This is a genomic window from Paenibacillus sp. TC-CSREp1 (assembly GCF_050171015.1).
In the GTDB taxonomy this organism is placed as follows: Bacteria; Bacillota; Bacilli; order Paenibacillales; family Paenibacillaceae; genus Paenibacillus; species Paenibacillus silvae.
This window is the reverse complement of the sequence record NZ_JBNOKM010000010.1, coordinates 1-115,343: the sequence shown is the minus strand read 5'-3', so window position 1 is coordinate 115,343 and position 115,343 is coordinate 1. Positions and strand designations below refer to the sequence as shown.

At 47.8% G+C, this 115,343-nt stretch carries 94 protein-coding genes and 1 tRNA gene (1 of these 95 running past the window's edge); 40 read left to right on the top strand and 55 right to left on the bottom strand.

The features are described 5' to 3' along the window. A protein-coding gene (locus tag ACQSGY_RS16740) for a glycoside hydrolase family 9 protein (RefSeq protein WP_427179461.1) crosses the window boundary here: on the bottom strand, nucleotides 1–2,776 show its 5' portion. Its footprint begins 146 nt before the window's first position; only the first 2,776 of its 2,922 coding nucleotides appear in the window; it begins with the start codon at nucleotides 2,774–2,776; its stop codon lies off the left edge, out of view. 336 nt (nucleotides 2,777–3,112) lie between these two features. After that, nucleotides 3,113–4,816 (bottom strand): methyl-accepting chemotaxis protein, encoded by a 1,704-nt coding sequence (locus ACQSGY_RS16735; protein WP_427179459.1) that lies wholly within the window; start codon nucleotides 4,814–4,816, stop codon nucleotides 3,113–3,115. Between the two features lie 365 nt (nucleotides 4,817–5,181). Between ACQSGY_RS16735 and ACQSGY_RS16730 the strand changes: the two genes are divergently transcribed. Then, entirely contained in the window at nucleotides 5,182–6,186 is a 1,005-nt protein-coding gene (locus ACQSGY_RS16730; RefSeq protein ID WP_427052712.1) for an LCP family protein, read from the top strand. Between the two features lie 125 nt (nucleotides 6,187–6,311). Next, nucleotides 6,312–7,559, top strand: coding sequence for an acyltransferase (locus ACQSGY_RS16725; protein ID WP_427179457.1), 1,248 nt, complete (start codon nucleotides 6,312–6,314; stop codon nucleotides 7,557–7,559). A 93-nt stretch (nucleotides 7,560–7,652) separates the two neighbouring features. On the opposite strand, the gene ACQSGY_RS16720 is transcribed toward ACQSGY_RS16725, so the two are convergent. Next, nucleotides 7,653–8,387: a hypothetical protein gene (locus tag ACQSGY_RS16720; RefSeq protein WP_427052711.1), complete on the bottom strand. Its 735-nt coding sequence runs from the start codon at nucleotides 8,385–8,387 to the stop codon at nucleotides 7,653–7,655. A gap of 176 nt (nucleotides 8,388–8,563) precedes the next feature. Here ACQSGY_RS16720 and ACQSGY_RS16715 point away from each other — a divergent pair, with 176 nt between their 5' ends. After that, on the top strand, nucleotides 8,564–9,577 hold the full coding sequence (locus tag ACQSGY_RS16715; protein WP_427052710.1) for a hypothetical protein: 1,014 nt from the start codon (nucleotides 8,564–8,566) through the stop codon (nucleotides 9,575–9,577). A 7-nt stretch (nucleotides 9,578–9,584) separates the two neighbouring features. Then, nucleotides 9,585–9,845, top strand: coding sequence for an NHLP leader peptide family RiPP precursor (locus ACQSGY_RS16710; protein ID WP_253299192.1), 261 nt, complete (start codon nucleotides 9,585–9,587; stop codon nucleotides 9,843–9,845). Between the two features lie 89 nt (nucleotides 9,846–9,934). Here the strand turns inward: ACQSGY_RS16710 and ACQSGY_RS16705 are convergent, their stop codons facing one another. Together ACQSGY_RS16705 and ACQSGY_RS16700 are read right to left on the bottom strand one after the other, a co-directional pair. Then, a complete protein-coding gene (locus ACQSGY_RS16705) occupies nucleotides 9,935–11,782 on the bottom strand; it encodes an ATP-binding protein (protein ID WP_427052709.1) in 1,848 nt (615 codons plus the stop codon). A gap of 207 nt (nucleotides 11,783–11,989) precedes the next feature. Further along, nucleotides 11,990–12,271, bottom strand: a complete 282-nt coding sequence (locus ACQSGY_RS16700) for a hypothetical protein (RefSeq protein ID WP_184188713.1) — start codon at nucleotides 12,269–12,271, stop codon at nucleotides 11,990–11,992. A 143-nt stretch (nucleotides 12,272–12,414) separates the two neighbouring features. Between ACQSGY_RS16700 and ACQSGY_RS16695 the strand changes: the two genes are divergently transcribed. The 3 genes from ACQSGY_RS16695 to ACQSGY_RS16685 all read left to right on the top strand — a co-directional run bounded on the left by ACQSGY_RS16695 (nucleotide 12,415) and on the right by ACQSGY_RS16685 (nucleotide 13,154). Further along, nucleotides 12,415–12,579 carry a hypothetical protein gene (locus tag ACQSGY_RS16695; RefSeq protein ID WP_167433920.1) on the top strand — a complete coding sequence of 55 codons (165 nt, stop codon included), beginning with the start codon at nucleotides 12,415–12,417 and terminating at the stop codon, nucleotides 12,577–12,579. Between the two features lie 106 nt (nucleotides 12,580–12,685). Then, the gene (locus ACQSGY_RS16690) at nucleotides 12,686–12,916 is read left to right on the top strand and encodes a hypothetical protein (protein ID WP_184188900.1); all 231 of its coding nucleotides are present in this window, start codon (nucleotides 12,686–12,688) and stop codon (nucleotides 12,914–12,916) included. 40 nt (nucleotides 12,917–12,956) lie between these two features. Further along, entirely contained in the window at nucleotides 12,957–13,154 is a 198-nt protein-coding gene (locus tag ACQSGY_RS16685; RefSeq protein ID WP_289375142.1) for a hypothetical protein, read from the top strand. A gap of 265 nt (nucleotides 13,155–13,419) precedes the next feature. Here ACQSGY_RS16685 and ACQSGY_RS16680 read toward each other — a convergent pair whose 3' ends face one another. Further along, nucleotides 13,420–14,643 carry an MFS transporter gene (locus tag ACQSGY_RS16680; protein ID WP_427052708.1) on the bottom strand — a complete coding sequence of 408 codons (1,224 nt, stop codon included), beginning with the start codon at nucleotides 14,641–14,643 and terminating at the stop codon, nucleotides 13,420–13,422. A 219-nt stretch (nucleotides 14,644–14,862) separates the two neighbouring features. Between ACQSGY_RS16680 and ACQSGY_RS16675 the strand changes: the two genes are divergently transcribed. Further along, nucleotides 14,863–15,525, top strand: a complete 663-nt coding sequence (locus ACQSGY_RS16675) for a peptidylprolyl isomerase (RefSeq protein ID WP_427052707.1) — start codon at nucleotides 14,863–14,865, stop codon at nucleotides 15,523–15,525. A 127-nt stretch (nucleotides 15,526–15,652) separates the two neighbouring features. On the opposite strand, the gene ACQSGY_RS16670 is transcribed toward ACQSGY_RS16675, so the two are convergent. Then, the gene (locus ACQSGY_RS16670; protein ID WP_216516764.1) at nucleotides 15,653–15,835 is read right to left on the bottom strand and encodes a hypothetical protein; all 183 of its coding nucleotides are present in this window, start codon (nucleotides 15,833–15,835) and stop codon (nucleotides 15,653–15,655) included. A 126-nt stretch (nucleotides 15,836–15,961) separates the two neighbouring features. Here ACQSGY_RS16670 and ACQSGY_RS16665 point away from each other — a divergent pair, with 126 nt between their 5' ends. Both ACQSGY_RS16665 and ACQSGY_RS16660 read left to right on the top strand, forming a co-directional pair. Continuing rightward, nucleotides 15,962–16,228, top strand: a complete 267-nt coding sequence (locus ACQSGY_RS16665; protein WP_427052706.1) for a YqkE family protein — start codon at nucleotides 15,962–15,964, stop codon at nucleotides 16,226–16,228. A gap of 162 nt (nucleotides 16,229–16,390) precedes the next feature. After that, complete coding sequence (locus tag ACQSGY_RS16660; RefSeq protein ID WP_216515994.1) at nucleotides 16,391–17,185, top strand: SDR family oxidoreductase; 795 nt, start codon at nucleotides 16,391–16,393, stop codon at nucleotides 17,183–17,185. A 117-nt stretch (nucleotides 17,186–17,302) separates the two neighbouring features. Here the strand turns inward: ACQSGY_RS16660 and ACQSGY_RS16655 are convergent, their stop codons facing one another. Continuing rightward, the gene (locus ACQSGY_RS16655) at nucleotides 17,303–18,070 is read right to left on the bottom strand and encodes a TIGR02206 family membrane protein (protein WP_427052705.1); all 768 of its coding nucleotides are present in this window, start codon (nucleotides 18,068–18,070) and stop codon (nucleotides 17,303–17,305) included. 307 nt (nucleotides 18,071–18,377) lie between these two features. On the opposite strand from ACQSGY_RS16655, the gene ACQSGY_RS16650 reads away from it, so the two are divergent. Then, nucleotides 18,378–19,352 (top strand): ring-cleaving dioxygenase, encoded by a 975-nt coding sequence (locus ACQSGY_RS16650; RefSeq protein WP_427052704.1) that lies wholly within the window; start codon nucleotides 18,378–18,380, stop codon nucleotides 19,350–19,352. 164 nt (nucleotides 19,353–19,516) lie between these two features. On the opposite strand, the gene ACQSGY_RS16645 is transcribed toward ACQSGY_RS16650, so the two are convergent. From ACQSGY_RS16645 to ACQSGY_RS16635, 3 genes are all read right to left on the bottom strand, one after another. Then, complete coding sequence (locus ACQSGY_RS16645) at nucleotides 19,517–20,224, bottom strand: stalk domain-containing protein (protein ID WP_427052703.1); 708 nt, start codon at nucleotides 20,222–20,224, stop codon at nucleotides 19,517–19,519. 244 nt (nucleotides 20,225–20,468) lie between these two features. After that, on the bottom strand, nucleotides 20,469–21,314 hold the full coding sequence (locus ACQSGY_RS16640) for a hypothetical protein (RefSeq protein WP_427052702.1): 846 nt from the start codon (nucleotides 21,312–21,314) through the stop codon (nucleotides 20,469–20,471). A gap of 387 nt (nucleotides 21,315–21,701) precedes the next feature. Next, on the bottom strand, nucleotides 21,702–22,979 hold the full coding sequence (locus ACQSGY_RS16635) for a methyl-accepting chemotaxis protein (protein ID WP_427052701.1): 1,278 nt from the start codon (nucleotides 22,977–22,979) through the stop codon (nucleotides 21,702–21,704). Nucleotides 22,980–23,312: 333 nt separating this feature from the next. Between ACQSGY_RS16635 and aspA the strand changes: the two genes are divergently transcribed. After that, the gene (gene aspA / locus ACQSGY_RS16630) at nucleotides 23,313–24,746 is read left to right on the top strand and encodes an aspartate ammonia-lyase (RefSeq protein WP_427052700.1); all 1,434 of its coding nucleotides are present in this window, start codon (nucleotides 23,313–23,315) and stop codon (nucleotides 24,744–24,746) included. Nucleotides 24,747–24,875: 129 nt separating this feature from the next. Here aspA and rpoN read toward each other — a convergent pair whose 3' ends face one another. Together rpoN and pruA are read right to left on the bottom strand one after the other, a co-directional pair. Then, nucleotides 24,876–26,180, bottom strand: coding sequence for an RNA polymerase factor sigma-54 (rpoN, locus tag ACQSGY_RS16625; RefSeq protein WP_427052699.1), 1,305 nt, complete (start codon nucleotides 26,178–26,180; stop codon nucleotides 24,876–24,878). Nucleotides 26,181–26,290: 110 nt separating this feature from the next. Next, complete coding sequence (pruA, locus tag ACQSGY_RS16620; protein ID WP_427052698.1) at nucleotides 26,291–27,838, bottom strand: L-glutamate gamma-semialdehyde dehydrogenase; 1,548 nt, start codon at nucleotides 27,836–27,838, stop codon at nucleotides 26,291–26,293. A gap of 429 nt (nucleotides 27,839–28,267) precedes the next feature. Between pruA and ACQSGY_RS16615 the strand changes: the two genes are divergently transcribed. Both ACQSGY_RS16615 and ACQSGY_RS16610 read left to right on the top strand, forming a co-directional pair. Continuing rightward, nucleotides 28,268–29,191, top strand: a complete 924-nt coding sequence (locus ACQSGY_RS16615; protein WP_216515973.1) for a proline dehydrogenase family protein — start codon at nucleotides 28,268–28,270, stop codon at nucleotides 29,189–29,191. Nucleotides 29,192–29,763: 572 nt separating this feature from the next. Continuing rightward, the gene (locus ACQSGY_RS16610) at nucleotides 29,764–31,623 is read left to right on the top strand and encodes a sigma-54 interaction domain-containing protein (protein WP_427052697.1); all 1,860 of its coding nucleotides are present in this window, start codon (nucleotides 29,764–29,766) and stop codon (nucleotides 31,621–31,623) included. Between the two features lie 188 nt (nucleotides 31,624–31,811). On the opposite strand, the gene ACQSGY_RS16605 is transcribed toward ACQSGY_RS16610, so the two are convergent. Further along, nucleotides 31,812–33,890: a hypothetical protein gene (locus tag ACQSGY_RS16605; protein WP_427052696.1), complete on the bottom strand. Its 2,079-nt coding sequence runs from the start codon at nucleotides 33,888–33,890 to the stop codon at nucleotides 31,812–31,814. 350 nt (nucleotides 33,891–34,240) lie between these two features. Between ACQSGY_RS16605 and ACQSGY_RS16600 the strand changes: the two genes are divergently transcribed. Further along, nucleotides 34,241–34,444 (top strand): hypothetical protein, encoded by a 204-nt coding sequence (locus ACQSGY_RS16600; RefSeq protein WP_427052695.1) that lies wholly within the window; start codon nucleotides 34,241–34,243, stop codon nucleotides 34,442–34,444. Here ACQSGY_RS16600 and ACQSGY_RS16595 read toward each other — a convergent pair. Next, nucleotides 34,441–36,111 carry a PucR family transcriptional regulator gene (locus ACQSGY_RS16595; protein ID WP_427052694.1) on the bottom strand — a complete coding sequence of 557 codons (1,671 nt, stop codon included), beginning with the start codon at nucleotides 36,109–36,111 and terminating at the stop codon, nucleotides 34,441–34,443. The two genes, ACQSGY_RS16600 and ACQSGY_RS16595, sit on opposite strands and share 4 nt — an antisense overlap. A gap of 189 nt (nucleotides 36,112–36,300) precedes the next feature. On the opposite strand from ACQSGY_RS16595, the gene ald reads away from it, so the two are divergent. Continuing rightward, complete coding sequence (gene ald, locus ACQSGY_RS16590) at nucleotides 36,301–37,434, top strand: alanine dehydrogenase (protein ID WP_111271596.1); 1,134 nt, start codon at nucleotides 36,301–36,303, stop codon at nucleotides 37,432–37,434. A gap of 151 nt (nucleotides 37,435–37,585) precedes the next feature. On the opposite strand, the gene ACQSGY_RS16585 is transcribed toward ald, so the two are convergent. Continuing rightward, complete coding sequence (locus tag ACQSGY_RS16585) at nucleotides 37,586–38,503, bottom strand: RecB family exonuclease (protein ID WP_427179455.1); 918 nt, start codon at nucleotides 38,501–38,503, stop codon at nucleotides 37,586–37,588. A 289-nt stretch (nucleotides 38,504–38,792) separates the two neighbouring features. Between ACQSGY_RS16585 and ACQSGY_RS16580 the strand changes: the two genes are divergently transcribed. Both ACQSGY_RS16580 and ACQSGY_RS16575 read left to right on the top strand, forming a co-directional pair. Further along, on the top strand, nucleotides 38,793–38,975 hold the full coding sequence (locus tag ACQSGY_RS16580; protein WP_427052693.1) for a hypothetical protein: 183 nt from the start codon (nucleotides 38,793–38,795) through the stop codon (nucleotides 38,973–38,975). A gap of 423 nt (nucleotides 38,976–39,398) precedes the next feature. Then, entirely contained in the window at nucleotides 39,399–40,082 is a 684-nt protein-coding gene (locus ACQSGY_RS16575) for a serine/threonine protein kinase (RefSeq protein WP_427052692.1), read from the top strand. A gap of 132 nt (nucleotides 40,083–40,214) precedes the next feature. Here ACQSGY_RS16575 and ACQSGY_RS16570 read toward each other — a convergent pair whose 3' ends face one another. Then, nucleotides 40,215–41,111, bottom strand: coding sequence for an AraC family transcriptional regulator (locus tag ACQSGY_RS16570; protein ID WP_427052691.1), 897 nt, complete (start codon nucleotides 41,109–41,111; stop codon nucleotides 40,215–40,217). A gap of 129 nt (nucleotides 41,112–41,240) precedes the next feature. Here ACQSGY_RS16570 and ACQSGY_RS16565 point away from each other — a divergent pair, with 129 nt between their 5' ends. Next, the gene (locus ACQSGY_RS16565; protein WP_427052690.1) at nucleotides 41,241–42,128 is read left to right on the top strand and encodes a sugar phosphate isomerase/epimerase family protein; all 888 of its coding nucleotides are present in this window, start codon (nucleotides 41,241–41,243) and stop codon (nucleotides 42,126–42,128) included. Between the two features lie 54 nt (nucleotides 42,129–42,182). Continuing rightward, a complete protein-coding gene (locus tag ACQSGY_RS16560; protein ID WP_427052689.1) occupies nucleotides 42,183–43,238 on the top strand; it encodes a Gfo/Idh/MocA family protein in 1,056 nt (351 codons plus the stop codon). A gap of 87 nt (nucleotides 43,239–43,325) precedes the next feature. Here ACQSGY_RS16560 and ACQSGY_RS16555 read toward each other — a convergent pair whose 3' ends face one another. Continuing rightward, nucleotides 43,326–44,657 (bottom strand): glycoside hydrolase family 125 protein, encoded by a 1,332-nt coding sequence (locus ACQSGY_RS16555; RefSeq protein WP_427179453.1) that lies wholly within the window; start codon nucleotides 44,655–44,657, stop codon nucleotides 43,326–43,328. Between the two features lie 201 nt (nucleotides 44,658–44,858). Here ACQSGY_RS16555 and ACQSGY_RS16550 point away from each other — a divergent pair, with 201 nt between their 5' ends. Then, nucleotides 44,859–45,920 (top strand): LacI family DNA-binding transcriptional regulator, encoded by a 1,062-nt coding sequence (locus ACQSGY_RS16550; RefSeq protein WP_427052688.1) that lies wholly within the window; start codon nucleotides 44,859–44,861, stop codon nucleotides 45,918–45,920. Nucleotides 45,921–46,011: 91 nt separating this feature from the next. Here the strand turns inward: ACQSGY_RS16550 and ACQSGY_RS16545 are convergent, their stop codons facing one another. From ACQSGY_RS16545 to ACQSGY_RS16530, 4 genes are all read right to left on the bottom strand, one after another. Next, on the bottom strand, nucleotides 46,012–48,981 hold the full coding sequence (locus ACQSGY_RS16545) for a P-loop NTPase fold protein (RefSeq protein WP_427052687.1): 2,970 nt from the start codon (nucleotides 48,979–48,981) through the stop codon (nucleotides 46,012–46,014). 286 nt (nucleotides 48,982–49,267) lie between these two features. After that, a complete protein-coding gene (locus tag ACQSGY_RS16540) occupies nucleotides 49,268–50,890 on the bottom strand; it encodes a hypothetical protein (protein ID WP_427052686.1) in 1,623 nt (540 codons plus the stop codon). Then, a complete protein-coding gene (locus tag ACQSGY_RS16535; protein WP_427052685.1) occupies nucleotides 50,871–51,515 on the bottom strand; it encodes an RNA polymerase sigma factor in 645 nt (214 codons plus the stop codon). The genes ACQSGY_RS16540 and ACQSGY_RS16535 overlap by 20 nt, the downstream gene beginning before the upstream one ends. Nucleotides 51,516–51,634: 119 nt before the next feature. After that, a complete protein-coding gene (locus ACQSGY_RS16530; RefSeq protein ID WP_427052684.1) occupies nucleotides 51,635–52,150 on the bottom strand; it encodes a mismatch-specific DNA-glycosylase in 516 nt (171 codons plus the stop codon). Nucleotides 52,151–52,270: 120 nt separating this feature from the next. Between ACQSGY_RS16530 and ACQSGY_RS16525 the strand changes: the two genes are divergently transcribed. From ACQSGY_RS16525 to ACQSGY_RS16510, 4 genes are all read left to right on the top strand, one after another. Further along, on the top strand, nucleotides 52,271–53,191 hold the full coding sequence (locus tag ACQSGY_RS16525) for an AEC family transporter (protein ID WP_111271606.1): 921 nt from the start codon (nucleotides 52,271–52,273) through the stop codon (nucleotides 53,189–53,191). 391 nt (nucleotides 53,192–53,582) lie between these two features. Beyond that, nucleotides 53,583–54,653 (top strand): WXG100 family type VII secretion target, encoded by a 1,071-nt coding sequence (locus tag ACQSGY_RS16520; protein ID WP_427052683.1) that lies wholly within the window; start codon nucleotides 53,583–53,585, stop codon nucleotides 54,651–54,653. A 653-nt stretch (nucleotides 54,654–55,306) separates the two neighbouring features. Continuing rightward, on the top strand, nucleotides 55,307–56,146 hold the full coding sequence (locus ACQSGY_RS16515) for a hypothetical protein (RefSeq protein WP_427052682.1): 840 nt from the start codon (nucleotides 55,307–55,309) through the stop codon (nucleotides 56,144–56,146). A gap of 203 nt (nucleotides 56,147–56,349) precedes the next feature. Further along, nucleotides 56,350–57,141: an S-layer homology domain-containing protein gene (locus tag ACQSGY_RS16510; protein WP_427052681.1), complete on the top strand. Its 792-nt coding sequence runs from the start codon at nucleotides 56,350–56,352 to the stop codon at nucleotides 57,139–57,141. 78 nt (nucleotides 57,142–57,219) lie between these two features. Here ACQSGY_RS16510 and ACQSGY_RS16505 read toward each other — a convergent pair whose 3' ends face one another. The 7 genes from ACQSGY_RS16505 to ACQSGY_RS16475 form a co-directional block, all read right to left on the bottom strand. Further along, nucleotides 57,220–57,471, bottom strand: coding sequence for a hypothetical protein (locus ACQSGY_RS16505; RefSeq protein ID WP_111271607.1), 252 nt, complete (start codon nucleotides 57,469–57,471; stop codon nucleotides 57,220–57,222). A gap of 249 nt (nucleotides 57,472–57,720) precedes the next feature. Next, on the bottom strand, nucleotides 57,721–58,275 hold the full coding sequence (locus tag ACQSGY_RS16500) for a GNAT family N-acetyltransferase (RefSeq protein ID WP_427052680.1): 555 nt from the start codon (nucleotides 58,273–58,275) through the stop codon (nucleotides 57,721–57,723). Between the two features lie 323 nt (nucleotides 58,276–58,598). Continuing rightward, nucleotides 58,599–61,331 (bottom strand): polynucleotide kinase-phosphatase, encoded by a 2,733-nt coding sequence (locus ACQSGY_RS16495; RefSeq protein WP_427052679.1) that lies wholly within the window; start codon nucleotides 61,329–61,331, stop codon nucleotides 58,599–58,601. Continuing rightward, a complete protein-coding gene (locus ACQSGY_RS16490; RefSeq protein WP_427052678.1) occupies nucleotides 61,328–62,842 on the bottom strand; it encodes a methyltransferase domain-containing protein in 1,515 nt (504 codons plus the stop codon). The genes ACQSGY_RS16495 and ACQSGY_RS16490 overlap by 4 nt, the downstream gene beginning before the upstream one ends. 2 nt (nucleotides 62,843–62,844) lie before the next feature. Then, complete coding sequence (locus ACQSGY_RS16485) at nucleotides 62,845–63,636, bottom strand: nucleotidyltransferase domain-containing protein (RefSeq protein WP_427052677.1); 792 nt, start codon at nucleotides 63,634–63,636, stop codon at nucleotides 62,845–62,847. Nucleotides 63,637–63,680: 44 nt separating this feature from the next. Continuing rightward, nucleotides 63,681–65,174 (bottom strand): TROVE domain-containing protein, encoded by a 1,494-nt coding sequence (locus ACQSGY_RS16480; RefSeq protein WP_427052676.1) that lies wholly within the window; start codon nucleotides 65,172–65,174, stop codon nucleotides 63,681–63,683. 168 nt (nucleotides 65,175–65,342) lie between these two features. Then, nucleotides 65,343–65,442: transfer RNA gene (locus ACQSGY_RS16475), tRNA-OTHER, on the bottom strand. A 150-nt stretch (nucleotides 65,443–65,592) separates the two neighbouring features. Between ACQSGY_RS16475 and ACQSGY_RS16470 the strand changes: the two genes are divergently transcribed. Continuing rightward, nucleotides 65,593–66,948 (top strand): helix-turn-helix transcriptional regulator, encoded by a 1,356-nt coding sequence (locus tag ACQSGY_RS16470; protein ID WP_427052675.1) that lies wholly within the window; start codon nucleotides 65,593–65,595, stop codon nucleotides 66,946–66,948. Beyond that, entirely contained in the window at nucleotides 66,896–67,756 is an 861-nt protein-coding gene (locus tag ACQSGY_RS16465; RefSeq protein ID WP_427052674.1) for a WYL domain-containing protein, read from the top strand. Before ACQSGY_RS16470 ends, ACQSGY_RS16465 begins: the two co-directional genes overlap by 53 nt. Before the next feature lie 35 nt (nucleotides 67,757–67,791). Here the strand turns inward: ACQSGY_RS16465 and ACQSGY_RS16460 are convergent, their stop codons facing one another. After that, the gene (locus tag ACQSGY_RS16460; protein WP_427052673.1) at nucleotides 67,792–68,292 is read right to left on the bottom strand and encodes a hypothetical protein; all 501 of its coding nucleotides are present in this window, start codon (nucleotides 68,290–68,292) and stop codon (nucleotides 67,792–67,794) included. Nucleotides 68,293–68,496: 204 nt separating this feature from the next. After that, nucleotides 68,497–69,033 (bottom strand): STM3941 family protein, encoded by a 537-nt coding sequence (locus ACQSGY_RS16455; RefSeq protein ID WP_427052672.1) that lies wholly within the window; start codon nucleotides 69,031–69,033, stop codon nucleotides 68,497–68,499. A gap of 241 nt (nucleotides 69,034–69,274) precedes the next feature. On the opposite strand from ACQSGY_RS16455, the gene ACQSGY_RS16450 reads away from it, so the two are divergent. After that, nucleotides 69,275–71,296 (top strand): S9 family peptidase, encoded by a 2,022-nt coding sequence (locus ACQSGY_RS16450; protein ID WP_427052671.1) that lies wholly within the window; start codon nucleotides 69,275–69,277, stop codon nucleotides 71,294–71,296. 129 nt (nucleotides 71,297–71,425) lie between these two features. Here the strand turns inward: ACQSGY_RS16450 and ACQSGY_RS16445 are convergent, their stop codons facing one another. After that, nucleotides 71,426–72,115, bottom strand: coding sequence for a stalk domain-containing protein (locus ACQSGY_RS16445; RefSeq protein WP_427052670.1), 690 nt, complete (start codon nucleotides 72,113–72,115; stop codon nucleotides 71,426–71,428). Nucleotides 72,116–72,446: 331 nt separating this feature from the next. Here ACQSGY_RS16445 and ACQSGY_RS16440 point away from each other — a divergent pair, with 331 nt between their 5' ends. Further along, the gene (locus ACQSGY_RS16440; protein WP_427052669.1) at nucleotides 72,447–73,625 is read left to right on the top strand and encodes a MalY/PatB family protein; all 1,179 of its coding nucleotides are present in this window, start codon (nucleotides 72,447–72,449) and stop codon (nucleotides 73,623–73,625) included. A 70-nt stretch (nucleotides 73,626–73,695) separates the two neighbouring features. Here the strand turns inward: ACQSGY_RS16440 and ACQSGY_RS16435 are convergent, their stop codons facing one another. The 4 genes from ACQSGY_RS16435 to ACQSGY_RS16420 all read right to left on the bottom strand — a co-directional run bounded on the left by ACQSGY_RS16435 (nucleotide 73,696) and on the right by ACQSGY_RS16420 (nucleotide 78,137). Further along, nucleotides 73,696–74,589 (bottom strand): hypothetical protein, encoded by an 894-nt coding sequence (locus ACQSGY_RS16435; RefSeq protein ID WP_427052668.1) that lies wholly within the window; start codon nucleotides 74,587–74,589, stop codon nucleotides 73,696–73,698. A 246-nt stretch (nucleotides 74,590–74,835) separates the two neighbouring features. Next, a complete protein-coding gene (locus ACQSGY_RS16430; RefSeq protein ID WP_427052667.1) occupies nucleotides 74,836–76,878 on the bottom strand; it encodes a hypothetical protein in 2,043 nt (680 codons plus the stop codon). Continuing rightward, nucleotides 76,853–77,755 (bottom strand): ABC transporter ATP-binding protein, encoded by a 903-nt coding sequence (locus ACQSGY_RS16425; protein ID WP_427052666.1) that lies wholly within the window; start codon nucleotides 77,753–77,755, stop codon nucleotides 76,853–76,855. Before ACQSGY_RS16425 ends, ACQSGY_RS16430 begins: the two co-directional genes overlap by 26 nt. After that, complete coding sequence (locus ACQSGY_RS16420) at nucleotides 77,748–78,137, bottom strand: GntR family transcriptional regulator (protein WP_427052665.1); 390 nt, start codon at nucleotides 78,135–78,137, stop codon at nucleotides 77,748–77,750. The genes ACQSGY_RS16425 and ACQSGY_RS16420 overlap by 8 nt, the downstream gene beginning before the upstream one ends. 1,643 nt (nucleotides 78,138–79,780) lie before the next feature. Between ACQSGY_RS16420 and ACQSGY_RS16415 the strand changes: the two genes are divergently transcribed. Next, on the top strand, nucleotides 79,781–80,548 hold the full coding sequence (locus ACQSGY_RS16415) for a futalosine hydrolase (RefSeq protein WP_427179451.1): 768 nt from the start codon (nucleotides 79,781–79,783) through the stop codon (nucleotides 80,546–80,548). Continuing rightward, entirely contained in the window at nucleotides 80,545–81,387 is an 843-nt protein-coding gene (locus ACQSGY_RS16410) for a 1,4-dihydroxy-6-naphthoate synthase (RefSeq protein ID WP_427052664.1), read from the top strand. Before ACQSGY_RS16415 ends, ACQSGY_RS16410 begins: the two co-directional genes overlap by 4 nt. Before the next feature lie 401 nt (nucleotides 81,388–81,788). Here the strand turns inward: ACQSGY_RS16410 and ACQSGY_RS16405 are convergent, their stop codons facing one another. Beyond that, a complete protein-coding gene (locus ACQSGY_RS16405) occupies nucleotides 81,789–81,947 on the bottom strand; it encodes a hypothetical protein (protein ID WP_427052663.1) in 159 nt (52 codons plus the stop codon). 502 nt (nucleotides 81,948–82,449) lie between these two features. Then, nucleotides 82,450–83,088 carry a pyroglutamyl-peptidase I gene (locus tag ACQSGY_RS16400; RefSeq protein ID WP_427052662.1) on the bottom strand — a complete coding sequence of 213 codons (639 nt, stop codon included), beginning with the start codon at nucleotides 83,086–83,088 and terminating at the stop codon, nucleotides 82,450–82,452. A 91-nt stretch (nucleotides 83,089–83,179) separates the two neighbouring features. Between ACQSGY_RS16400 and ACQSGY_RS16395 the strand changes: the two genes are divergently transcribed. Next, nucleotides 83,180–83,476, top strand: coding sequence for a hypothetical protein (locus ACQSGY_RS16395; protein ID WP_427052661.1), 297 nt, complete (start codon nucleotides 83,180–83,182; stop codon nucleotides 83,474–83,476). Here the strand turns inward: ACQSGY_RS16395 and ACQSGY_RS16390 are convergent. Then, nucleotides 83,468–84,460 (bottom strand): Gfo/Idh/MocA family protein, encoded by a 993-nt coding sequence (locus ACQSGY_RS16390; protein WP_145403585.1) that lies wholly within the window; start codon nucleotides 84,458–84,460, stop codon nucleotides 83,468–83,470. The two genes, ACQSGY_RS16395 and ACQSGY_RS16390, sit on opposite strands and share 9 nt — an antisense overlap. A 523-nt stretch (nucleotides 84,461–84,983) precedes the next feature. Between ACQSGY_RS16390 and ACQSGY_RS16385 the strand changes: the two genes are divergently transcribed. The 4 genes from ACQSGY_RS16385 (at nucleotide 84,984) to ACQSGY_RS16370 (ending at nucleotide 89,932) form a co-directional block, all read left to right on the top strand. Further along, complete coding sequence (locus ACQSGY_RS16385) at nucleotides 84,984–86,642, top strand: helix-turn-helix domain-containing protein (protein ID WP_427052660.1); 1,659 nt, start codon at nucleotides 84,984–84,986, stop codon at nucleotides 86,640–86,642. 201 nt (nucleotides 86,643–86,843) lie between these two features. Then, nucleotides 86,844–87,815 carry a FecCD family ABC transporter permease gene (locus ACQSGY_RS16380; protein WP_427179449.1) on the top strand — a complete coding sequence of 324 codons (972 nt, stop codon included), beginning with the start codon at nucleotides 86,844–86,846 and terminating at the stop codon, nucleotides 87,813–87,815. A 65-nt stretch (nucleotides 87,816–87,880) separates the two neighbouring features. Continuing rightward, nucleotides 87,881–88,882, top strand: coding sequence for a FecCD family ABC transporter permease (locus ACQSGY_RS16375; protein WP_427179447.1), 1,002 nt, complete (start codon nucleotides 87,881–87,883; stop codon nucleotides 88,880–88,882). A gap of 93 nt (nucleotides 88,883–88,975) precedes the next feature. Continuing rightward, nucleotides 88,976–89,932, top strand: a complete 957-nt coding sequence (locus ACQSGY_RS16370) for an ABC transporter substrate-binding protein (protein WP_427179445.1) — start codon at nucleotides 88,976–88,978, stop codon at nucleotides 89,930–89,932. 195 nt (nucleotides 89,933–90,127) lie between these two features. On the opposite strand, the gene ACQSGY_RS16365 is transcribed toward ACQSGY_RS16370, so the two are convergent. The 5 genes from ACQSGY_RS16365 to ACQSGY_RS16345 form a co-directional block, all read right to left on the bottom strand. Continuing rightward, entirely contained in the window at nucleotides 90,128–90,550 is a 423-nt protein-coding gene (locus ACQSGY_RS16365; RefSeq protein ID WP_427052659.1) for a macro domain-containing protein, read from the bottom strand. A 58-nt stretch (nucleotides 90,551–90,608) separates the two neighbouring features. Beyond that, complete coding sequence (locus ACQSGY_RS16360; protein WP_427052658.1) at nucleotides 90,609–91,586, bottom strand: TIGR02452 family protein; 978 nt, start codon at nucleotides 91,584–91,586, stop codon at nucleotides 90,609–90,611. A 1-nt stretch (nucleotide 91,587) separates the two neighbouring features. Further along, nucleotides 91,588–92,064: an NADAR family protein gene (locus ACQSGY_RS16355; RefSeq protein ID WP_427052657.1), complete on the bottom strand. Its 477-nt coding sequence runs from the start codon at nucleotides 92,062–92,064 to the stop codon at nucleotides 91,588–91,590. Nucleotides 92,065–92,066: 2 nt separating this feature from the next. Next, nucleotides 92,067–93,062 carry an NUDIX hydrolase gene (locus ACQSGY_RS16350; protein WP_427052656.1) on the bottom strand — a complete coding sequence of 332 codons (996 nt, stop codon included), beginning with the start codon at nucleotides 93,060–93,062 and terminating at the stop codon, nucleotides 92,067–92,069. A 313-nt stretch (nucleotides 93,063–93,375) separates the two neighbouring features. Next, nucleotides 93,376–94,383, bottom strand: coding sequence for a hypothetical protein (locus tag ACQSGY_RS16345; protein WP_427052655.1), 1,008 nt, complete (start codon nucleotides 94,381–94,383; stop codon nucleotides 93,376–93,378). 200 nt (nucleotides 94,384–94,583) lie between these two features. Here ACQSGY_RS16345 and ACQSGY_RS16340 point away from each other — a divergent pair, with 200 nt between their 5' ends. Then, on the top strand, nucleotides 94,584–95,732 hold the full coding sequence (locus tag ACQSGY_RS16340) for a DUF418 domain-containing protein (protein WP_427052654.1): 1,149 nt from the start codon (nucleotides 94,584–94,586) through the stop codon (nucleotides 95,730–95,732). 220 nt (nucleotides 95,733–95,952) lie between these two features. On the opposite strand, the gene ACQSGY_RS16335 is transcribed toward ACQSGY_RS16340, so the two are convergent. From ACQSGY_RS16335 to ACQSGY_RS16305, 7 genes are all read right to left on the bottom strand, one after another. After that, nucleotides 95,953–97,515: an ATP-binding protein gene (locus tag ACQSGY_RS16335; RefSeq protein WP_427052653.1), complete on the bottom strand. Its 1,563-nt coding sequence runs from the start codon at nucleotides 97,513–97,515 to the stop codon at nucleotides 95,953–95,955. Nucleotides 97,516–97,844: 329 nt separating this feature from the next. Next, nucleotides 97,845–98,864: a galactose/methyl galactoside ABC transporter permease MglC gene (gene mglC, locus ACQSGY_RS16330; protein ID WP_145403591.1), complete on the bottom strand. Its 1,020-nt coding sequence runs from the start codon at nucleotides 98,862–98,864 to the stop codon at nucleotides 97,845–97,847. Beyond that, the gene (locus tag ACQSGY_RS16325; RefSeq protein ID WP_145403592.1) at nucleotides 98,861–100,384 is read right to left on the bottom strand and encodes a sugar ABC transporter ATP-binding protein; all 1,524 of its coding nucleotides are present in this window, start codon (nucleotides 100,382–100,384) and stop codon (nucleotides 98,861–98,863) included. Before ACQSGY_RS16325 ends, mglC begins: the two co-directional genes overlap by 4 nt. A gap of 76 nt (nucleotides 100,385–100,460) precedes the next feature. Then, entirely contained in the window at nucleotides 100,461–101,534 is a 1,074-nt protein-coding gene (locus tag ACQSGY_RS16320) for a galactose ABC transporter substrate-binding protein (RefSeq protein ID WP_426334893.1), read from the bottom strand. Between the two features lie 190 nt (nucleotides 101,535–101,724). Continuing rightward, on the bottom strand, nucleotides 101,725–102,897 hold the full coding sequence (locus ACQSGY_RS16315; RefSeq protein ID WP_427052652.1) for a substrate-binding domain-containing protein: 1,173 nt from the start codon (nucleotides 102,895–102,897) through the stop codon (nucleotides 101,725–101,727). Beyond that, nucleotides 102,881–104,707, bottom strand: coding sequence for a cache domain-containing sensor histidine kinase (locus tag ACQSGY_RS16310; protein ID WP_427052651.1), 1,827 nt, complete (start codon nucleotides 104,705–104,707; stop codon nucleotides 102,881–102,883). Before ACQSGY_RS16310 ends, ACQSGY_RS16315 begins: the two co-directional genes overlap by 17 nt. Next, nucleotides 104,704–106,311, bottom strand: a complete 1,608-nt coding sequence (locus ACQSGY_RS16305; RefSeq protein WP_427052650.1) for a response regulator — start codon at nucleotides 106,309–106,311, stop codon at nucleotides 104,704–104,706. The genes ACQSGY_RS16310 and ACQSGY_RS16305 overlap by 4 nt, the downstream gene beginning before the upstream one ends. Nucleotides 106,312–106,774: 463 nt before the next feature. Between ACQSGY_RS16305 and ACQSGY_RS16300 the strand changes: the two genes are divergently transcribed. Further along, entirely contained in the window at nucleotides 106,775–106,975 is a 201-nt protein-coding gene (locus tag ACQSGY_RS16300) for a cold-shock protein (protein ID WP_111270569.1), read from the top strand. Nucleotides 106,976–107,436: 461 nt separating this feature from the next. On the opposite strand, the gene ACQSGY_RS16295 is transcribed toward ACQSGY_RS16300, so the two are convergent. From ACQSGY_RS16295 to ACQSGY_RS16280, 4 genes are all read right to left on the bottom strand, one after another. Beyond that, nucleotides 107,437–108,153, bottom strand: a complete 717-nt coding sequence (locus tag ACQSGY_RS16295) for a response regulator (RefSeq protein ID WP_427052649.1) — start codon at nucleotides 108,151–108,153, stop codon at nucleotides 107,437–107,439. Then, the gene (locus ACQSGY_RS16290; RefSeq protein ID WP_427179443.1) at nucleotides 108,150–109,463 is read right to left on the bottom strand and encodes a sensor histidine kinase; all 1,314 of its coding nucleotides are present in this window, start codon (nucleotides 109,461–109,463) and stop codon (nucleotides 108,150–108,152) included. The genes ACQSGY_RS16295 and ACQSGY_RS16290 overlap by 4 nt, the downstream gene beginning before the upstream one ends. 18 nt (nucleotides 109,464–109,481) lie before the next feature. Further along, the gene (locus ACQSGY_RS16285) at nucleotides 109,482–109,928 is read right to left on the bottom strand and encodes a hypothetical protein (protein ID WP_427052648.1); all 447 of its coding nucleotides are present in this window, start codon (nucleotides 109,926–109,928) and stop codon (nucleotides 109,482–109,484) included. 249 nt (nucleotides 109,929–110,177) lie between these two features. After that, nucleotides 110,178–112,175 carry a CotH kinase family protein gene (locus tag ACQSGY_RS16280; RefSeq protein WP_427052647.1) on the bottom strand — a complete coding sequence of 666 codons (1,998 nt, stop codon included), beginning with the start codon at nucleotides 112,173–112,175 and terminating at the stop codon, nucleotides 110,178–110,180. Nucleotides 112,176–112,662: 487 nt separating this feature from the next. Here ACQSGY_RS16280 and ACQSGY_RS16275 point away from each other — a divergent pair, with 487 nt between their 5' ends. Further along, on the top strand, nucleotides 112,663–114,399 hold the full coding sequence (locus tag ACQSGY_RS16275; RefSeq protein ID WP_427179441.1) for a methyl-accepting chemotaxis protein: 1,737 nt from the start codon (nucleotides 112,663–112,665) through the stop codon (nucleotides 114,397–114,399). A gap of 166 nt (nucleotides 114,400–114,565) precedes the next feature. Continuing rightward, complete coding sequence (locus ACQSGY_RS16270; RefSeq protein ID WP_427052646.1) at nucleotides 114,566–114,760, top strand: hypothetical protein; 195 nt, start codon at nucleotides 114,566–114,568, stop codon at nucleotides 114,758–114,760. Nucleotides 114,761–115,343 lie beyond the last annotated feature (583 nt).

Genomic DNA, 115,343 nt, shown 5'->3' with positions numbered 1-115,343 from the left:
TTACACCTGTCTCCGCCCCGGGAGCCAGGCTTCCTGCTCCAGAGGTGAAGCTGATCTCCAAATACGTATCCGCAGTACCTGTCACCGGATTCACCGCTACAAACTTACCCTGCACGTTGGCTGAACCCACCTGCGCGTAATCACACCAGAAGGACAACTCCTCTGTGCCGTCTTTGGTAAAGTAGTAACGGATCTTCACTGTGCTCAGATCAATGGCCTGAGTGCCGGTATTTTTCACATTAAATTGTGGGGTGATGGCATTGCTCGAATTACCTGAGCCTCCGCTTCGATACTGCACCTCAAGCGTCCCCGTCGAAGCAGGAGGCCCGGAAGGCGTTAGCATAACCACGTTGGACAACGTCTGCCCGCTTGCATTTACTGCAACCACACGATAACTGTACGACGTGCCATTAAGGGAGGTCGTGTCGTTGTAAGTCAGCACGGTCAATCCAGTTGCCACATCAGCATACGCTCCACCTGCAGCAGCACGCTGCACAGTGTAGCTCGAAGCCCCTGATGCTGCGGTCCAGGACAACATGTTTTGGTTATTGCCAGCTGTCCCGCTTAATGTCAGTGCTCCTGGCACCGTCGATGCTGCTTGAGGCATTCCTGACACCTGCACAGATGCTGGGGATTCCCCGGCGGTATTCACAGCAGTCACGATGTAATAATACGTTGTGCCATTCGTTAGTCCCGTATTGGTGTAAGTCAGTCCATTAATACCTGTGGCTACGGTTGTATAAGGGCCTCCGCTAACCGCGGCACGCTTCACCGTATACGATACAGCTCCGGCAGAAGCTGACCAGTTCAGCGCCACCTGGCTATTCCCGGCTACCGCCTGCACACCGGCAGGAGCAGTTGGAACGGTAACAGGGGTAACGCCTGGCTCCTGTCCAAACACCTTCACTCCGGCATCGTAGACAGGAATGTAGTTGCTTTTCACCGGATTGCCTGTCGACAGGTTCTGATATGAAGGATCATTCGCGGGATTCCATGCACCCTGCGGTCCTGTAATTCGGAACTGAACCTCTTTGCGATAATTGCCCTCCCCGCCCGGGTAGATTTTGGTATTGCTGAAGTTTGCTGTAATGGCATAGATCCGCTTGGAGGCATCCACCACAACGGGCTGTGAAACGGTTGCCCCTTCGCTAGACGATACTGTAACCTGAACATCGGATACGGTGCGTCCTGCAGCATACACCTCGCTCAGATCAAGGAAATATTTAAAGGAGAGCTGATCGCCCATACGTGCAGGCCAACCTGAGCGGTTGTTAAGCAGTGCGCGGATTTCCGTGTAATTAGAGCCGGATGAGCGTACAGCGGCCTCCACGAAATACTCATCACCTTTGACCTCCGGTGCAGGGAAGTTTGCAAGCGGCTGATGATTCTGTCCGTACAGCAGATTCATCTTCGCGAGTGCCCCGGTAAACCCGGCATTGTAATCGGTCGCTACCTCATTGCTTACATAGTCCCCGATATCATCCGTATATTGATCTGACGCATTCGGTCCTCCCACCATCGCGCCGTATAAAATATGACGGTGATCCGCCGGAATATCTTCGTTATTCATCCATGAGCTGTGAGCCGTCCGATGATGCGGATGCTGCGGCGGATTTTGCCCATATCCGACAACATAACTGCTCTGACGAGGGTTATCTCCTAAAATGTAGTTGATCTGTGAAGCAGCAAAATTTTGGTATCTGGATTTTTTCACAGGGTCACTGACCCAATCGGAATATACAAAAGAGATAAAGGCAGCGTTCGCCGCATATCGAAGCGAGCCCCATTGATCAAGCCAGGCCAGACCACCAGGGGTGTATTTGACACGGCCTCCATTCGTTCCTACCGTCCAGTAATCCAGATTTCGTTCGGTAGACTGAATGAACTTCGTTGCTTCTGGCATATTCAGACTGGAAGTAATTCGGGCGAGCAGAATCTGGGCACCATAGTGCTTGCTATCCCAGCCCTGTGTCCAGGTATACGGCCAGTTAGCCGAACCACCGCTCGTAGACCAGCGATCTGCAGCGGACAGTGCTTTGGACAAGTAAGCGTTATCATTTGTTGCTAAATAAAGCCATGCTCCGCCCCATGCCAGTTCATCCTCATATCCGGTCCAGGAATTATAGAATGCAGTAGCATCGGTAATACAATCGGTATATTTTCCCCGATATGTATCTGCAAAGTTGTACAATTCTTTCGCATGCTGGAGCAGCTTCGCCGAGTATGCCGGGTCATCATCAGCAAATACGATAGAGGAAGCCGCCAGTGCAGCAGCCGTTTCTGCCGCCAGATCACTTCCCGGACAGGACGCATCAATTTTGAACGAAGGACGGTTCATCTGCATGACCTCGGCAGGCCCCCACCAGGCATGATCCGTGTTCCCTGCTCCAACTTGTCCCCATAATTCGTTTGGTTTCGTATGCGCTTTCACAAAATAGTCGGTTGCCCACCGTATATTATCCTTGATCTCCTCCAGCTGTCCCGCCTGTTCATAACCATCCGCATATTCCACTACAGACCAGGCAAGCATCGTAGCTGAAGCAGCCATCGGAAAACCAAACTTCACATGATCCCCGGCATCATACCAACCGCCAGTAAGATCTACGCCAACATCCGCCCCGTCCTGCATTCCCGAGTCACCACGCCACTCAACCCGATTATTCGCAGGTAAAGGTCCTGAACGCTGTGCTTCATAGAAATAAATGGCCTTTTGAAGAGCTTCGGCATAGTTATGATCTCCAGCGGCCGCATCCGCCTGACGTAATCCTGTATTCATCGAAAAGCTCCCTGCCAGCAGTCCTGCCGATAATGTCGCTATTGCAACTCGTCTCCACCAGCTCCCTTTCATCGATACGATTCATCTCCTTTTCTTGAAAGTTCCGCTTGAAAACTTGTAGGTTTCGAAGTACATGCGCTCCTCTCTATGGTGGTAACTCTATATAACTTCCACCATTAATTACCATTATAGTCTTTTGTGCAGCTTGCAATATCAACATTGGTGACTTCTGAAATAACATTGTTGTGACCTTCAGGTGGCGTGTTATGACAAAAAAGCTGTTTCTCAACCGGAAATCCCGGGAGAAACAGCTCTTTTCTGCTCTGTATTTGAACACTACACTCTGAATTTGTTGACTTGACCCTGTAACTCCTCTGCCATTTTGGACAACAGGCTTGCAGAGGAAGCAATCTCTTCCATGGAAGCCAGCTGCTCTTGTGTAGCCGCGGATACGTTGTGTACAGAACCTGCCGCTTCTCCGGCAATATTCGAAATCTGATTCACATAACTCACGACCTCATTCGTACTTGCTGACATCTCCTCAGAACCCGCGGATACTTCCTCGATCTCCCCTGCTACCTTATTGGCAGCGCCTGAAATCTGTTCAAAGGCTTGTCCGGCTGCAGCAACCAGTTCTATTCCCGCTTCCGTTTCGTTACTGTTTACCTTCACAGCCTCTACAGCATGATTCGTGTCCTGCTGAATCAGCTGAACAATCTCTGAGATCTGTTGGGCTGAAGCAGAAGATTCTTCAGCCAGCTTGCGCACTTCTCCCGCAACGACAGCAAAACCTCGGCCATGCTCTCCTGCACGTGCCGCTTCAATCGCGGCATTCAAAGCGAGCAGATTGGTTTGGCGCGCAAGGTTGTTGATCACTTCAGTAATCGTTCCGATCTCGGCTGAACGCTCACCGAGCCCTGTAACCAGTTCTCTCAGTGAAGCAATGGAATTACGAACGGTTCCCATCTGTTCAACCGCCTGCTGAATAATCTTGTTGCCTTCCGCAGATTGATTTGCTGCATCCACAGCAGACACAGATACGCTTTGAGCCAATTCCGCTATCTGTTCAGAGCCCAGAGCCATCTCGTTCATCGCCTGGGATGAACGCTTCACGATATCCACCTGATTGGTTGTTCCTACAGACAATTCCTCAACCGTCTCGGTGATCTGCTCCGAAGCTCTCGTATTTTGCTCCGCGCTGGCCAGAAGCTCTTCAGATGAAGCCGCAACCTGCTCCGATGTCTCCGATACGGATTGAATCATGGAACGAAGATTAGCACTCATTGTATTAAAGGCTGTAGCCAGCACACCTAGCTCATCCCTGTTCTTGAGAGCTATTGCCTCACCTGTCAGATCACCATCCGCAATTGCTGTAGCGGCCTCTGTCATCTTTTTGAGTGGACGTGAGATCATACTTGCAATGAAGAAAGCAATGAACAATGCAAGCAGTGTTGCCACAATCGCTACGCTTAAAATGATATTAAATGTATTCTCAGCAAGTTTGACAGATTCAGCAGCGATTTCTTTTGCTCCATTATTTCCCAGGTTAATCAACTGTGTAATACTATCGTTAGCCGCATACCATAGCGGATATGACTCTGTATGCAGTTTGCTGGCTGCAAGATAGTCATTTTTCAGACCATATTCGATAAAAGACGGCTGTTTCTGCAGATACGCATCATAATTTGTGGAGAACTGCTCGTACAACTTCTCTGCCTCGGTATTTCCCTTGATTAAGGGAAGCAGCTCTTTACGCTCATCCTCGATCTTGGCAAGCACCACGTTTAACGCTTCATTCAGCTTCTCGGTTTCGCCTGAATCCTGCTCAACGATGACGGCAAGTGCCAGCCGCTCCACATCCGAGACATCACCATTCATAATGCCAAGCAGGCTTACACTCGGCATCCAGGTTTTGTTGATTTGTCGAGATTGATCAGCCATTGTGAAAACTGAAATCAGCGTGTATACACTCACAAAGATAAGTAATGCTAAAACAATTGAAAAACCGGCTAACAATTTCCCCCTGATCGTAAACCTCATTTTGCCCCGTACGTTCCCCCGTACTTTTTCCATTATCCCACTCCTCCAACTTGGCGCGTTAAACTAATACATCTGTATAATATATCGACATGTATAGTGCTCAATTGAATATATGACATTAGCAATCCATAAAATTTCATTTAACAGGAATAATGGGACACGTCGAAGGAGATAAAATCCAAGCTATTAGAAGGTAAAAAGCGGTGCTGAAATATCACATTGTATGTAATGCGAATCAAATAAAAACAAATTGTCGGTTAAACTATAGTTTTTTCTTATTTTTCGGAATTAAAGAGGACATAACTCTTTCTTTTTGTTAAAATATTTTGGGTGCTGTTCAGTTCTTACATAGAAAGGTGAAGATTATGCTTAAAAGATGGTTGTGGGGGACAGTCCTGACCTTGGTCCTTGCTGTAACGGGTGTCATTATTTATTACGGATATTCGATTGTTCATTTTGCCAATAGCATCTCAACGGTCACCAGTGCTTCGTCCTCCAATGATGGTTCAGACAAGGATGAAAACTCGAATGCGTCTCTGGTCCAAATCCCCAAGTGGGAGGGGCAGGAGCGCGTCAACATATTACTAATCGGCGGTGACTCCAGAGGTGATGATGCGGGACGTTCAGATTCCGTGATGGTCGCTTCTATTGATCCCGTTTCCAAAAAAGCTCATCTATTCTCCGTGCTGCGTGACAGCTATGTTGATATTCCGGGACATAGCAAAAGCCGCCTTAACGCCGCTTTCTCCTACGGAGGAGCTGAATTAACGAAACAAACGGTCAGCAACCTGCTGGGCATACCTATCCAGCACTACGTCTACACAGACTTTACAGGTTTCATAGCGCTGGTTGATGCACTCGGCGGGATTGATATTGATGTCGAGAAAGATATGTATTATACAAGTAAAGCGGATAAACATATGTATGACATTGACCTGAAAAAAGGATTGCAGCATATGGACGGAAAAACAGCCCTTCAATATGTACGCTTCCGGCATGATGCCACATCCGATTTTACAAGAACACAACGGCAGCGCATCTTTATGACCGAGCTCGCGAAGAAAATGCAGAGCAGCACTTCACTCTTCAAAGTCCCGGAGATCCTTGAAGCCGTTGCTCCCTATATTCAAACCGATCTCAGTCCCGCACAGATGCTGAAGCTGGCTTCGCTCGGCTTTGATATTCGTGTAAACGAAATGAATCAGCATCAGATTCCACCCAACAAACTCCTAACAAATGAACGTGCTGGTAGCGCTCAAGTACTCGGTGTGAACGTACCCAAACTTCAAGCCTACATTCAGAAATTGTTTGAAGAAGACCATTCGGATTCGAACGAAACAGAGACTGGACAATCAACATCAAACGAATGAGCAGCATCTGCGCGATGCTGATTTCCTGGTAAGAGACGGCCTATGCCGTCTTTTTTTTAATTATTCTCAACATTTAATGCGCTTTTAATGTTTGAAGGTTAGTCTTATACGATGACCCTGGCTTCATAAGGGAGGAATGCATTATAAAAAAACCGAGAATAGCCGAATGGACCGAGCTCCGCGGGTTAGCTTTTTTGGCAATTGTTATGCAGCATAACATTGCTGAATATATTTATCGGACGGATATTGAACAGCCCGACTCCGTCATGTTAACGATGATTTATCATCTAACGAGATTTGGTACACCCACCTTTGTGTTTCTGTCGGGTGCGCTGTTATTCTACCATCATCGCCATGCCAGGCCGAATTATGTACGCTTCATCAGGAAAAGATTTGGGGATATTTATATACCTTTTATGATATGGACACTGATCTACTGGTTAGCTGTGCGCGTGTTTACCCCCGGCTTCTGGTCCTCCGACATGCCGGACCTGAGCAGCTTCGTACGGGAACTGTTTTTGCCGCAGACAGGATATCATCTTTGGTTTGTCCTGATGATTTTCCAGTTTTATATTCTGTTCCCGTTGTTTTTAACAGGGGCTCATGCTGTTCGTAAACGGCTGGAAAGCAAGCGCCACAGTCGCCTTACTTCTGGGCAGCGGACTCTAGCCATAATACTTGCCGCAGCGGCAATGTATGTGTGGCTTATGAAATGGTCGTATTATGATATGTCCGGCTGGACAGATCTTCTGTCTGAGCCTTGGTCGAGTCTGCTGGAATATCGGTCGTATTCGTGGATCATGTATTGGTTTTACTTTTTACTTGGAGCTGTATGCGCCTGGGCAGTTGAAAACTGGAGAAGCTGGACAACCAAGGCCCTCCCGTGGACAATTATCGTATTTATTATGATGTATATCTGGCTGGGATATGATGTGCTGCGTGGTTCGGAAGATACAATGAATCTTAACATCTCCACCTATCTGAAACCGAGCACTTTCATAATTATCATGGCTCAAATGCTTATGTTCTACGGTCTGCTGGCACTATTCCGCGATAAAGACCTGGGGTTCAGGCGCCTGCTTGCCTGGATTGGACGTTATTCCTTCGGCGGTTATCTGGTGCATGCTCTGGTGATCTATGCCATTGCCTATTTTACGAGACCTATGCATCTCAGCGGATGGCATCTACTCGCCACGGTACTGTCATTTGCGATTACCGTTGTTACCGCATTGGGCATCAGCTGGGGGCTGTCCAAGCTACCCGGGTCGCGTTTCACAGTTGGATTATCACGTATCCGTAACAAAGCTAAGGAATCCAATACGCTTAGCAGCACACAAACACGTGTAAATAGACAAGCTTCCCATTCAGGCTAATCCGAGCTCAAAGAGCACTCCCCTAATTTGTTAGGAGAGTGCTCTTTCATTTTCCAGCATAGCTTTCATTCAGCTTTTTTTGATACACAGCTCCTATTTCCCATCCGTCGCCGCTGCTCTTCCAGGTACATGCCCTGGCCGTACGGGAACCGGATGCTCCAGATGCTTTTGACGAACAAACCTTTGCAGATCACCCGTCAGCTGTTCCTTCAGCTGATTCACGAGCTGTGTTTCACTGATGCCCTTTGTCTGGGCTATTTCAGCCAGCGATTTGCCGGCATGCAGCTGCTCTTGTAGCTGTTCAGGAGTTATTCCGATATACCTTGCGATAGCTCCTTTATTGATCATCGAATGTTTACCATGATGTGCAAATTCTCTTCGCAATTCACGAAGCGGCGTGTTTACCACCTTTTTCAGCTTCACATCCATATCCGCTTTGGCTGCTGCAGCTTGTTCTTTCGTCAGACAGCCTTCTGCTACCGCTTTATCCAGACGCTCCGATAGTGTAGGCTTTAATTTTTGCAGCAATTGCTGTTCACTCAAGCCCTTGCGTTCCTTGGCGATCTGGGCAAGCGTATGTCCAAGCTCCATCTGCTGCTTCAGATCACGAAGCCCAATGCCAAGCAGCTCTGCAGTTTCACCGATCATAAACAGGCCATGGCCAGCATGAATACAGGGCTTCTTATGCTGTGTTTCTGATTCAGCAGATACTGCATTCCCCTGCTCCACAGGCATGGTAGAACTGGCCAATACATGTTGTCCAGGTACTACAGATATGATTACAGCAGCCACTGCGACTGCCACTCCTGTCTTCCAATTCGTTTTCATCTTTTTCCACCTTTCCTATGTCAAATATTCTCTGCCTCCCTAGTCTGATCCTAAATTACTGCTTTTTATGCTAAATCATACGAAATGTCATCAAATTTTTCACAAACGATCACAAAAAATCCTATATTTTTCAAAATATTTGAGATATACTGGATGTAACTTCTGGAGCTAAACATATGATTTCTATTTCGTGGCAGGAAGGACGTTACCCGATGATGCGGCGAGAATGGTTAGACCCGTATACCCCTGATGTAGAAGCCGTATTCGCTGCGGCAGAAGACAAGCTTCGACAATACCCTGAGCCACTGGCCAGGCACGCACTTGAACAGCTCCATCTGCTTCATCCTGTCAGAACAGGTTCTGGACTGAGCTGCATCGGTTATATCTCTCCATTATGGATGCACCACACCGATGGACTGCCATTGGACAAAGCACATCTGCTTGGCACAGCCTGTTTGCTGCATATGTTGTATTTTCTGAATATGGATGATGTTATGGATGAGCCTGAAGAGGATGCTGTAGCCAAGCTGACCCTAGGCAATCTATATTATGTTGACGCTCTTCAGCTCTACAGCCTGTTGTTTGAACCTTCATCCGTATTCTGGGTGCATTTCAGACGAGTTATCCAAGATTGGGCCGTAAGTGTAAATGGTGAACGACAAATCGATTATTTTCAGCTAAACCCACTTCTCATTGCCCAGAAAGCTTCACCCTCACAGCTTGGTGCCATCGGCTCACTACTTTTATTAGAACAACCGGCACGAATCCCTTCGATCTGTGATGCACTGAACATTGTGCTGATGACCCTGCAGATGACAGATGACTTCACAGATATGAAACAAGATGCTGTGCATGGCAATTACAACAGCTACCTCTCACATATATCCGCTGCTCTCCATCATGATTATGCAATTCATTCAGTGAACGATTCCATACTTAATCATATATATAATTCATACTTCATGGACAGCTACGCCGAGATTGCATCTCAGTTCAAAAGCACTTTGACATCTTATAACTCGGTATTACCACAATACATTGTATTGAATTCCTATTTGTACAGTGCATTGGTACAAGCCGTTCTGGATATAAAGCAGCGCAAAAAAAGACTTTATCAAGGCGGGTTTCACTACTGGATCAGCGAATCCTCATCTATGTTTCCTGAGAAAGGGAATGCTGATTCAGTTTAATTTAAATATGAAGGGAATGTTGGCTATGATGGTATCAGAGAAAACATTGCACGAGGACATTATTGAGAAGGCTTGGGCAGACGAGAAATTCAGACAACAACTGCACTCCAATCCAAAGCAAGCGCTTCGCGAGGCATTCGGTATTACGATTCCTGATCATATCAGGGTTCGTACGGTCGAGGAGCAGCAAAATGATTATGTGCTTGTGATCCCACCTAACCCTTCCAAAGTAAACTATGATGTCAATTGTGGTCCGTGGAGAAATTAAGCGTACCTGATTCGAGGCTCTGCGAACATTAACTTGAATAGAAATAAAAAAAGGGTAGAACATCAAGCCGGGTATCTTAGACGAGTTCATCATTCAATAAACTCGGGAAAAGATACCACAGCTTCTGTTCCTACCCCTTTGGTGCTTGTAAAGCTGATCTGCCCATTCATTGCTTCAACGATACGGAAGGTAACCATCATGCCTAATCCGGTGCCTTTGATTTTATTAGAGAAGTAAGGTTCCCCCAGACGGGATAAAGCCTCCTCACTCATGCCTTCTCCGTTATCCCGGACATGTACTTTGACTTTGCCTTCCTGCGAGTATGCCCAGATATCAATCTGACCTTGTCCCCCTTGGAGTGCTTCGATACTGTTCTTAATAATATTGATAAAAGCCTGCTTGAATTTCGAAGAATTGCCTCGAATATGAAGGTTCGGTGGAATATCTGTTGTTATTTTCCCGCCTTCCAGATTTGCCATCGGTACAAGTATGCCTTCGATATGATCAAATTCATTCGAAATGTTCAACGATATAATATGATCGAATTCCGGCTTCGCAAAAGTAAGGAAATCAGTAATAATCCCCGAAGCCCGATCAAGTTCCTCCAATGCAATTCGCACATATCCTTTGTTCTTGTTATCCTCCTGCTCGGTCATGAGCTGAAGGAATCCTCGAGTCACTTGAAGCGGATTACGAACCTCATGAGCTACTGAAGCAGCCAGTTCGCTAATAATTTCCATTTTCTCAGATCGCTGCAGCTCATTATTGAACAGTTCCAGTTCTTTGGAATACTGCAGCACTTTATTATGCTTTTCCGCAAAACGGCTTCCCAGAATCGCAATCAACGAAATCACAAACGCAACCATAGACCACTTCCACCAGAGCAGATGGTACGTGCCGTTGCGCTGATAGTACCACAACAGCTCAAGTACACTGATAAAAGAAAATATGCCAAAACCGGTGGCTAACAGAATGGCTTCACGATTGCGTTGTAATGCCTTGGCAATTGTACCAACGAACAGAATGGTCAGCAAAATAACGAGCACGAAGCCCACCACATTCTGCACAAACAGATTGTATAACCAATCCCATTGTCCGCCTGTTATGACGTATATAAACAATGAGAGAACAGCTACAACGGAATAGGCCCATTGAATTTTGCGTAGTTTGGTGAATATGCCATAGACCCCTGGACCAATTATTTGTTCAAAAAAATAACAAAGTGCAGGCATGCCCAGCAACATGGCCAGATCAAAAAGAAGAGAATACAAATCACCATAAACTTGATAGAACGTATACAGAAATTGTGAGTACGTTATAACCATGACTCCAATGGAGCCCATCACAACACATAATGACATCCACAAACCTTTATGAAATTGACCCAGGAAAAATGTACAGCTAAGCATAACAAGTGATGTAAATATAAACGTTGAACCCAAAATAACATCAATTAAACCGTTATGGATGTATTTTTCCTGCAACATGGCATAGGGCCCAATCTGAACATCACCTTTTATGCCCAGCCAGCCATTCTCATTTTGTGACCATATGTAGAGTGTATTCCCCGAGTTTTCAACAGATAAGGGTAAAAATACAGCATTATTATCGTAATTGTAATGATAATTTTCATATACTTTCCGATCTTCAAGATAGATTACGATATGCGTCCCTTTTATATTCTCAAAACGAATCGCTGAACTTTCATCATGCAATGGGGGAATCTTCAGACGGGTCCACAAGGAATCGGTATGCTGCATGTTCTGGCTTCTTACCATACTTCTGTCAGAGCCCTGCTTCTCCCAAATCTCGTCCTCGCCCATTACTTCGCTAATGAAGCCTTGATCGTTCGCGTCTCCCCATTTCACTTCCCATCCTGTGATGGCTTCAGGTTGCCGAACCTCTTCGGCTGCAGCAAACACTAACTCATGTGGCAACAGAATGCTCCATATCGTCATCCACAGGAGGATGATAGCTTTGGGCACATTTCTCATTCACAGCACCTCAAAGTGTTTATTTTCTCTTCACATGTATCCCCTCTATAGGATTCGCCACGATTGATCTTGTCACCTTCTTATTAAATACATAATTCACATTAAAGTAGATTAATAGATTTTTTTCCATTTTATTGTTGAAAAAAAGAACTACTCACGCAGGTCCTCGAATTGATTTACAATCATCTCACGTTCCTTTTGCTCTACTTTCATGCGAAACTCAAGCCACTGCTCCGTCTCATCATCATCGTAGATGGTCCAAATATCAGAGAACAGAAAATCACGCAGCTGGACTACCTGGCCAGCCCAAATTCCACCTACCCAGAATAGCCCGTCCGGACGCCGTATAACCGTACGGGAGAACCCGGGAGTCGAGGCCTTTTGTCCGATTCGAATACGGGTAATCATATTGCCGAGTGTATACCAATCCACAAGATCCCCCTCCTTGCATATTCAAGCTTCATCATACCATAGGCAAAACACGAATGGCTCTAAAAACAACAACAGGCGATTCAATCCACTGCATCGTGTGTAATGGTTTCTCAAAGCAACACTTACCAAACAAGGAGATGATTATGATGAACGAGCCACATCGTACGGTAGAAGTCGAACACAAGGATGTACAGTACAAATCAGATTCAAGCAAGGTCGCTTCCACTTTTATTAAATATGCTGCCTATATCATTATCTTTTTTGGATTTCTCTACTTCCTCGTGAAATATGTGTTTCCCAAATTTTAACGAACACGGACATAAGCCATACCCTTCTCGGGAATAATATCATGCTTGATAATACTGAAAACTATATCGTTTAAATCATTCATTCTAATGAAAGGAAGTGTTTTTCATGTCTGATAAACCCATCAGTAACGCAGAACGTGATCGTATGGATGAACAATTTCTGGAATCCCGCCTGGCTGAGCCTCCGCTGGAATCTGTACCTGATGCCGACCTGGTACAGCCCGGCAGCCCGGTAGACCCGGCCGCACCCGATCCGGATGCCCTGCACGGGACAGATCTGTTGAATGGCGCCGGGGCTGATGCCAAGCCTGAACGAAATATTTTGCCGCCGCGCTAGAAGCGAACCCGCAAAACATCTGAATCAGGGAGGTGTCATCGTGAGCAAAAATGCTGAGGAACGACAAGTCCATAAACCGGATAACCTGATTACTGAGAGAGATATTGATCCCGATTTTGGACTATTCACCGAAGATTCCTTTCCGGGCGCACTGGAGGATGAGGAGCAACGGGATGCCATTGAACATGCTATTCCCAAGGGACAACCTTCGGGCAAGCCGGCCTCGGGACAGGATTAACTTATACCACTCAATTTGTCATACGGGCAAAAAAAAACGTTTACGCGGCAGCATCAAGCTACGCAGGAAACTTGGGCCTAACCAAAGAGACCTCACGGGACGGGGTCTCTTTGGTTTCTTTGGTTTGATTACAAGCCCTGTCTCCATTTATACAGCAAAAAAGATGACCGCTACCTGCTCAGTGTCATCTTGATTTTTGCTTGTTGTCTCATCTTGCTTCAAGCTGCACAGCTATATTTATGGATTCACAAATTGAATGCGCCATCTATACACGTGACTGTTTCTCGGCAGTTGAACCTGCTCCAGGGAGCTTATGCTCCAATCTGGTCCATTTTACCGCAATTGCGGTGGCTAGAAGTGCAGCACCATTAATAATAAAGATCCAGCGTATCGGCAGCCAGCCACCAAGTATGCCTCCAATAATGGGTCCGGCCATCGTGCCAATCTGGGCTGCGGACTGGTTCAAACTAAAGGCACGTCCTCGAAATGCCGGTTCCGTAACCTGTACAATCATCGCATTGATTGCCGGGAACACCGCCGCGAAGAAAAGTCCATAGACAAATCTCAGGATACCAAACGCAACATAACCTGTTGTGAAAAACTGCAGCAGATTACCTACTGCTCCGCCAACAAGTCCAATCACCATCACTTTCCCAAAACCAATCCTGGATCCCAGCTTGCCCCAGCGTGGAGCCATAATAACTGTGGCTACCCCGACAGCCGAGAAAATAATGCCTGAGCTTAACGAAGCACGATCGGGCTGTATCCCCATCTCCATCACATACACGGTTAAAAGCGGTTCCAGAATCATAACCGAAAAGGTACAGATGCCCATCATGACAAGCACAGTAATGAACACACGGTTTGCTCTGGCTTCACGGATATCATCCATGACATGGGAGCGAGCCTTATTGCGGTTGAAGTTTTCTTCCTTGACCCAAAAGGTGGCAATGACCGCCGACACCAGCACAACAATCGCCGAAAATAGAAAGGCACTCCGATTGCCATAATAATGACTTACAAGTCCGCCAAGCAGTGGACCGATAATGCCACCTGTTGCTCCCGCCGTTGACATAATGCCCAGGGCATACCCGGTCTTCTCTTCAGGTGTATTCGTGCCGACCAGTGCAATCGCCGCAGGCACGAATCCGGCGAGCAGCCCTTGAAAAAGACGAACTACAATGAGTGAATATGGGTCCTGTACAAAAAAATTAATCAGATACAGGACAGCCAGGCTGTACCCTGAACGAATTAACATCGGCTTGCGTCCATATTTATCTGAGAGCGACCCCCAAAAGGGGGATACAAGGGCACTGGCAAGAAACGTAATGCCAAAAGCAAGCCCGGCCCAGAATTCCAGATGGTCACGAACTCCCAGATCATTGCTCAGAAATAAAGGCAAAAACGGAATAGAGATGGAATATGCCGTACTGCAAAAAAAGACACCGATCCATAAAATGACCAGATTACGCTTCCACAAGAAGTTCATATATCCGCACGTCCTTTCCGAAGCCGACGCCGGGACTGCCGTGTATGGAGCGAACGGAACAGACCCGTACGTCCCCCTGATGCGGAAGCATTTTCCTTATTTTACACCTATGCTTCTATGAAGACCATCCCCGTTCACCAGATTAACATGCCTTACATTGCCATTCTGCATCTGAAAACGGTATGATAGTTGAAGATCGAATCAAGGAGGATCATATTCATGTCTTTACGTTGGAAAAAAGCTACCGCAGTTTCGCTTGTACTGGCGATGCTGCTGATCGTTATGAGCGGGTGCGGACGCCCTGCAAACAATGCTTATCAAACGCCGGTTCCGGCTGTACCAGAAGGACCAGACCCGGTAGCAACGATTGAGATGCAGGATGGGCAGAAGATTGTAATTGAGCTGTATCCCAAGATTGCTCCCAATACGGTGTATAACTTCATCTCCCTTGCGAACAAGGGCTTCTACGATGGTCTGATCTTTCACCGGGTCATTCCAGGCTTTATGATTCAGGGCGGTGATCCGAACGGGAACGGTTCAGGCGGGCCAGGTTATGCGATTAAGGGTGAGTTTACCTCGAACGGTCATAAAAATCATTTGAAGCATACGCGTGGAGTTATCTCCATGGCACGCAAATCCGACGATCTCGATTCTGCCGGTTCTCAATTTTTTATCATGCTGGCAGACGCTGATTATCTGGATAACTCCTATGCTACTTTCGGCAAGGTAACCGAAGGAATGGACGTTGTTGACGGCATTGCGGCACAACAGATCGGTGAAGAAGACAAGCCTGTTACAGATCAGATTATGAAAAAAGTAACGGTGGATACCCACGGCATTGAATATCCGGAACCAGTGAAGATTACAACGGACACCAAGTAAACACGTTTACTCTGGAACAAACAAAAGCTCTGTTCTGTGCACTCGGCGCGGAACAGAGCTTATTTAATGATAGCGTTTACATTATTACCTTTATATAAATCCGTTTCATAGCGCAAAAGCAGCATCCTCAATGCATCCACCAGAGCAGACGCAGCCAGCCAATAATGGCAATCCATAGCGGGACGCTGAGGGCCATTCCCCATGCAAGCCCTTTCAACAAACTACGATTCACATGCACGAACAACGACTCCTTTCTCCAGGGAATAGTCGAAGTATCGGTATCATTATATGTTTTTATACCTGTGTTCATTCGCCATGCTCTCCCTTTTTTCCTGCCTTCCGGCTCCGACTTCATGGAATGAAAAGCGTGAACCTGATATACTAGGGCGTGTTATGATGTGTAAACTGATTCATGTTGCGAAAGGAGATGTTCCCTATGGCAAAATCCAAAAGACGCGCATCTGCTCCCAAAGCCCAGACTCAGGCACAAGACCAGCCTACAACGTTGAAGGATCTGCTCAGCAGTGATGTGCTGGAGAAGTTGAAAGCCCAGGCCGCTGAAGCCAAAGCGGCCGAAGCCGCGCGTAAGGAGCAAGAGCGTTTACAGGCAGAAGAAGCCCGCAAGGCTGAGCAGAAGCGGCGGGATAATGATTTTGAATACTTGCTGAATAACAGCTCAATGGACTGGAAGAAGCACAAGTAAACGAAAGATTGAAACCAATCACTGAATTATCGGGTGATTTGTAACACAAGGGGCCGAATCCGGCTCCTTTTTTAATATGCATGCATATGATTCACCTCTCCCGTGCCGGGTATTTAGAAAGTAAAGCGTCTAAGGATACTTTAGATCATGGAGGGATGAGTAATGGCTGAACAGCGTTTGCAAGGTAAAGTCGCCATCGTTACCGGAGGTGGTTCCGGGATTGGTCAGGCTTCCGCAATTCGATTCGCCGAGCATGGAGCAAAGGTCTACATGCTGGATCGCACTCCGGAGAACGCCGAGAAAACCAAGCATAGCATTGAGAAAAACGGTGGCGAAGCTTACGTCATCGAATGTGATATTTCCAAGCCGGAAGACGTACAAAAGGCAATTCAACAGGCAGCAGCCGAAGCGGGCAAGCTTGATATTGTTTTTGCCAATGCAGGAATCAATGGTGCAATGGCTCCGATTGAAACGATGAGTATCGAAGATTGGGACCAGACGATGGAGATTAACATGCGCGGTACGTTTGCTACAGTGAAGTATGCGATCCCTCATCTGAAGGAGCACGGTGGAAGCATCATTATCACCAGTTCGATCAACGGCAATCGGGTATTCTCCGGGATCGGTTTTTCTGCATACGCTTCCAGCAAGGCAGGCCAAACCGCTTTTACCAAAATGGCAGCACTGGAGCTGGCACGTTACAAAATTCGTGTCAATGCAGTCTGTCCTGGCGCGATTGATACCAATATTGGTGATAATACGTATCCATCGGATGATCTGAAGGATGTGCAAATTCCAGTGGAGTTTCCCGAAGGTCATGAGCACCCGCTCAAGGGTGAGCCAGGTACATCGGAGCAAGTGGCGAATCTGGTACTGTTTCTTGCTTCAGATGAAGCGTCTCATGTGACAGGCACTCGAATCTACGTGGATGGTGCAGAATCTCTTCTGCGTGGGTAGGTTATTCAACAGCTTCCCGTCTTTTAAAGTAAAAAATAACCCGCAAAAGCTCTGGCTGACCAGAACATCTGCGGGTTAATCTATTTCAAAGCTCGTACACCAACATTACAGTTTGGATTAAACCTGATGAGCCTTCGTCTTTCTTCTGTTGTGATGTTGTTTCACAAGATCAGGAATGGCAAAGAGCACGATATATAACATTGTAAATAACACAAGCGCCAATACCTCTTCGCCAAGAATGTAGACTGGGTAAGGTCCGAGCATATCGATCACCGATGGGGTATTCGGTTTATGTCGCAGAAACATATAATTTGCATCTAGCAGCACATCGGCAGCATACACCACCAAGGCTGCTATGTTCACAAAAATCATAGAGCCTGCCACGGATCGCCATCCTGGCCGGAACTGCTCCACCCACGTCATATACAGCAGAGCTAGAATAATCATCGCATGTGCGGTAAAAAATTGAATGAAGCGGAAATGGGCAAAATCATATCCCAAATTCGGCGTGACGATAGCCATCAAAGCTCCTGCAATGCCTGCGAAAAGCAGGGCAGAATACAGCCACCGTGTACGTGTTAATAATAATAATGCTGATAACAGCAATGTCAGGCTGCACAGCTCTAATGGCAGTGAGGTCTGTAGACTCCATATGCCCCCATACACATACCAGAGCTGCAGCACGATCTCACTGCCAATCATCATACTTGCCAGTCCTATACGCAGCAGCCGGCTCGACCGTTCTGACAGCTTGCGAAGCGAATGACGGAACAGGAATAACAGCAGCACAAGTAGAGCGATAATGATCATAGATATCAGATGTGAAGTCGAGAATGCTATAAAAGGCGCTGCATCATACGGGTCAAGCCAAGGTGCATAAACCATGCCTTACTTCTCCCCTTTGGACCAGGTTCACAGAAATGTGTCATCTAACCACTAAGATGGTAACTTTTCTCATTTTGCCACCGAACGATACAGCTGTCCAGTTTCATTTTAAATTTAGCATTGTTTTTTAAATATCTTTATGTTAAGATAAAAACAGAAACAAAACGTACTAAAAGTTAGTAACTTTAATAAGTATAATTATTTTATTTTCAGAGCCACATTATCCGATATCTAAACAAAGACGTTATTCATACCAAACCGTACAGCAGCTTTACACCTATATTGAAATTTTCAGGAGGAATCTATTATGTTAATCAAAGGACTTCACCACGTATCCGCACTTACCGCACATGCGGACCAGAACTACCGCTTCTATACTGACGTTATGGGTATGCGCCTGATCAAAAAAACGGTGAATCAGGATGACGTTTCCGTATATCACCTGTTCTATGGCGACGAGAAAGGCAATCCGGGTACGGAGCTGACTTTCTTCGAAATTCCGATGGCTGGCCGCACACGCGAAGGCGTGAACAGCATCTCGGCAACTTCCCTTCGTGTGCCAAACGATGCCGCCCTCCAGTATTGGGTGCAGCGCTTTGACGAGTATGAAGTACCTCATGGCGAGATTGTAGAACGCGGAGGACGTGCAACACTGGCTTTCACAGACTTCGAAGGCATGCGGCTGATTCTCGTTTCCGATGAGCATAATTCGGGCGTTGCTGGCGGCAAACCATGGGATCAAAGCTCTGTTCCAGCGGAATACGGTATTGTCGGATTAGGTCCCATCCATCTGACGGTACAAGACGCTTCACTCACTGCACCTGTTCTCACAGACCTGCTTGGCTTCAGAGCGAAAGGAAGCTATCCGGCCTTTACACCTGGTCAACCCGATGTGCTTGTATTTGAATCCGGCGAAGGCGGCAGCGGTTCCGAGGTTCACCTGGAAGAACGCAACGATCTGGAGCAGGAACGCCCTGGACGCGGCAGTGTGCATCATGTGGCATTCCGTGTAGATAATGAAGAGGAATTGAGACAATGGGTAGACCGGGTGCATCAGTTCCAATTCCCAAGCTCCGGCTTTGTAGACCGCTTCTACTTCCGTTCCTTGTATTTCCGGGAAGCGAACGGCATCTTGTTCGAGCTTGCTACAGATGGCCCGGGATTTGATACCGATGAGGACTTTGCCACGCTTGGAGAATCACTGGCCCTTCCTCCTTTCCTTGAAGGACGCCGCGCAGAGATCGAAGCCAATCTGAAACCGCTGGATACGATGCTTCGTTAAGAGTGACAAACGTGACAATCAGCACTCACATCATTATGCTTTTGCAGCAAAAATAAAAACGATTATCACGATGAAGCATCTCTCAATAAAAGCGGAGATGCATCGTGAATAATCGTTTTTTTATTAAGTCACCTTCGTTGGTGCACCCATGTAAATGTTCTATTTTACTTCGTTAGATACGATGTTGTGAGCGGTACAAACAGAGCTGAACCCGGATCTTCAGATACGATCTCGACATAGACTGCCTCCGTGCCTTTTACATCCACATCCAGACTTACCATACCATCTTCTGGCGTAATGTTCAGCTTTTTAAGAACTGCGAGATCCTGATCATAGATTTGAATCTCCTGATTTCCTTTCAGAGCTGCCAGCTCCAGATGCAGGGATGAATACTTTTTGCCCGTGTTGATCTGAATATCCTTTCCCTGTTTCGAAGGATCATTATGCAGATACACGTCTTTGTAATCCTTGCCTTTGTATGATGTTTCCGCAGGATCTTTGGTATGCCAAGCTGTAGATCCAAGCACTGATGTTCCGAGCGAGCTTAATGTTGATTTATTGCTAGTTACTGGCGTTGACCCATTTGTTCCACCGATCAGAACGGATGAAGTAGCACCATCATATGAGATTTCAGTTCCAAGCAGTGTACCAACCGCACGAACCGGCAAATACGTCGTTCCGTTATACGTGATCGGCAATACGGTTTTGCCGTTAGCATCCTTCGCTGTCACGGTCTCACCATTCAGCTTCAACGTAATTTTGCTATTCAAATACGCTTTGATCTGCTCCAGCCCCGTAGCTGCCAATGCACCTGTACCGATTCCAAGCGTCAACGTGCCCACCATTAAACCAAGTACGACCTTTTTCTTCATCAAATTCCCTCCCAGACGTTTAAAATGAGTTGTCCTTTATACATTTAAACGACTAAAGCGGCAATGTCAATGTGTTTTCCGAATTTTATCAAAACTTTATTATTGCAAGGCAGCACAAAATGAGGCTGCGGTTCCTGCTTTTTTTTCAGCCTCATTCAATAGTCGTATGTCCACAAGACAAATGCGTATGTTGTTAGGTATTCGTAGCTATGACCCATGCTGCAGCAAAGGATTCACATGTCATCTAATCAAAAGACTCGTAAAACTCCTCTTCATATACTTCCATACTATATTTCAGATCAGTCGCCTTCCATTCCCCATCCTGATACGTATAAGCAAACGTCAAATCCCCAGCATACAAACCTTCGCCATACGCACCCGAGGCAGACGCAACAAGCTTGCCATTCTCCACACTGTAATAAGTGACACGCCCGAACTGCAACTGATCATGAAAAGAGCCGTCACCAGCCGCTTTATCGAGAGTTGAGGTTTCAGCAGGAATTCCGTCCACCGCAACTTCAATCTTGATTTTGTCCGAAGCTGGTTCAACTTTGGAATCTACATGCTCTTTCACAATGTCATCCAGGGATTGCAGCTTCATCTCTTCCAGCGAATCGGGGTCAAGAATATGCACCCGCCCCAAATAAATGCCCGTGCCATGTCCTTCCGAGTACAGCACAACAATCTCTTTTTTGCCATCTCCATTCAAATCCAGCTCATGTACTTCAGGTTTGTAAGTTCCTCCTTCTGATCTCCAGTCACTGAACTCACGTTTCGTTCCATTGGCCTCTACTACAAGACCGTTATATATATAACCCGAGCCCTCCACATTCATAGGGTACACGAGCACATGCTCATTCTCTGGTGCGACAGATACATCATCTGCCTTAACCGGCATCGATTCTTGATTGTTGTTTGTATTATCTTTCATACCATCTATATAAGAAGCTTCGACCGTTACGGCCTGGCTTGAGGAATCATCTATAGTAAGCTGTTGTTGCGACTCATTGGTCGTTTTAGCAGTTGAGGTTACTGAAAGTGTAGCTACCGCCAAAATAATCATCAGCAGGATACCTGTCCAAGTTTTCAATATACTGGGCTCCTTCTTTGTCGTGATAATCCTATTATATCTTCATTTATCGCCCGCGCGTTGCAATTTTGTTAATCTTTCTTAAAAAAACTTTACAAATCCTTAATTCCGCGAAAAAACGTTCGGCTTTAACCATAATAAGCTAATTTTCATCTCAATATAAGTTGAACTAAAGAATTTACACAATCCACTCCGATGACAGAATAACCTGGAGAGTAGCGGTTATCCCCGGATTTTTTCGATTCCCTTTTCCATAAGGGAAAATCCGGTGATAAAGGCGACCGCTCCGCTTTTTCAGGTTTTTTCTGTCCTCTCCGTTCACGTGTAAATGAATAGTTTAACTTAAATCCTATTCTATAAAAAAAGAAAAAGCATTTCGGAAACAGCTCAAGGCTGCATCCGAAATGCTTTTGTTTTTTCAAGCAGTCGATCCGTCAACTGCCTTAACTCCTCTGCCGAGGAAGAAATCTCTTGCATGATCGCTGTCTCTTCATGAGCCGCGTCCATAATTCGTCTGGCCTCATCCGAGAATGAACCCGCTTTTCCCTGAATTTCTTTCACGTGACCATGTGTCAGCTCAACACGGCCCGTCTGCTCTGCTATTTTGGAACCAATCTCATGTGCACCCTGCATAAAGACTTCAACTGCACCTGTCAGCACATGCAATGTTTGATCCACCGTTACCGTGCGCTCTGATTCGTTGACCACCAGACCATGCTGTTCATGACTTAGCTGTGCCGTCTCCCGAATTCGCTGCTGCACACGGCTGATCAGCTCATTGATGCGATGTACGGAATCTTTACTTTCGTCAGCAAGCTTGCGAATCTGCTGGGCCACAACGGCAAAGCCCGCTCCCTCTTCTCCTGCCCGTGCTGCTTCTATAGAAGCGTTCAAGGCAAGAAGTCCTGTCTCTTCCGCGATATTTTTAACGGACTGTGTAATCACTTCAATATCAGACGCTTCCTTCTCCAGCAGCAGCATGATATCGCGGGAGCGATTGTGAGATGCAGCAAGCTCGTCCATGCCCTTCATCAGTGAGGAAAAAGTCTGTTTGGTCTGCTCCACCGATTGCTCCATCTGACCGGATAAGTCCGTCATACCCAGAGATTGCTTCTGCATCCGCTGGAAATCATGCAGCATTTCATCTGCGGTCATGAGGGATTGCTGTGACGTGTGCTTCTGTTCCTCAACCCCTGTAGCAATGTGTTCAACCGCATCCGACATCATCTCGATCTGCTCGGCAGCCTGTGTAATCGCCTCACTGAGAGACTGGGCATTCTGCGATGTCGTTCTTGTGCTATCCGTGATATCGTTCACAATTCCACGAAGGTTAGAAACCATTATGCGAAAAGCATCATATAATACGGTAAGCTCATCCTGTGAACGCCTTGCAGAAACTTCAGCCGTCAGGTCACCAGAAGATACCTGCTGTGCCACTTGAGACAGCTTCACAATGGGACGAGTCAGATAACGCGAGGCTATCCATCCAAGGATACCGTTCCAGCACACACCCATCACTAAAATAATGGTGATGTACAACCAGCTTGGGATATCTAATGAAACCCAATCCTTAACAAAAAATATAAAAAAGCCGCTTGTCCCATATGTAATAATTGAAATAAGTATTAAACCTGCAACTGTCTTCGCTCCCAAATTCCACTTCATTTTCACACCCCGTAGTCCTTTTTTCCTATTTTACCAATCATACACTAATTTTCTTGTGACATATATCACTGAAAACGCTCTATTTCGCCCTTTTCCCCTATTCATGCATGACTTTCATACCATATAGCTCATAATGATAAGACAAGCTTAGGTGCCCCTCCCCTGCTGCTCATTATTCTTGATATGAATTTTGAATTCCCCAATTTAAATTATTATCGGTTAAACCGAAAGAATCATTTAGCTTGGCATCTATTTTGCTTAAATGATATACTGAGTGCGCTTCAGCAGTGCTGGAGACGAACTATTTCTATGATGCCACTGGAGGCGAACGAGATGTCTACTATGTCCACTCGGACGGAGAAAGATTTTATCGGCGAAAAAGAAATCCCAGCTTACGCGTACTATGGAATTCAGACGGTGCGGGCTGTAGAGAACTTCCCGATTACCGGCGTTCCGGTTCACCGCGAACTGATTACAGCGCTGGCTGCGGTCAAAAAGGCAGCGGCTATGGCGAACATGGAGCTGAAAATGCTGCCTAACAAAATCGGTGAAGTCATTATTATGGCAGCGGATGAAATGATGAAGGGCCATCATCTGGATCATTTTATTGTAGACTCCATTCAGGGTGGTGCTGGCACCTCCATGAATATGAATATGAACGAAATTTTGGCCAACCGCGGACTTGAACTGTTAACCAAAAACAAGGGAGATTACTTCCACTGCAATCCAAACAATCACGTGAACATGTCTCAGTCTACGAATGATGTTGTGCCGACAGCGCTGCGCATTGCAGCCTATCGTCTCTCGGAGACACTTCTTGGTACGATGAAAAGGCTTCAGGACGCTTTCCACCAAAAGGAAATCGAGTTCAACGATGTTGTCAAAGTGGGACGCACCCATCTTCAGGATGCCGTGCCGATCCGTCTTGGTCAAGAATTCGGGGCTTATGCCCGCGTAATCGGACGGGATATTGAACGTCTTGAATATGCTAACAAACGTATGCTCTCCATTAATATGGGTGCAACGGCTGTGGGTACAGGGCTCAATGCAAAGCCTGAGTATATCGTAAAGGTTACCGAGTATTTGTCCGAAGTGACCGGTCTCCCGCTCAAGACCGCAGATGATCTGGTAGACGCTACACAGAACACCGATGCTTATCTGGAATTGTCGGCTGCTCTGAAAGTTTGTGCAGTCAGCTTGTCCAAAATCTGTAATGACATTCGATTGATGGCTTCAGGACCTCGTGCCGGACTTAACGAGCTGCGTTTGCCACCTCGTCAGCCGGGCTCTTCCATTATGCCAGGCAAAGTCAATCCGGTTATGGCCGAAGTGATCAATCAGGTGTCCTTCCAGGTAATGGGTAATGATCACACCATCTGTATGGCTTGTGAAGCAGGACAATTCGAGCTGAACGTTATGGGGCCAGTAATTGCCTTTAACCTGCTGCAATCTCTGAAAATTATGAATAACGGTATTGACGTATTTACTAGATATGCGGTGGAAGAAATGGAAGCCAATCGGGAGCGCTGCGAGTTAATTATGAAGCAGAGCTTCAGTGTTGTAACCGCATTGAATCCGCACCTCGGTTATAATGTGGCTGCCTCCATTGTCAAGGAAGCGCTGAAGACCGGCATGAGCTTGCAAGAAATCATCCTGGAGCGTGGTTTGCTGACACCAGAAGAACTGGAAGAGATTTTACATCCCGAGCAGATGACAACTCCAGGTATTGCCGGAGAGCATTTCCTGCGCAATATGGAGCGGTTGTAAAATCATTCTGATATCGCCAGCAGCACTAAAAATCCCTGTTGTCCGTTCGTTCGGATAACAGGGATTTTTCAGTTGCATGCACTGTTACTTCAGAGACATGTGCACATCTGCTGCTCATTACTCCCTTGGTCAGACCCAGCGTTTCCGTTCCAAAGATGGCAGAATACGCAGCTCGTCTCTGTATTTCGCAACCGTTCTTCGCGAGATCACAATGCCTTCTTCAGCCAAAACAGCAGCGAGTTGGCTGTCAGAGTAAGGCCTTCTCACCGATTCGGAACGGATAATTTCCTTAAGCCGCCGTTTCACAGCCGATGAGGAGGTCTCATGACCGGACAAGGTTTTCACACCCGTATCGAAAAAAGCTTTCAAGGTATACATCCCGTACGGGGTTCGTATGGTTTTGCTATTCACAGCACGACTCACCGTAGATTCATGCATGTCAATTCTCTCCGCAATGACTGCCAGATTCAGCGGCACGAGCGCATCTGGCCCCTCGCTCAGAAAACGCTTCTGTTCATCCATCACTGCTGTAATAACACGAAGCAGCGTTCTTCGTCTCAATTGCACACTGCGCAGGATCGCCCGTGCCTCAGCTGCCCGATGCACCCAACGTTCACCGGGAGATGCCTCTCTGATCCAGCTGCTGAAGGCTTCATTCATAGATACCCGCAGGTTACCTGCTGTGTACAAGCTGAGTACCGTCTCGCCGTTCACCAGCTCCACAGCCGCATCAGGAACAACATAATGCGGAGATTCATCGCTGCCGATCGAGCGGCATGGCTTCGGGTCTAATTGGGTGATATAGTCATATGCCCGTTGTGCTGCTTGCGCGGTTATGCCAAGCCTGCCTGCCATTCGTCCCGGGTGAAAAGGGACAAGCTCTTCCAGCCCCGCCTGAACCATCTGCGCCGCATGCGGCACAGCCGAAGCATCACGCTGAATCTGCAGCAGCAAACACTCTTGCAAATTCCGTGCACCCACGCCAGCAGGCTCAAGGGATTGCAGCAGCTTCAAGCCAGCAGTGACCTCATTCATGGACATCCTCAGGTCCGATTGCACCTCGGTCAGCTCAATCTTCAGATATCCGTTGCCATTCAGGCATCCGGCCAAATAGACAGCAGCTCTTTTCTGTTCTTCCGGGGCGATCACAATGCGAATCTGGGAAGCCAGCACCTGCTCAAGTGTAGGCTCTGCACGTCTCGCCTGAAGCAAAGGATCATACACACCATGCCATAACCGCTCAGTTCCTCTGGCTGACCTGTACGGAGAAAATGGTATTTCCTCCAGCTCGAGCAGTGGATTTTCCGCCGCGGCATCCTGCAAATAACGAATCAGCTCCTGACCCGACAAGGTCAGCACATGCAAGGACTGCTTGATCTCCGGCGTGATGGACAGCCGGAGCCGCTGCTCCTGTACCAACTGAACACCTAACATCCGTTGTCCTCCTTCTGTCGCACTGGACATGATTGACTGGAACGCGAAATAAATTAATGTTTACACGGAGCACTCTCTGAGGACAGATTAACCTTCCCCATCGGTCCTGGTCAATATTTTTCAGACACCAGCTTCGCCTGTGTAAATAACAGCAGGTAGTCTCTGCCGCCTGCTTTGGAATCCGTGCCCGACATGTTAAACCCGCCGAACGGATGTGTGCCTACCAAAGCCCCTGTACACTTGCGGTTGAAGTACAGATTGCCTGCGAAATATTCACGTCTCGCCTGCTCCAGATGTGCCCGATTACGCGAGATAACCGCCCCGGTCAAGCCATAATCCGTATTGTTGGCAATCTCCAGCGCCTCCTGAAATGAATCGGCCTTGATAAAAGCCAGCACCGGACCAAAAATCTCCTCCTGAGCGATCCGGGCCTGCGGATCCACATCCGCAATAATCGTAGGTTCGACGAAATAACCTTGGGGATCTCCTGTACCTCCACCATGAACCAGACGACCTTCCTGCTTGCCGATTTCAATATATTCAGTGATCTTCGCATAGGCTTTATCGTCAATGACAGGCCCCATGTAACTGTACATTTCAAGCGGGCTGCCTACCGTCAGCTTCTGCGTACGCTCAATCACCTTTTGTAATACTTCATCATATACATCCTTATGAATAATGGCACGGGAACACGCAGAACATTTTTGTCCCGAGAAACCGAAGGCTGATGCTGTGATGGATTCGGCCGCCAGCTCCAGATCACTGTCACTGTCAACCAAGATGGAATCCTTGCCGCCCATCTCGGCGATTACACGTTTGATCCATTTTTGCCCCGGAGCTGTTTTTGCAGCGCGTTCATTGATTCGCAGACCAACATCCCGTGAACCCGTGAAGCTGATAAAACGTGTCAGAGCATGATCTACAAGATAATCCCCAACATCACTTCCTGGTCCCGGCAAGAAATTCACCACGCCGTCCGGCAGCCCCACTTCTGCAAGCAGTTCCATGAATTTGGCCGCAATGACCGGTGTTGTACTCGCCGGTTTTAGAACTACCGTGTTGCCTGACACCAATGCAGCCGAGGTCATGCCTGCCATAATCGCTAGCGGGAAATTCCACGGCGGAATGACGATACCTACACCGAGCGGAATATATGTCAGCTCATTATCCTCCCCCGCGATCCGTACGAGCGGTTGAGGTTCACTGAGCCGCTGCATTTCCCGAGCATAAAACTCCATAAAATCGATCGCTTCAGCGGTATCTGCGTCTGCCTCAGGCCAGGTTTTCCCCGCCTCATAGACCATCCAGGCGGAGAATTCATGCTTGCGGCGGCGCATAAGTGCTGCCGCTTTATACAGATAACGTGCCCGCTCGTTCGGGTCCGTGTGCTTCCAGGTGTGGAACGTTTCTGCCGCTGTCTGGATGGCCTTCTCGGCCAACTCCTGATCGGCTTGGTGAACTGTTCCGATCACCTGATCCTTCGCAGCCGGGTTCACGGAATGTAACGTACGGCTGCCGGTTATTTTTTGACCGCCAATGATGATCGGATATTCCCGTCCAAGCTCGGATTGCACCTTGCGGAGTGCGTCCTCAAAGGCTTCCCGGTTCTCCTGCACCGCAAAAGCTGTAAAAGGTTCGTTAACAAATGGAATGTTCATCAATGATTCCTCCTTCAGGATGTGGGCTCTACTCACTAAATAATTCGAACATAGATAATTACACGAGCACTCCGATGACAGAATAACCTGGAGAGTAGCGGTTATCCCCAGATTTTTTTTGATTCCCTCTTCCAAATGGAAAAATCCGGTGATAAAGGCGACCGCTTCGCTTTTCCAGGTTTTTTCTGTCCTCTCCGTTCCTTGTGTAAAATCGCAGCTCGGACTCATGCAGCACTTACGTCTCATTCAAATATATGAAGCAAGAAGCGTGCCAACTCCGCTTGAAAATGAAATATTTTTTTTGAATTTCGCGGAGATAAAAATGTTCATAAAAAAATTAGGGCATCAGCAATTGCATACAGCAGCTTTTGGCACGTTTTTTGCTAGATATAGAAATACACAATCATGAATTATTAAGGAGGAAGCACGATGAGTGTCGGAACCGAACTATACCGCAAAACGTTGTTAACCGTGGCTGGCAATAAAGCAGTAGAAAGCCTGTCCCTTAAATACGGTAAAAAGCTTGCAGGCAAATTCATTGCTGGCAGCACGCTGGAAGAGGCGCTTCAGGAAATACGCAAATTAAACAGCAAAGGTATTATGGCGACACTCGATCATCTGGGAGAGGGTATCACTCATCTGAACGAGGCGGCCCTTTACAGAGATGAGTATGTAAGGCTGGTTGAGGGCATAGCACACAGCGGAGCCGACTCTAACGTTTCACTGAAGCCGACCCAGATGGGGCTGGCACTCGACCCCGAAGCCGGTTATCAGAACATTCGAACCGTTGCCGCCAAAGCGAAGCAGCATGATCTGTTCGTGCGCATTGATATGGAGGATAGTCCATTCACACAAGCCACACTCGACCTGGTACGAAGACTTCATGCAGAAGGGTTGGATAATACAGGTACTGTATTACAGGCTTATTTGCATCGAACGGAAGAAGATACACGTGACATGATTCGAGAGGGCATTCGGCTGCGCCTTGTCAAAGGGGCCTATAAAGAGCCTGCCACTGTTGCGTATCAGAGTACAGCCGAAGTGATGCATCAGTTCAAAACGATGATTCGTCATCATCTTGATCAGGGCGTGTACACCGCTGTCGCTTCACATGATGATCACATCATCAACTGGACGAAACAGTACGCCAAGGATCGGGACATCTCCCCCGATGCTTTCGAATTCCAGATGTTATACGGCCTGCGAATGAGCGAACAGGAGCGTCTGGCACAGGAGGGTTATCGCATCCGGTGTTATGTACCGTACGGAACGATGTGGTATCCATATTACACCCGCCGTCTGGCTGAGAAACCGGCCAACCTCTGGATGGTGCTCAAAAACATGTTTCGTTAACCGTGTACCGCTCCGATCTGCACCCTGTCTTCCACAGCATCCGTCCGAACCATAACATGTCGTACACAAGAGCGCTTCAAACGACGCCATGCCTTTCACAATATCGCCCCATACTATACCATGCCTTCCTTCATCCATACCGGATCGCATGGTTTTTTCATTTTACTCGATGTCTAAAAATCAAGATGCATTGAATTTTATGTTCAAAAAATTAGACATCATTTAAATTTTTCGTTCAATTCCCACCTTCACTTGATGTTCTCACCTGTTCCCCAGCTATCCTTCCAGCCCCGTTTTCGCACTTATTTTATGTGATATAAATTAACATATATAACAACTAAAACTTCTATATAAAGTTAATTTTTGCAGGAATATCAACACTTTTCTGAATGTCTCTATTTTGATAACGCATACAAAAAGTATTTTTTACAACCCATCATTCCTGCCCACTTCATTCGAACAAGCGATGTCAAAAAATATATACACACCTCTATCCAAACGATATAATAATGCTAACTCCATTTTTCTAATCAATATTTTCCAATTCGAATGTTGTAATCGAGGTGACCCTGATGAGACATTTACTTCCTACGCTGAAAGAGCTGACGCGAACAGACATGCTGATCTGCGATGAATTTCCCGTTAGCGCACTTCCTCATGCGCCTGTACATCCTGATTCCGACACTACGTTGGATCGCCCTGTATTTATTCGCTCTGCGGCGGGTAAGGCTTATTTTTATCCTGCATCCTTTGACCAGCCAGGCCCTCTAATCGAGGATGGCTCACCTACCATGTCATGCAATACACCGGTCCTATCGTCCCGCAGCTTGCCGCATCACAGCATGTTACCCGTGCCTGTGATCCCGCCAACTCTGGAGCTTGCGCAAGTTATTCCGATGTTTATCCAGAGTCCTTTTCTGATCGTCAAAAATGATCGTGACGAATGGAGCGGTTATCTCTCCGCATCCGGTATCATGAAGTCCATGCATCAGGCCCATCGCCTGATGGAAGCTTATCTCGAAACTACGCTGGAAACCGCTGGCTCTGCGCTGTCTTTGATTAATGAAGAAGCCAAGGTGGCCTACTGGACATCCGGCGCTGAACATATTTTCTCAATCAGCAAAACCGATATTATTGGTCAGCCTGCCGCCAACTTTTTCCCGCCAGAACGACTTCAATCTCTCAAAACGTTATACACTGGCGAAACAGTCTACCGCAAGCAGCACCAGCCCAGACCCGATCTGTTTACTCTGATTAACGCACGCCCGGTCAGGCTGGATGGTCGCATCGTCGGCGCCGTAGCGGCAGAGGTTGACATTACTACTGAAATTCGTCTGCATCAGGAATTGCTGCATATGACCTCCAAGGTTCAGCATCTGGAAAAAGCCGTGGCACGACTTCGTCCCGAGACCGACCCGTTTGCCCGAATCAAGGGCAGCAGTCCGATTATCCGTCAATGTCAGGAAACGATTCGCAAAATCAGCACTACTCCTGCGACAGTGCTCATTCTTGGCGAAAGCGGCACAGGCAAGGAGCTGTTCGCCAAAGCGATACATGATCTGCGCGAGCCGCAGGCTGCTCCTTTTATTGCCATTAATTGCGGAGCTATTCCTGCCTCCTTGTTTGAAAGCGAGCTGTTTGGTTACGAGAAAGGTGCCTTCTCTGGTGCTGATCCCAAGGGAAAAAAAGGCAAGATCGAGCTGGCAGATGGCGGAACCCTTTTCCTCGACGAGATTGGAGAGATGCCTTCCGAGCTCCAGGTAAAGCTGCTTCGTGTTTTACAGGAGCGGAGTTATTTCCCGGTTGGAGGAACCCGCACCAAACAGGCCAACTGCCGGATTATCGCTGCGACCAATCAGGATCTTCCCGCCATGATTGCCCGCAATCAATTCCGGGAGGATCTGTATTATCGGCTGAATGTCATCAATCTCATCATTCCCCCGCTCCGATTGCGCAAAGAGGACATCTATGAGTTAACCCAAACCTTTTTGCAAGAGTTCTCACTGCTCTATAATCGGCATATTGAAGTGATTCCGCCCGAAGTATTCAAGCTGCTGTTCCAGTACGACTGGCCCGGCAACGTGCGCGAGCTGCGCAACGTCATCGAACGTTTAACGATTCTAACGATGGATGGAGAGGTGAAACCCGAATATTTGCCAGATTCACTTACTTCTGCCGCGGGCATACCGAATCAAGAGAGCATGCCCATCCACATCTCGATGAAGCGGGAAAATGAAACCCGGAGTGAAGCTGCCTCTGGCCAACACTCCACTGCTTCTTATCAGCAGCAGTTAGATGCATATGAGGCACAGCTCCTGCTCCAATACCTGGAATCAGTTGGCGGAAACAAGCGAACCCTCGCCAAACAGCTGGGTATCTCCAGGGCCACACTGTATAACCGAATGAAGCGGCTTGGATTACAAAATGTATAACAAACGAAAACAAAAATCCGCAGGAACGGGCGTCTGCCGTCAACCTGCGGATTTTTGCGTTTCGGTTGCTGCGTTTTGGAAGGTTGTGTTTCGGATTGTTTTGTTTCAGTAATGTTATGTTTCAAAATTTTTGCGGTTGCAGATGGATTACTCACTTAGCTCCCCCTCTGTTATACGCACATGTTCCTTTACAATATTCTCGCCAAGCGGCTCAGTGCCTTTCCGAGATGACGATAGAAGGTGGCCCGGCTCATAGAACAAACCTGTGCTGCGGCAGTTGGATTGCCAGCGTGAGTCCAGTATGCGGCATGCAGCAGCTTCTGATCCTGCGGGGATACGCCATGTATTCTGCCTTCCAGCAAGTCAAGCACATATAGCTGCACCTGAATGCCACCCTTTACACCAGCAAGCTTGTCAGCATACTTCTGCAGCTCGCCCGGAGAGTGCAGCTGTCCCAGCATTTTGCGAACCTCCTGTTCAGACCACCTATTAATATGATGACCTGATGCTTGCCACCCTGCCTGTAATGGATTAACCGGCATGCCCGGATGCAGAAGTGACATCACCCAGGCACCGAACTGCCCGCTGCGAAGATCCAGCTCAAGCACATCTGCCCGATCCTCATAATGATCACATGCACGCGTAGAAGTTTCCCTCATCTGAAAGCCAATACTTCTGAGAAACAGCTTCAGATGCGGATTGGTCGCAACCAATATCGCCCTTGCCCCATCTCCCAGCAGCGACAAACGATCCAGTATCATATATCCGACCAGTTCCTCACGGGTATACCCTGGTACATCATTTCTCGCGGCAGCCAGCACCGCAAAATGGGTATCGCTCTCATCCGGGTCCTGGTTCAGCTCTTCCGGGTCAAAGCATTCATTCATTTCGTTCGGAAAATAGGTTAAAAGCAATTCGCTGGTCTCCCGGTGCACGAGCACGGTAATAAACATCGCAATGACCTCGCCCTGCTTGTCCCGCTTCAGTACAATGCCGTCCGGGTAACGCTGCGCCAATTCGTCCAGAAAGGGACCATAGTTCACAGCTTGCCAAGGTTCAACGCTGTATTCACTCCATTGTTTCATCAGCTTGTGCAGCGAAGGCAGGTCCGCCCTATCCATCGGCTCAAGCGGTGAGAACAACGAATCGTTCGATACATCGGCATACTTGCGGAACTGAAGCATCGACTCCTGACAGAGCATCAGCATCTTTCGCGCAATCTGCCGCCGCTCATGTGGGCCCGCTTGTTCATGGAGCGGCTTCAGCAGCTCAGCGATTCGAATACGCATAGCTTGCATGCGATGAGGCTCACGCTGCCGAAAATCACGCATCAGATGCACTCTCGCCATATCGTGGAGAGCCAGGCCATCCGGTGCAGAACGAATGAAGGACATTCTCTTCAGCATATGATATTCTTCTTGCTGCACATCCATATCCAATACGGCGGATAACAACTCCTGATTGGCCGCCTCCAGCAGGGTTAACACCTCTACCATCGGATGCAGACGAGGGATGGTCAGCTCCAGCAGCAGCCGGGCACTGATCATATGGGACAACTCGGCCCACTCTGCATAAGGCAGATTCCTGTCGCGATCCGCTGCCTCGACCGCAAGAGCGAGTCCAAGCGGATGTCCATCCGTCATTCTTGTAATCGTTCCCGCCACATTTGGCTTCAGTCGTCCAGCTATCGCAATATACTCTGTAATTTCATCCGCAGTAAAGTGCTGCAGCGGCATATGCACCAGCCGCTGATACAGCCGCGGGTGGGTCCGCCAAGTCGCCGCCAGTCCAGGACGGGACGCCAGTATGATGAGCACCCCGCTTAGATGAAGTTTCGCAATGAACACTTCCATAAACCAGCTTTCGAGCAGCGCAAGCTCCTCGTAATTATCAACAGCGATCACCAGCCGCCTCTTCCTCGACGTTTCTTTCACCAGAGAAAGCGGATGTGCAGCTTCTCTGCCCAACAGTTCCAGTTCAAGCCCCAGCGTGGACAAGAAATAATCCATAAACACCGAAGGTGTTGTGCCGCAGGAACGTCCATCCATCCAGATCGCTGTAGCTCCGCGGTCCCTCGACACGGACAGCATTTCTGAAAGCAGAGACGATTTACCAATCCCGCCCATTCCGGTAACTGAAAATATCGTCATAGGCGCTTCAGCATGCTCAAACCACTGCTCCAGCATCATCAGTTCTCTCGTTCGCGCGACGAAACGCTTGCCGTCCCTGACATATGTTTCTTTTTGAGCTTCACTACCGTTTCCCATACATTTCCTCCATACTGGATTCTGGCACTTCGAGTATCTTTAATCTCTCATATTTGAGACTAGATTGAGACGCGCATAAGCATATGAAATGTTAGAATCTTGATAAAAGCCAATTTATAGAAAAAAAGATACAGAAGCGCTCACATCAGATTTAAGACACCGCATCCAATACACCATGACCGCTTCTTCACACATAGAACACACCGCCCATCACCCTGAGCAAACCTCTACAGCAACGTTAACCGATTGGTTTCATGCTTCCCTTTCGTGCTTCCTTTTCGTACTCTACTCTCAGCCCGATCATTCAGGAAAGGCGGATTTGTGTGAAAAAACATCTCGATATCTGTTATTTGAGCAGGCAACTTGACATTGATCCCAAACGGCTTGAGGCGTGGCTCAATCAGCACGCACTCACCATCCCGGTTCAAGAGTTGGAACCCCAGCGGCGCTCCGGTCGTATGACGTCTCCGTATCGTCTCGCAGCACCCGGCTCATTATCTCGAGCTCCCTCTGCGAACCAATCCATTCGTTACCGAGGACGCTTCTCCAATTAAGAGGACTGGCCCTCCCCGCCCTCAATCATGGCGTTAGCAAGCAAGGCCATCTCCAGGCACAAACGTTTGTCCTGCTGCATGTAGTCCGGCCCCAACAGCTCTTCCAGCTTTTCCAGCCGATTGTACAAGGTCTGCCGATGTACGAACAGCTGTGCAGCAGCAGCTCGTTTACTTCCAAAATTCGAGAGATAAGCATGGAGTGTCTCGACCAATCTCAACTGATGGTTCCGATCATGCTCCATAAGCACTCCCAGATGGTCCATTGCAAAGGATTGCAGTAAGGAAGGCGGCATTGCTTTTAACATTTGATATATACCCATACGATCATAGAAATGAACATGTTTCATCGGTTTGACCGACCTCGCCACTTCAATAACCTGATAGGCCTCCTGAAGACTATCCTTCAGAGGGGTCAATTGATTACGCAGCCTGCCAAAGCCGGCATGAATTTCGACTTGCTTCAAGTTGGTCCCCGCAAAACGCTTGATATGCTGCGTAACGCCTTCCAGCACCTGCATCAGCTGCTGACGCGAGGAGGTTCGGGACTCTTCCTTCGCGCAGCAGAGATAGATCTGGTTATTTTTCAGCATGAGCAGGCTGGTCAGATGATTTTTCTTCAGCAATGAACGCAGCAGAACCAGAATATCCTGATGATTCGCTTCCATTCGCTCCCGTCCCGTTCCCTTCATCCGATGCTCGATCTCCAGCACACCTCCCGCGAACCAGTACTGTCCCTTCACCAGCAACCGGAGCCCCATTCGTGTTCGCGCGTGCTCCTCCTGCTGAATATGACCATTCATCAGATCCTGTATCAGTTCATTCTGGCTGCGTACCATCTTCTCTTCAAGGAATTGAGTACGAAGCGTCAGTGCCGCCGCAGCTTTGGCTGTATAATCCAGCAGCAGCTTCAGATATTCCACAGCAGTCGCAGGGTGCACTACCATGCCGATCGCCGAGAATACCTGGCCAAAACAGACAACCGGATAACAAAGCAGTGCATGCTCCTCATCCATGTGAAACCAGAGCTCTGTAGCCGAATCGTTCAGATTAAGCTGCTCTACCTCCTGGCTGTACCAGCTGTAGATGGCCTGCTCCATCTCCGGGGCAAGTCCGGGCACAAAGCTGCCCGCCTCCATAGACGAAATGTACACAATCGGCTTGGATGCATACATATGCAGCAGTTCAAGCACCGCTGACATATCTGTGCTTTGCAAGGTGCGCTGCTGCAGTTCACGGGAATAAGTCTCCAGACTCTTCAACAGCTGATGCTGGTGGTTAATAAGTAAAGAGTGAATATCCTGAGTAATCTCCACAAACCTTACCGGCTGCTCAAATACGATCAGTGGAAACTGATGCTCGTTGGCAAGTTCGATCAAGGCTTCCGGGATGCCATCAATGCTCGTTCCAAATTCCACACATAAGCCCGCCGCTTCACGATGAATCAGCTGCATCAGATAGGCTTCGCGTCCATCCTCCGACTGAAGCCATAACCCTGTGGATAAAATAAGATCATGAGGGCTTACAAACGGAGACACATTGGTGATTTCCAGAACATGAACCCAACCCACCTGACGATTCAGACCTTCTTGCCCTGCTGCAAGCCGTGCTCTTCCGAACACCGGACGTTCCAGAACATCTCTGACGGTAAATACACGGTCATTTCGCAAAGTCGATCCCTCTTAGTGTCATTTTTTCTTACATTATAATCGATGGACAGATGTCCTGAACAGGTTTTTTCGACAATATGTTGAGTCATTATTTCAAAAGCTAGACATTATGTAAGGTGCAAAACGAGACATGGAGTCATAAACTTGTAGTATAAGCTAACAACCATTAAATGGACGAGGTGCATGGCGATGAGAATCGGGTTACCCAAAGAAATCAAAAACAATGAAAATCGTGTAGCAATGACTCCTGCCGGGGCGGCTGATTTCGTACGAGCCGGGCATCAGGTCCTTGTGGAGCAAGGCGCAGGACTGGGCAGTGGATTTATGGATCAGGAATACGAAAAGGCTGGTGCGTTAATCGTCGAACAGGCCGCTCAAGTCTGGCATGATGCCGATATGATTCTCAAAGTCAAAGAGCCTCTTGCCAGTGAATACGGCTATTTCCGGCCAGGTCTGATCCTGTTCACCTATCTGCACCTGGCCGCAGAGCCTGCGCTTGCCCAGGCCCTGGTCGATCACCGTGTCACCGCTATTGCCTACGAAACGCTTGAAGTCGGCGGCTCTCTCCCGCTGCTTACACCAATGAGCGAGGTAGCGGGACGCATGGCTGCGCAGATCGGTGCGCAGCTGCTGGAGAAAACAGAAGGCGGCAAAGGCATTCTGTTATCCGGCGTGCCTGGCGTCAGCCGTGGCAGGGTCGTTATTATTGGCGGCGGTACGGTAGGTACCAATGCTGCCAAAATTGCGATTGGCCTCGGGGCAGATGTGACGATTCTGGATCTGAATCTGCAGCGTCTGCGCCAGCTGGACGATATTTTTGGCAACCAGATCCAGACGCTTGTATCGAGCCCTTCCAATATTGCGTCCGCTGTCGCCGGGGCGGACCTGCTGATCTGTGCGGTGCTGATTCCGGGCGCCAAAGCGCCGAAGCTTGTCAGCGAGCAGGTGGTGAAGACCATGGCACCGGGGTCGGTCATCGTGGATGTGGCGATTGATCAGGGCGGGATCGTCGAGACCATTGATCATATCACCACCCACGATGAACCCACCTATGTGAAACATGGTGTCGTGCATTACGCGGTGGCGAACATGCCTGGCGCCGTGCCGCGCACGTCCACGGTGGCGCTGACCAACGCCACCCTGCCTTATGCGCTGCAGCTGGCGAACCACGGTGCAGCCACCGCGATTCGCGGCAGTTCGTCCATTCGCAGCGCAGTGAATGCGCTGAATGGACATATCACGTATGAGGCGGTTGCCCGCGATCTCGGGCATGCCTATGTTCCTGCGGGACAGGCGCTGGAGAATGCCGCCGCCGTCCAGTAGGCTCTTCTGGCCGTTCCACCTGGATACAACCGTGTCCAGACTGTGGAACGCATAGAAGCGCAGCGCCTGAAGGAGAATATCTCCGGGCGGTGCGCTTCTTTTTTTTGCATAAAGGGAAGGAAAAGAAAGGGGACAGGATGCAGCTCACACACTAGACGATCCGTTCACTGCATACCTCACGAAAATTGCAATCCCGACACGCCCGGTATGAGGGCATCGGGGTGAAATAAGACATGTCCTTCGGGCGGTTGTAATATTCATCGGCTACACAGGAGCGCATCTCCTCAATATAACGCCCCACGTTCTCCTCGACCTTGCGTATATCCTCTTCCGTTGCTATAAACTCCTTATGTTTGCCGGTCAGCAGGTACTCCACCCGAATCTCGATCTGCTCCAGCGGAACCCGGTAATGCTCTCTCACATAGGCAGCGTACAGCATTAACTGATCGGAGAAATCATCCTCCTTGCCCGTCTTCCAGTCTACTATGACAATGTTGCCGTTGCTGCGCCTGTACAACAAATCCATTTTCACATACACGCGAGTGTCATGCAGCAGCATCGTATCCCATTTTTCAATCTCAAGAATGGAGGTGCTTGCACGGGACAGGTCTTCCCACGTCAGCGTCTGGTACAGATTGCGGGTGCACGCCCCGGCACGTTCCTTAATCGTTGCGACCCGGTCGCTTAACGTATCATCCCCATAATAGATTTCGGACAGCATCGTACGATTCTTCGGGTTGAGGCGCCACTGCTCGGGGTCCATCGACTCCTTATACGCCTGGTTCAGCAGATCACGCATCGTTTGCTCCAAAAAAGCTTCACGCGGCTTTGGCTTGCCATCCTCCCTGCTCCGTACTGCCGACTCACACATCCGGTGTGCGAGATCACCAAAGACCAGATACAAATTGCTCAGCTGCTTCAAACGGTACAAGCGCACCTGCATCTCGTCAGCGGATTCTGTTTTCCAGCCATTGTGGGCACCATAATAATGATAATAATATTTGCGCAGGCACTCATCGAACATATTGGCCCGCGACTGCGAATAAGACCACTGCGGGTATTGTGCCATATGAATTCTGCCTTTCTGTATATCTGCTCTCTCTCCCTGCCAGTTATACATATCGTACCGGAGGATGGGGTTGTAGCGCATCTATGCTTCATTGCTACCTCCGTCGCTCTACATAACATCGGGCTGGAAGATGCTTTTATTGCTCACAGTATAAAGCCCCTGCGCGCATGCCGCAACCCGGCTTCCGTTATTTTCATCTGCCCGCAACCGTTTAGGTTGCAATCCGTATCGTTTATATAGTTACATCAGGATACAGAAGGTTAGAACGTGTAAGGATGCTTGGAGATGCTTGGAGATACTTGAGATGCTTGGCGAAGCCGGAATGCAACTTCAAAGGGCACATCGGAAGGTGAAACAGGAGAAGTACAACTTCAAATTGGCGAATGAGAAGACAAGCAGCGCAGCGGAAGTGTACCTTCGAATAGGCAGCAGCAGAAGCGATAGCGATTGTAGAGCAGCGAAGGTATTGTAGCAATAATAAAGTAACAGTTCTTGATCCGCTATAGTACCGTTGATCACGCTATTTAACACTGCCGCAGCGCTAACGATTCCTACAAAGCTTATTTGCCCTTTTTAGAGGGTTTTTAAAATCTAACGATTCCAGAAGACGCTATTCTCCTCAATTTGGCCTATGTGAGGGTTAAAACGGGTAATTTTACTGAAATAGCGTCACTACGATTCGTTACAATTTTTATGTGCCAGTTTGAAGCCAAATAAGGCTTCTCAGATTCGTTAGCGTGGTGCGATCGTCTAAGTTACTTGTGTTATCCACCTACATGGTGCTCATACGCCCAGTTACTCGGGTTACTCACCTACATGGTGTTAATCACGACATTTTCACACAGCAGTATTCCATTAATTAATGTACAGGCATATCCCAAAGGAGGCGCCACCCATGAAGCAGCCGGATTGGTTCCAGGCGGAAGCAGCATTACAACAGATTCAAGTCATCGGAAGCGATCGCAATGAACTGGTCAATATCATCGGTGAGGCAGCAGGAATTCACTGCATTGGTGTAGGTACGGATGCGGCTGTTTTTACGTACGATCGCTTGCCGCAGTATGCCTTCAAAGTGTACTCGGATCATGCTTTAGATAAATTAAATAACGAAAAACACGTTTACACGCAGCTCCAGGGCCTGCCCTATTTCCCGACGTATTACGGCAGTGGCCGGAACATGCTGGTCATCAGTTACGAACCCGGAGACACCCTGCTGGAATGTTTGGAAAAAGGAATCGCCGTCCCCGAGCAGGTTATGCTCGATGTGGACGCAGCACGAGCAGCTGTTCGTCAGCGTGGATTGAATCCACGCGACATTCACCTTAAAAATGTCCTGCTCCAGCATGGGCGCGGCAAAGTGCTTGACGTATCGGAGTATATTCAGGAGGGCAATGATCACCGCTGGGAGCATCTGGTGTGGGCCTATCACAACATTTATCCGCGTATCAAAGGCACACCTATATCCCCCCGTATGCTGCAAACAATCAAATGGGCATATAATCAGCTGGATCAAGCCAATCTCAAAATGGAGGACCTTACAAAAAAGGCAAACCGGCTGCTCTCCCGATTTTTGAAATAAGCTGGCGGATTGCTGAGGACGTCATATGCTTTAATCACAAACTGCTATCCATCGTGCCAACCAACCCGGGTTTCGTCTCCTGCCAAGGGCCATACTCGGGTTTTTCCTTGCTCACCTTCTCCCACCCACCGCTTACGCTTGTTTCATACCCCGTGCCTGTGACGGGGTCATGCCCTTGTACTGCTTGAACAGCTTGGTAAAATAGTTTGCATTATCGCACCCGACTTGGGCAGCAATTTCGGTAACGGTAAGGCTGCTGCCCTGCAGCAGACGCACGGCTTCACTCATTCTGCATCCGTTCACGTATTCCACGAGGGTACGTCCGGTCAGCTTTTTGAACATTTTGCAGAAATGATACACATTCAGCCCCACTTGGCTTGCTGCCTCACTAACCGTCAATTTCTCCTGTGGATCGGCCTCGATCCGGGCAATTAACTGCTTGAACCGATCGCGGTTGGGAAAATATGCTCCGCCCGACCTGTCCCGTAGCTGATGCGGCATAAACGTCCGGGCCATCAAAGTAAACAGCGCATGCAGCTTGGATTTCACGACAAGTTGATATGCCGGAGGCTGAGTTGCCATTTCATCCACGGCTTCATTTAATAAAGAATAATAGGCCTCACAGGCCGCATTCTCGGCGGCTGGCTTCACCGGAAACCTCACGCTGCCCTCCAGATACGGCGCAACATATTGCTCATGCACAGGGTCATTGGCAAAATCCTGGAACAGCGCACGATTCACCACAATGGAGTCGTAATGCACGTCTCCCTCATTCAATGCATAACCGACATGGAGAGCCCCCCCTGGAATGATAATGACCTCTCCTGCCTCAGCTTCATAAGGCCGACTGTCAATATGGAACACCGCTCTTCCTTTACGCATGATGATCCATTCAAAATGCTCATGCCAATGCAGGTACAGAATGCATTCCTCGATTTTTTTCCCGGAACAACGATTCTGGAAAAGCTGAAACGGATGGGATTTATGATCAATTCGCGTATCTTCATGAAGCGCTTTCAAGTCCAGCACGACGTTCTTCCCCCTCAACACAAAATCCGACTAATAAAGCACAAAATTGTTTAGAGCCATCCCGTAGCTGCACGGCTATAATGAGTGTGTCACGAAGACTATAAGCCAATATTGGAGTGAAATACAACTATGAATTCATTGATACGCGTTGGAACCCTTGTCGGCGGCCAGGATGCCGTTCGAGTGATTCCGCAAATTATGCAGCACGGTTTTGAATCCTTTAACCTGACGTTCTGGCAAACGACGGGCGACCTTGATCTCGCCGAGACGGCCAAACGTGTGCGCGACATCGTTGACGAACAAGGCATCGTCATTTCCGCTGTCAGTGTGTTCGGTAATCCGCTCACCGGGACGGGGGATAATGCCGATACCCTGGCAAGCTGGGAGCGGGTCATTGACCATGCGCAGCTCTTCGGCGCAGATATCGTCTCCGGCTTCACGGGACGTTTGACCAACCAGCCAATTGACGAATCCATCCCTCGTTTCAAGGAAGTATTTGGTGAACTGGCACAGCGGGCGGCAGACCGGGGTGTACGAATTGCTTTTGAAAATTGTGATATGGGTGGAACGTGGCAGACGGGCGACTGGAATATTGCGCATAATCCGACCGCCTGGGAGATGATGTTTAATGCTGTGCCTGATGAAAATGTCGGGCTGGAGTGGGAGCCTTGCCACCAGATGGTCAGCTTGATCGACCCGATTCCGCAGCTCCGCAAATGGGCTCCAAAAGTTTTCCACGTACACGGCAAGGATGCAACCATCGCCTGGGATATTGTGAAGCAGCACGGTGTGCATGGTCCGCATGAATTTGTATGGCATCGCACGCCAGGGTTCGGAGACAGCAACTGGGCTGATATTATCACCATTTTGCGCCAGAACGGATATCAGGGCACCATTGATATTGAAGGCTGGCATGATCCGGTTTACCGCGACGAGCTTGAGATGACCGGGCAGGTGCACGCGCTCAACTATTTGAAGCACTGCCGCGGCGGCAGCTTTGTCCCAAACCCGGTGTAGAGACATAAACTATCTACCACATGAACATGAACATCTACGCGAGGAGTTGAACACATGACCAACACTTATCGGGTTATCATCGCAGGCTGCGGAGCCATGGCAAACACCTGGGCCGACTACGCCAAAGCACGCCCAGATACCGCCATCGTAGGGCTCGTTGACCTCTATGAACAAACCGCAGTGACGTTTGCCCAGCGGCATGGTCTGGAATGTCCTACGTTCACCAATATACGTGATGCGCTTCAAGCCACAGATGCCAACATCGTCTTCGATGTAACCATTCCTTCCAGCCATCATGATGTGGCCATGACCGCACTTCAAGCGGGCTGTCACGTCTTTGGCGAAAAACCGCTGGCAGAATCGTTCTCGGACTGCTCGGACATTGTGCAAACCGCCCGCAGCACAGGACGCATTCAGGCTGTCATGCAGAACCGCAGGTTTGATCCACGCATTCGCGCTTATCGGCAGCTGATCTCCAGTGGAACGATTGGTCAGCCGGGATATGCAGGGGCGGATTTCTTCCTCGGACCGCACTTTGGCGGCTTCCGTGACCTGATGGACAGCCCGCTCTTGCTTGATATGGCGATACATACCTTTGACCAGGCACGTTATATCCTTGGCGCAAATCCGCTTTCGGTCTACTGCCATGAATTCAATCCCCCGGGATCGTGGTATAAAGGAAATGCGATGGCGCTGTGCATTTTCGAGATGTCTGACGGGTCTGTGTTCGATTACCGCGGGTCCTGGTGTGCAGAGGGAGTACCTACATCCTGGGAAGCAAACTGGCGTGTGACGGGTGAAAAAGGAACCGCCATCTGGGATGGACACGACAGCATCTATGCTGAAGTGGTAAACACACCTACACTAGAGAACGATGGCAAGTTATCCTTCCTCCAGCGTAGTGAACGAATTGAAGCTGAGCTGCCGGTGATGGACCAAACCGGACACCACGGCTGTCTGGAGGAAATGTTTACTGCTCTCGAAGAAGGACGTCTGCCTGAGACGGATTGCAGCGACAACCAGTACAGCATGGCTATGGTTCTCGCGTCCCTCGAAAGCGCACGTACCGGACAAAAGGTGCTGATCGCTGATCTGTTGCGAACGATATAGACACTTCTCAATTGTCCTATTCAAGAAGGAATGACATACCAAGAATGCCCGGACCGCCATATTTGTGGACAGTCCGGGCTTTTAATTTTACTTATTTGCTGCCAAAATCCCTTGCTTCATCGCCTTATACACCAGCAGTGCAAACAAGCTGTTCGACCAAGCAAACCAAGGTCGTGTAAACGTGTCAGGATCATCAGCGTGAAAGCCTTCATGCATGTAACCTGTGCCCGCATCCGTCTTCTCCAGCAGGTCAATCATCGCCAGCATCTCCGCATCATTGTCTGCCGTTAACCCTTGCATGGACAGCGCCATGTGCCAGATGTACCCCGGAGGTGTGTGTGGACTACCGATGCCTTTGGCAGCTGTACCTTCATAGTAATACGGATTTTCTTTACTCAAAATAAACCGCCGTGTGTTCTGGTACACCTCATCCTGCACAGAAACATATCCAATATACGGGATCGACATCAGGCCCGGTGTGCCCGCATCATCCATAAGACAGACATTGCCATAACCGTCCGTTTCATACGCATAGATGAGTCCATGCACCGGATGACGATATGTACCGTATAAAGCGATGCCGTGCCGGATTTCTTCCTCCAGCTTCGCCATACGGCTCACCAGCTGTTCATCCCGGAACACCCATCTCGCCATCTCCCCCATCTGGCTGAGCGTAACTGCGGCAAACATATTCGCCGGGATATTATAATGAAAATCACAGGCATCATCACTTGGACGAAAGCCGGACCAGATCATGCCCGTATAGTTTACCGGCATCCCAAGCCCTTCATTGCGCAGTGTATCGTGAGCCGGACAGTTACGCCGCATGAACCGATACGGAGATTGCTCTGTATGCCGCTGCTCCATTTCCCACAGCTGCAATATCTGTTCCATGACCCTTTTAAAACGTTCATCAAAAATATCCGTAAGCTCCGTCTCACGCCAATATGTATATGCGAGCTTCATCGAGAAACACAGGGAATCCAGCTCGAACTTCCGCTCCCACACCCAAGGCGACATATCTGTCTCATCATTGGCATCCCAGTGCCAGCCATTAGCTGTTTCATTAAATGCGTTCGCATACACATCCATGTCTGCATAAAAAGTATGTCGTTTAATCAAGCCTCCGATAATTCGCTGCAGCTGCGTGTCTTGCTTCGCAAGCGGCACATAATGCATGACCTGCTCGACCGAATCGCGCAACCACATGGCGGGAATATCTCCCGTAATAACAAAGGTGGTACCGTCATCTAACAGCTTGGTCGTCGTCTCCAGTGTGTTCGGAAAACAATGGCGAAACTGTGCCAGCAGTCTTGGCCTGTGCTGTAATTGCTCATCCGCTTCAGCTAACACATCCAGGACAGCTTGAGGCAATTCAAGGTCAGGCATCGGGATTTTAGGTAATCTGAATTGTTCGATGGGAGTCCTCTCCGTTTCTGTGTAAACCGGCTAATCAACCTGTTTAGATTTTAAAATAATATTGTTATTTTTGTTATTATAATTTATAATAACGTTATTACCTGTAAGTGTACTTGTTCTATGTATGTACGTCAATTCACATTTCTTTCAGCTGTTCGTAAAAACAAGTCATTGATATGTCCTATTAAAAGGAGTAACGATATGTCTCGAAAAGTATCCATCCAGACGCTGGCTGACCAGCTCGGATTGTCCAAATACGCCGTATCCCGCGCGCTCAGCGGCAAAACGGGTGTCAGTGAATCGACACGTGCACGTGTGCTCGAGCTTGCCCGCGCGCTAGGCTATCGTCAAAATACACCAGGCTCGGCAAGCCATCCCGCAGGACCCAATCCAGCTAATGCTGCCGAGCCCCCATTCGTCCTCATCTGTATGAATCAGCTTAACCGAGGCGAGCCGCACTATTGGCAGCGTGTCCTGTCAGGGATTATCTCTGGCTGTAACGAGCAAGGCTGGCATCACGTAATTGTGTCCCCTTCGCTCGATATGCCTGCCAAAGACATCACACCTGAAAAAGCGATCGCACCTCATCTCGACTGGACACGCTGTGCCGGAATTATCGTTATGGGCGCTTTCCCGCATACCGTGCTGCAAACGCTGGCACAGACCGGGCGTCCCATGATTTTGGTCGATCATCAGGAGCCCCTGCTGAACTGTGATACGATCAGCCACGATAATCTGGAAGCAGGCATTATGGCAGCCAGATATCTCATATCGAAGCAGTGCAGACGCATCGGCTTGATTACCGATGATGGACGTGCCGCCAGTTTTGCGCAGCGCAAGATCGGGATTGAGCTGGCTTTGAATCATTTTCATACCGAAGCGAGTGAAGCCGTTAGCTTTAAAACCTGGAATGTTGCTTATGAAAACGGGAGATGGGTAGACAAGCTTGCCGCTGCGATCGAGCGACTCCCCGTCGAAGAGCGCCCTGATGCGTGGATTGGCGCCAATGACGACATTGCTCTGCAATGGATGCACAGACTGCAACAGATGGGCATTTCCGTACCTGGGCATTGTCTCGTGATCGGGATTGATAACGTGTACACAGCAGCCACCTCCTCTCCCCCTCTGACAACAGTACATCTGTGCAAAGAGGAGCTTGGACAACGTGCCGTCGAAGCCTTGCAGCGCCGCATCGAGCGGCTTGGCACTCCGAAGGAAACCGTCATGTTATCAACCACGTTGATTCCGCGGGAATCGGCGTAGAGTAAAATATCTACAAACAAGTCAGGAATAATTCTAAACAAAAAAGAGGACCAAATGTTAGGTCCTCTAGACGGCTATTAAACACGTAGAATTAACTTTCGCTTTGGGATACCAACTTCTCTACTAAGAGCCCACAATTTCTCCAATGCAATTCTTCGTAAATTCTTCCATTATATTTCATATCCATAATTTCATATATCTCACTTATATATTGAGAAATTTCCCGTGATAAAGGATTTATGCCTATTAATTTATTAATTTGAATGATTGTATCGTAAAAATATTGGTATGTTTCGCTCAAATCATCGGCCCAATGTTGTGTTAAAATTAATTGACGCATTTCCACAATTGTTTTCTCTACTTCAAATAATGAAGTTAAGTACCTTGGTTTAACATCATAGAGATCAGAAAACTTCCCTTTAGACAATGAATCAGAAATAACATAATTGTAAGAAAGAAGTTTTAGAAAGAGACTAATACGCTGTTGACAATATGTTACTGCTTTTAAGACCTCTGGTTTTATGTCATCAAGTTGTTTTATATCGTCCAGAATATTAATCACATAGTTCTCAAACCAATCTAGATCAGATACTGATTCTTTATCGTCTTCTTTTATATTTAAGCCGTAGTACTTCTCCAACGTATTGTTTAATTTTTTCAAATTAGATATGCCCTCAGCTAATTCAAAGAAGGAATTTAAATAACTTTTTTTATAAACAATCTCAGAAGTAGTAATGATTAGCCCAATATCACCAATGAAAAATTGAATTAAGGATTGTTCATGATTATCAAGAATATTATCTAATCTTATCTTTTCATTATTATCTCCAAATATAAAAGGCTTTGAGGCGACTTCCCTAGATAAACTATCGAGAAAAGAAGGGGCTATAGCCAATAATTTGACGGTAATAGTTTTATGATTAAATAATTCAAGAATCTCTTTTGCTTGAACTTTCCCCTGTTTGAGTAAAGATATAATTACATCAAAAACTGTTTCCAGACGCTTCTTAGCAAGACTAATTTCTTCCGTCCCCATCTTATTCTTTATCGCCTCTATAAAAGGTAATATCCCATCAATGCTAGTGATATCTGTAAGTAATTCACTTTGTTTATCAATTAGGCTTAACCTATGTTCAGTTTTAGTGATGATCTCTTGTAAATACTCTTCTCCTTCTGTTCTTTGAAAAAGAATCACATGATATAACTTAATTTTCATCTCTTGTAAAATAATCTCACTTTCTTTAAAGAGACTTCTAGATATATCATATAGCATGTATTCTTTAATTACTTTAGATTCACATTTTGAAAGATAATTAATCATATTTCCAGATTTAATTATTAGTTCATACTCTTCTTCAAATAAGTATTTAATCATTGCTATATTGAAAATTATACGGTGAAGCTCTGCCTTTTTTGCATTTTCAGCAAAATAAGGATTTCCCTCATCTTGATAAAGCCTGTCTAAAAACATGAGAGCTTCTTTTGATTCTCTTAAGATACGTTTTAATCTTCGTGGATTATTTATTTTTTCTTGAAACAGTTGAAGTTCATTCTCATCTTTCTTTAATTGAGTTTCAATATTTTGAAGATTATCGCCTTCCTTATTTTTACGTTGTAACTTCTCTTGATAACTCTTGTGCGTCTTATCAAAAATAGATACAATTCCTTTTTCAGTTTGATCCATGAATGTTATGGCTTTATCCTTTAATATATTCATTTCCTCAGAGATAAAACCCAGAGAATTGTTTTCTATCAAAGACAGTTTGTTATGGTTTAAGTAATAAGTTAGAGTCTCGCGATAGCTTACTTTCTCTAGATCAAATCGCTTCCCTATGAACTTATCCAAATAATCATGCGTGATCTTCTCGCCAATTACTAAATTATAGTTCATCAGAAATAAAACTCCACAATATTTGAAATCCACAAGCTCTTTTATAAAAATTAATGTTTCAAGCATCGTGCTTTTTTCCACTCTATCAAAGTCATCAACTACAATATATAGCCTGCGCATCCTTTCTTTTGATGAATATAACAACATTTGATGTATGTCCTCTTCAAGGCGCCTTTTCGTTTCTCTAAACTCCTCAGTTTTCTCATTCTCAAATACACCTAAAATTTCAACGAAAACATCAATTTTGTTGTTTTCTACTAACTTTCCAAATTGCTCGACATATTTTTTAATAGCACTGCCCTTACCTGTATATATTCCACTCTCCTTTAAGATCACTTCTAGTTCGCGAAAGAAAAAATTGATAAGTTTTTCTCTGGTATCAGTAATTGTTGGTTTAAGAAATACAACTTTATTTTTATCCTTTTTCAGTTCAGAGGTTAGCACCTGAATTAAGCTACTTTTCCCCTCACCAAAAGCTGCATTAATTGCTAACGCAAAAGGCTCTTGATATTCCTGTAATGTAATGTATCTTTTTATTCTTTCTAGCTCTCTCTTTCGAGTAGGGAATAATTGATCAGCATTTTTAATTTCTTGATCAGCCTCCTCTTCCGTTTCGTTAAGAGAATGAAGCATTGTCGATGAAACGTTTAATGAATTATATAAACTAAAAAGAATAAACAAAATACTGATTAAGTTGATACAATCGACAATTTCCCAATTTGATGAAACTATAGTAAAAGGAACTGAGGTAAGTCCGGCAAAATATAAAGCCTGAATTAATCTCCCTTCAAGTTTCCTCTTCGTTTTCCAGTATAATATTCTCTCTTTTACATATAAAATAACTATAAAATAAGTGATTAAAATAATTAGAGGAGAACTCTTCAAAAATGTTTCAACCCACTTTATATTCATAGAAATAATCAATAGTAGCCAACCAATTCCACAAACAAACAATATGTGATATACAAAATGGGATATTATCCGCCACTTAAAATCTCTATATTTATAAATTGAAATCAATATGTAATAACTAGCCAAAAAAACTAAAACAATTGAAAAAATAGTTTTATGCATACCGTATGCTGCCACAATACGCATTAAAAAGGCCTGCATCTCTTTTCCTAAAACCCCCAAAAAATTTGTTAGTAAATCTGTCATCCATTCAACCAATAAGAAAACCTCCACCGTGACTAGTTTCATTAAACTTAAGATGAATCTATTTGAATAGTACCATACATAGGATTTTGATCAATAGAATTACTGGAATTAAGCCTCAATTTTGCTGTCCTATTACTATTTACTGAAAGACAGAAAAAGAAATCCGGATATATTTGAAAAGACCCCATTAGATGAAATGGGATCTCTGAATTTTGTATGCTTAAACTCGAACTGAAAATTTTATACTTAACACTAAATTGATTTTCTACTCATTAATGTTTAGCTCTATAACCTACTGTTATTTATCCCAAGGCATGGTTGGATAATTCGCCAGTTTTATGCTCCAATCCACATCACGGAAATCCCGATGAACCGTCGTTCGTTTTAATGTCAATTTTGTACCACTATCTTTATTAAAGCCGTGAACAATGAACTTGAGATCTTTGACAACGTACTCTTCGTTGAAATTCGGCGCTTCTCGAATACCCATTACTTCAACGGCGTATTCTCGGCCTTCAGGGTCTGTTGCAACCCACTGATCACCATAAAATTCATTCTGGAAGACACCTTCTCCTTCGAGAACAAGTGGAGCTTTTTCCTTCGATTCGCCTTTTGCCGAGTTATAGGATTGCTGCGATGATTGGTAACTATATTCAAATAAATCTATTTGGTCGCCAAGTTGATTAATAGAGGCAAATAAACGATATGGATTATCCTTCCTTGTTAGATCAATATCCATCGTCTGTTCTTCTTTAACTGGCAGCGTATAACCGTCCAGTACAAAGCGCATATTCTCGGCATTAAGTGTCACTATCGACGGGTCCCATGTCTCAGAGAGCTTCAGCGGTCCTCCCTCACTCACTTGACTCCAATCCCGATAACGGAATTTGGCATAGCGTGCATTGGGTCTGCTGCCGTTGAAAATCCGGTACTCATTCGTTCCCGGAATCTCGATATGATACAAAATGTCCATACTCTTTCCCCAATCATTACCTGCTTTTGCGCGAAGCTTGTCGTTCAGATTCACTTCCAGATCAACCCGTGTTCCGTTTGGTGTCTGCACCAAATGGGTCATATCCAACTCCAGCCCTTCCGGTGTTGTATACGGTGTATTCATTAGCGTTTCTACGGACATGGCTTTGGCTTTGGTCATATCCAGCTTGAACTGGAAACTCCAGTCTACTGTAACTTTCTTGTCTGTGTAGGATTTGGTTTCAAAATTAAAACCCTGTCCTACATTTAAATGTCCGAATTCTCCACGCACGATTACCTCATCCGGGATGTCCCGGTGTAGTTGGAACACCAGCTTATCTAGAGAGCCACTATTTGGTCTAGTATCATGTGCAAGCGTTGCAACGTCTTTGCTGTTTATATCCATAATATGGATATTTTCTATGTTGGAATTCAAAGCATATATTCCCGAGCCGTCGGGCGCAGTTTGCTGCAGCATGAGTATAATTTGGGAACCGTCTACAAGCACATTCTCGATTTTCAGTTTGTATCCCTGATCATCAATATTAATATTAGGGTTCACCACAAGTCCAAGCGGCTGGAGGCGTTTGTAGTCATCCGCCAGATTGGCATATCTCAGAATCTCAGGCACAGGAATATCTGGCAAGGGGGGAATGTTCAAAGCGTTGACAGGAGATTGAGCTGGCTCTTCCGTTGTCCGATCCCAAGCAGCCCAAGCCCCTCCTGCAATTAGCACTGCAGCCGCGGCGACGATCCCTGTTTGATAAATCCATTTGCTCTGCCGTGCTTTGGCCGCTTCCCATGGCACCTTTGCATGAGGCTCTTCCATAGACACATAATCCAGCTTTTGCATCACCTTGCATGTGAAATCCACATCGGGTTCCTCGCGAAACAAATCCTCTTCCCACTTGCGATTTTGCTTCTCCTGCTCACTTGAAATAGGCTTCATAGGTTGATATCCCTCCTTTACGTTCCATCTGCTTCCTTAACGTTTTCTTTCCACGATACAGCGCATTACGTACTTGCACTTCTCTCATATCAGTAATTGCCGCTATCTCTTCATAAGTCAGCTCATTGGTATATTTCAGGAGCAATACCAGACGGTACGTTTCCGGTAGCTGTTCAAGCTGACGATGGATTTCGCGCTGCATCTCCTTATGCAGCAATCGTTTCTCCGGCGTTTCTTCACTGACAGGTTCAATCTCATGATCGGCAGACATTACAGGTTTCTTTTTTCGTACGTGATCCCTCATAATATTCACCGCAATGGTATACACCCAGGCCGCGAAGCTGCTTCCCTCTCTCCTGGTCGGCAGATAGCGATAGATTCGAATAAATGTATCTTGCGCGAGATCCTGGGCATCCGGGTGACTTGCGCCCATTCCGCGCATAATGCCGTAGACTTTATTTTTATATCGATCCACGAGCACACTGAATAGCTGTTTGTCCCCATCTATAATGCGCTGAATCAGTTCCTCCTCGGGTACCAGATGTGTCATGTAATCCTCCTTCTCTACAGCGTCCATGCATGGTTCTGTACTATATAGACGGAAGCCGTCTCCGAAACTTCTCACTTGATCTAAAAAAAAGAATTCACCCTCTCCAGCCATCGCTGAACGGGTGAACTCACATAATCGCAGAACGGTTGAACTCACTTATACGAAGCTATTTCCAGTCATTGCATAGAACCTTCTCATTGTCCGCCGTTCTTCTCCGCCACAAAATCCGCAAGCTGGGCATAAATATCCACAATCTCCTCCATTGACATACGTACAAGTCCGCTGGAGGAAGGTGCAACAAACTCCTGAATTTCCTTCACGATCGGGTCATCCTGGAAGCCCCATTGCACTTTAGTTCGTTTGCTGTATTGCGTGTACACGCCCTTACCTACAAAACAAGCGATATCCGGCCGGTACTTCTCCAGCTTATTCCGCAAAATCTCGCGTCCTTCTGCATACTCTTCCTTCGTAATATCCTCAATCCCTTTGGTTGGACGAGCCACAATGTTGGTAAAACCGTACCCCAGCTTTAGTAATTCTCCATCCTCTGTTGCATCATATAGACGTGGCGTTAGCCCCGAACGCTCCAGAATACGCCAGAAGCGATTACCCTTATACGCATAATGGTGGCCCGTCTCTCCTGAGGTAATGCTTGGATTAAAGCCAATAAACAGTATAGATAAACCTTTATCCAGATGATCCGGGATCATGGTGCGGCACCTCCTGAACTTTTTTGACCAAATTCTCTTGCTGTTGTGTATAAAATGATATAATGGGTGAAGTGTTTTTCGCAAAGATCTGAAATTTTCATGAAAAAGGAAGTTGAACTGATGATTGCAGACATCATGTTAGAAGTCGTCCTGCCCGTCTTTCTCCTGATCGCTGTCGGGTCCTGGATGCAAAAGGTGTTCAAGCTGGACTTGTACACTCTTGCCAAAATCAATTTCTATTGTATTACCCCCGCAGCCGTCTTTATGAGCATGTATCACTCCAATATGTCAGGCGAGCTGTTAGGTACAGTTACTCTATTCTATGCGATCTATGTACTCATTCTCTATATTATAGGCTCTGTTGTTACCCGCTCATTCCGTATGAACAAAGGCATGAAAGCCGCTTTTAATAATAGCATTATGCTGGATAACGCAGGAAACTATGGTCTGCCGATCAATGCACTGGTATTCCGGGGTGACCCGCTGGCCTCCTCCATTCAGGCATTGGTCATGTCCCTGCAGTCTTTACTCACCTTCACCTACGGGGTGCTGTCTATCCAGGGGGCGAAGCTCAAAGGAAACTATCGCGCGGTAATTATCGGTTTTCTGAAAATGCCTGTACCGTATGCGCTGCTGCTCGGCATTTTGTTTCAAGCCTGGAAGCTGCCCTTGCCTACGTTTCTGTCCATGCCGCTTACCTATGCACAGCAAAGCATGGTCGCTGTCGCTCTGCTGACACTTGGAGCGCAGATTGTGAAATATCCCATCCGCTTATACCGTCTTGATGTGTATATTAGCACATTACTGCGTCTGCTGGTGGGTCCGGCGATTGGAATCAGCATCGTGCTGCTGCTTGGCCTACAAGGCGTAGCGGCTCAGGCGCTCATTATCGCCTCCGGCATGCCTACCGGGGTCAACTCCTCGATTCTTGCAGAGGAATATGATAACGAGCCTGATTTTGCTGCACAGACTGTACTGATCTCAACTTTGCTTAACATTATAACGATTACGGCTTTGATCTCGTACGCCAAAACGTTCTGAAACAGATTTTGTTCTATAAAAGTAGATTACAATTCACCAATTTCGATTTTAGAATAAACCTTATCACAACTTAAAATAAGCCCACATCCCTAATTAGGATTTGTGGGCTTTTCTCATTCGGCTTCATTCTTCTCGTGTACAGGAATAAAGTCTTACGGCAAGCTCTTATATAACCCGACCATGGAACTGTTTCGCGCGTCAAAAGCCTATTATCCGTTGCGAAAATACGTTTCGCACCTTAAAATAATTGGGTAATCATTCATGGAAGTTTGTTTATTTGTTATGCAATGGAAAATATTATGCTTGCTACTTCGATGACAGAATAGTCCTGCGAAACCTATATCGCAATTTATCTACATATCTTCATTATCATTTCCACGAGGTGAATGTTGTGACAAGAATTGTTGTACCACCTGAGAAACTTGAGGAAATTTCTAACCAATTTGCCCAGGCTTCGGAACAAAGCCGAAACATGATTAGCAACCTGAGCAGACAAATTAGTTCGTTACAAAGTCAATGGTCCGGCATCACGCATGAGCGTTTCTTTCAGAACTTTCAGGTGGCACACCGGCAAATGGCGAACTTCTCCACTTCGGTATCTTCCATTGGTGTAGAACTGAAAACGATTGCCTCTCGTTTCGCCCAGGCAGATCAGTCTCAAGGCCAAGGGGTGCAAACGAATGGAGGTCAATCTTCCTCTAACAAAGCGGTTAAAAACACGTTATCAGATTTGTATGATCAAGGAAGCAAGTCTTGGGACAAGATCAGCGGAATTCATGGGAACGTAGCAATGATTGGCACGGGTATATATTCTGCTTTGGCTACGTCTATGGTGCTTTCCAAAACGGTTCATTTCAAGGTAGATCCCCGCAACTCCTCCCGCACCAAAATTCATAATGCTCCTTGGGTGAAGGGTAAGGGTGATTCCTTTTTAAGTAACATGGCACGTAAACTAGATAAGCAATTCCGCAACCCTGGGCTGATTATGAAAGGGCTAAAGGGATTTGATACACTTGCTGGAAAATTAAAGGTTGGTGATATCGGGCTCGGATTCAGTAAAGCCAACAGCTTTGGTCAATGGACCCGAAATGTTATCGCCGGCGTAAATAAAGGCCAATATGGGATGAAAATTTCCAAAATTCCTACAATGATCAGCAAAAAGCTGTTTCCAATTAACGTAGGACTGAATATCTGGGATGAAGGGGTCAAAACAGTTTCCAAGATGAAGGAAGGTACCTTGACCAAAACGGATCTTGCCGTTTCCGCATCCAATGTTGTGATTAAGTCTGCTTCTGCGGGAGCCGGGGCAGTTGTTGGCGGAACCTTTTTAGGTGCAATATTGGGGCCTCCTGGGGCAGCTGTAGGTGCTTACGTAGGTGGTAGCATAGGAGCGTGGGCAGGTAATCATATAGCAGGTGCAGCGGAAAAAGGGATACGGTGGCTTACAAGTCATTTCAAATAACCTCACCATCATATTTTTATAACATATTCTTCATGGAAAGTGAGTTGGTTGAATATTGATGGAGTCTATCAAATTTAGTCGTTCAGTAGTCCTGTTAAGAGTTGTAGGCACCCTAATCATTATGATTCTAGGCAGCGTGATGATCCTGGATCTTAAAAATATGACACTAGGCTGGTTTCGCCCTCTCTTTTATGTTGTCATATTTGTTTTATCCATTTGGTATGTTTTCCCGGCCTTCTGCAGATTGGCCTTCTTTCTTTTTTCGAGAACGACGCTTATCTCATTCGACCAGTATCACGTGACTGCCAGGGATGGTAGATCCATACCTTGGTCCAATATTAAGCGAATAGAAGTGGTTGGAGATACGATCAATAATATTGGGCAACCCGTACCTAGGTTATATCGTTTCACTCTTTTGGATCGATCGCAAGTTGATATGTCTACTTATCATCTTCTAACTAATCAACAATTTACAGACGGTGCGAAAAAATTACGTACAGCCTGGTCTCAAAATAAACATCGCAAGGTGGATAAGTAATATTAATTCGAGTATAAAGGACCATATGAATTGAAAACAAACATATGCTATTTCAAAGAGTAGAATTATGGAGCCTATCCCCCATCATTTAAATCGAAAGAAGGCGATTAAAATCATGAATAAATCTCTAGTTACTTTATCCATCGAAGAATTCGGATTTGCGCTCGCCACCCTTGGCGCAGAAGACATTGCCGCAGGACTTTTAAAACCAATGTATGGTGAGCTATCTGAACAACACTGGGAGCTTATTCTAAGAGCGGCCTCTCACAGCCTGTTATCTAAAGGGCTCATCGTACGTATGGAAGACATGGAGGTTGAGATTGAGCCAGAGTTTCTGAAGATGTTAATGCATTTCGCCCAAAGCCGCAGCATGCTTCGTGCCTATTCGGACTGCTTTGGACAAGAAAAGGTGCTAACCATTCACCAAGGTACAGATAACAACGATTCATACTTGTATCACTTGGCCGTGGATCAACGTGTGCACCTGTTCACTTGGACAGAACCGAAGGAATGGGAAGAAGAGTTATTCCAGTTTTACACAGGACAACAGGGGGCATTCTTTGATCAGATGACTCAATTTACAATAACGGAAGAACAATGGAATGTGCTTACAGACGAGAATAAACACACTTCATTAGAAACCTTCACGAGTGATTGGGAACTTTCCTCAGAGGCATGTGAGTTACTATCCCGTTGGTATAAGGCTTTTGAAGCTTCTGGTCGCCAAGTAGACAACCTAAGTATTATCCGTTATACCAGCGACCAAGCGGAAGTACCTTTGCCAGATCACACACTGCTCATGCTTCGTACCGATCAAGGCCTCTGGAGCATTTCCAGTGCTAACACTAACAGCGATAATCTCAGCATCGAGATTACTCAGCATTCCGCTACATCCCTTCGTAAACAATTGCGGGCTTGGATTGATTGCTTCGCAACCCCTGTCTCTAATCCTTAAACATATATCTAACACAAAGAAGTCCAAGTGCAACGATTCAACGCTGCGCTTGGACTTCTTCTATGTTGCACCTGGTCTGATAAGCATTACAAAATCAGAAATTCCCAAGTTCAATTCATGAAAAAGTATACGCATAGAAGGGAGTATGCTAAACTTCAGAAGTGTTAAATATTTTCAAATATGATCCTAGAAAGGAAGACAACATGAAAAAGCTAATGATTATTCTATTTTTGCTGTCACTTGTCCTCACAACACCAGCAGCAGTAAGTGCAAAAAGCTCCACCTTCAAGGATGTATCTCCAAACAAACATTCATGGGCTTTAGACTCTATCGACTTTATGACTAAGAAAGGAATTATTAAAGGATACGCTAATGGCACGTTCAAACCCGACAGTCCTGTAACCAAAGCAGAATTTATTACGATGTTCTCTCAATTGTTCAATAAATACATAACCAATGCCGATACTCCCACTCGAAAGTTTATAGATGTTCCTGCCAGTCACTGGGCTTATAGTTCTACTTCCAAAGTGCTTTCCGAATATACATATTCAACATATGCGATCAAGAAGGGCAAGAATTACTTCTACCCTGATAACAAGCTTAATCGCATCGGTGTGGCAAACCTGCTTCCATTTTTATACGAAGAGATTAGAGATAATCAAGAGGTCTATGACATTCTCTATGCAATGAAAGATATCCCCAAACGCGAATACAAAGATGAATTGTTGGATGATGGACGGTACAACGAAGAGATTGATCGAACCAACAAGGTGTTCCCTTTGCTTTTTGAAGGCTTGGAATTAAGCGATGATCACTCGGCTTTAGTTGGAACAAGACTGGCAGGCTTGCAAAAGTACGGGATTATGACAACAAATGCCAATGACATGTTCAACCCTAAACAAAACATTACCAGAGCCGAGGCTGCTACCATCCTCCACAGACTTTATCTCGTTTTGGAAGCAGACGGCAAATTAAAAAGATATTCGAGCAAATAAGCAATACAAAATACTCTGTACACCCGATGACTGTTTTGGGGTACAGAGTATTTTAATGAACGAGCGTATTTGTATAGATTACGTCTCCACTGTGGTTCGTTCCGGAAACTTGCCGCCTTCTCTGAATAAACATCGCACCAGCCACTGAGCCGCACGATTAAAAAAGAAACTTGGACTAACCCCGTCCACCTGAACAGGCTCCAGTTCTTTCACACTTTCCTTGATTTTGTTCATTTCAATAAGGCCCATCTTCCGCTCATCCGGTCCGAATCGATAAATAACCTTTTCCTCGTCTTCCGCCTGTTTTACCAGAAAAATCATTGACGCCATACAGGTTACCCCCTATCGTTACTTGTGAGATTCCAATGCTTCCCTTTATAATTATTACCCACAATACCAGGATTGGATATAGGCCTTTGGTTCATTAGCCTAATCCAAACATCCCAATTTTCTCATGAAGGAATGGGGCCCTTTAGGCCCCATTTTCATCACAGCGGCTGTAATCACACCCTCTGCTCCCGAGCAACAACAGTAGCCGACAGATATTTAAAATTGTTATTAATTCGTTGATATAAGAAGTTAATCACATGATTTTGTTGCATTTTTTTCCAAATTCACAAGCCAGGGAAAACGTTCCTTATGCGTATATACTTCTCTGGCGTTCACAATGGAAGGAATCACATCCTCCCCCTTATAAAATACTCTGCCCGCTACCTTCTCAATAGGTACATGATAGGAAATACGCAAGGCTCGCATCAGTACGGGCTCCAGCAGCATGACGTAATAATTGATCTGCTTCATCTCCGCGTAGTGCACGATTGCCGATAATAAATCCGCAACATATCTCCCCCGAAAGGTGGACAAAATAGCCAGTTTATCAATCTCTGCAACGCGGCTCACGTCCTCCTTAATCAAGGGATGCTCCCAAAATGGACCAATTTCGTTAATAAGACTTTCAGGGGTATACGGTTTGATCTCAATCGAGCCGACATAATGGCCTTCCTCTGTAATCACCACGTATCTTTCCAGAAACTTCTCTGAAAACTCAAGTTCAAATCCCTTTTCGGTCCACACCGTTGTCCAGATTCCATTGAACATCGCATACTCCAATTCATTTTCCACACTTTTAAACATTCGCTTCGCTTCCTTTCCAAGTCGGTTATATTGAAATCCCGCCAATGTATGGGTGCATACAAAAGCTGAGATTTAGAAGAAAATACCGACTTTAACTGCAATAAACAAGGAAAAAAAGCGACAATAAAAGCGTTTATTTGTTTAAAAGCAAACAGCAAAAAAAGGGATATCAAATGAATGAATCATCATCCATAAGATATCCCCGTTCAGGCCTCTATATAATTTGAACCAAAGAATTTACACAAGCCACTCCGATGACAGAATATACATCCAATCGTATTTCTACATTCATTTTCCCGGTCATCCTGCACCCATAACATGGCTTACAACCGGGGATCGACGCGTTCCGATTCAAGGGAAAGTGCAGCGAGTACACATTCATGAATCCGCTCGATGGATTCGCCACGTACAAAACGTTCGACTCCTTCCATGCCAAGAGCACTTTCAAGCAGTGCATGTCTCTCCTTTTTGGACGTTTTGCGTTTGCGAAGTCGAGATATATGCTCCGGAGCCAAATAATCCATGCCGTAGATGATATGCAAATATGCACGTCCTCTAACTTTCAGAGCAGGCTGTATCATTCTGCCACCGTTCCAGCTGCGGAACGTCTCAGGTTTGATCACAATGCCCTCATGCCCCTCAGCTGTAATGTCCTCCCACCAACGAATAATCTCTTCATCATCTGCTTCATTCTCGATGACACGATATTCTGTTTCTATGATGAGCGCACACATTTGAGCCAGCTCACGGTTCTGTTCCATATGCCACTCATGTGTCTTCTCCCAGAACGTTCCTGTGCTATGAGCCAGTGTGTGGAATGGAGCAATGCTAATGTCACCAATATCGTTCACATCCCAGCAGTAATATTGAAATACATCCCGGAATGTCCGTGCATTCTCCAGCTTAACCTCCGTTTCTTGCAACCAGTCTGCAACATTGCGGCCTGCGTTCGCTGCCTCACGTATTTTGTCCTTCACCACACTGCGATCCATTAGCGCAGCTTCAGCGACATGGGCATATTGAGAGGCAATAAGCTCCCGTGCTTTCAGATTCCAGGGTACAATCTCGGCATCCAGCAAAACAAACTCCGTCTGATGTCGGTCAAAATAACCGCCTGCGATCAAGTCTGCGTGTAATCTTGCGAGCACCTCTTGTTCGGTAGTGGGGTCAAAAAAGGCTCTGCCTGTACGAGTCACGATGCTGCCCAGCAGCGGGCGGCCCACTCGCTGAATCGCAGCCTGCTCGTCGCGGAACAGGAGGAGCACAGCCCGGCTGCCCATATGTTTTTTCTCCGCAACCATCCGGGTCACGCCCTGTGAACGATAATAACGGAATGCATCCTGCGGATGCTCCATGTACCCTTCTACAGAACATTCTCCTGGCGGCGGGCTCATCGTTGGCGGGATATAGACCAGTTCCTCCAAGGGCACCGTATAATGTGAAAATGTATCCAGCGCCGTCTGCGCGAGCTCTCCCTGTACAGTTACGTTTAGCCGTGATTCCGTCTGAACAGTAAATCCATCCTTAAACTTGCGAATGTTTGGCGGTGCGAAGCGCTGCTGCTCCCAGCGTTTCAATGGACTATCTGCATCCCTAGCATAATCCTGCTTCGCCTTTACGCTAACCGATTCACGTTCCGGCATTCTCCAAGCTGTCAGCATACCGCCAAATACAACACCCTGATCAATATTGACCGTATCATTCACGATCATAGGATATGGCCTTGGATCATGCCCCCAGACGATGCATTCGCCAGAGTTGTGATCTACGTACCAATCCTTGCGCACCGGCCGCCCCTTCTCATCCGTACCTTCTACATCCCCATACCGACAGTAATCCTGAATACGCCTGGACTGCTTCCCGATAAAATGATCCCGAATCCCGGCATGAGCGACGACGACCTGTCTTACGCCATTCCGTGTAAACACCAGATGCGACGGCGCTTCCAGCAGAAAATGCTTTAATGACTCCCTTACTTGCTTGGCTGCAGCGCTGCCTTGTACTTGTTCAAGCTGAAGCAATTCAGCCTCGACTCGTTCATCGCCATGACTTAATGTGACGTCACGCCCGTCCAGATAACGCGCAATCTTCCAGCCGTGATTACTGTCAACCATATAAGCAAGACGAGCGGCACAATGCTGCTGCCAGAAAAGCAAACACTTCAAGGATTCCGGCCCGCGACTGCTTACATCTCCGACAGAAACGAGCTTGCGTCCCTCGGGATGGCGCAGCATGCCATCTCCTTGCTCATCCACGTACCCCAGACGATGGATGAGCTCCAGCATCTCTTCATAACAGCCGTGGATATCACCAATAATATCAATGCCTGTGCCCATATCGATCATTAACGGATTTGCTGTACGGACAAAGGATACCGGGTAAGGATGCTTCAGAATGTGGCTTGCATCAAAGCCTTCATCACGAATGGAACGAAGCGTACGTCTGAACTGCTGTACCTGCTGTTTTACCCGCTGACGTCCTCTCGGATGTTTGCGCTGATCATCGCGCTCAAGCAGCACCTGCTCTGGCACATCCAATACAACCGCAATGACTGGCACATGGGCCTTGCGAGCGAGTTGAATCCACCGCTCCCGATCCTCTGGATACAGATGTGTTGCATCCACCCAGGTGAGCTTGTTCAGGCGACAGCGAGTTGCAATTATGGCTTCCATAGCTTCAAATGCCTTCGCTGATACCTGCTGATACTCCGCATATATCACATCCGCTTCACTGCGAGCACGATGCTTCCATTCTATATATTCGTCGTCACCTACCAGCATGCGAAACTGATCGGACGAGACAATCTCTGTTGAACGAATGACCTCTTCAGCTACGAGCCTTTCCAGCATAGTGCTTTTGCCGCTGTTGGACGGACCAACCAGCACAACAATCCCTGCATAAGGCAGATGAATCTCCCGATGTCTGCCCTGGTCTCTGTCCTGCTCTCTGTTCTGCTGCCTTTCGGCTGTCCTGCTATCTGAATTCCGCTTCCTTTGTTCTGATGTAGCCTGTGAATGCTCGTCATTGTTTGCACCCGTTTGCTCGTCTCGTCTCATGCTTGTTCCTCCTTTCTCCGTGAGAACTTCACGAGCTGTGTCGGTTGGCCGAATCCTTCCTTATGCTCACCGATTCCACTGATCTCATAAGCATAATCGCCCTTCTGCGCCCACTGTGCGCAGCGAATGCTGAATTGCTCACGTGTCCATTCAAAGCGGTGATCCTGGTGGCGCAGCTGCTCCTGCTCCATCTCATATACTTCGTTGTATTTCTTGTTTGGTGTAGTAACCAGCAGCACCTCAGGTCGATATTCATTCAGGATTGTATCCATAATGCGGTCCAGGCGATATTCCTCAACGTGCTCAATCACTTCACACAGAATCATGACATCCATATGCTGCATCTGCTCGTCAAAATAAAACAGGGAACCGAGCATCACCTCTGGCACAGCCTTGACTCCGGCCCGATCCTGCAGCCTGGCAAACCGTTCCTTGGCCCGCAGACGTGACTGGCCTGAAGGCTCAACCGCGGCAATCATTTCTACGCCCGGAATGTAAGCAAGTCGTGCAGAAAGCTTGCCTTCCCCAGCCCCCATATCAACAATGCGGCGTTTGTTCGGCAGGGAGGCTACAATATCTGTGATGGCTCGGTAACGGAGCTCATTTAACCGTACAGGTGCTGTGTCAGGCGAAAGTGCTCCTGTATCTGTATCTGTATCTGCTTTCGTATCTGAGACCTTGTCTTCACCTGCACCGTCATGCCCAAGCGTTTCTGATTCCGAATTCAATCGTTTTTCCCTGTTGCCATCCGCCACTCCCGCCTGTGCAGTTCCTGCGTCTTCAAAAGTCAACGTCCCATGCTTACGCTCATATGTGCGAATCAATTCGGCAAAATGAAGCGTGCGTCTAACGATAAGCTCCTTGAGCGGATGCGTGTCTAACCAACCTTCGCCATAACGTTTAATTTTATCAATCTCATCCTCACTGATGAAATAATGCTTGTAGTTATCCAATACCGGAATCAGCAGAAACAGCTGACGCAGAGCCTGTTGTATCGTTTGATTACCACGCAGTGTGATGTGACGAACCGTGCTTCTGTTTTTCAGGTCAAAAGAATACGCAGACTCTCCGCGCTCCATCGCAACGTCATACCCCAGAGCCGAGAACAGCTCCTCCACCATACGATCGGGCAGATCAGAAGCTACCGGGCCAAATGTCAGCTCCAGTTCAAACACATGATCCACCCACTGCGTATAGTCTTCCTTCGGCTTGCCATTCAAAGCGGTTCCCAGAGCCGAACGTATATAAGAGCAAAACAGACTGCTGGTCACAAATTCCCGGTCATTAATATACTGCGTAATGTCGTATCCATCCGGCGTACCTCTGACCAGATCAACCGGGTCGGGCTCGGCGTGAATCAATACCTCTGTCTCTTGCTCCTCAGCCTTGGTGTATACCATGCGTACACGTACACCCTTGTCTGTTCGGTCATACAAGTTATTCGGATTTTTGGCGAGCAAATGGGATACTTGGCCTGCGCCCTCCCCGCTCGCTTTTATGATCAGATGCATGTTTACCAAACCTCCTGTACAGCCGTGCGAAAAATGAAATTCAATGTTCCCACTTCTACCGATTCCTGACCTGACATTTCCACAGCAAGCTGCTCTACATGTGCAATCTGAACTGTCAGATATGCTTGAATGGCTGGAAGCTGCGGCTCCAGGTCCATCTCATCTCCGGCCTTTTTCCTTCTTAACAGCTCATGAATCTCAGCATACAGTGGTGTGTCCACAGGGATCAGAGCCTCTACCAGCTCCTCAAACTCCATTGGCGGCATGCTCTCATACCGTTCGATCCAGCCGCAAGCCAGCACGGGCCGGAGCACATAAAAGTATTTCTTGATCTTCACCTGTTCGCCCTGCAAGTAATCCCGATAATTACCCTTGGCCATGTTCAGATAATGATACATACACGACTTCGGTGAAAATGTCAGCGGAGACAACGCCCGAATCTGTTCTGCCACGTTATATCGCTCATCATATTGAATCGGAGACTGCAGCCACTCCAGCAGCGGCGGGTTGGACTTGCGGAACAGCTTCAGCGCCTTGCGTATATCCCATCCGTTGATATCCAGCTGGTCGTTGATTGGTCGTTCAATGACATCCCGCTGATCTTCAATCGACAGATACCATTCAAGGGGCCTGACATAGATAAAACGCACATCGTAATCACTATCCTGTGAAGGAAATCCCCACGCACGGCTGCCTGACTCACAAGCGTATACAATGCGAACCTGCTCCTCCTGTTCAATCTGTGCGAGCTGTTTCGCAATGATTTCTCTCATCCTTTGATCTACACCTGTCATGCCTGCTCTCCTCCTTCTCTTTCCCATATCCCAAACTCTCTATTTTATAACGGCATTTCCCGCACTCGCTTCGCAATGGTCTCATATCCAGTTACGGTCTCGGCAATATAGGTCAACACGGTTTCACTCCAGCCATAGATATAAAAGGTCTGACCATCACGCGGCGGAACCATGGCTTGCCGGTAAGGGCTAATATCTACAATAAATGCCTGGAGCTCCGGATTCATCAGGCGTCGATAACGTTCAAGCTCTGCGTAGAATGGACTGCCTTCATTCTGCTGCTCATCTGTAATCATAATGATGCGGTCTACCCTTTCCTCAGCCTCACGCAGCTCTCGTACAGGTCGTCCGGTGTCGGTTCCGCCTTTCGCCTGAATCCGGTACGCCTGAGCAAGGATGCCCTCATCCAGCTGGGGACGGGCATCCTCAACCTGATGATCAAATAACCAGAACAGCGAATTGCCCTTGGTTTGTTTGTAAAGCGCCAGCGCGAGCACCGAACCGATGCGTAAATAATCTCCCTGCATGGAGCCCGAGCGATCGAGGAAAATGGCTGTTCTACCCGGAAGCGGCGGCAGATTGTGAATCGACATCTCTACTGCCTGCTGCAAAGCTTCCCGCAGTCCCGCACGCTGTACCATCTCGTAAGCTTTGACAAAGCGAAAAGGTAAAATACGCGATTGACGCAGTGCTTCAATATCGGTTAAACGGCGTGTGACGTAATCGACATTTTTCTTTTTTTCAAAAACACCCGCACGATCCATTGCATTCAGATGGCGCAGCAGCGCAAACATTGGCATCTGGAGCATCAACGCTTCCCATACAGAACGTGTCGGCTGAAGAATAGAAGTCACAACGGAATACGGCAGCTTGCCTTTCTCAATCTGATGCAGCTGACTGGCCGGGTTACGTGTCTTTTTCAGCTTGTGCAGCGCCTGGAGTTGAGGCAGTTGTGTCAGATCCGTCTCATGTCCGCGCAGATAACGGAACAAGGCTTGTCGCTTTTCATCCTTTGGTTTGGGATGTGCGGTGGCGACCATATCACCCAGACTGTACCCGCGCCCGCGTCCATTATACTTGATCACCCAATATTCACTGATTTCATTCAGAAAGTGACTGACCTGCCGCTTCACTGCACGCCCGCCCTGTCCGCGCCCGCTTCCTCTCAGAATGGTCAGAAAGTCCGCCAGATCGGCAGGTGTCTTCACCACATGCGAGAACACCTGCGCGAACGGCTCCGCAGCGATCCTGGACAATACCGCCAGGCCATACAGCGACTGCAAACGCATGAAGCCTTCGTTCCGGGCATACACCAGCGCCCGCGCCATAAAATCTGCATCCAGCTCTGCCATCTCCTGATGACTGCTTGCCGCTTCCTGCATCAGCAGCTGTTCATCGGCATAAAACGTATTATTCATCGTGTTTGTCATCAGCATCTGAATATATTGTTCCTCTACCAGCCGCACATAGGCCTCATATCCGTCATGATTGGATACGGCTCGCTGATGTGAATCAAATAATGATTTTGCTCTGCTCATCACACAACACCTCCCTGTATGAGACTTCTCTCCAGCTTTATCTCTTGCAATATTTCAGTTCAATACGCTTCAAACGCTATAGTCAATGGGTTAGATTTAATGCAAAGATTCCGAGGAAAAAGGGGTGAAGGTTTTACCTGCTCTACCGCTGAGCTACACCGCCATGAACGGCGGCGATTGGATTCGAACCAATGACCTGGCCGATTAACAGTCGAAGTAACCCTCCCGGGCGCCTCGGAATTCGGATCAGCCGGGCTTCTTGACCGCCCCGCTTCACCTCCTTATTATGCTTCACACCGTCATACACGAACATGGTGAAAGTATGGCGAATTGCAATGCATTAGTGCAACTTTGCTATGAAAGCTTGCGTTTATCCTGATACAATTAAAGAATCACAGTCCAACCGGGAGTGAAATCCATGGCTAAAGAAAGCTTTGATAAAGAAATTCAGTTCCTGCGTATGCTGTCTCTGACCAGCGGCGCATATAATCGCAAGCAGTATGCCAAGCGACTTGGCATATCCGTACATACCTTTGATAAAACCCAGCGCAAGCTCAGAGATATTCATCAGAGCCTGACGGATCAGCCAGCAGCCCCGAATGTCGGGTCGGAACTGTCCGACCTTGTACGCTTTCAGTATGGCGAGTCTGCCGAGCCGCTGCTGCTCTTTCTTTTTCGCGCCAAATCTATGAAGGAAACCGAGATCGAACGTTTGTCCGTCATTTTACATACCCTTCAGGACGCTGCGCTGACCGCGATGGAATTGCTGGATGCCTGCTGCGCTGACCTGCCCGAGGAATTGGCCCTGCCGGATGAGAAGACCATACGCGCTGATCTGAAATACCTGGAGGATGTCGGTGTCATTCACAAAGAACCGGGCGGGCGGCCCTATCGCTATGCCTTGCAGCAGGATGTGCTGACACAGCTAACTCCGGAGGAGCAGCTGGAGCTGTACGATTTTGTTGATATCATGGCGAACACACAGGTTCCATCGGTACAGGGATATTTACTGCGGGATAGTCTGAAAAAAATCATTACACCTCATTTCCCGCAAGAAGAAGCAACTGAGCCATATATTTATAAATACCATTATTATTCGCGCATTCTGGACGAAGCCCATCTCTATCCGCTGCTAGGGGCCATTCGTCAGCGCAGACGTGTGCAGTTCCAATATTTTTCACCGAAGAAACCGTCCAGCTACAGCTCGCAAAATACGAATCCAAAGTTTGAACGCGAAGCGGGCGGAAGCTCCAACCGGATCATCCCGATTGAGGTGGTGTATGATCACCAGTATGGACGCTGGTATGTGATTGGCTATCAAAGCCGCCGGAGATTTGTAAAGTTCAGAATGGAGGGCATCACCCAGTTGGAGGAGCTTCACCCGATCGAAGAAGAGCATATGCAAGCGTTGAAAAAGGAATGGGCCGAAATCAGCCGCTACAGCTGGCTTGTCGATACAGGCCGCCCGGTCACGGTGCGAGCACGTTTTTTCCACCCGCAGGAGGGTGAGCGCAACTTTATTCTGGATCGAGTCCGGCTGCAAGGGCAGTGGGGAACGATTACGCCGGAGACGGATTATACCTTTCTCTATGAAATCCGGGTGAACGGCATTACGGAAATCAAGCCTTGGCTGCGCAGTTTCGGCTCCAGCTGTGAGATTCTGGCTCCGCTCAAGCTGCGTGAGGAAATGATTGAGGAATGGAAGGAGATTGCGGCATATTATGAACCTGTTCGAGAAGATGTTCAATTACCAGATGATGACGAGGCTGAATGAAACCGGGCTGTTCACCTGGACTACACAGGAACGGGCCTGGCTGCGCCTGATGATGAAACATCAGGCTGCACAGGAGGCGCTGCATCCGAATACGTGGGCAAAGCTGAACAACATGCTGCAAGACGAGCAGCACTTGGACGTGCAGGAGGACCTGACCGAGAAGGCCAAGAGTGAAGAACGCAGTGTATCTCACCCGCTGCTTAGACCGTTACGGCAGATGATACTGCAAGGTCAAGGCTTTCAGATGACAGGCCGCATTCGCCATGGGCGTACCAGCCAGGAGCAATTCGGTTTTCCGTATAAGCTTGAATATTCCATGGTCAAAAAGGAGTGGTATGTGCTCTGGTATGCCCCGCACTTTGCCAGATTAATGTCCACCAAGCTGCACAGCATCACAAAGCTGGAGCCCAGGTCCGTCAAACCCGAAGTAGCAGCTCGATATAAAGCAAGCATCGCCCTGTTAACCGAGAAACGTAAGACGACCATTACCGTTGAAGTGCTGCCAGCGTTTAATGCGGAGTTATCCCGTATTCTGTATGCCTTCTCCTGCTTTGAGAGACAGGTCGAATATAACGAAGAAAATCATGTGTATCGAATTGTGCTGACGGTGACGCGGAACGAGGTGGATTACGTGCTGTCCAAAATGCGCTTTCTCGGCAAACGGGTTCGCATCACAGACAGCGCTGCTCTGCGGGAACGAATGTCCGAAACAGCCGCCAAAGTGCTGGCTCGATACGCACGCTCCGAGTCGACCTATGTGGAGGAAACTGCGGCTGCACAAGCGGATAACCACTCCAAACCGATATAAGCCAAAAAAAGACGGAATGCTGACGATGCCAGCGATTATGTAGAACTGCTGCTGCTCGCAGCATTCCGTCTTTTGTTAATCGCATGTACGCCCATGACCACAGCAACCAATTCGTAGGTGTCCAGATATTCCGACTGGTTATCCAGTACAAATGCCCCGGAGCTGAACCAGCCGCTTGTACGGCGAAAGCTTGCAACAATACGTCCGGCTCTGTCCGTCACATCATATTCCTGAGAGAAGGCGGGAGCAGATACATCATAAATGCCGCGCGTGCCTGCATCGTATTCATATTTTTTGCTGAAAAAGCTGAATCTCGCTCTCAGTACACCCCGATGTGCTCCATCCGCTGCGGTTACATCCCACCGATTGGTTAACATGCGGAATTTACCGCTACAGACCAGCCCGGTTTCATCCGAGACATCGAGTGATGACCCAAATATACTTTTCAAATCCAGGTACCCTGCACGCTCCTGATCCGCATTCATAATTTCGGTATATCCGGCATTAAAAAAGTTATCTCTGAAGTACAATTGCATTGTTCCTGCTCCTTCCCATTCCCTTTATTTTCGAATCATGTTCCTTAAGGCCAAGCCTTCGTCGACATCAGTTATACCTTTATTTACGTATTCAAATTGGAACAGGACGCATATATTTATTAATCTCTAACATCTCCTCTACATGATTCCAATACAACGCAAAAAAGCAGATCCACAAGACCTGCTTCGTTTCGATCTTTTAAATTATCCCCTGCTGTCCCTGCCATGCCGCCAATGACTCATCATCATAAGATAAAGCTGATCCAACGGAAGACTAATACTGCTCTGAGCTATGCTGATCGTTGCATCGACCATATTGCTGTTAACCGTTATCAGCTTGCGCTTCATCCCGTTCTGGCGCTTCAGAAATGCTTTTTCGTCTCGCAACTTCACACCGATCATCTCTTGCCCCATCAACTCATACATAAATATATGTTCAATATCCTTCCAGGCGACTTCTCCGCCCGAAGTATAGGAGGAAGAATCAATAAACCCCTGCTCATGAATGACAAAGGAGGGTTCCTTCCGGATCATCCTGATCAGACTGTAACAGAAGCATATTCCAAAAAAAAGAATGGCTGCGAAGCCAATCACACTAGAAATGATTGAAGCACCCGGCTTAAAAGATTGGTCAAATATCAGAAAAAAACCTGCGCACACAAAAAGTGCTGCTCCTGCCGTAAGCCAAGCCATCCGTTTCCTGCTCGGATATTCCACATGCTGTTCATAAGGTGTATTCAAGCGTGACATCCCCCCTCTTGCGACTGAATAAATACGCAGATCAAAACAGGAATTGCATTGTACATTAAACCATTCGAGCTGCTCTTAAACATTTCCTTTCCATTTTTTTGTGCATGAAGAAAAAATATTATCCTTCCTCCGTTTAGCAGAAGCATCGTTGTTGTCCTCTACCTTTCTTTCCGTTAATATAAATGGAAAGCTTAGGAAATTATCCAATCTTTCAAGAAGAGCAGGAGGACATATGATGAACGGAAAACGCGCCATTACATCCGAAGATCTGTATCAGATTACATGGGTCAACGATCCGGTTCCGTCTCCACAGGGTGGGAAGCTGGTCTATGTTAGCCGGCAAACCAATGACCGACACGACGGTTATCGTTCTCACTTGCGGATGCTTGACCTCGGCAGTCAGAAAGACAAGCCCTTCACATTCGGAGAACAGGATCATTCCCCGGCCTGGTCACCGGATGGATCACAGCTTGCTTTTATACGCAAGTCTGAAGGGCAAGCTCAGGTATGGCTAATCGCTGCGGATGGCGGAGAGGCTCAGCAGATCAGTGAGCTGCAGCATGGGGTGAATTCTTTTCTATGGTCGCCAGATGGCAGCAGTCTGCTTGTTAAGTCTTCCGTGGACATCTCCCTCAAGCAGCAGATCAGCGCAACAGATTCCCGAGAGGACGACAGTGCGGAGAAGCTGCTTCCTCAAGAAATAATCGTTGACCGTATTCGCATGAAATCGGATGAGAGTGGGTTATGGAATGGCAGACGGGCTCATCTTTTTGTGATCGCCCCCGTAAGGGCAGAGGCTATTCCTGTAACATCCGGTCACTATGATATTGGAGATTATGCCTGGTCACCGGATGGTACACGCATTGCATGGATTACTCATATTCCCGCGGAAGACGAGCATCACAGTGATTTTTCTTTGACCAATCATGTGTATACTTCCAGACCCGACGGATCAGACATACAACAATTAACCCCTGAAGGGTATACATTCTATCGGCTATGTTTTGCACCTGATGCACAATCACTGGCCCTTCTTGCCAGCGATCGCACTTATGGAAACGCTACCCTTGCGAAGCTGTACACACTGCCTATCTCAGGTGGAGAGCCTGCATGTTTAAGTTCACATTGGGACGTGCAGTTGAGCCACAGCCTGGTGGGTGACATGCGCTCCCATCTCGTGCCTACTGGTCCGGTGTATTCACGAGACGGCTCATCTATTCTCTGTCTGGCCAGTATCCATGGCAGTGTACGCATTGCCAGGTTTCCATTAGATGGAGGCCATGCCGAGTATCTGTCACCTGATGAGTGTGAGGTCTACCAGTTTGCCGAACTGGAACAGGGACAGATTGTAGCCGCTGCAGCCGATACACAGCATCCTGGCGATCTGTATTTGTATAAAAGCCCGAATGATCCTGAAAGCAAGGCGGTCCGTCTTACCTTGAGTAATCCGCAGCTTGGGCAGGACATCTGGCTGTGTACACCGGAAACCTTCTGGTTCGATACCACGGATGGGCAGCGTGTGCAAGGATGGATTATGAAACCTCATGGTGTGGTGGACGGGGTCAAGGTCCCGACCATTCTTGAGATTCATGGCGGACCACATATGATGTACGGCTTCACATTTATGCATGAATTCCAGCTGCTGGTCGCACAAGGTTATGCTGTTGTATATATCAATCCACGCGGAGGGTTGGGGTACGGACAGCAATTTGTGAATGCATGTCGCGGAGATTATGGCGGCGGCGATTACCGCGACCTGATGGAAAGTGTAGATTACGCTGTATCCCGATATTCGTTTATCGATCCAGCCAGACTTGGTGTCACCGGTGGCAGCTACGGCGGCTTTATGACCAACTGGATCGTGGGACATACCCATCGTTTCAAAGCGGCTGTCACTCAACGTTCCATCTGCAACTGGCTGTCGTTCTACGGTGTCAGTGATATCGGGTATTTCTTCACGGAGGATCAGATTGGCGGTAATGCGTGGGACGATACCGAAAAGCTCTGGAAGCATTCGCCGCTCGCATATGTCGGCAACGTGCAGACACCACTGCTCATTCTCCATGGAGAACAGGATCTTCGCTGCCCGATCGAGCAGGCCGAGCAGTTATATGTTGCCTTGAAACGACGCAAGCAGACGACACGGCTCGTTCGTTTCCCGGGAGCTAACCATGAGCTATCTCGCGGCGGCCATCCGTATCTGAGAGTTCGACGGTTAGAGCATATCGTGGGCTGGTTTAATGAATACCTGTAGGGTTAGCCAATTATGACGGGTTAACCTGATCATACGAAAAGCCGTTTACCTGTAATCGCTCATGCTCACAGGCAAACGGCTTTTTCTATTTCATCAACTGGTTACTGGTTAAGGCAATCCGTATCGAGACTATTCCTCTCCCCAGATCACCGTAATTTCATTCAAATCCTTATTTTCCGAAGACACATTGCCTGTAATGGAAACAGCATATTTACCTTCCTCACGGCCGATAAAACTGAATTCGTCAGCCTGGATATCCTCACTCTTCTGGGTCAGATTTTTGGTCTGATAATAGTTTTTGTAGTCTGTGCCGATCGTTGTCAGACTTTCTTTGGTCGTGTAGGTGAGAGACACCTTCTTGTTGCCGTCCATGATGTTCTCAATCAGACTGGTTGCTTTGGCATCCTTTGGCAGTGGGAAATCCGCTGGCAGATATTTGGACTTCACTCCTGACACTTGTGTGTTTGTGCTTGTCGAAGGAGAAGTTGATTCACCACCACCCGCTGATGACGAGCCGCCTGAAGAACCGGAAGAACCGATGCTCACCTTATTCGCTTTGGCATCATACTTCACGTCGGTCTTCAACGCCTCGGCAATAGAACGAACCGGAAGATAGGTACTGCCTTGGTATGTAATCGGTGCAAGCTTCTTACCCTGATCACCTGTCGGTGTAAAGGCTTGTCCGTTGACTTCAATTGCAAGCCCATGGTTCAGGTAAGCCTTGATTGTTTCCAGCTTGCTTCCTGCGTACACACCCGCTGATCCTGTCAGCACCATGCCAAATACACTGGCTCCAATCAACCACTTTTTGTTCTTCATATTCAGATCGCCTCCAAGTCTTAATTCAAGGATACTATTCATCCCTGTAATTGCATGAATCCATATTTAGCATTCAAATAATTCACTTAACAGTGTACTTCATCCATAAATGCTGAATGCATAACTTGCTTGCATTTCACATTAGCCCTATCATAAGCACTGGATTAAACAGTGTAAACGTTATCTCGCCAAATCAGGACCTGGGGCACATAAAAATGGTTTGGAAGTTGCGAAAATAGAAGATGTATCCGATGATATATAGGATGATGTTTTAGATATTTTCTAGAAACGCAAACACAATGCAACCACAACTCAAGGAGGACTTCTAGTTATGATAAACCAGAGCACATTCAATACACCTATTACCCGCTTATCCACCGCTTCCGAAAAGTGGGACGGGCTGGAGCACTTCTTTGGTGTGACAGATGCACTCCCGATGTGGGTTGCCGATATGGATTTTGCCGCTCCGCCTTCTGTTATCGAAGCTTTGCAGACACGGGTGGGACACGGTATTTTTGGTTACACTCTGCAGACAGATGCTTATCAAGCGGCCGTTATCAACTGGATGGAGCGCCGCCATAACTGGACAATTCAATCAGACTGGATTGTATTTACACCAGGCATCGTACCCGCACTCAGCATAGCCGTACAGCAATTCACTTCACCAGGTGATGCCGTAGTTATTCAGACTCCGGTGTATCCTCCTTTTTATGATGTAGTGAGAGGTCAAGGCCGGGAACTGCTCACCAATCCATTGCTTGAAAAGCAAGGACATTATACGATGGATCTGGAACAGCTGGAAGCAAGCTTCCAGACCGGCAAGGTCAAAATGCTGATTCTCTGCAGCCCTCACAACCCGGTTGGTCGGGTGTGGACCCGGGAGGAGCTGGAAGGACTCGCTTCGCTGTGTCTGAAATATAATGTACTCATCGTATCAGATGAGATTCATGCCGATCTTATATATGAGCGCGGTGCTCATACACCGCTTAGTCTGATCTCGGAGGAGATTGAAAACCACAGCATCATCTGCACAGCACCGAGCAAAACGTTTAACATTCCTGGTTTGTGTACATCCAACATCATTATTGCAAACGCTGATTTGCGTGAACGCTTCGCTCTGGGTGTACGGACGATGGGCCTGTCCAGCATCAGCACATTCGGGGCTACTGCTACCATGGCTGCATACGATGGAGGCGAGGAATGGCTTGACCAGTGTCTCACTTACATTCGAGGTAATATGGAGTATGTGCAGCAGTATATTACAGAGCATATACCTGGCATCAACGTGCTTCTGCCAGAAGCAACCTACTTGTTATGGGTCGATTTCCGCGGATTAGGCATGACTCATGCGGAATTAACCCGCAAACTGCTGCATGAGGCCAAGCTCGCCTTCAACGATGGCGCTGTATTCGGAGCAGAAAGTACCGGGTTTATGCGTATTAACGTTGCTTGCTCACGTGCTACGGTTGAAGAAGCGATGCGCAGATTATCTATACTGTTTAACAAGTAAGCTTAAGGGTGCTCCAGGAGTCTCGCCATGCTGAATCATGGCGGACTACAGGGCACCTTCTTTATATTGGTTACTTGGGACGATTGCTAACCTCCTGACCTACCTTATCGTAGATTTCGGATATCTTCTGCTCTAATGTATAGATGGTTTGTCTCGCGCTCGCCCATTTCTCAGCCGCAGCTGCGAGTGAATGCAGAGCAGTCAATGTACGTGCAGGATCAACCTTTTTTAATGTTTGCTTGAAGCTGCGCAATGCGTTAGAATAGCGTTCTCTGGCCAAGCTGACTTTCTTTTGGGCTGTTTGTATCTGCTTTTTTACAGCAGTTGCTGCATTTAACACGGTTCTCAGACGCTTGATTTCAGCATTCTTCTGCTTTCGAGCTTCAGCAAGGTTTGCCTTCCTCGTTCGAATATCCTCCCTTGCCAGCTTCACCAACGGCTTCAGCGTCTCGGCCTGAGCCTGAAGGGCTGCTCTCCATTCCTTATTCTGGACAGCCTTGGCAGCAGACAATTGTTGGTTCAGGGAACGATAGAGGTTAAATAAAGGCTCATAACGTGCTTGTGTGTCCTCAAGCGACTTTTGGAGAGCCGTCAGCTTGGCTGCATCCGTCTCGCGTATTGCCTTTCGAAGCTTCACAAGTTCATCCGCATTCGCTTTGTGAAGCTGCTTGATTTTCTGCTGCCATAGCCCTTCCTGCGTCTTCCATTCCCCTGTGCTTTCATATGCTCGCAGCAGGGAGCGCTTGGTCGATGCATCAGCCTTGTTTAATACGGTATCCCAGGCTTTCTGTGCATTGACATTCAGTTCCAGCCCCTCCCCATACACGGTTGCTGCATCCCAGGTCATTCCCACCCCGAACATAAACATAAATAAGATTACCCACTTAAACAGGCCTAGTTGATTCGGTGTTCCGAATGCATGTAATCGTTTGTCTGTTCCGGATACACGTCGTTGTTTATTCATCTTTTTTCCCCCTTCATCACATCAAAAATAGTGATTAAACCTGCGTTGCTATGACCACTGAACAATTCCCGACACGACAAAAAACACCCGTAAGTCAGGCTTGTGCCTGCTCTTACGGGTGCTTCCCCATCAAGACGTTCCATATGAGATTCAGTGAAATAACAAATCGCTTGAATCTTTTCTTTTTCTAATATATTCCATACAAGGCATCTGGTCAAGCTAAATTCTCACATCACGAATACAGCATTATTTGTCCAGCAAAATGGCTCTCATCTCTTCGGTCAGGTCATCCTCTTTCAATATCATATACGCATTCTGACCTCTGATAAAATTGAGTTTGATCTGATAGATCGTGTCATTATCTGTGTAAAAACCGGATCTTCGGCGCTGGAGCAGCTCGCTAATAATTTTTTTGTTTTTGGTCACGATCATTTGGTCGCCTTGGGGATTAGTGTCTATAAACTGCGAATCAGCATAAACCAGCTTGACGTTGCCTGGACTGTTGATCTCCTGTTTGATGAACTGGGCAGAGGCTACCTCGTCTGCAGACACCCGCAGCTGATCATACAGCTTGTTTTCTTTCAGCCACTCGATCAACCGACTATAGCTCGGTTTAATCTCATACGTTGCGCTGCGATTGGCACGATCCAACATCAGCTTGGAAGAGGATGCATCCGGGTAATTCATGTAAATTTCAACGGACGCAAATGTCTCCCATGGTGACAGCTGATCGTCGTACGATTGATTCAGAATTTCCGATTTCAACAAAGCCTTGAATTCGCGAACCAACTGTGGATTTGTGATAAACGCTGTCCGATCCCCGTTGTAACCTGAGCGAATTCCAATGTGCCGAACATCACCGTCCAGTACATATGTTTCGTACCTGGTCGTTTTGTAATCATCCCAGTTTTTCATGCCCATCAGCTCCTGCTGAAAATCGGACGTTGGAATGTAATATAGCCGCGATAATGTTTTACCATTTTTCAACTGATAATCAATTCTGACTTCTTCTTCATCACGTATAGTCCGGTTCATCCCCATTTGTCGCAAAGACAGGTCCGAAGCCACAATTTTCTGATGTAGTGTAACTACAGCGTCAATATATCCCGCATTTGCGGAATAAAATTGATCGTCGTCCATCTTTATACTTTGGTTATCCACATAAATGTAATGGTCTCCGCCAATTCGTACCTTCTCCACACGATCACTCGTTGGCACGTTTGATGCATAACCGTTCCAGTCTGCGACAGGCACGTACAGAATCAGTGCGGCGGCTATACCGTATACAGCAAACCTTGGCAGCAAGGTGCTGTTCCAGATAAGCCAGCTTTTGCGTATAATCATCTCGGCTCCCAGGTATCCTGCAATACCCCCGATCATGTAGCCAGCGACACCCCACATTTTGGAACCAGGGGGTTCAATCATCGTAAAATAGGCTCCACTGACCAACACCACCGTAAACATGAATCCAAAACGGAAGATCGGCTTCACGATGCGGAACGTTATCGCCTGTGTTGCCGACTCCACATGACGTTTACGATAGAATATGTACGTCAGAACAATCAGGATTACAGTCAGCGCAGCGTAGATTCCGAGCTCATTCCAGCCTGGAGGCGTGTTATTCAAGATGCTGATGCGAGCGATCGGAGATATTTTTCCACTGTCAAATCGAAGCGCGCTATCTGGAAATCCTAACAAATAACGTTGCAAGTGCAATACAAAAACTTCCCAGAAGAGCAACGGAATCAAACAGATGGCATACACGGTAAGTCCTTGCAAAATGGACTGTCCGATACACATGCCTACCGCAACCGTCAGCGTAAACATGAACAAAGAGACAATGCTCATGGTCACGCCCCACATCCAGACCGATGTGCCATCAAAAATATAGGCAGGCTCCTTCAAGACAGCAGACACCCAGCCGGTAACTCCAGCCGTAATCCAGATTGGAACCAGAATCATCACAAATCCGGTCAGCAGGTTCATTGTAAGCAGATGTTTACGCTTCAGTGGCAGACTGTGATACAGATCGGAAGGTCCACCAGCTTGGATATAACGAAACAGAAACAATCCCATCACTACCGGTACACTTATCGCAAAAAACCAAAGTAATTCTCCTCTTACCATGAACAAGCTGTCGATTTTCACTGCATTTTCCCGATATGCTGTTCCGATGGTCAGCGGGAGAGATAATAATAAGAGAAGCAGATAAATAAGACCAATCCATCCGTGCTGCCTGAAATTTTGGTACAGGATGCCGCGGTTAAAGTTCAATCGGTTGAATATCATACCCTGCACCCTCCATTTCATAGATAAAAATTTCCTCCAGCGTCAGCGGCAGTACATCCAGCAGATACGGATCATGCAATCGGAATTGGGCGGTAACATCTTCACGATGACCTTTAACAATGTACAAGGAAACACTTCCTCTTTTTTCTTCATGCAAAATGTGGACTTGTTCTTTCAGCAACCGGGCATGATCCGGGTGGCGAAAAGCAATCTGAATTTTATGTGTATCGGCCTTGAGGTCATCAAGATCTTTCTGAACGATAATCTTGCCCTTATGCATGATCGCAACATGATCGCAGAGGTCTTCAATCTCCCGCAAATTGTGGGAGGAGATGATGATTGTAACCTGGCGCTCGGCCGCTTCCTGAAAGAGCAGGTTTTTGATCTGCTGGCGCATGACAGGGTCGAGACCATCAATCGGTTCATCCATGAGCAGTACCTCAGGCATACAGCTGAGTCCCAGCCATACCGCAGCCTGACGGCGCATGCCCTTCGACATACGATGAAGCTTGCGTTTTACATCCAGTTTGAAGACAGAAGCCAGCTGCTCGAAACGCTCATCGCTCCACCGCGGGTAGACAGAACGGTAAAATGCAGCCATATGGGTAATCGTCGATTGCGGGAAAAAGGTGGGTGCATCGGCCATGAAAATCGTGCGACCCTTCAGGTCCAGATTTTCGTAAATTTCAGCCCCGTCAATGTGTACCGTGCCGCGGTCCTGACGGTATATGCCGGCGATGATTTTGAGCAGCGATGTTTTACCTGCTCCGTTGGAACCAAGCAAGCCGTAAATCGAACCTTTATGTATGTGCATACTTACACCATCGACGGCCTTTTCCTGTTCAAAAGCTTTGATGACTTGATTGAGCTCAATCATGAGACACCTCCCTCTCTATACGGACCATCGCTTCTTCAAATAAAAGAGTCAGTTCCGCTTTGGTTAAACCGGAATACGAAGCTTCAGCGATAAGTTTCACCATAGACTCTCTGATCTCATCTTTCATCGCTTCATTCGGATGTTCCACAGATGATGATACGAAGCTCCCTTTACCCGGTATCGAATAAATATAACCCTCACGTTCCAATTCACGGTATGCCTTCTGAATCGTATTCGGATTCACGGTGAGCTGTGTTGACAAAGCTCGGACGGATGGAAGCTGCTCATCGGGTTTCAGGACACCGTATACGATCATTTCCTTGATTTTGTCCACCAGCTGCTCATAGATCGCCTTACGGCTGCGTACATCCAATTCGAACATCCGGCACCTCCTCTCATAAAATGTTGATAATTACTGTGCTGTTATTACTGCTGTTGCGCCTATTACGGCCAGTGAGATCGTAGGTGAAATTCATGATTTACTTAGGTGCTGAGGTGCTTTTATCAGGAAAATCACCTTGAGTGAAGTTCACCTGCTGCATGTGTGCTATCCATCACGAATACCACCTTCGGTGAGGTTCACCTGCTGCCTGCGTGTTATCCATCACGAATACCCCCTTTGGTGAGGTTCATCTGCTGCATGTGTGCTATCCATCACGAATACCACCTTCGGTGAGGTTCACCTGCTGCCTGTGTGCTATCCATCACGAATACCACCTTCGGTGAGGTTCATCTGTTTACGTTCTTCGGTCTGCATTGAACCACCGTACTAACCGTACTACTATTAATAATACAGTTAATACAGATTGTCAATATGTTAGATGGATTCAATTTTTGGTTGAGGAAAAGTATGCACAGGTAATCAATATGATATAATTAACATAAAGTTACGTACAATGCTTGGTGCTGACGAGTGTACTCTGTAATGCGTGATATAATTTGTATATCGTTTGTTATACGTTGTTGAAGTAACTGATGTAAGAGAAATGAAACGTTGAAGCAAGGAATGATTGGCTTAGATCATGTGGAAGTATGGACAACAAAAAAAGTTGCATTACATTTAGGCTAGTTCATATGACTGATGTCAGCTTTTTCAGCGAATGTATGGTTTGGCGACTAATGTAATCTTATGTTGTGAGTGGTCTGTCACTTGTCCTTCTCTTACCCCTTCGTTATGATGAAAGGAGTTAGTTTGGTTAGGTTAAGGTGGATCGTGTTAAGGTGAATTGAGTTAAGATGAATTGCGCTAGGTTTGATCCAATTTTGAACGATTATTGGATTGTCTAGTCCAAGAGTTGATCTGAGAGTAGATTTCAAAGTAGATTTGAACCGCGCCTCAGAACGTCTCGAATCCGTCCACCACCCGCGCACATTTTTGTATTTTGTTTAGCAAAAGGTGGACACTATTTTATAAACAACACACCACAACCTCTAATCTACATATAGATTAATTGGTTTATTAAATTTATTTTATATCTATATATAGAATTCGAATGACTTGCAGGGGTATAGTAGCTTTTTGAAAACATTGTCCACTCTTTGAAAGACAAAAAGACTAAATTTGTTCTTTTCCAATGGACACAGCCTCTTATAATCTTCAGAATGTACGAATCATACAGCTTATAGCTGATAAATAATAACGTCTTGGTAAGGAGCATTTCGAATATGACTGAACAGCAGCCTGTTGAACGTAATAACAACAGTGTTACTCCCTCGGTTGAGGGCGGCAAATCCCCAGAGAGTAACGTTAACATGGATGTCTCAATAAATATTGTTAAGGGCACAATTGCTACTACTGATACTGACATTGATACAGGCATAGATACAGATACAGACATAGATACAGATACAGACATAGGTACAGACACAGGTACGGCTAAAGATACACATGCTGAAATGTTGATAAACACAGATTCAGTTGCAGGTACAAATGCCGAAGCTGGTACAAATATCAGCTTTGACACATACGTAGAGGCGGAAAAAAGCAAGGGAGCTTCTGCGAACGTATCAGGCAGCTCTTCACGTATACTGATTGTGACTGCAGTTGATGCGGAAAAGGATGCGATTCTTCGGGGGCTGGGCGACCATGCCGCAGATCACTTTGATGTGATTGCGGCGGGCGTTGGCCCTGCCTCGGCCGCTGCCGGAACTGCCGCTGCCCTGGCTTTTGCTTCAGCAGCGGCAAGTGCACATAAACTGGCGCAGGGCCCCGCTGCGCCAGAGGAATCGGATGCGGCACAGGCATCTGCCGCATCCTGGCCGGGGCCCGCACGCGGGACCGGCAACGGGTCACCAACCTACAGGCTGGTGATTAGTGCCGGCATCGGCGGCGGGTTCCCCGGCCGTGCGCCCGTCGGCTCCCTTGTGGTAGCCGACGCTATGGTTGCAGCCGATCTGGGCTCGCAGACGCCAGACGGCTTCCTCTCTGTGGACGAGCTCGGATTCGGCTCGTCCCGTGTGGCGGCGGACGCGGAGCTTGCCGCGCGCCTTCGCCATGAGCTGCAGCGGGCAGGGCTCGCTGTCAGCGGAGGCACTGCGGTCACCGTGTCCACGGCGACCGGAACTGCGGAGACGGCCGCGGAGCTGCTGCGCCGCGTGCCGGATGCTGCCGCCGAAGGCATGGAGGGCTTCGGCGTAACAACAGCCGCGCAGCAGTTCGGCCTGCCGGTGCTCGAACTGCGCGGCATATCTAACGCGGTCGGTCCACGCGACCGCGACGCTTGGCGCATCAAGGATGCCCTCGATGCGCTCCAGGCAGCAAGTTCTATTTTACGGGAGGTTATCACATCATGAATATTGCTTTTTCCCCTTGTCCTAACGATACTTTTATCTTTCACGCCTGGGTGCATGGATTGATTCCAGGTACACCTGAGCTTGAGGTTCGCTATGCGGATATCGATATAACAAATGGCCTGGCCGCCAGCCCACTCGGACCGGATATTCCAGAAATTATGAAAATTTCCTATGCGGCACTCCCCTATGTTCTGGAGAATTACGCTTTATTACCCGCTGGAGGTGCACTCGGCAGAGGCTGTGGCCCTCTCGTTCTAACAGCTAATGGCACTACCGATCCTGCATATCTGTCTGGACGCCGGGTTGCTGTACCAAGCGAGCGTTCTACAGCCTATCTCTTATTCCGTCTATGGGCCGCACAAAATGTACCCGGCGGTGTAGGTGAAATTGTGGTCATGCCTTTTGATAAAATCATGCCTGCCGTCCGCGACGGTCAGATTGATGCCGGACTGGTTATCCACGAAGCACGTTTTACGTATCAAAATTACGATCTCAAACTAATGACCGACCTCGGCAACTGGTGGGAGAGTGATACGGGTCTGCCAATTCCACTTGGTGCTATTATTGCTCGCCGTGATCTGGATGCTCAAGCTCTGGCTGGCTGGGCACGTGCATCGGTCGAGTACGCTTGGGCACATCCTGAAGAATCAAGACCTTATGTCATGGAACATGCACAAGAAATGGACCCGGCTGTAGCTGCTCAGCATATCGACCTGTATGTCAATGAATTCAGCGCAAATCTGGGCGAGGATGGATACGCTGCAATCACCGCTCTGCTTGGACGAGCCATGAAAGAAAAGCTGGTTCCCGAGTTCGATCTGAACCTGTTACGAATTTAGTTGCTGAGCTGAGCGGGGAGAGAGTTACTATGTAAAGTGCTGGTAAAGTAAAGAGTAAAGAGCTGCATCCTTCGCAGAGCTAATGTGTTCAATCACTTAAGTATATTTCGTGGAATTTTCGGAGTTCATCATCTGGGCCAACGCCAATTAAGTGTGTGTCAACCGCTAACGATCCTGACAGACCTTATTTGTCCATTTTTCGTGGTCTGCCAAATCTAACGATTCCCAGCAACCTTATTTGCCTGAAAATCACTCTTTTCGACCTCGATCTGGTCTAAATTACTGAAATAGCGTTCCTACGAATCGTTAGAATTTCTCAGCCTGGACTCGAGACGCTATTCAGCTATTCAGTGCTTGGTTAGCTTACTATATATGCTGCATATTGCACCATTGTGTGCTATTTATTGCTTGGCACCGCATATTGCACCATTGTTTACTGTATATTGATTCGCACTGCATATTGCACCATTGTATGCTGCATATGGATTGGCACTGCTTATTGCGCCACTGTGTGCTGCATATGGATTGGCACTGCTTATTGTCAGCACTGTGTGCTGCATATGGATTAGCACTGCTTATTTGCACCACTGTGTGCTGCATATTGATCCGCACTGCTAATTGTCACCACTATATACTGTAGTTGCACCACCGCTTATTGTGCATCACAATATATTTATCCGTTGCGTATCAAAGGGCAGTCCTTTTCTTCGGCTTTACGTCAACAGGACTGCCACTTTGTTTATGGTTATGAGGTCAATACTTCTACGAGTGAGCTATCCTTTGTTCATTTTCTTCTGCCGCATTCTCCTTCCTCTCCCTATTATTACTCTTTGTATTGCTCCTTGTATTGCCCTTTGTACTGCTCTTTGTACTGCTCTTTGTACTGCTCTTTGTACTGCTCTTTGCAGTACTCTTTGTATTACTTTACATTCACTTATCTCTTTTCCGGTATCTTCTCTTCTCTTCTTTTCTATACCCTTCTCGTCTCTCCTCTTCCATTCAATTAACTTACATTCTATTCTCCTCCATTCCTTTCCTTTACATCACTTCACTTCACTTTCCTCATCCTTCAATTTTCTTCGATTCAGATATTACGGTTCGAATCATAGAGTGTAGTGCGTCAAGCATCATGGAAAGCGGCAAAGACGGTACGGACGGCGCCATAGCAGCAATTTCAGTTGAAGCCGGGAAGTGTACAAAGCCTGCCTGCACAGGAAGCTGCTCTATGCGAATGTAGTCCAGCACCCGATACATCGTGTTATTGCATATATACGTACCTGCGGTATTCGAGACAGCGGCGGGGATGCCTGCAGCCACCATATCATTGACCATTGCCCGGATCGGCAGAGTGGAAAATAATCCATCAGGACTTCCCGCCGCAATCGGCTCGTCCACAGGACGCCGACCCTGATTATCCGCATAAGAGCCGGACGGAATATCTTTTACATTAATTGCAATGCGTTCTGGTGTTATCGCTGTTCTGCCTTTCGCCAGTCCACATGCAATAACGACATCCGGCTGAAAAGCCTTCATCTCTGCAATCAGCAAATCTGCACATTCATCAAAATGCACAGGCAGCAGCACGGTTTTGAATACAGCTCCCTCCACTGCTTCATGTTCCAAAGCCTGCATCAATGCTGCCGTTGGATTCACAGTATCCCCGCCAAACGGCTCAAACCCGGAGATCAGAAACTTTAACATTCACCCTACTCCCTCCTGATGTAAAATAACAACAGCAAAACTCAATGCCCAGCGCCCCTTATACCACCACCTTGTCATGAGGCAGGGCGCCGTGTGCTGGGAGCTGCAATTCCTCGCCATCATTCCTGAATTTCATCCAGGATTGTTTGAAAACGCTGAAGGAAGCAGATTTTTACCGAATCTTCGTTTCAAGTCAGGAAGTTTGTCACAGGCGCACCGAGGACACGCCAAAGGAAAGCACGCAGCAAGGAGCAAAAAACGGCTAAAGATTGCACTTCAGCGGGTTTCAGCTAAGGATGAACTTCGGCAGGTTTCAGCTAAAGATGCACTCCAGCAGGTTTCAAGACACGCCCTCACCATGCTGGAAATTCTTCGCTGCTTACTCTGATTTGTAACGTAATCCCCATTGGCGGCGGACGGTGTCCATCAGCTTCATAATTTCGAGTGATTCATCAAGCTTCATAGTATGGCTCTCCGTGCGGCCTTGCAGAATACAGCGTCCAGCCTCTTCTGCCTCAAATGCATATCCGATGCAAGTCCGATCATCCACGTATTTCTCAGGCTCATCCTGACCGTTCAGATGTAAATATGCTTCCTTGCCTGCCAAGAAAAAAGGTAGCCGAATTCGGCCTTCCGTTCCATAAATAACAGCCTCATTGTTCAGATTCAAGCGAATGGCACCATTGAGCGAAGCAGAACGCCCTTCGGAGTAGGACAATAATACAGAGAACTGTTCATCTACACCGGTCTCCCCGATATGCGCAGTGCTCCATACATGCTGCGGCTGTTCACCAAAGATCATCGATGCAAAGGAAATCGGGTACACCCCCGCATCCAGCAGCGCGCCGCCGCCCAGATCAGGGTTAAGCAGACGTCCTTCCGGCTCCCAGCCGATACGAAAGCCAAAGTCTGCCTGTACCATCCGCACTTGTCCGATTCGTCCTTCCGCAATCCATGCACGTGCTTGAGCAATCGGGGGCAGGAAGCGGGTCCACATCCCCTCCATCAGAAAAAGCTTTCGCTCCCTCGCCGTTTCCACCAGCTGCTCCAGCTGACGAGAATTCATCGTAAACGGTTTCTCACAGAGCACTGCTTTGCCTGCTTCCAGACAAGCCATCACATTTTCCTTATGTACCGGGTGCGGGGTTGCCACGTAGATGATATCGATCTCAGGATCTCGCAGCAATTCATCATATGAAGCGTAAGCGTGTTCAAAACCATACTCGGCTGCAAACTTCTCGGCGCTACCTGCCGTCCGTGAACCGACCGCTGCCTTTATTGCGTTTCCGGCATGCTCCAGATCTTTGGCAAACTGGGATGCAATCCACCCCGTCCCCATAATGCCCCACCGCACTTTGTCCCGTTTCTCCATAAATACACCCTCCTCAAAGAAATTTGCTGCTGCCGATCCATCACTTCAGAACATTTCATCCAGTCCAACATCGTATCTCTCTTATTTTACCAAAAAGAAGCACTCCCGTCAGAAAATGATGCTCGCGCGAGTTACATTTCATTTTGCGCAGCAGATTTGCTAAGATGGGTTAGAAACAAGCTGAGAATACATATAGGAACGCGAAAATACAAAAAGGATTCATTCTCTGAAAGGAAGGTACGCCATGATCAGCAAAAGGAATATCGACCATAACCGCATACCTTCAGACAACGAGCTGCCTGAACGCCCATGCGGCGATAATAATAAACGCTCCACCCCTGATGCCGAGTCTGCTCTAACGCTAGATTGTGGCACTACTGAATATGCAAACAATACCAGTTCTATCAGCACTTCAAACTCTTCTAGAACTGCCCGCACTAACAGTCCTAAGACCATACCTTTGTCAACTAAAGATACGAAGACAATAGCTTTCACAGAACAGGGCAAGTCTGCCTCTTCGAGCTTGGGCTTACATAAAGAGCTTGAGCATTTTCTGAAGCATGCCTTGCTTGAGCTGCGTCAAGCGAAGCATATCAACACTCACCAGCCATTTCAGTGGCATAAAGCTGCACTCACACATCACACTTTTATATATATGCACCGCTTCACTGGCACCTTGAATGCTAACGGCGAGCTGTCTCGTATCATGCGTAAAGCGGCCTGCCTGTTCACACCTGGGACAAGCCTTGAACTTGTATCTGAAGCCGATCACGAAACTGAGGTGTACATTATTGAGTACGATCTGTTCCGGGCAATTGAGAAAACAGAAGCGAGACGCATCTATGAACGTGAACTGCATTCACCTGTTACCGGATTGATTCAAGGACCTTTTTACGGCATTCAACGTATTACGGCACAAATAACTGAACTCGCACAATCCGATCATGAAGCCGCATCCCGTGATATCAAAGCACAACTGCTGCTAACCGACCTGCTCCATATGCTCTGGCCTGAAGATAACAAGTCCGCTGCCGCTGAAGAGAATCGAAACAATCCCGAGGCGTGGCTAAAAACAACCCTTCGATACATGCAGCAGCATTACATGCATGAGATCAAGCTGGATACACTGGCTGAACTGGCCGGAATGCATCCGTCCTACTATTCGCAACTGTTCAAAAGCCGAATGCAGAAAAATCCGATCGAGTACATCACACATCTGCGGATGAACCGGGCCAAGGAGATGCTGCTCACCTCCGATCTTCGCATTCGTGATATCGCGCGCGAGGTCGGTTACAGGGACGAATTTTATTTCAGCAGACGCTTCCGCAACTTTGCCGGATATGCGCCGACTGCATATGCCAAACAGGTCCATCGCAACATTGTGTCCCTCTCCTACCCGTATACGGACCACTTGATGACCCTTGGCATTACGCCTTGCGCAGCTCAGATTCAAGGCCATTTGCCTCACATGCCTAATTCGCTCAAACTGCCTTTTCATGCCTATGAGCCTTGGGAGCAGGGTCGTCAGGCTTTTCTGGATGTGCATCCCGAATTGATTCTGACCAAGGATAATGCCGCAGCCAAAGCGATGGAGCATATTGGTGATGTCGCTCCCATCATTACGATTCCATGGAACGAAACGGACGTCTTCGGCCATCTGGAACGCATTGCTACCATTGTGGATCGTACGCGAGCGGCTAAAGACTGGCTGGACGGGCATGAGCGCAAAGCCGAGCGTGCACGCAAAAAAATCAAGGAGCTTGCAGGCAGCCTTACGGTTGCTGTAGGCACATTGACCGCCAAAGGTCCACGGATGTACAGTCATCGCAACTTCGGTCATGTGTTCTATCGTACGCTGCAGCTCGCTGCTCCCCCGCGTATCCAGGCTGAACTGCACGGAAAAGCTCCTGGAGTCGGCTATAACTGGATGCCGTTTACACCCGGGGAGTGGCATGGTCTCGAAGCCGATGTGCTGGTGCTTGCGATAGACAACATGCATAATCGAGCAACATTGCTGCAAAAATTAAAGAATGATCCGTTATGGAGCAGCCATCCTGCCGTGCGCAACGGGCGGGTGCATCTGGTCGATTGGAGCGCCTGGGTTGTCTACGCTCCATATTCCATTAACATCCAGCTCGAGGAAGCGCTCTCGATGTTGACGAGCAGGCCTGTACTTTTGTAATCTAAAAAATGTCCATTTCCCAAATCTTAATTTATGCCATGTACGGGCCTGGATTAAGATTTTATAATATTCACTAATTGATAATGATAATCAATAACAACGAAAGATGTTATTTGTTATAAAGGAGTGACCCGTATCCAACATCCGGGACTGCCCCAGCGTCCGATTACTGTTAAACGATCCGCAATCACCGTTGGCCTGATGTTTTTGTCCGCCGCCGCCGTCCTGCTGATCAGTATGTTTGTTGCCATCTCGTTGGGAGCCAAAGGGTTAACGCTTGAAACGGTGTGGACAGCCGTATTCAACTACAACCCTTCCATGACATCTCATCAGATCATCCATGAGCTTCGACTGCCGCGTGTACTGGCTGCCGCTGTAATCGGAGCAGCCTTTGCTGTAGCGGGAGCGCTAATGCAGGGGATTACTCGCAATCCTCTGGCCGATACTGGCATACTCGGGATTAATGCAGGAGCAACCTTTGTCGTAGCGCTAAGCTTTGCCTTCTGGCCGGGATTACCCTATGGCTGGATTATGCTGCTGTCCTTCCTTGGGGCGGTGCTTGGCACTCTGCTCATCTTCCTGCTCGGGATGGCTGCACCCGGAGGGCTGAGCTCCATCAGGCTGACCGTTGCCGGAGCCGTTATTGCCGCTATGCTTGGCTCATTAAGCACAGGCGTCGCCATTTATTTTGACCTGAGCCAGGATCTGGCCTTCTGGTACGCAGGGGGTTTTGGAGGTATCGAATGGCGCCATCTGAGTCTCATTCTTCCCGTGCTGCTAGTTACACTGCTACTCACCATGCCTCTCGCAAGGCGTGTATCGCTGATGTCACTCGGTGAAGAGGTAGCTCTGAATCTGGGACTTAATCTGCGCTGGACCCGCTTGCTTGCCCTCGCTGCTGTCGTTGTGCTCGCAGGGGTATCTGTATCAGCAGTAGGCTCCATTGGCTTTGTAGGTCTGGTTATTCCGCACATGTCCCGCAAACTGGTGGGTGTAGATTACCGGCTAATTATACCGATGTCCTCCCTTCTGGGCGCGATCCTGCTGGTACTGGCTGATCTCGGGGCACGTATTGTGAATCCGCCTCAAGAGCTGGCAGTAGGGATCATGGTTGCTTTTGTCGGCGTACCGTTCTTCCTCTATCTGGCCCGGAAAGAAAGGAGGGCTTTGTAGTGGTGAAACGGAAAATTGCATCCGCAGCGAGCATTTTCGGCAGGTTCAATCAAACCTTCAATCAAATCTCCCGGGGTAAGAAAGCGCTGATCATCAGTGCTGTGCTGCTCATTCTTGCAATACTGGTCATCATCATCAGCCTGAATACAGGCACCGTGCGAATGTCTCCTGTAGCTGTACTTCAGACTTTTCTGGGACAGGGAAGTGAACAGGATCAGATCATCCTGTTTGATTACCGCCTGCCGCGAATACTCGTGACGGTGCTTGCCGGGGCTGGATTGGGCATTGCAGGTGCTGCTCTGCAAGGTATTACACGCAACGCCCTTGCTGATCCGGGGATTTTGGGTTTGCATGCTGGAGCTGCATTCGGGCTTATCGTGTTTGTAAGCCTTTCGTTCAGCATGGACACCTCTGTGGCTCTGTTGATTCCGATCTTTGCTTTTGCCGGAAGTGTCGCTGCCGCCTTGATCATCATGCTGCTGTCCTACGACAGACATAGCGGGGTGTCTCCGATCAAGCTTATTCTGGTCGGTATTGCCGTGGCCGCCGGATTCCATGCGCTCACCTTGTATCTGTCGCTGCGTCTGGATGAGGACACGTATTCCTTTGCAGCACGCTGGCTTGCAGGCAGTGTGTGGGGCCGCGACTGGATTCATGTCCAGGCTTTGCTTCCCTGGGTAGTGCTATGTATCGCCTATATCTGGAGTCGCTCCAAAACGCTGGACGCTTTCCATCTGGGTGATGCAGCTGCAACCAGCATTGGAACACCTGTCCGCTCAAGGCGTATTCTGCTGCTTCTCTGTGCTGTAGCCTTGTCCGCAGTGAGTGTATCCATGGCTGGAGGGATCGGTTTTATCGGGCTTGCTGCCCCTCATCTGGCCCGCAGACTGGTCGGGCCGATACATCGGCATTTGATTCCCGCTGCCGGACTGATCGGCATGGTCATTCTGGTGACGGCCGATACGGTTGGCCGAACAATCTTTGCACCAAATGCCATTCCGGCAGGTGTTGTTGTAGCCGCGATCGGTGCACCCTATTTTTTATACCTGCTGGTACGAACCAAATGATAATGAAGATGAACCATTCGATACACTTTATTCAAATTCAATTACATTACACAAGATGAATCCAATAGAAGTTCAAGGAGAATGACAAATATGTTGAAGAAAAATCTAATGCTTTTGCTAACCATCAGCCTGGTGCTTGTACTTGCAGCCTGCGGGGCAGCCAAATCGTCCACGTCTGGCTCTGATGCAGCAAACCAAAACACAAATACGAGCAGCTCGGCTGACAATGCCGACAAGACTACGGCTTCAGGTGAACCGCGAATTGCATCCATGTCGATTCACCTGACTAATGATTTACTTTCCCTGGGCATCACCCCGGTCGGCTCCGTTATTGGCGGCGAAGCAAAGGGGTTCCTGTCCCATGTCGCTGACCTCCTGAAGGATACAACACCGCTCGGCCCTGTAAAAGACCCGGACATGGAGGCACTGCTTGCCCTTAAACCTGATGTGATCTATCTGGATGAGGAATTTTCTGGTGATGATATCGCCAAATTCGAGAAAATTGCACCAGTGCATGTATTCAACCTCGACAATGGCACTTGGCGTGATCATCTGAAGGAGATTGGCAAGCTGGTGAACCGCGAGCAGCAGGCCGAGAAATACATTCAGGATTACGAAGCGGAAACGAAGGAAGTGAAATCTCTGATTCATAATCAGATCGGGGATGGTACCGTGATGGCCATTCGTGTCACGGCCAAGGAGCTGCGTGTATTCAGCACACGCCGTCCAATGGGTCCTATTTTGTACGACGACCTCGGGTTGACTCCAGCCAAAGGCATCAAGGAGATGGATACCGCCAAGCCGTATCAGGTCGTATCACGTGAAGTGCTGCCAGACTATGATGCTGATGCCATTTTTGTTGTGGTAAACTCGGATGATGAAGCACAAACGATGTTCAAGGAGCTGCAAAACAATCCGATCTGGCAAGGCCTGAAGGCTGTCAAAGCCGGACATGTATATCCAATCGGGGCGCAGCCTTGGCTTGATTATTCCTCGATCGGCAACAAGATGGCAATGGACGAAGCGAAAGAAATGTTTTCTAAAAAGTAAATCAAGCTTTACCTCACGCTGCAACCAACAAAAAAACCTCGCTTTGGCAAGGGAACCACGTTAACAAGACGGTGAGCACGATGCTCATGCTCCTGTTCAATAGGCCTAGGGATAAACACTAACAAAGTGTTACAGCTCTCTATGCCTTGCGTTTCCCTTACCAGGCTGAGGTTTTTTTATTTTTTATCCTAATCATTACACCGCACACACAACGATCTCAATATCCATATCTGCAAATGTATTCTGAATAATGATGCTAACCTTCTCCCACTTCAACCGGTCCAGTCCGCAGCCGATTCGGGGCATAGCCAGCCGGGTAATCCCCTGCTCTTCACAGACTGTCCGCATGGACTCCACTGCCTGGGTTAATGACAAATACGTCGGTTTGTTGGAGAATTTAGCTTTGGTAACCAGATTCAGCGTCCGTCCAACCGGATAACATTTGCCGATCTCAAGCGGCTCCTGCCTGGCCTGCTCCTGAAGGGATTGCAGATCAAACCTCTCCCGAAACTGCACAGCGATCCCCTTGCCCATCCGTGCATCAGCCGATATGCAGTGTGCCAGGGAATAGTCCTCCTCCAGTTCAAACAAATCCTGCTGCCGTTCATCAAACTGCATGTAATATCAATCCTTTCCTGCGATGTGGATTATACTCCACCACTCCGTTTCCTAAAGTCTACGCCAGCATTCGGCGGAACGTCTCCAGCGTTCGTTGTCCTGCGCTCCGGTCAAATACGGCAAAGACGATACGATCAAAATAATCACGGTATCGCTCCTGAACCAGTACATCCGCAAAATAAGCTGCCACCTGCGCAGGCTCATTCCGAAACACACCACAGCCGAAAGCCCCCAGCACAATCGTTCGATGACCTTGGGCAGCCGCAACCTCCAGAATATATCGAATACGCTGCTTCATCACCGCATGAATCTGCTCATCCGTTGCTTCCTTCCGCTCCTTGACCACACCTGCATTGACTGCTGGTGCCGTAATGAATGAACTGGTATAGTATTGATCGAGCAATCGATCATTGTCATCCCGGATCACGGGCACATGTGGTGAATAGATCATATAATCTGAATAGAGACAGGAGCGCTGCTTGCGATTATACTCATACATCTCGTGCATCTGGGCAATACATGGATACAGCCCGGTTGCACGTGCCAGGCTTTCCTCCTGAGCCTGACTTCCGCCAAGAAATCCGCCACCCGGATTTTTGGCCGATGCAAAATTCAGACACACAACATCCGTTCTTCCTTCCTCCAGCGTCAGACGGGCAGCTGCCGCCAGTGTCGTTTCTCCTGTTACTTCGATCCGCGCCATTTTTCCTTGAGATACGATAGAATCCTGCTGGTTCCCTGATGAGTTAACAGCCTCCCCATTGCGCAGCTTTTCCTTCAAAAGAGATAGCTCCGAAGGGCGATAAAGCACGGAGTTCTGAATAGCCTGCTGCATATCTTGCTTGATATGAACGGCACGGTCATATCCATTCACGTACGTACCTTCTTCCAGAATCTCCAACGTCTGATGGGCAATACGCGAGCGTCCGGAACGCGAGTTGACGCCTGTGCGGTCTGCTGATGCATTAGATCTATTAGCTCCATTAGCCTTACTATTGTATTGGTTATGTTTATTGTTTTTTTCGTAATAACTCATTTCAAGCATCTCCTATCTCTTCTCTCAGACGTGTCAGAATCTCTCCGAGCCAGTTCGTTCCTCGCCAAGTCGAGCGATTACGAATACGCGGATTATCTTCGGCAAGTCCCACACCCCATATCCGGTCATCCGGGCTTGCTTCCACAAGTGTTGTACCACGAGTAGCCAGCAAAGCAGCCAGCAGTTCCTCGTTCTGTGTAAATTTTGCCTGATTGCCTTCATAAACAATGCGCTGGCATTCGGCTTCCCATACGGTCTGGTCAAAACCCTTGACCTGTCGGCCCAGCTTTTTTTGCACCGATGCCGAATTCGTGCTCATGATTTGCTCTGCGATCTTCTGATCGCCAAAGAGCAGCGCTTTCTGATGCATCATATATTGCTCCGCACTGGTGTATTGAAGCCCGTTCACGATAAAATGGGCCGGGTGCCACTGGGAGAATGGTGATGCTGTGTGCCAGAAAAACGTAAACTTTTCCATCCTCATATCACCTCCCTCTCGGGATTCAACCGATACAAGCGGGATGGCCGATGACCCGCACTGCTTGCATATTCCCCCGTCTCGATTACCCAATCTGCCATTTTGCGCCGAAAGGCAGCAGCCAGCAGTTTTTTGCCGCTAATGATCTCATACACCTTCTGCAGCGCGGTCAGTGTGAATTTCTCAGGCATCAGATTAAACGCAATATCGGTATATTCAATCTTGGCGCGCAGCCGCTCCAGCGCATAATGAATGATTTTGGCATGGTCAAAAGCAATTCCCTGAGCCTGCAGCAGACTCAGACTTCTGCTGCGTACACGCCCCTGCACCTGCTCCTTCGTCTCCACTATGGCCGTTAGCTGCTCTGTTCCGTTGCTCAGCATGAGCTGAAGTCTGCGCTCCGTCACCCGTCCATGCTCGTGGATATGCCGCTTCTCCTCAATCAGCCTCTGCTCCACTCGAAACCAGCTTGCTTCACTGGCATCATCGCCGGCTTCAAGCTCCAGCTCACTGCTGTCCACCAATGCCATGTAAGAGCAGCTGATTACGCGTGTACGCGGGTCACGGCCCACATCTCCCCATGTGTATAGCTGCTCCAGATAGATGTTATCCAGCCCCGTCTCCGTCTGCAATTCTCGCCGCGCCGCATCCTCCAGTGATTCCTGCATGGATACGAATCCCCCGGGCAATGCCCATTGGCCCAGATAAGGGTGACCTCCCCGGCGAATCAGCAGTAACCCAAGCTCAGGTTCCGCAAGCTTACGATAATTCTCTTGTTCTTCACTGCGAATCGTAAATACCAGCATATCGACAGTGACTGAAGGACGTTCATAATCTCCTGCATCATATGTTCTGAGAAATTCCTCTTCGCTTATAGCCGGCAGCTCCTGCCGCACAGAGCTCAGCACAGGTTTGCTCCGATCAAGCTGTTCTGCATGTAGTTCAGCCTGAGCCCCTGTATCACTTGCAGCTCTATTCTCTCTATTTCCATGAGACATGATTATGCCCCCAATCTGTTATTAACATTTTGTTATTAACAATAAGTTATTATCAATGTAGCATATTCGCTATATGCAGGTCAAATCATGTGCAGCTCGTTTTACACCGTACCTCCAAGCGCAGCTCGGACACGCGGCGCCCTGCCTGATAACCAAGGTCATGACCATCAGAATCCCTGCACCACGCAAACATCAAAAAGCCGTCGCCTGGCTCTATAACATACAGAGCAAGCACGACGGCATTTTTTCTTTCCAGTGAGTTCGTAGAACTTCATAGTGTAGTGTTCAGAGTCCAGCCAGAGGTTGATTCACCTTAAAATATGCTGTCCGGGACATAGTATATTTTCTGCCCGTTCTTTTTGTTTCCAGGGTCTGTGACAATTGTAAAGTAGACATTGCCATTCTTGTTCTGCACACCCTCAATTTCATGTTTTCCGACATTCGTTATTTTTACAAGAGTCTGATACGTGCCTGAGCTCGAAATTTTAGCAATCTGAGGTGTATCTCCTTCAGCCCCGCCGGAAGTAAATATTTGTGTTTTACCTAGCAAGTCCGCGCCCTGAAAAGAACCATTCGGTTTAATAATGCCACTGCCCGACTGCGTGAAACTGGAAACTGCAGCTTTAATGGCAGCAGAGCTGTCCATCCGGACCTGCTTGTTCTGGTCAAGCAGCCTGTTGAGTGCAGCCGTATCATATACGGACCACACCACTTTATCTGTGCTGGATTTTCCGCCCTCCCTCGTTTGAATCCGGAATACGGTATAATTGCTGTTGCCACCGCCATCCACTCGATATGTCGTACCCTGCTTTGAACCCTTTTTGTTCGCGTAGTTCATATAAGTGAACCGATGCAGATCGGTATAATTCACCGTCTTACCTGCCTGATATTGAAGTCTTGCTACCTGAAGCGACCAGTAATAAGACGTTGATGGATCTGCTTTGGAGCTAAAATAGAAATAGTTCGATCCATTGTACGTATACATATCCAGTGTCTGGCAATGACCACTGTTTGTAATCGTCATATGATCCACATATTCTGCATTGCTGCCTTTGATCAGCAGTCTGGAGAGATGACATGTCCCATTTACACGCTGCGTAACGTATACATATTTACTGGCGATATATGCCTTTTGAACAGCTTTATCATACTTGAGTCCTTTAAGATTGTACGCCAGCTTGGCCGAAGCATTGACCGTTTTTCCCGGAGAAGCGGCAAAAGCCGGCGCAACAGACACCAGCAACAGGATGAATGCAAGAAAAGAAGATATTAGTGTTTTCCATTGCATGGCCGTAAAGCGCCGAGATTGATGATTAGACATACGATTGCCTCCTTTGTTACCTATGTTTTTTGAACATATACGCTCTGATCGGCGGCCTCTGAATTCAAACTACACCTAATAGATAATACCATATTTTCCATATTTATAAACACCGAACTCTAAAATCGTTTACACTGTATTTTTTAGTACGACTGTGCTATATTGTTTTTAATTCGTTTGTATTAATTAAGGAGGGCTTCATGAAACGTATTGTCTTACTGGATATTCTTCGAGGTTTCGCCATTGTTGGAACATTAGGAACAAACATCTGGATTTTTGCTTATCTGGGTGATCTGAATCTGGTATTTGGCAATGCACTTGAGCCGGGGTGGAGTTCAGGGGATCGCTTGCTGCAGACCATCATGCTTATACTGGTGAACGGAAAATTTCTAGGCATGCTTACGCTGTTATTCGGTGCTGGCATGGAATTGAAACGTCAAAAAGCGGCTCGCGACGGGTATACCTGGCCTGGAGTTTATATCTGGTCATGCGCACTGCTGCTGCTGGATGGTCTGCTTCATTACCTGTTCGTGATGGAGTATGATGTGCTGATGAGCTACGCTGTCACAGGTATGATTGTTTCTCTGATCATTCATCGTTCCCGGCGTTTTATGCTGATAATGATGGGAATCGCGGGTAGCATCCATGTGATCGGCGTTACAGGAATTACAGCCCTGCTGGCACTTGAGCCCGGTTCAACCTTTAACGGGATGGATATGATTACCCGGCTGTATGCTACCGGGACATGGTGGGAGCAAGTGATGTTCCGGCTGAGCAATTTTGGATTTTTCCGGGCCGAGTCCATCGCGATTATTCCTCTGAATGTCTTTCTATTCCTGCTTGGATCACTGCTTATGCGGACAGGTGTATTCTCCAGCGATGAGCCCGGGCGTCTCAAACGCCGTAAACTGATGATCATCGGGCTTGGAGCGGGTATTCCTCTGAATCTGCTGCTGCTTGTGCCAGGCGGCATGATGGACATCTGGGTACGTTACATCAGTGCCCCCGTGCTCACGCTCGGTTATGTCGGAATCATAGCTATGATCATGGAAAAGGGAAAAATCCCTGGAATGCTGCGTCGATTCGGGGAGATTGGCAGAATGGCGCTGAGCTGTTACATTTTACAGAACATCATCGCCTCTGTACTCTTCTATGGATGGGGCTTCGGACTTGGCGGACGGCCGTCCTCTATCTTCATTTTGTTGATGTGGCTTGGCATCTGTCTGATGTTAATGCTGTTCTCGCACTTCTGGCTGCGAAAATATAAGCTAGGTCCGGTAGAATGGCTATGGCGCAAGCTGTCCATCTCGCCCGCACCCGGAAGAAAGTCACAGGAAACCTCAATATAAATAACCTTCATGCCAAAAAGGGCTGTCCCACGCATCAATGATTGATCTTGATCAACGACCCATGGATGTGAGACAGCCCTGCTTGATTGAAATTGAATAACGAACCCAGCAAGCTATACTCCCTCCTTTGTGCGCTGGTCTTACTATTTACTATAAACGGTTTGCTGTTTCTGTCTGTTGGTAAAGTCCGAGGCACAAGTCTGTTTCCTCTCTCCCGCTATTAATTCGATTCAACAGGCAAGCACAATGTAAATGTTGATCCTGTACCAAGCTCACTCTGTACGGTAATTTTACCGTTATGATCCTGAACTATTTTTTGACAAAGCGCAAGCCCCAGACCCGTGCCCTCCTCTTTGGTTGTAAAAAACGGATTAAAAATAGAAGAAAGCGAACCTTCAGGAATTCCGCTGCCTGTATCAGATACAGTGATAAGTACCTTATCCCCTTCCTTCAGCATATCCATATGTACCTCTCCAGGGTCCGACATTGCTTCAAACGCATTACGAATCAGATTAATCAGAACCTGCACAATTTTATCCCTGTCCATGTTCACGTACACCGATTCATCCTTCATATCAAGGATAATTCGATGCCCTCTTGAGGCTGCGTCCGATTCAGTCAAAGACATCACACGCTCCAGACACTGTGCCAGCTTCTCCGGCTTCATATGATTGACTTGCGGCTTGGAAAATTGTAAAAATTCGCCCGTCAAATCGGTAACTCTCGTCACCTCACTCATAATCACTTCATACCACGGTGCAATATTAAAGGCTTGTCCACGGGACAGCTGCAGAAACCCTCTGATCGCAGTAAGTGGATTACGAATCTCATGAGCCATGCCAGCAGCCAACTCTCCTACCGCCCGCAGTCTTTCGGAGCGAAATATTTCCTCTTCATTTTTGATCCACTGGCTGCGTTGCTGCTGTAACAGCTGGTCCTCGGCAGTGGTCATGAATTGCTGTAATGTCTGTGACAAACCCGGATAACGCGAGATGCTATAACCTACTTGCAGTCCCTGAAGCTCATTGGCCAACAAACAGGATACCCTTTCCTCAATATGCTGTATTTGCGGCAGCACGATGGCAAATCGGTCACCTGCATACCGCGAGATGCCGTAGGCTTCCGGAAACTGGCTTGTAATCATATTGCCTGTACCTGTGATGACCGAGCACCACGGGTCTTCCGAGGCTTTTTTGTATCCGCTGAAATTATGTACATTCAAAAGCACTAACAGGAAAGATCCCTTTTCCTCCATCGTCTTATGAAGTACCTCCATATAACCTTCATAGTTCAACAATCCCGTGAGAGGATCATGGAGAGTAAGAAACTGATTCTTTTCCCGAAGCTTGCGTTTTTCCGCTTCACTATTCATCAACGTATGATATATAACAACAATGACAACGGAGGTCAGCAGATCAAATATAGATACCAGTAAACTGTACGCATCCATCACCGAAACGTAAGAAAGTCGGATCACGGTGTACTGCAGCATAAGGAGCACAGAGATCGGCAGTGTTTGGTTGAGCTTCTGTTTGTTCTGAATCATGGAGAGGATAAGCATATAATAGAGCAGGTTACACCAGTTCAATTGACTGAAATAATGAAATGCACCAAGGATTAGCCATTGTATCACTCGTAATACCGGATAACGCCGCTCTCCCCATATGCTCGCCACTAGCAATATACCTGTAACCAGCATCAGGATCGGATGAGATGTTTGTCCCAATATATATGAGGATATAATGACAAGCAGACAACCTAATGGGAATATTACCATCTTCATTGTGTAACTTAGCAAATAGCCTCGCCCCCTTAGACAAAAGTCACACTAACAACAACATATCCACAAATATTATATCGATTATGATTAGCTGATGTTGTCGATTATTGGAAGCTAACAAAATTCGCAAGGATGTATAATTTCTCAAAACAATAGGGCATATGAAGTAATTGTAATATGAAAAAGTGTATGATTACGCATCTCAAAATCAGTATATACATAACCATGAAATGCATAACCAAATGATCAAAGCCAGCTCTCTGAGTCTGAGGGCTGGCTTCTTTGCTGCTTTTCACTATAGATTATGCTGATGATCAGATGAGAACATGCTTTTATTTCTTGGCCATATACTTGCGAATGTCGAATGCAACGGCAGCTACAATGATCAGACCTTTGATGATCAACTGCCAGTATGGGCTGACACCAATAAAGGTGAGGCCGTAGTTAATGACACCAAAGATCAGCACGCCGGCCATAACACCCGGTACGGTTCCGATTCCTCCAGCTGTCGAGACCCCGCCAACTACACACGCGGCAATGGCATCCAATTCGTACATGTTGCCGTAGTTGTTCGTAGCTCCACCGGTACGAGCCGCTTCCAGCACACCACCCAGTCCATAAAGTGCGCCCGCAATCGCATACAGTGCAATCAGATTGCGAGCGACATGAATGCCGGATACGTGGGCAGCCTGAATATTTCCACCGATTGCATACATATTTTTACCCAGACGAGTTTTGTTGAAAACAACCCAGCAGATAAGTGCAACGCCGATTGCAATCAGCACGATATAAGGGATCGAATACCCTCCGCCCAGATCAATAAATCCAGAGCCTATCGTTGTAAAATCCGGTCTAAGCCCTCCAATCGGCTGTGACTGATTAGGCTCGGTATCGAAATAGATCGAGTTTAACCCGTACACCGCAACCATCGTACCCAGTGTGGCAATGAAAGGCGGGACATGCAGTTTGGCTACGATAATACCATTGACCAACCCGACAAGCAGACCTGCCACAATGCCAATGATGATGGGCAACCCCACCCACAGCTGCGGCAGATCAGGGAAAAATCGGTTGGCATAAGTATCGATCTGCAGCATGGATGCCGATACAACCGCCGTCAAACCAACAACACGCCCGGCTGACAGATCGACGCCTCCCGTCACGAGAATGAAGGCTGCACCCAGCGCAATAATGGCCCGGGTTGAGGACTGCTGTAAAATGTCCCGCAGGGTGGAAAAGGCGAGAAAGTTCGGATCGGCAATCGCGATTCCGATCACAAGCAGGATCAGCACGATAAAAATCGCACGCTGGGCTACATATTGCTTCACTTGATTAACTAGAGTTGTATTCATCCGTGATCCTCCTGACCAGCCATCCGCTGTTGGGCGGCCAGCCTCATAATATGCTGCTCCGTGGCCTCGGCTCCGTCCACAATACCGGTAAGACGTCCTTCGCTCATCACCATGATGCGGTCTGACATGCCCAGCAATTCAGGCATCTCCGAGCTGATCATGATAATGCTTTTACCTTGACGAGCCAGCTCGGTAATGATCGTATAGATTTCGAATTTGGCTCCAACGTCAATTCCGCGTGTCGGCTCATCCAGCAGCAAAATTTCCGGGTCCGTTAACAGCCAGCGAGCCAGCAGCACCTTCTGCTGATTTCCACCTGAAAGGTTTCGAATCAAAGTGTTAACCGAAGGCGTTTTGGTCCTGAACTTCTGCGTCTGCTGCTTCGCCTCTTCACGTCCTTTCTTCTCATCCAGCAATCCCAAACGATTCTGATAGCGACCAAGGCTGGCAATAATCGTATTTTCATAGACGGATAACACCGGGAAAATACCGGTTACCCGCCGCTCTTCAGTCAGGAGCGCAATGTTGTGCCGTTTCGCTGCGGCGGGCGAATTAATTTTCACCTTTCGTCCGTGAATGGATATCGTACCGGAAGCAAGTCCGCGCAGGCCAAATAACGATTCCATCAGTTCCGTACGCTGCGCTCCCACCAGACCGCCAATGCCTAACACTTCGCCTTTACGCAAATTAAACGACACATCCCGAAATGAATTGGGCTGATTCGATGTCAATCCTTCTGCCTGGAGAATGACTTCACCGGGTACATTAAGCCGTTCCGGGAAGCGTTCACTCAGATCCCGCCCCACCATTCGGGTAATGATCAGGTCGGTGGTCAGATCAGCGGCATCCCAGGTTCCTACGACACATCCATCCCGCATGATCGTTACTTCATCCGATATCGTTAAAATTTCCTCCATCTTGTGTGAAATATAGATGATCGACACACCGCGGCTGCGCAGTTCATTAATAATGGTAAACAGCTGCTCCACTTCCTTGCCTGTCAGGGAAGAAGTGGGTTCATCCATGACAATGACTTTGGAATGAAACGATACGGCTTTGGCGATTTCCATAGATTGAATTTTGGATACAGACAACGTTCCGGCTAATGCCCTGGGCTCAATATCCAGATTCAAGTCCTGAAACAGCGCCTTTGTATCGGCATACATGCGCTTCTCATCAATCAGCAGACCCTTCATCGGGAAACGTCCCAGCCATATGTTCTCCATCACCGGACGGTACGGAACCGGATTCAGCTCCTGATGAATCATGGAGATGCCTTTCTCCAAAGCAACCCTGGAATTTGGAATGTCTACAGGCGTTCCTTCAATATGGATCGTGCCTGCATCGGGACGGTACATCCCGAACAAACATTTCATCAAGGTTGATTTACCTGCTCCATTCTCGCCCATCAGCGCATGAACGGTTCCCGGCTTCACCTTCAGTGTCACTTCGCTGAGTGCCTGCACACCGGGAAAAGCCTTCGAAATTCCGTTCATCTCCAGCAGATAAGGTGACTGCATTTCATATCCTCCCCTTTCATCTGACCGGTCAAAAAAGGACGCTGCCCAAAATGACATACGTCCCTCTCAGCTGCTATTATTGGGCGTCGGCAATGTTGTCTTTGGTAATTTTTTTGTAAGCAATCCAGACATACTTTCCGTCCGTAATATCAAATTTCGTATTTTCCTTGGTTGGCGTCTCACCCTTAGCCAGAACAGCTGCCAGAGCTACCGTTGCTGCCCCCTGGTTTTTCGCATCATTCAGCACAGTGCCCAGCATCGTGCCATCCTGCAGTGCCTGAATTGCCGGAGCTGTAGCATCTACACCTACGACCGGCATTGTTTTGCCATCCTTGAAGTACCCGGCTGCTTTCAACGCTTCAATCGCTCCAAGTGCCATATCATCATTGTTAGCCAGCACGGCTTCGATTTTGTCCCCATGGGAGGCGAGGAATGCCTGCATCTTCTCCTGCCCTTTCACCCGATCCCACATGGCTGTATCCTCGGCAAGGGCTTCCACTTCGATGCCTGCATCCTGAATCGCCTGAACGGAATATTTGGTGCGCAGCTCGGCATCCTGATGACCCGGCTCACCCTTCAGCATTACGTACTGCAGCTTGCCATCCCCGTTCTTGTCAGCCTCGGGATGAGCTTTCCAATAATCCACAATCAGCTGACCGGAGATCGTGCCGGACTCTTCGGCTTTGGCACCGACATAATACACTTTATCCCACTTGTTCATATCTTCCGCCACAGGTTCACGGTTGAGGAAAACAACTGGAATATTGGCCGCTTTGGCCTTGTCAATAATGACACCCGCTGCGGTCCGGTCTACCGGGTTCACCGCCATGGCATTGTATTTCTTGGACACGAACAGATCCACTTTCTCATTCTGGGTCGGCTGTGCATTCTGGCTGTCTACAATATCAAGAGTAGCCACGCCCTCCGCCGCCGCAGTCATCGCGTTTCGTACGCCCGTCATGAACGTATCATCGAATTTGTAGATGGCAACCCCGATCTTCGGATTTTCCGTCTGGGCCTCGGCTTCTGTCTTGCTTCCACTATCTGTTCCTGCGCTTCCGTTTCCGCCCGCACCGCTTCCCCCGTTGCCACATCCTGCCGCCACTGCCATGCATACCGTCAGCAGCAGCGTCATCCACGTTTTTTTCATCATTCTGATGACCTCCCCCAAGTTCATTCGGCTTTACCGATGTCTCTATTATGAAAGGGTTTACATTTAATTCGAATACAATATCTTCATATGTTTTATCGAAATCCTCCTCAATTTATCTGTTCTATATACATATCTAAATTGAACGAAAAATTTTACACAAGCCACTCCGATGACAAAATGTATGATTTTATTGCACAAAAGGAAATAACAGCTTCTGGTTATCCATCCAGAACATATTGTCTGTACTCACCACCTTGGTTTCAAGCACCACTCGCCTCTGAACCGGCCTATGCTCCAGCTTAGCAAGCGCCTTATTGATTCCCAGATATCCTGCGCTGTAGCCGTTCTGTACGATCAATCGTTGAAACACCCCCTCCTGCAGCTGCTCCAGCTGCTGCTGCTCACTGCCAAATCCGACGACGTTCACCTTTCGCCCTTCAGCCCTGCGCCGATTCAGTTCATCGGCGGCACCAAGAGAAGCCTGCTCTTGAAGAGCGATCACTCCCGTTACCTCGGGCTGATCCAGTTGCTGTTTGACTGCTTGCCAGCAGTCCTCTCTATTGTTACAGACCGATTTCGGTTTAATCTCAATCGCTGGATAAGACGTTAACGCTTCCCGAATGCCCTGCTCCCGGTTGACCAGTCCGGCGCTTGTCGGGTCCGGACCAACCAAAGCAATCTGCCCTCGCCCTTGCAACAATTCGGCCATGGCTTGCCCCGCCTGACGTCCTGCTTCAAGATTATCCATCGAGATCACACTGGTGATGCCTTTGACAGGAAATTCATCGTTTAACACAATGACCGGCACGATCCCTCCATCCGTGCCAGACAGCTCTGCCTCCCGAACAATATCGCCAAGAGCCTGTTCGCTCAGCGGATCGACCAGTATGGCCGCAGCCCCCTGCTCCAACGCCAGGGCAGCGGCCTGAACCTGAGCCTGTTCACGCTCACTGCGGGTCAGGTCCCGCCCAGCCGCAGCTGCAGTGTTAGCGAACGGTGGACCAATAGTGAAGTCTGCGTTCGAGGAGGTGTGTGAAGGGTTATCCACCGGATACGCTTCAACGGTGATCAGCTGTGCGCCGCGCTCTTTGGCGGCTGCTTCAGCTCCCAGGCGGATCGCCTCCGCCAGCTCTCCTGCGCCTGCAGGAGTGATTAATGCGAGCCGCCGCGGTAACGCGGGTTCATCCGCTTCCGCAATGCCGCAGGCAGCACATATAAACAGGCAGCAAGCTGCGGCTGCCTGAAGCAATGCTCTTAATGGCCTGATTACCGGGGATACCGGAAGAGTTGCCTGGCTTTTTTTTGCCATATCACGAAGTGCTCTCCTGCTTGGTCTACGGTATTTACTGTTGCCCTTCATTCGCCCCGTCCTCCTTCTGCGCTTGGTGAAACGGAATCCGAATCCACACGCTCGTGCCTTCCTCCAGCTCGCTGGCATAGTTCAGACCATACCCCTCCCCATAATAAAGCTGGATGCGATCATGTACATTGCGCACTGCTACACCTGAGCCCGCCCCGCTTTTTACTACTGCACGACCGCTGAGGAGTGCCGCCATCTGTTCCTCCGACATGCCCACACCGTTATCCGTAATGCGGAGCACCACATCCTGCTCATCACGCTGCACATCAATCTCAATGCTCCCCTCGTCCATGTGGTACTCAATGCCATGTACAATCGCATTTTCGATCAAAGGCTGCAGAATCAGCTTCAGTGTAAGGCCGTCCAGCACCTGCTCATCCGCATGAATCGTGAAGGTGAACTTGTGTTTGAATCGCATCTGCTGAATCGTCAGATAGTGGCGCGCATGCTCCAGTTCCTCCCTGACGGAAATAATGGTTTTGCCCTGACTGAGACTGATGCGAAACAACCGGGACAGGGAGGTAATCATCGTGATGACTTCGTCATTGCGGCTCATGCCAACCATACGGACCACAGAATTCAGGGTGTTGTATAGAAAATGCGGATTAATCTGAGCCTGAAGCGCCTCCAGCTCCAGACGGCGTTTTTGCTCCTGTTCATGGATGATCTCGTCCATAAGCGTGCGAATTTTGTTCACCATCAGATTGAACCTGCGCGACAGGCGCTCGACTTCAAGCGGTCCCGTAGTTGGCAACACCACGTTGAAATCTCCACGCTCTACCGCCTTCATCTTGCGTTCCATACGCCGAATCGGACGGGTCAGGCTGGACGAGAGCAGCAGAGACACCACAATGACCAGCACCAGCACCACCACCAGCACACGAATCAGATATCCGTTCACTTCCTGACGAGTCGTCATGATCTCATCGAGATAAGCTACGCCAACGATCTTCCAGCCAATATTGGCTACCGACTTTACGGTGTTCAGTCTCTTCTGTCCTTCAGCCTCATCCTCGTAACTGCCTGTTGCAACAAGAGCTTGCTCGATATTTTCCTTTTTCAGCCCCATATACATGAGCTGCTGCTGCGGATGGTACACGATATTGCCTGCACTCTCGTCGATAATGTAGACGTATCCCCGCTGTCCCAGACTGACCCGGCTGCTGATTTCATCCATTTGTTTGAAATTGATATCCACCAGCAGGATCACCTGCCGCTCTTGGCCATTCTGCTTCATCGTCATGCCCTTGCTCATCGAAACGACCCATTGATAAGGACCTGCATACATATTCTGAATGTGCGGCAACGAGAAGCTCAGATGATTGGGTACACGAAGTGCTGACTGAAACCAGCCCTGCTGGGTCACATGTGCGCTGCGCTTCAATGCGGCAGCAGGTCTGTTCTTAAGCAGCTGTCCGTTCGCGTCGAGCAGCGTAATCGAGATGATATCCTCCCGGCTGCTGAGCAGCGTATCGAGCTGTTTATCCACCTGATCCCCTTCCCATGTCCCGTCCCGAAGCATATGCTCCTCGATGGCACGATAGAGATGAGACATACTCCGCACGTAATCCTCCAGGTTATAACTGACCTGATCGACAATCTGCCTGGTGGAGAGCTCTGCACTGCGTTCCGCGGCCTGTGTGAATTTGTCATGCAGCAGCACCGCCATAATGGTGAGCACCAGTACGATGAAAACAGAGAAGGACCACGTAATAATGGAACGAATGCTACTGACCTTGGATGACCGCAAATATTTCCGAAGCTTGTGTGCGATAGATTTGCTTGGGCCCGTGAACGCTCTCCAGTTCATCGAAGGGTGCCTTCCGGTGCTGCTGCCTCCGCCTGTCTGCGATATTCTTTGGGCGAGACCCCGACATGCTTTTTAAAACAAAAGCTGAAATAGTTCGGCTCAGCAAAGCCCACCCGCTCGGCAATCTGAAACGACTTCAGCTCGGTGGAGCGCAGCAGCTCCCTCGCCTCATCCATGCGAATCTGCATCAAATACTGGAGGAAGGTGAGCTGCACTTCTTTTTTGAAAATGCTGCAAAAATACCCGGAGCTGATATGCAAATGTGCACATACCTTCTGAATGGACAGCTCAGGATCGGCATAATGCTGCTTCGTAAATGCAAGCGCCTGCTCCACAATATCTTTATAGACATGCTGACGCCCGCTGGAAATGCGCTCTTGAACAAGCAGACAGACCTCCCGCACCTTCTGCTGTGCTTCAGACAGTCCCGGCAGTCGGAACAGCTCTGTATACAGCTGGAATCCTGCACCGAATATGTCCTCCATCTCTTCACCTGAAGCCTGTGCCGCTTTCCAGACGGTCGTTAATACTTCAATTAAATACAGCTGGATATCACTGCGCCCGTGTTCTACCGTAATTTCCCGGAAAATGATCTGCAGTCCCTGCTCCAGTTCTGCCTGGGTACCTGCCTTCAGACAGCGGGTTAACGTCTGCTGCTTCAGTTCATCAAAGCGCAGCTTGCCCTCCGTCTGACGTTCCACATCCGCAATATAGATCAAGGAGTCTGTTCCAGGTACGAGCCGATAATCCAGCGCCAGCAGGGCATCTTCATAGGCATGCTTCACATCGGGCAACGTGTCTGCAAGACGACTGGACCCGATCGTTGCGGGTACACGCAAATAGTGATGAATGCTGCGCACAACCTTCTCCAGTGCCTGCTGCTGCAGCTTCTCCCCCTCTGCCCCGCCGAGACGGTCTATGTAGAGCAGCACCACCGTCTCCTGATGCAAAAAGGCATATCCTGCCTGATGATCATCCCAGATTTCGGCGGCAATGTTCAGGGCGGCAAACAGCTTCAGCTCCGCATCTTCGGACGGATGCAGGGTCAGGATGGACACACCGTAGCGCTCCCCCTCCAGTTCAAGCCCGCACTGACTTGCACGGCTTAAAATGTACTGCGCGGATTTCTGACGATGCAGCAGGGTCGCGATCAGCTCGGCCTGTAATAAGGGCAAGCTTGTGCGATAGTGCTCGCGCAGCTGCTGTACATTTTCACGTTCTGCAATCTCAGCTGCCATCTGGGCACACAATCGGGTGAGCAGCTCCGTAAGGTGTTTCGCCGAGAAGGGTTTCAGCAGATATTCATCCACGCTAAGCGAGACGGCCTGGCGGGCATAATCAAATTCATCATATCCCGTCAAAATAACGACCTTCACCAGCGGATTCCGTTCCCTCAATCTTCGTGCCAGTTCCAGACCATCCATAAAAGGCATGCTGATATCCGTAATCACGATATCCGGCTCCACCCGTTCAGCCATCTCCAGCGCCTCACGACCATTCTCTGCTAGGCCAACGATGCGCAGATCCATAGCCTCCCAGTCCACTTCCACAACCAATCCTTCACGCACATCCTGCTCATCGTCTACGAGAAGCACCCGGTACATGCTTGTTTCCTCCTTTTATCCAGCCACCGCTGTCCATGAAATACTATACCAACACCCTGCGGATGATTCGCTGGTGTCTTCTCCTTCATTGATTCACACCCTTAAAAAATGAACAATATCTCTCAGCGAAGAAAATGTAATGACTTCCCTTCAAACAAGGTTTCCAACATAATATACATTAAAAAACTTTTTATGTAATCGCTTTCTTTTTTCAAGTGTTCATCTATGCTTCTATTGACTCTTTGCATGCCACCCCACAAGGGGGGGAACTGCCCTCTCTGTAGGCTGTTGCTAGAAAAATGATTCAAAAATTGACTTATATTGGTACACGTGTTATGATCATATAGGTCGATACATTAGCGGACATTACGTCTGTGGTTTAACCACCGGATGAGCATTAATCAGAATTGAATGCAGCTCATGCCAATGATCGTACAAAACTTATTATTTTTGGAGGAATCACATGCAAACAGGTACAGTAAAATGGTTCAACGCAGACAAAGGATTTGGCTTTATCGAAACTGAAGAAGGAACAGACGTATTCGTTCACTTCAGCGCCATTCAAGGTGAAGGTTACAAAACGTTGGACGAAGGTCAACGTGTCGAGTTTGAAGTAACTCAAGGTAACCGTGGACCGCAAGCGGAGAACGTTACTAAACTGTAATTGATACGGGGGCTGCCTCTGGCAGCTCTTTATTTATGCCCACATTTGAAGGTTATTCTGTACAGAAAAAACCTGAAAAAGCGGAGCGTTCGCCTTACTGTGTAAAATTTTCAGTTCAACTTATATAGTCTAACTTGGCTTAACTTATATCCATCACAGAAATGAGGTTTTTATTCCAACAGAACAATATAAATCCGAAGAACATGTTGTATTTTCCACGGTTGACGATATCATTAACTTCTACTCACCTCAGCAAACAAGCACCGATAACATCGAAGCTCACCCGCGTTCTGCGCATTCAACAGATTCATTAGAACAATCTGATCATCCTGCCGAGCGTTAGCCGCAAGAAAAGACACTGCCTATCCGAAAAAAGCAAAAGGCCCTCAACCGCTTGCACGGTACAGGGCCTTATTTGTATCCTTACTTGTATTCTTACTTGTATCCTTACATTTGTATGTTTATTTTACATAACCGTTCCGAATCGCAAAAACTACCGCCTGCGTGCGATCCTCCACCTGAAGCTTCTGTAGTATGCGATGTACATGGGTCTTTACTGTGCTTTCCCCGATGTACAGCTTCCGGGCAATCTCTTCATTCCGCAGCCCGTAAGCCATCTGCTGCAGCACTTCAAGCTCACGTCCAGTGTATGCATCCGTCAAAGGCTCGGGTTGCTCGCCCGTATTCTGACTGGAATGCGAAGGAGTCGGGATGGATTCTTCCCCCTGAGGCGATGGTGCCGCTGACCGTACAGCTAAAGCAATGACTTTGGCTGCTACAGCTGTACGGTAGATGGCTTCTCCACGATAGGCCGCTCTCACGGTATCAATCAGCTCTTCCGGAGCTGCATCCTTGAGCAAATATCCCACGGCTCCCGCACGTATTCCTTGATAGACATAATCCTCCTGGTCAAAAGTAGTCAATATGACGACCTTACACTCCGGCAGCACCTCCAGTAACGCCTGTGTAGCCTCCAGTCCGTTGCCACCCTCCATCTGCACATCCATAAATACAACATGGGGAGCAAGCTCGGCGGCAAGCCTGACAGCTTCCGGGCCACTTCCTGCTTCACCCACTACCTTCATATCCTGCTGTGCATTAATAATAAAGCGCAGCCCGTGCCTGACCAGATGCTGGTCGTCCACCAGAAGTACCCGTATCATTGTTGACTCTGTCATTGCTCCTCACCTCCAGCAGCCGCCATGTCTGATTGCGGAATACATACCTCCAGCCTCATGCCATGCGGATGGATCGCTTCAATGGTCATCGTTCCACCCACCCTTTCGCACCGTGCCTTCATACTGGATATTCCAAAGCCCGGCACAATACTGGGCAAGCCTGAGCCCCGTACAATCGTCTGGTTCCGACCAAATATACCGTCATCCTCCACTCGCATGTATAAATTCTCTTCCTCTTCCGTGATATGCACACTTACACGAGTGGCCTTGGCATGCCGAATAATGTTGGACAATGCCTCCTGTAAAATCCGGTACAGCAATTCGGATGTCTCCGCTGACCATTCTGCTTGTTTTCCGGCATAGTGCAAATCAATGGAGAACCCTGTTAATGCCTTCACTTCATTCACCAGACTGTTCAATGCGACCAGGCCAAGCCCGGATTCGCTGCTGCCCATCTGATGAGCCACGGTCCGCACCTCCTGCAGGCTCTGCCTGACAACATCCAGTACGGAGCCCAAGGCTTTATCCGCCTCGGCTGCATCCAGCTTCATCATATAAGGCAATGCCTGAAGCTGCACAATCGCCGATGTCAGGCGATTTCCGATACTGTCGTGCAAATCCATCGAGATTCGGCCTCGCTCTTCAAGCACAGCGTAATGCATGAGACGTACCGTTGCACGCTCCAATTCCTCATGTGTATACCGGAGCTCATCATGCGCCTGACTTAATTCAGCATGTACCGTCTGAAGCTCGGTATAATGACGCTCGCTTTCCCTCCTGCTTTCCCGTTTAATACGCGCACCCCAGCAGAAGAAATACGTAACAATATAAGCCATCGTGTATATGAGAATGGACTGCGGCTCGACACCCGCCGTATATAACAGCATGGCATTGCCTGCGAGAATCATCAAGCCAAGCCACCATGATCGGGCTACGGGAAGATTCAACGCAGCATAACCAATCAGATAAAAGGTAAGCTCGAAAATACGGTATTCCGCTTGAAACAGCTGGGCATACAGCAGCGTTGCTATCCAGGTCAGCACAATCATGATCGTGCGCATTCGATCCCTTTTTAACCAATAAGGTGTCCAGACGAGCACAAAATAAGGCAAACGGATAGCCAGACCTGCACACAACCCAAGCAACGTGAACGTGTCCATCGGATTGAACAGATTGTAGAGCAATAGCAGACTTAGAATTAAGTCCCCGGTGTGATTAGCAAGAAAATTGCGTATTTTATCTCGCATGACATATGGATTTTGCATATATCTCCCTCTCGCATAACCTTGAATGGTTGGATGGCCTTTCATTCTCAAACGTATGATTAACTATGCATTGCGCCCTTGCATTTGACGAATCCGCATATAGACCAGCACACGCCGGGCAGCAATACTCCCGAGTGGTATGAACAGTAAAGCATTGCTCAGAGAAACCACATTATGATGTACATCCAGTGTGCTGACGTAATGTTTCAGCAGCATGATGATGATCAGCACAAGAGCCGTGCCCATTGACCCTTTGGACATAACTTTCCCCGTTGCCGGATCAACCCGCAGCCGTTCCATCGAGGCACGCCAAATACCTATCGCGCATCCTATAACTAAAAACAACGTATACAGAAGCAGCGTTAATCCTGTGACTGGCCCCTGTGAGATACTCGAAAAAATGGCAATGGCCACAATCACCGGCATCAACCACATCCGCTCGAGCTTAACTTCCTTCTCCCTCATCGACAACAATAGAATAATCAAAGCCGTAATGACAATATTCATCATAAAATATTCCTCACTCTCTGTTCAATGTTCTTCATAAGAACAGTATAACCAGGGAGAAACGAAAGAAAGTCCACCTGTGGGTGGACTTGGCCGATATTCTTTTCCCTCTATAGATGGACTTATATTACAGGTATAAGAACAGCTCTAAAAGCCGTATTCTCTCCCGGGTTAACGGTGAACCATACGACTTTTAGAACTGCTGCTGTATTAAATTATAATTGGTGTTCGCAACTTAGCCATTCCGATTGGTTATTTGGATATCAGGCTTACGGTTCCGCTATTTTGGTTCCAGTCCACCGTTAATCCCAGACCCTCCGAGATGAATCGAACAGGCACCAGCGTGCGGCTGTTCTGAATAACACTCGCTGTATCCATTTGCAGATTTTCCCCATTTACGGTTGCTGTGCTGCTGCCGATCTGGAGTACAAAGGTCTGCCCGTCTAGTACAGCTGTCACAGTTTTCGCTGTTTTATCCCACTTCACGTCTGCGCCCAGCGCCTCCAGAATCGCGTTCACAGGAACCATCACACGGTCATCCTGGACCAGGGGATTCTGATCCGGGAAAGTAATGTTCTTACCGTCCAGTGAGACAGTAATGGTTTGATTTGCAGTTCCGGCAGAACTGTTTGAGCTTGTCTCATCGTCAGATGTGTCTGGCAGAGGTGTCACTTCACGACCCAGCTGCTCCTGCAGATTGGCAAGGCGGTTAAGGGCAAAGGTTGTTAATGAACCTGCTGTCATGAAACCCATATTCATCCCGAAGCCGCCGAAGTTACCTCCCGGAGGAGTTGGCATATTATCGTTGCCTGCAGCTGCACCAGATGTATTGTCTCCGGTAGTTGTCCCCGATTGAGCTGGAGGAGTCATCCCATCCGGCGGAGTGATGCCTTCAAAGCCCTCTGGCGGCGTCATGCCTTCCGGTGGAGTCACGCCCTCGAATCCTTCAGGTGGTGTTCCCATACCGCCTGCTGTATCTGTAGTTGCAGAATAAACAATGTTGGATTCGAATTGCTCCGTTGTATAAAACTTCGTCGGGTCTGCTTCGATATACGGACGAATCTCATCCGCCAGACTTGTAATACGATCCTGGATACCTTCCAGATAGTCGGTCAACTCGTTGACGTAAGCAAGATACTTCGTTTTGTATTCCGGCACGGCAAGCAATTTGTTAATCATCGGCACCTGCTCCATGCTAATGCCCAGTACAGGCTCGTCTACCGATACATTGGTTGCGTTCGTATTTACTGCTGTAGTAGACGCTCCGGCCTGATTACGTCCACCACCACCGAAACCTAAGCCGTTAAAGGACATGTTGAAATCCCAAGGAACAACGGTAAATTTGCCGTTGGCATCGCTGTACAGCATGTAGTTGTGCCCTTTCTCTCCGTTGTAACTGTCGTAATTGCCCAGTACAACGTTACCAGCAATATATTGAAGAGCGGAATCAACATCCAGCACGCTTTCGATGTCTCCTTTTTCACCTGCTGGCATATCGTTTAAGGTTTTGATAAAGTTTTTGAGCTTGGCCTTATCCTTATCTGTTCCCAAATCCTTGGTGAGAGTACTGTAATCGCTGCCATCTTTGTATTGAAGATAACTTTTTTCTTCTGTGTCATAGAGGACGCCATCTTGATAGCTCTCACCGTAATTGCGCTCCAGATAACTGTCGTCCACTGCTTCTACACCTGTGTAAAAACCGACCAGTTCCCCGTTGATATATAGATTGACGTAATTCGTCATAGGCACATCCATGCCAATGCTGCGCAGCGCTTCATAATGGAGCACCTCGCGCATATAAGATGGATCGCTAAAATTGTTGTTCAGTACCATCTTGTCCAGACCAAGCAGTGTTTGTGTTTTATCATACTTGTCGAATTTCAGCCTGAAGCTGTAGCGGTCTGAATCCTTCATCGAAGCAACCGACATGAGTGTCAAGTTTCCTTTGGTGGAGAAACCAACATTGTCGAGCTTGTTGCCATCCACTTCAACACTCACATTTTTGTAGTCCTTATCCATCGGGCTCTCCAGCATGCTTTTCCAATCGGCTTCGTCAATCGTAATTTTCACGTCAATCACGTTATCTGTCTGAAAGAGCGACTCATAAGCCTGTGTAACACCTGTGCTTTTCGCTGTTGTTGATGCCTCTGCGGCCCATGCCGCATTCGGGCTCACAACCAGCCCATAAGAAGAGCCTACCAACGTTACGGACAGTGCCGTGACTGCAACTTTTCGTAATACATGGTTCAAAAGATGAATCCTCCTTTTGGTTTTCTAGTAAGCAACTGAGGCTTGTAAAACCATGATAGGGGATAAACCTTTAATGAAACTTAAATCATCTAATCTCACATCAAATGTTCTGCGTAGATACTGGTTCTCCACTTTTTCAGCGAACATCCAATTATATGAATTTTTTTACGCAAAAATTAAGATCTAATTCTAAGGTTCCGGTCCATAAGTCCTATTTTAATAGAAAAACCTAACATTAATATGTCGAAATAACGATATAAGTGAGGAGTAGAACTTACCTGGATTTCATATACGTGAATATTAAAATGAGTATCGATTAGTATTTGTATTTTTTCCGTAGTACCTTGAAAGAATCTGCAAGCCATTGAGAAAGTGCATTCATTGTAATGGTAACAACATACGCAGCGTATACGATGTCCAGGTGAAGTCCTTTTTAATTTTACAGGAGGAGTGAACTACCTTGTTTAAAAAGCTTCGCTGGAGTACCATGCCATTTTTCGCCAAAAACCTGGTGATATCCTTCGGGAGCATCGCTCTCATTGGAATTATTCTCATCACTGCGGCATATCAGCTGCAAAAAGAGATATTAATCAACCAGCTGCACGAGCAAGCCAAAATTACAACGTTAAAATGGTCCCAAGACCTGGATACCAGCCAGGTGGAACAGGCTGTATCCGAGAAGAGTTATTCCGATACATATCAAAGCAAGCTGCGTGACTATCTGGATTCCATCCACACCTTTAATCCGAATATTGCACAAGCTTACATTTTCAGCTCACAGCTGGACGAAAATAACGGGGCTCCGATTTATGCTATCCCGACCAGTCTGGTCGAAGCATTTGAGAAAGAAAATTTACTGCCAGGCACGAAATATCCGCTGTCCAACCAGATTGCAAGTGGTCTGGCTGATATGAATACAACCGGCGGGCCGGCGTTTAGTGATTTTTATACGGATGATTTCGGTACGTGGACTACATTGATGTATCCAATCAAAAAAGCTGACGGCTCCATCTACGCCGCTCTGTACTTCGATGTAGACGCAAGCGCTGTGCCCAAAGGCCTCAATAAGCTAATCACTAACGGATTAATGTACCTGGTTGTCTTCCTGATCCTGTTTATGGTGCTGCAATTTGTTTTGTTGAAAAGAACACTGCGTCCGATTCACGACCTCATGAAAGGTATTGAGGAAGTCAGCACGGGTAACCTGAACGTTACGATTCGAACGGGACGCGATGATCTCGGTGTGATCAATGAAAAGTTCAATGCGATGATCGAACGTTTCAATATCACTCTTTTCAAAGTAAAAAACACGTCCAGCCATCTCTCGAATTCATCCAGAGAACTGCTGGAAATCTCGGCGAGAAACAACGATAACATTCAATCCATCAGCAACAACATTCGGGAAATCTCTACAGGTCTGGTGTCCCAGGATAAAGCAACTGTGGAAAGCGCACGTGCTATGACCGAGATGTCCACCGTAGTGCAAAACATCGCTGGAAGCTCTGCCGAAGTTGCCGATGAAGCACTCAGTATGGAACAGCGCTCCAACAGCGGGCATGAAATTATGCAGCAGGTCATTGATCAGATGGGCCTGATCTCGGGTGCGGTTCAGAACACTTACGCTTCCATCCAATCCTTGGAGAATCGTTCGAATGAGATCAGCAGCATTGTCGGAATCATCACGGATATTGCTGGTCAGACCAACCTGCTCGCACTGAATGCTTCCATTGAAGCTGCACGGGTCGGGGAAGAAGGTCGCGGCTTCGCGGTTGTTGCCGGAGAAGTACGCAAGCTGGCAGAGCAATCTCAGGAATCGGCAACCCAGATTCGCGCACTCATTGACGAGATTCAGCGAGACATTGAGCAATCTGCCCAATCCATGGAGCGTGGTTCGGAAGAGGTGGAAAAAGGACTCGGCGTTACACGGAAAACCGGTGCATTCTTCGAGGACATTCTGAACGCCACCAACAAAGTAGCGAACCAGATTCAGGACATCTCCAGCTCCACCGAGGAAATCTCGGCAAGCACACAAGAAATGTCCGCTACAGCAGATGAGCTGTCCGCAAGTGTCAGCAAGGCTGCGAGCAGCACGAAGCACATCGAGAACTCGATCGCCGAGCAGGAGACATCCATGGCTGCCATCGTCAGCGCCTCAGATGAACTGGCCGAGGTATCCGAGCAGCTGCAGGAGCTCATCTCCTTCTTTAAAGTAAAGGAAGCCTAGACAAGAGGGCCAGATAAGACGCGGTACATGCAGTATTTAGGTACGTGTCAAGGGCACGAAAGTATGTGCCCGTGGCTTGGTTCGTCTGAGTTAGGCGTGTGCCAAGGGCACAAGATGATGTTGCCGTAGCTTGCATGCTATAGGTGTAAAGGTGGTCTGAGTTCGGATGTGTGCCAAGGATGCAGAACGTGCAGCAGCCCAGCGTACGTGGAAACCTGCGGAAAGTGTGATGCACCTGAACGCCAATGTGCCAACATGCATTATGGACACTATGGGCACGCATGTTATCAGGGACATCCGGACATATATGAGAGATGCGAAAAAGCGCAAACACCGTGGGCATGAAGCGGGCAATGTCTGAAACATGTAACGTGCAAAAGACGTCGGCCCGGGAAAAAATTATGAATTGTACGGCGAATTCCCTCGTAGTCCGATTATAAATCTGCCGAAATAGTGCGAAACCCGGCAACATAAACGAAGGCTTGAGTGACAGACACCCAAGCCTTCGTTTTTTTATGTTATTTAGTGTGTGCGACTGTGCTTCAAGGCCGCTGCCTTGTTGTCATGAAGCAGGGCACTGCGTGCTGGGAGCTATGTGCTGGGAGCTGCACGTAGTGCCGTTACATTACAGCCATTACATTCTAACGATTCCAGGAGAGCCTATTTACCTCCATTTCGGCTCTTTGGAAATCTAACGATTCTCACAAGCCTTATTTCCCCGATTCCTCCCACTTTTCGCGGTTTTCACCCGACTTTCTTTCGAATAGCGTCTCTAGGAACACTAGCCATGCAAATAACCTAACATTATAAATTAATATTTTTAGCGATTCTCTTTAACAGTGAAATAAAGAATATATTTACAGTTGGATTTAGCCACTATAGAAAATAAGGGAAGACTCCCGTATGTAATGGCATATGTTTTCCTTTAAATGGTAATTATAAAG

What these genes read in the sequence shown, in the direction of transcription:
- ACQSGY_RS16735 (WP_427179459.1), bottom strand. Translation starts at nt 4,816, where the DNA reads ATGAGGTTTACGATCAGGGGGAAATTGTTAGCCGGTTTTTCAATTGTT.
- ACQSGY_RS16730 (WP_427052712.1), top strand. Translation starts at nt 5,182, where the DNA reads ATGCTTAAAAGATGGTTGTGGGGGACAGTCCTGACCTTGGTCCTTGCT.
- ACQSGY_RS16720 (WP_427052711.1), bottom strand. Translation starts at nt 8,387, where the DNA reads ATGAAAACGAATTGGAAGACAGGAGTGGCAGTCGCAGTGGCTGCTGTA.
- ACQSGY_RS16715 (WP_427052710.1), top strand. Translation starts at nt 8,564, where the DNA reads ATGATTTCTATTTCGTGGCAGGAAGGACGTTACCCGATGATGCGGCGA.
- ACQSGY_RS16710 (WP_253299192.1), top strand. Translation starts at nt 9,585, where the DNA reads ATGAAGGGAATGTTGGCTATGATGGTATCAGAGAAAACATTGCACGAG.
- ACQSGY_RS16695 (WP_167433920.1), top strand. Translation starts at nt 12,415, where the DNA reads ATGATGAACGAGCCACATCGTACGGTAGAAGTCGAACACAAGGATGTA.
- ACQSGY_RS16690 (WP_184188900.1), top strand. Translation starts at nt 12,686, where the DNA reads ATGTCTGATAAACCCATCAGTAACGCAGAACGTGATCGTATGGATGAA.
- ACQSGY_RS16680 (WP_427052708.1), bottom strand. Translation starts at nt 14,643, where the DNA reads ATGAACTTCTTGTGGAAGCGTAATCTGGTCATTTTATGGATCGGTGTC.
- ACQSGY_RS16675 (WP_427052707.1), top strand. Translation starts at nt 14,863, where the DNA reads ATGTCTTTACGTTGGAAAAAAGCTACCGCAGTTTCGCTTGTACTGGCG.
- ACQSGY_RS16670 (WP_216516764.1), bottom strand. Translation starts at nt 15,835, where the DNA reads ATGAACACAGGTATAAAAACATATAATGATACCGATACTTCGACTATT.
- ACQSGY_RS16665 (WP_427052706.1), top strand. Translation starts at nt 15,962, where the DNA reads ATGGCAAAATCCAAAAGACGCGCATCTGCTCCCAAAGCCCAGACTCAG.
- ACQSGY_RS16660 (WP_216515994.1), top strand. Translation starts at nt 16,391, where the DNA reads ATGGCTGAACAGCGTTTGCAAGGTAAAGTCGCCATCGTTACCGGAGGT.
- ACQSGY_RS16655 (WP_427052705.1), bottom strand. Translation starts at nt 18,070, where the DNA reads ATGGTTTATGCACCTTGGCTTGACCCGTATGATGCAGCGCCTTTTATA.
- ACQSGY_RS16650 (WP_427052704.1), top strand. Translation starts at nt 18,378, where the DNA reads ATGTTAATCAAAGGACTTCACCACGTATCCGCACTTACCGCACATGCG.
- ACQSGY_RS16645 (WP_427052703.1), bottom strand. Translation starts at nt 20,224, where the DNA reads ATGAAGAAAAAGGTCGTACTTGGTTTAATGGTGGGCACGTTGACGCTT.
- ACQSGY_RS16635 (WP_427052701.1), bottom strand. Translation starts at nt 22,979, where the DNA reads ATGAAGTGGAATTTGGGAGCGAAGACAGTTGCAGGTTTAATACTTATT.
- aspA (WP_427052700.1), top strand. Translation starts at nt 23,313, where the DNA reads ATGTCTACTATGTCCACTCGGACGGAGAAAGATTTTATCGGCGAAAAA.
- rpoN (WP_427052699.1), bottom strand. Translation starts at nt 26,180, where the DNA reads ATGTTAGGTGTTCAGTTGGTACAGGAGCAGCGGCTCCGGCTGTCCATC.
- pruA (WP_427052698.1), bottom strand. Translation starts at nt 27,838, where the DNA reads ATGAACATTCCATTTGTTAACGAACCTTTTACAGCTTTTGCGGTGCAG.
- ACQSGY_RS16615 (WP_216515973.1), top strand. Translation starts at nt 28,268, where the DNA reads ATGAGTGTCGGAACCGAACTATACCGCAAAACGTTGTTAACCGTGGCT.
- ACQSGY_RS16610 (WP_427052697.1), top strand. Translation starts at nt 29,764, where the DNA reads ATGAGACATTTACTTCCTACGCTGAAAGAGCTGACGCGAACAGACATG.
- ACQSGY_RS16605 (WP_427052696.1), bottom strand. Translation starts at nt 33,890, where the DNA reads ATGGGAAACGGTAGTGAAGCTCAAAAAGAAACATATGTCAGGGACGGC.
- ald (WP_111271596.1), top strand. Translation starts at nt 36,301, where the DNA reads ATGAGAATCGGGTTACCCAAAGAAATCAAAAACAATGAAAATCGTGTA.
- ACQSGY_RS16585 (WP_427179455.1), bottom strand. Translation starts at nt 38,503, where the DNA reads ATGGCACAATACCCGCAGTGGTCTTATTCGCAGTCGCGGGCCAATATG.
- ACQSGY_RS16575 (WP_427052692.1), top strand. Translation starts at nt 39,399, where the DNA reads ATGAAGCAGCCGGATTGGTTCCAGGCGGAAGCAGCATTACAACAGATT.
- ACQSGY_RS16565 (WP_427052690.1), top strand. Translation starts at nt 41,241, where the DNA reads ATGAATTCATTGATACGCGTTGGAACCCTTGTCGGCGGCCAGGATGCC.
- ACQSGY_RS16560 (WP_427052689.1), top strand. Translation starts at nt 42,183, where the DNA reads ATGACCAACACTTATCGGGTTATCATCGCAGGCTGCGGAGCCATGGCA.
- ACQSGY_RS16550 (WP_427052688.1), top strand. Translation starts at nt 44,859, where the DNA reads ATGTCTCGAAAAGTATCCATCCAGACGCTGGCTGACCAGCTCGGATTG.
- ACQSGY_RS16540 (WP_427052686.1), bottom strand. Translation starts at nt 50,890, where the DNA reads ATGAAGCCTATTTCAAGTGAGCAGGAGAAGCAAAATCGCAAGTGGGAA.
- ACQSGY_RS16530 (WP_427052684.1), bottom strand. Translation starts at nt 52,150, where the DNA reads ATGATCCCGGATCATCTGGATAAAGGTTTATCTATACTGTTTATTGGC.
- ACQSGY_RS16525 (WP_111271606.1), top strand. Translation starts at nt 52,271, where the DNA reads ATGATTGCAGACATCATGTTAGAAGTCGTCCTGCCCGTCTTTCTCCTG.
- ACQSGY_RS16515 (WP_427052682.1), top strand. Translation starts at nt 55,307, where the DNA reads ATGAATAAATCTCTAGTTACTTTATCCATCGAAGAATTCGGATTTGCG.
- ACQSGY_RS16510 (WP_427052681.1), top strand. Translation starts at nt 56,350, where the DNA reads ATGAAAAAGCTAATGATTATTCTATTTTTGCTGTCACTTGTCCTCACA.
- ACQSGY_RS16505 (WP_111271607.1), bottom strand. Translation starts at nt 57,471, where the DNA reads ATGGCGTCAATGATTTTTCTGGTAAAACAGGCGGAAGACGAGGAAAAG.
- ACQSGY_RS16500 (WP_427052680.1), bottom strand. Translation starts at nt 58,275, where the DNA reads ATGTTTAAAAGTGTGGAAAATGAATTGGAGTATGCGATGTTCAATGGA.
- ACQSGY_RS16495 (WP_427052679.1), bottom strand. Translation starts at nt 61,331, where the DNA reads ATGAGACGAGACGAGCAAACGGGTGCAAACAATGACGAGCATTCACAG.
- ACQSGY_RS16490 (WP_427052678.1), bottom strand. Translation starts at nt 62,842, where the DNA reads ATGCATCTGATCATAAAAGCGAGCGGGGAGGGCGCAGGCCAAGTATCC.
- ACQSGY_RS16485 (WP_427052677.1), bottom strand. Translation starts at nt 63,636, where the DNA reads ATGACAGGTGTAGATCAAAGGATGAGAGAAATCATTGCGAAACAGCTC.
- ACQSGY_RS16480 (WP_427052676.1), bottom strand. Translation starts at nt 65,174, where the DNA reads ATGAGCAGAGCAAAATCATTATTTGATTCACATCAGCGAGCCGTATCC.
- ACQSGY_RS16470 (WP_427052675.1), top strand. Translation starts at nt 65,593, where the DNA reads ATGGCTAAAGAAAGCTTTGATAAAGAAATTCAGTTCCTGCGTATGCTG.
- ACQSGY_RS16465 (WP_427052674.1), top strand. Translation starts at nt 66,896, where the DNA reads ATGAACCTGTTCGAGAAGATGTTCAATTACCAGATGATGACGAGGCTG.
- ACQSGY_RS16460 (WP_427052673.1), bottom strand. Translation starts at nt 68,292, where the DNA reads ATGCAATTGTACTTCAGAGATAACTTTTTTAATGCCGGATATACCGAA.
- ACQSGY_RS16450 (WP_427052671.1), top strand. Translation starts at nt 69,275, where the DNA reads ATGATGAACGGAAAACGCGCCATTACATCCGAAGATCTGTATCAGATT.
- ACQSGY_RS16445 (WP_427052670.1), bottom strand. Translation starts at nt 72,115, where the DNA reads ATGAAGAACAAAAAGTGGTTGATTGGAGCCAGTGTATTTGGCATGGTG.
- ACQSGY_RS16440 (WP_427052669.1), top strand. Translation starts at nt 72,447, where the DNA reads ATGATAAACCAGAGCACATTCAATACACCTATTACCCGCTTATCCACC.
- ACQSGY_RS16435 (WP_427052668.1), bottom strand. Translation starts at nt 74,589, where the DNA reads ATGAATAAACAACGACGTGTATCCGGAACAGACAAACGATTACATGCA.
- ACQSGY_RS16430 (WP_427052667.1), bottom strand. Translation starts at nt 76,878, where the DNA reads ATGATATTCAACCGATTGAACTTTAACCGCGGCATCCTGTACCAAAAT.
- ACQSGY_RS16425 (WP_427052666.1), bottom strand. Translation starts at nt 77,755, where the DNA reads ATGATTGAGCTCAATCAAGTCATCAAAGCTTTTGAACAGGAAAAGGCC.
- ACQSGY_RS16420 (WP_427052665.1), bottom strand. Translation starts at nt 78,137, where the DNA reads ATGTTCGAATTGGATGTACGCAGCCGTAAGGCGATCTATGAGCAGCTG.
- ACQSGY_RS16410 (WP_427052664.1), top strand. Translation starts at nt 80,545, where the DNA reads ATGAATATTGCTTTTTCCCCTTGTCCTAACGATACTTTTATCTTTCAC.
- ACQSGY_RS16405 (WP_427052663.1), bottom strand. Translation starts at nt 81,947, where the DNA reads ATGCAGCACACAGTGCTGACAATAAGCAGTGCCAATCCATATGCAGCA.
- ACQSGY_RS16400 (WP_427052662.1), bottom strand. Translation starts at nt 83,088, where the DNA reads ATGTTAAAGTTTCTGATCTCCGGGTTTGAGCCGTTTGGCGGGGATACT.
- ACQSGY_RS16390 (WP_145403585.1), bottom strand. Translation starts at nt 84,460, where the DNA reads ATGGAGAAACGGGACAAAGTGCGGTGGGGCATTATGGGGACGGGGTGG.
- ACQSGY_RS16380 (WP_427179449.1), top strand. Translation starts at nt 86,844, where the DNA reads ATGTTTTTGTCCGCCGCCGCCGTCCTGCTGATCAGTATGTTTGTTGCC.
- ACQSGY_RS16365 (WP_427052659.1), bottom strand. Translation starts at nt 90,550, where the DNA reads ATGCAGTTTGATGAACGGCAGCAGGATTTGTTTGAACTGGAGGAGGAC.
- ACQSGY_RS16360 (WP_427052658.1), bottom strand. Translation starts at nt 91,586, where the DNA reads ATGAGTTATTACGAAAAAAACAATAAACATAACCAATACAATAGTAAG.
- ACQSGY_RS16355 (WP_427052657.1), bottom strand. Translation starts at nt 92,064, where the DNA reads ATGGAAAAGTTTACGTTTTTCTGGCACACAGCATCACCATTCTCCCAG.
- ACQSGY_RS16350 (WP_427052656.1), bottom strand. Translation starts at nt 93,062, where the DNA reads ATGTCTCATGGAAATAGAGAGAATAGAGCTGCAAGTGATACAGGGGCT.
- ACQSGY_RS16345 (WP_427052655.1), bottom strand. Translation starts at nt 94,383, where the DNA reads ATGTCTAATCATCAATCTCGGCGCTTTACGGCCATGCAATGGAAAACA.
- ACQSGY_RS16340 (WP_427052654.1), top strand. Translation starts at nt 94,584, where the DNA reads ATGAAACGTATTGTCTTACTGGATATTCTTCGAGGTTTCGCCATTGTT.
- ACQSGY_RS16335 (WP_427052653.1), bottom strand. Translation starts at nt 97,515, where the DNA reads ATGAAGATGGTAATATTCCCATTAGGTTGTCTGCTTGTCATTATATCC.
- mglC (WP_145403591.1), bottom strand. Translation starts at nt 98,864, where the DNA reads ATGAATACAACTCTAGTTAATCAAGTGAAGCAATATGTAGCCCAGCGT.
- ACQSGY_RS16325 (WP_145403592.1), bottom strand. Translation starts at nt 100,384, where the DNA reads ATGCAGTCACCTTATCTGCTGGAGATGAACGGAATTTCGAAGGCTTTT.
- ACQSGY_RS16320 (WP_426334893.1), bottom strand. Translation starts at nt 101,534, where the DNA reads ATGAAAAAAACGTGGATGACGCTGCTGCTGACGGTATGCATGGCAGTG.
- ACQSGY_RS16315 (WP_427052652.1), bottom strand. Translation starts at nt 102,897, where the DNA reads ATGAAGGGCAACAGTAAATACCGTAGACCAAGCAGGAGAGCACTTCGT.
- ACQSGY_RS16310 (WP_427052651.1), bottom strand. Translation starts at nt 104,707, where the DNA reads ATGAACTGGAGAGCGTTCACGGGCCCAAGCAAATCTATCGCACACAAG.
- ACQSGY_RS16305 (WP_427052650.1), bottom strand. Translation starts at nt 106,311, where the DNA reads ATGTACCGGGTGCTTCTCGTAGACGATGAGCAGGATGTGCGTGAAGGA.
- ACQSGY_RS16300 (WP_111270569.1), top strand. Translation starts at nt 106,775, where the DNA reads ATGCAAACAGGTACAGTAAAATGGTTCAACGCAGACAAAGGATTTGGC.
- ACQSGY_RS16295 (WP_427052649.1), bottom strand. Translation starts at nt 108,153, where the DNA reads ATGACAGAGTCAACAATGATACGGGTACTTCTGGTGGACGACCAGCAT.
- ACQSGY_RS16290 (WP_427179443.1), bottom strand. Translation starts at nt 109,463, where the DNA reads ATGAAAGGCCATCCAACCATTCAAGGTTATGCGAGAGGGAGATATATG.
- ACQSGY_RS16285 (WP_427052648.1), bottom strand. Translation starts at nt 109,928, where the DNA reads ATGATGAATATTGTCATTACGGCTTTGATTATTCTATTGTTGTCGATG.
- ACQSGY_RS16275 (WP_427179441.1), top strand. Translation starts at nt 112,663, where the DNA reads ATGCCATTTTTCGCCAAAAACCTGGTGATATCCTTCGGGAGCATCGCT.
- ACQSGY_RS16270 (WP_427052646.1), top strand. Translation starts at nt 114,566, where the DNA reads ATGTGTGCCAAGGATGCAGAACGTGCAGCAGCCCAGCGTACGTGGAAA.